Raw genomic sequence first — 108331 nt, 5'->3', positions numbered from 1 at the left:
AATGCGAACCTTCAAACACACTTCTATATATCTCACAGGCTGCCCCGTACCGACGCCCTTTTGTCCGTTCAACTTCCTTTCCTTTGGTCGTGCGGGGAAGGCCTGTCCTTTAATGCTACCTCCCCCCAACTCTCCGAAGGGGGAAATAGATTCCAGTCTGTTTTACAAGTCAATTAATAATGCTGCTCTCCTAAGCCTCCCCCACGGGGAGGTTTGGTGGGGCTCAAACAAACACCATTTATTCACCTTGCCTTACGGGGCATCAAAACGAAATCAAAAAAAAATGAGAACGATGAGAAGAACTAAAACAAAGAGCAAAAACCTCAACCATTTCAAGACGGCTATACTAATTATAGCCTTGACATTTGCAGGCAACATGTGCGTAGTGAATGCGCAAGCGACTATCGGCAGCGGCGAACGCCCCAACAAGGGGGCGCTGCTCGACCTGAAAGAGACAAATGCCGACGATTCATCGACCAAAGGGTTTATCCTGCCAAGGGTAAAGCTCACCGACCTGAACAACCTCTTTCCGATGTTCGAATCCGATGGCAATGAAGGATACATAGATGCCGTAAAAGCGGATGAAGACAAGCTGCATACCGGGCTGATAGTCTTCAATACGAACAGTGACTTCCCTTTCTTTGTGGACGTATACGTCTGGATGGGGGATAAATGGTATCGACTACCGCGGCTTATGCAAGTGCCTGCCGGAGAATGGTACCGGCCGATCAACGAATTATATTTTACTAACACTGCTTTTGCTGCACTTTCTGATGGACGAAAGAGCGGAAAAGCTTAAATAAAACCAAACCGACATGAAAAGAATCTTATTTACACACATGCTATTGCTGATGCTGCTGTCGGCAACGATGACAGGCCATGCGCAGGTAACTATCGGCAGCGGCGAGAAGCCCAACAAAGGCGCACTGCTCGACCTGAAACAGACGAATAACGAAATATCCTCTACCAAAGGGGTTATCCTGCCAAGGGTACAGCTGACAGACCTGAACAACCTGTTTCCGATGTTTGAGAGTGATGACAACGGAGGCTATAAAAATGCCGTGAAGGCTGACGAAGACAAGCTGCATACCGGCATGATCGTCTTTAACACGGCTTCGAGTGTATTGCTCCCCGAAGGCGTGTATATCTGGGATGGCAGCAAATGGACAAAAGGAGCAGAAGAAGCCCTCGCCAAGCTGCACCTCAGCGAGAGCCGCTTCGACCTGCCGAGTGGTAAGGATGCACGCACACTTACAGCACAGGAATTGGTTATCAACTGGATGGATGGAGCATCGCCGACCTATAACGCAGCGGCAGCCAGTGGCTTCACAGCTGTACCTTTTACGGGCAATCCGCTGACGCCTGCGACACTGACGACCTCCCCGACAACGATAAGCTTGTTGCCCGATGCGATGACCGATACGGATGTTACAGCAGCTAACCCGTGGAAGACGAAAGAAACAGAACTCTCGTTCCTCTACACCGATACAGATGAAGATGGCAACTCCAAGGAAAAGATAAAAACGGTGACCATCAACCAGACTAACTTTGCCCTGAAAGCAAAAGACAGGCTACGCAATGCTCAAATAACCTATACAGCTGCTACCAGTGGTAACTTCAATGTACAGGGGAATGCCTCTTGGAAGGCAGAGATTACGGGTATGGAGAGCGCTGCTACTTTTACCGTTGCAGCCGAAGGAGGCAAAACGCTGACAGACGGTACTACCAATACTACGAATGTGCCTTACACTACCAATGCAGGCAACCGCTACGACTATGCGAATGTCACTTTCAAAGATGCTGAAACACCGAAACGCTTTGAGGATGTAACGGTTTCGATGGTCAATTGTGTCACAGGAAACGACCCGAGTATCGAGGAATGGGCGAGGCGGGCAGGCTTCACCGACGACGAGATAGCAGCCGTGACGAATGCGGATGCGGGCTCGTCAGCTATCAAGCCCATCAACCTCATCCAGCTACACCGCGACCAGGACGATAACCTTTTTCTCTCGGGGGACTTTGGCAATGCCGGGCGGTGGATGTTGCATAATGTGAGAGCATTGAACTATTCGTCAAAGGCGCCGCATAGTCAGGGTAGGACGCTTACATATTCGTATGCAACTACATACAATGTAGCTCAGTGGGGATATCCAAATGCAAGCCAAACTCTTTTCGATAATAATCCGCGGGTGGGGCTGGTATATAACTGGGATGCGGCCACAGGTGGAAAGGGAGGTGCAAATGGACAAGCTACCATTAACGATGGAGAGAATATCACTACAACTCCTACGCCTGTACAAGGTATCTGCCCCGATGGATGGCATTTACCGAGTGAGTATGAATGGACGCAGTTAGATCAGGAGATTACTACTAACACCAATTTATATAGTGGCACGGCCGATATTGGCGGTACAATTACCATAGGCAGTAATACCCGTGGAACACATGCGAAAGGGATGAAAGCTCCATGTTCGGCACCAACCTCTGCAACTGTCCCTAATGGCTACAGTAATACCATCTCCATTTCGTCTCGTCCGGGTATGAATCTTTTGCTTACAGGTTATTATACAAATAATAGTACCTATGAGTATGGTAGCTGGACGATGTTTTGGACGCCTAATAGTGGCGGCGATACTACTACTTCGTACTATCGGCAATTCAAATATACTAACGAACATGTTGAACGTGTCTTATATTTTCGTCATTTGTTACTCCCTCTCCGCTGCAAGAAGAACGAATAGCAACGCGTAGCGTTGCAGTTACTTCGCCCTTCGGGCAGTTACAAGTTACGAGTTACAAGAAACTTTATCTATACAGGTAGCCTCCCCCAACTGGGGGAGGTTGGAGGGGGTGGGTGACAAAAAAATGATGGCATGGCAAAATATTGTTGGGAAGATTAATATTATAATTCCGAAAAAGTATGTATATTTGCACGCAATAAAATTTGAAAAGGAGTTACCCTATGTCATTTATTGCAGATAAAATCAGCATGGATGGATTAACCTTCGACGATGTATTGTTAATCCCCGCTTATTCGGAAGTTCTTCCACGTAACGTCGACCTCACGACAAGTTTCTCACGCAACATCAAACTGAATATCCCTTTTGTTTCGGCAGCTATGGACACTGTCACCGAAGCTAAATTGGCTATTGCTATTGCCCGCGAAGGTGGTATCGGTGTTATCCATAAGAATATGTCTATCGAAGAGCAGGCGCAACAGGTAAAATATGTGAAGCGTGCCCAGAACGGTATGATATCCAACCCTGTAAGCATCCTTCGGGACAAAACAGTAGGCGAAGCTTTGGCGATGATGGCCGAGTTCAAAATCGGCGGTATTCCCGTAGTAGATGCCGAAAACCGCTTGGTAGGTATCGTGACTAACCGCGACCTCCGCTTCCAGCGCGAGATGGACAAGTTGATTAACGATGTCATGACAAAAGACGGTCTCATCACGACACAACAGTCGACCGACCTCGAATCGGCAGCCGATATCCTGCAACAGCATAAGATTGAGAAACTTCCGGTGGTAGATGCCGATAACCGTCTGGTAGGATTGGTGACATACAAAGATATAACCAAGGCAAAAGACAAGCCGCTTGCCTGCAAGGACGAACAGGGACGCTTGCGTGTAGCCGCCGGAGTAGGCGTTACGCACGACACACTGAAGCGCGTGGAAGCATTGGTAAACGCCGGCGTAGATGCCATCGTTATCGATACGGCTCACGGACACTCGAAGGGTGTAGTAGGCGTATTGAAGGAAGTGAAGAAAGCCTATCCGCACCTCGATGTGGTGGTAGGAAACATTGCTACAGGCGATGCAGCCAAATATTTGGCAGATGCCGGAGCGGATGCCGTAAAAGTGGGAATCGGTCCGGGTTCTATTTGTACTACACGCGTTGTTGCCGGAGTGGGAGTTCCTCAACTTTCGGCGATATATGATGTATATAAAGCGCTCGAAGGTTCGGGTGTACCATTGATTGCCGACGGCGGACTGCGCTATTCGGGCGATATAGTGAAAGCCCTTGCTGCGGGAGGCGCATCTGTGATGATGGGTTCGTTGCTGGCAGGAGTAGAAGAGTCTCCGGGCGAAACAATCATCTTCAACGGACGTAAGTTCAAGTCGTATCGTGGAATGGGTTCGTTGGAAGCGATGGAGAAAGGCTCGAAAGACCGCTACTTCCAGGATATGGAAGCGGACATCAAAAAACTCGTTCCCGAAGGTATCGCTGCCCGCGTACCATACAAAGGTTCGCTCTACGAAGTTGTTTATCAGATGCTCGGCGGATTGCGTGCCGGAATGGGTTATTGCGGAGCGAAAGACATCAAAGCGTTGCACCATGCCAAGTTCACCCGCATCACCAATGCCGGTGTTGCCGAGAGCCATCCGCATGATGTGACTATCACCAGCGAAGCACCTAACTATAGCCGGGGAAACTAATCGCTAAAAAAGACTATATATGTTAAAGGCAGCTTTCTGAGAGAGCTGCCTTTTATCATTAGGATGTCGGACGATAGAATTACTTGCCCACCGTGAAGTTGACAGGGATATATATCGGCGACACGACTTGTTGAGATCCAATCATAAAAGATGGCTTTATCTGAATCGAAACATTTGACTTCTCTGTGCCGATTCCTGCAATATTCTTAATGATATTAACCATTGTATCTTTGGAATCGCCTTTCAGATACTGGGCAATATCCAGTTGCAGATTGATAGGCATAGTTTTGGTTTCGCCAGCAGAAACACTCAGGCGTTCATTGATAGAGCCCGACGTCAGTTGCAGATTGTCTATGGTAACGATATATTGCAAACCGTTTAGAAACGCTTCGGATGCATTGGGATTGTTCACATCCAAGTTGACCGTCATATCCACAGGGATAGACGTTGCCGTTCCGGTGAGGATTGAAGTTAGCTTCGGTATGCTCGACAAAGACAATCCATTGGAGAGGTTCATCCCCGAAACCGATACATTCGACAAAGAGTTGTACGAATATTTACAATTGACCATATTGTAAGCGCCCGAAAGGCTTTGAGCTGCATCGCAGCTGACTAATAATGTTGCAACAAACAGGAATGCTGCGATTCTTCTTAATACTTTCATATTGATTGTTTTATAGTTTTGTAATTCAATTATTTGATAGTTACCATCGTTGCCCCGTATCCGTATTCGCGGAAAGAAGCATCCTGATAATAGGCTGATTTGTATTTCTTCTTCAATTCGTCTATGACAGCGTTCTTTAATACACCGTCTCCTTTGCCGTGGATGAAGACGATTTTCTGCCCCTTGTTTTTGAGATTCTCGTCCATTACCTCCCTGAATTTGGAAAGCTGGTAATCGAGGATATCAGCATTGGACAATCCGGCTGTGGTATCTAACAGAGCATCGATATGTAAATCTATCTCGACGATAGCGCTCTTTTCTTTCTTGTGCAAAGGTTGTATACGCGGACGTCTGTCGGCTTGTTTCTTTTCCTGCATGGCAAGGGCAAGATCTTCGGCTGATACCTTCAATTCGCGTTCGGGCAAATCTCTGCGAACCAGCGTATAGAGCAACGCATCCTCGTCGAAGTAGTCGTTGTCTTTGAAACTGTGTAGCTTATAGAATTTGACCGTGTCGATGCGCAAATCTATCGAATAGGTATTCTTCAGGTCGAAGGCTTTATCCTGTTTGTAGGCAAAGAATTGCAAGCAAACACGCTCCAGATCGTTGAGCATATCATGGGCAAACTCTTCGACGAAGATTTTGGTATTGGGCTCTATCACACCTGTCTGGCGGCTTATCCAAGCCTGCCCGGTATGAGAGAGGTAGCTGTACGACAGGTAATAGTTGCTGTCGTTTATCAGATAGCACTCGAAATTCGTCGAACTGAGCGATTTGGCATCTATAGGGAGATAGGCTAAAGCAACCGTAAGTTGTTCGCCTTCCTTCGTTTCGACGGGGATGTACGCTTCCTCCTGTTTGGTGGGTTGCGATTGGTAGGTGTGGACAATTTGCTGTATCGCAGCTTCCTGCTGAGGCTGGTTGCGTACCTGATTGTCTTTTCCTTCCTCGATGATGACACATTCGCGGATAAGTACGGGAATGTCGAAGCCGTCTTCGTCTTCTACAAGGACAATATCCCGTCCCTGAAAGCCTTTGACAATGCCTCCGCCGGTTGTATTCAGGAATCGTACTTTATCGCCTATCTTCATCGCATTGGTTGTTTTGGTCAGAGGGGAAGAAGGCTCACTACCTTATCTACCGCCCCTGTGTGTTCTATGACATATTGTCTTGCATGATTACCTGCCGAACTCAATGATTCGGGGTATTCTATCAGTTCGTCCATCAGCCCGCGGAAAGTCTCGTAATCGTTGACCGAGTAGCCTCCGCCACTTTCGATGAGGCCGATTGCCTCAATGAACTTCTTGAAGTTCGGGCCGAAAAGGACAGGAATTCCATATACCGCAGCCTCGAGTACGTTATGGATGCCTACTCCGAATCCTCCTCCCACATAGGCTATCTGCCCATAGCGGTAGACGGATGAGAGCATCCCCATGGTATCGAGGATAATACAATCGACCTTTTCGACGTCCTCGGCTGTAGCCTTGGAATAGCGGACGAAAGGGCGTTGCAGGTTCTCTTCGATATATTTCAGGTGCGCCTCGTGTATCTCGTGCGGCGCGATGATCAGTTTGAGATGAGATGTGGCATTGAAGTATGTGACAAAGATGTCTTCATCTTTCGGCCACGAGCTTCCGGCAACCAATATCTTCTGTCCATCGGCTTGTGCCTTAGTGGCGAAGCGGGCTATCAGGTCTATATCCTTTGCCTGCTTGCTGATATCCAATACGCGGTCGAAGCGGGTATCGCCACAGACTTCGACATTGGTTACATCTATTGTTTTCAGCAGGTCTTTGGAAGCTTCGTCCTGTACGCACAGACAGTGGTACATGTGCAATAGCTTCTGCATAGACTTGCCATACCAGCGGAAGAATATCTGCTTAGGACGGAAGATAGCCGATACCATATACACAGGGATATCTCTCTTGTGCAACTGGCTGACAAAGTTGTACCAGAACTCGTACTTGATAAAGACGGCCATCTTCGGTTGTACCAATCCGAGGAACTTGCGCACATTGCGTTTCTTGTCGAATGGCAGATAGCAAACCACATCGGCTAATGGGTAATCCTTGCGCACCTCATATCCCGATGGGGAGAAGAACGTGAGGAGTATTTTATATTCCGGATGTTGCTTCTTTACCTGCTCGATAATCGGGCGTCCTTGCTCGAACTCGCCAAGCGAAGCGGCATGAAACCAGATATATTGAGCATTGGGATCTACTTTCTTACGAAGGATGGTATAAGTCTCTTTGTGCCCTACTATCATCTTCCGTGCCTTCCGGTGGAAAGGCGAAATGATGCGGACAACCAGTGCATAGAGGAATATACCTATGTTATAGAAAAGCATTCCCGTTTATTTAATGTTCTTAATAGCAGCTTCTAATCTGCGGATAGTTTCTTCTTTGCCGATGGCAGCTGTGATGTCGAACATGTGAGGCCCTTTGGATTCGCCGACGAGAGCCAGACGGAAGGCATTCATGATATTACCCAAGTGATAGCCTTTTGTTTCTATCCAGCCTTTCACGACTTCTTCCTGATGGTGAGCCGAGAAGTCACCAATGCCTTTCAATACGTCGATCAACTCGCCTAATTGTGCCGGAGTTTCTTCTTTCCAGCGCTTTTTGACGGTCTTTTCATCGTATGCCGCAGGAGCAACAAAGAAAAATGATGCCTGATCCCACAGTTCTTTCACGAAAGAGACACGCTCTTTGACTAAACCGACTACCTGCTCGATGTAGCCTTTGTCTGCTTCTATTCCATGCTCTTTCAGTATGGGAGCAAACAGGCCGGCTAATTCGCTGTCCGGCTTTTGCTGGATATATTGGTGGTTGAACCATTTACCTTTTTCGTAGTCGAACTTCGCACCGCTTTTGCTTACGCGTTCCAATGAGAACAGGCGGATAAGCTCGTCCATCGACAGCATTTCCTGATCATTGCCCGGATTCCAGCCTAACAAGGCGAGGAAGTTGACAACCGCTTCGGGCAGATAGCCGCTTTCGCGGTAGCCTGAAGAGATTTCGCCTGTCTTTGGATCTTTCCATTCCAACGGGAAGACAGGGAATCCCAAGCGATCGCCGTCGCGTTTACTCAATTTGCCTTTTCCGTCAGGTTTCAACAGGAGCGGCAGATGTGCGAATGACGGCATAGTATCTTCCCAGCCGAAAGCACGGTAAAGCAAGACGTGCAGCGGCGCAGACGGCAGCCACTCTTCGCCACGGATAACGTGTGTAATCTCCATCAAATGGTCGTCCACGATATTGGCCAGGTGGTATGTCGGCAGGTTGTCCTGCGATTTGTATAACACCTTGTCGTCGAGGACGGAAGAGTTTATCTTCACCTCACCGCGAATCATATCGTTCACGATAACGTCTTCGTTGGGTTCTATCCTGAAGCGCACAACGTATTGTGTGCCTCCATCTATCAGTTTTTGCACTTCGTCGGCGCTCATCGTAAGCGAGTTACGCATATCGCCACGGGTAGAGGCATCGTATTGGAAGTTAGGCGTCGATTCGCGCTTTGCATCCAATTCCTGCGGGGTGTCGAACGCTATATAGGCAGCGCCTTTCTCCAGCAATATATCTACGTATTGGCGGTAGATATCCTTACGATCGGACTGGCGATAGGGGCCGTATTGCCCGCCGATGTGCGTACCTTCGTCGAACTGAAGTCCAAGCCACGTAAGGGCTTCGATGATATACTCTTCGGCTCCGGGAACGAAACGCTGTGAATCGGTATCTTCGATGCGAAGAATAAAAGCTCCTTTATGCTGTTTGGCAAAGAGGTAGTTATATAATGCTGTACGCACTCCTCCGATGTGGAGAGGGCCTGTGGGGCTGGGCGCGAAACGTACTCTTACTGGCTGAGACATATTTGTAATGGTTAGAAAAACGGCTACAAAAATACATATTATTTTCGTAACTATACGCTATACAGCTAAAAACTTGCTTAACAGCCAGTAGCTTAGGATATAGAAATACGTTTCGCCTCCAACTTAAAAGAGTAATCAAACGTATCATTTTTTTGCCACGCTGTTTTTCGAGCATTACCTATTGGTTATCAGACCGATACTATAAGAAAAACTTAACAAAACAGCATGTGCTTTATAAAAATAACAGTTGTCAAGTTATGTCAAAAACCTACTTCGCTGATAATCAATCAAAATTTAGTTAAAACTTGACACTCTTGACATATTTGACGCGACACAGTGTTTTTTTCTTGTCATTTTTTTATTACTTAACCACAGAGGACACGAAGTTTTTACACAGAGGTCACAAAGCAAAGAACACAGGGAAACAGTCCTCGCGGACTACTTCCCTGTATAGATAATTTATTTGATAACCGCTAACTGATTATTAGTCTTTCTTGCACCTCACACTCTCAAAGGAGTAACGGGCATTTGTAATCCTGTTCATTTGCGCATTGGCAGAACTGATGTACCGATGCCACACATTAGTAGCACCGACGCCGCTGGCTGACCAAAAGTTCGCGAACCCCCCATAATTACCGACCACACCGCCACTAGCGTGACCCACAGACATAGCGCTAAAGCCCGGTCTCATGGTGGTGTCATTGATGATGTTTGATGCACCGTTGGAGGCTATTGATGAGGTAGGTGCCGGGCAAACATCTTTCATACCCTGGCCGTGAGTACTACCCCGGTTTGCTGCTTGCCCAACAGTGATAGTGCCGTTCGCATCGGGGATAGCGGCGTATTGGCTGGTATGGGTGTTTATTTCCTGCTCCAGTTGTGTCCATTCGTAATCGGACGGCAGATGCCAACCGTTCGGGCAAATACCTTGTCGACGAGCAGTCTGCGGGTCGGTAGCAGGAGCTATCTCACCATCGCTATATGGTTTTTGTCCGTTTGCATAGGCTGCGTCGTTTGCCCCGTTATCAAATGTACTTCCTTTGCTGTTAGTTGCAGCCGCCCAATTGTAAAGGCGTCCAAGTCGTGGATTGTTATTGTAGAGGGTGGCGGAGGTGCCGTTGCCACTTATGTTGGGGTATGTCCATAACGGGTTCTTGTAATTGTCGACCGAAGCAGACGGCGAAGCTGGTAAGTTAACCGAAACGTTGACGTCTACGCCGGTTCTCGCTCCCGTAGCAAAGCTGGTGGCAGCCAGATTGTTGAGCATCCAGCGGTTGCGTCCGTCGAGGCTACCGGCATCAGTGCCAAAGTCACCCGAAAGAAAAATATTGCCGCTCTGGTCTTTATGTGCCTGTACACCATTGGGCAGGGTGGTAGGGGTGGCATCACCTCCAAGAGTGCCGCCATTGGGCAGAGCTTGTATAGCTGTCAATTGTGCAGCACTGAAGCCGGCTCGTTCAGCCCATTGTAGCATGGTGAGGTCGTTGTCGGTAGTGGTGCCACAGTTGAGAACAGATACGGTTATATCCTCGAAGCGTTTGTTTGTTTCGGTATCCGAAAAGGTTATATTGGCTACATCATAACGATTGCCTGTTCCGACATTATATTGGACGTTTTGCGTACTGTTAGTACCGTTTTTCAGATCTGTTCCGCCTGTAGTCGGGCTGGTGTTTGCCAATCCCGGAGTACCTGTTATCGTTGTTGTCCATGCAGCATTACCTTGTACATTGAGGCTTCCGCTGGTAGGGGTGGTATAGATAATCTGACTGTTAGTGAAGAATTATTTACCTTCAACGCATAATTCGTCTGGTTGAGGGTAATCGTCTTCGTTTGCCCGCACTCGGTATAAGTGAAGATCAGGCCGGTTTGCTTGCTTGCCCACGGCGAAGCCGGGTTGATAGTCATTGCATCAGGCAGCAAAGTCATGTCGGTAGGAGAAGCCGTCAAAGTAGTTGGTGCTAACGGTGTCCCCGTAAAATCAATAGCAGTCAATCCACCCGAAGCCGCCGAAGCCCATGTCGGAACAAGCCCTCCATTCCATGTTATTTTAAGATTTTGTGCGGTGAGCGGGCGGGCATCGTGCCCGCTGGGCAAGTCAAAGTAGTCCTGATTGAAATTCAATCCGGCAGGAGTATTGTCACCTATCTTATTCCATTCGCTACCCGTCCACACATACAGACCTTTGCCGCTCATGGTACATTTATCACTGTGGTACACGATAAGCCCCGTATGATTGGCATCTTCAGTCGCTTTGTCGTAGTGGGTGCCGCTTTGGGTATAGTTAGAGCCACTGATACCGTCAAACATAGGAAATAGCTTATCCGTGTCAGTGAGTTTTACGCGAGGCATAGCCAATCCTTTGGAGGTAGTCGTCCCTTGCGTAAGGTCTAACAACGCACCATCAACCGGTGGCTGATTACTTCCAATAGTTACCTGCGCTTGCAGGGCGATTGTTGTTGTTAAGAAGGCTAATATCAAGATAGCCTGTGTCAAGATTTTCTATTTCATAATAAAAAATAATTAGTTAATATGATAATGAGATAATATAATAATGTGGTAATATGCTAATGTGATAATGCCGGATAGTACGATAGTGAAGATGTGCTTTTCTATTAGCTCATCAACACATTGACACATTAAGACATTAGTTTTGTAAGCCATTAGCTGATAGCTGTTAGTTTTATTGTCATGCTGAGCGAAAGCGAAGCATCTCGTCTCGTTACTGCGTAGGGGCAGACCTGTGTGTTTGCCCGATATATCGATTTGCAGGCGCACACATACATGTATATTCTTTTTAATTGCCTCCACTTTTAAGTGGAGGTCTCGAAAGGTTGGTTCAAAAATGGCTTTAGCCAAATATCTTTTGACTAAAGTCATCTCCTGAAAAATACAATCATATCCACGCCTTAAAAGGCGTGCCAACATTAGAGTGTTATCTGTTGACTGATAGCTGCTAACTTTGCCATCCCAAGTGACTACGGGGAAGCTCGTTATAGCTTTGTAGGGGGCAATAAACATTGCCCCGTATATACCCGCTTGAGCAGGTATGTATGTCATTTTTGCGGGCGAAAGATTTTTCGCCCCTACATTAATTCTGTTGACTGTTGACTGCTCACTGTTGACTGAATATTGCTGTTGACTGTTAACTGCCCGAAAAGAATCCCGCTTCTCCTCACGGAGAAGGCGGGATGAATAAGGGGACATGCCCCTGACATTAACACAAGCAATTTGGCACCCCCTCCCTGCCTCCCCCACAAGGGGAGGAGATAGGAAAAGAGTATATATTTTTACTCCCCCTCTGTTGGAGGGGGATGGGGGGAGGTGACTCTTTTTTCTAAAAAACTTCCTAAAACCTTGGATTAATCCGAAATATTCATTATATTTCGTGTGTGTGTGTGTGTGTGTGTACGTAAGGTGCAGAATATATCATATTAGAATACAATATATTAGCTGACAAAATATCCGTAAACCTCCTGTTTTTCTGCACGATATTCATTTTGTGTGACACCACAAAGGAACACAAAATTCTTCGAAAAAGCAATTTTAGCCTAAAAAATTAACCGAAAATTGCCTTATGCAAAATAAAGCCCTCTGTTAAACTTCTCAAAAACGACAAGAATAAAAAGGAAGAAAAGAAGCCCGGGTGATTTCATTTTATTACTTTTGTGCAATTTTTCGCAAAAGATACAACATGGACATACAACAGCCCAAGCCTAAACTCTGGACGCTCAACTACTTCAATGTCTGCATGGTCAATTTTCTTATGGCCTGCTCGTTCAACCTGCTTATGCCCTCCATCCCGCTTTACATAACGGAACAGATGGGAGTGCCGCAATCGCAGACAGGTATTGTGCTGGCATCGTATGCCATCGCGCTCATGTTTGTCCGCCCTTTCTCGGGATATATGGTCGACCTCTTTTCGCGAAAGAAAATATTACTGATCTCTTTCGCCTGCTACGTCCTTATTTTCTTCGGATATTTCTATGCCACCACCATACTTATTTTTATTATTGTACGGTTCATGCACGGCGTCACATGGGGGCTGTCCACTGTTTCGTCCAGCACCTTGGCCATCGACGTCACACCATCCGAGCGACGCGCCGAAGGGATAGGCTTTTACGGCACATTTATGAACGTGGCAATGGCTATCGGCCCTTTTATCGCTATCCATATCTACAACAACTACGGCTTCCAAATCCTCCTGTGGAGCGCCATTTCGATGGGGATATTAGGCATTATCGCCGTTATGCTGATCAGAGCTCCCGAGAGGCCGAAAGTAGAACGCGAGAAAATTTCGCTCGACCGCTTTTTCCTTGTCAAAGGGTGGCCTATCTTCCTCAACCAGCTGCTACCCACCTTTGCATGGGGTACAATAGGGCCTTTCGTAGCCCAATACGGAAAAGAAATCAGCATCCCGAATGCAGGTATATTTTTCCTTTTCTGGGCAGGCGGCATTATCGTATCGCGCATCTTTGCCGGGAAATTGGTAGACAAAGGCAAGATACACCTCGTCAACACCACCGCCATGCTTATCGTTGCGGCCGCTTTCGGTGTATTCGCCCTCTATCATAATATCTATGCTTTCTGTACGGCGGGATTGTTTATCGGCGTGGGATTCGGGATGATGTTCCCGGCGCTGCAAACGCTCTATATCAATATGGCACACAACAATCAGCGCGGAACAGCCAATTCGACCTACCTTGTCGGATTCGATTTGGGGCTGGCGCTCGGCATGCTGATAGGCGGATATATCAGCGGACATTTTTCGTTCGAAACCCTATTCCTCGTATCTTCGGGACTATGCCTGCTCAGCACCATTGTATACCGATTGTTCTCGATGAAAGTATTTGAGCGCAAAAGATTGAGATAAAAGCAGGAAAATATATACCTTTGCTTCCGGTTAAAAAAACAATATCAAAATGAAATACATATCTGCACTCATACTCTTATCGGGACTGTTACTTTTCAGTTGTCAGGACAAGAAACCGGCATCGGCAGGACAATTGGCCGACGACGAAACAATCCTAAAGCTAAACGACTCCATAACAGCAATATTCAAGGATTTTCAGGCGAATAAGGATACAGCTTCCATGCTTCACGCGTTGGAGTTGAGTGACATGGTATTGTCTTTAGACCGCACGGAGGAGGGACAATATTTCGGCACCATCCGCAAATCGCAACTATTAACTGCTTTGGGAAAGAAGAAAGAAGCGTTCACTTTGCAGGATAAGACAACGAATCAAGACCCCGAAAGCATAGACCGCCTTCTCTACAACGGCGTTTCGGCGAAATTAAAAAATGACGAAACATTGGCCAACAGCTACTTCGACAAGGCTATCCAGAAATGCAACGCCGAACTGGCTATGGATGGGGAAAAAGGTGAATACTTCATCACAAAGATCAGTATTTACCTCTATCAGAACAAAAAGGACGAGGCAGAGAAAGAAATAACAAAAAGAATGAACCAATATCCACCTGAACATCAGCAACATCAGACATTGGTCACGCTCAAGGAGAATCTGGATGATATGTACACCCAGACACAAGACTTCTTCAAAAATTAATAATTGTATTTAGCTACATCGAATACCTTATTGATTATTCCGGTATTCTTCCGCCAAACTTTTTCGGGAATCTCGAACAGATATTCTTTACCCTGAATATAAAGTATAATTTGTGCCGGATTTTGTTCGGCCGTAATCGCTTTTATATCATCGCCCGGGAAATTGGCAGACGCCCTGTTCTCCCATTTGTCACTTTTCTTAGGCTCTATATACAGCATTGATGCCGGAGCCGCATAACGGGCCGAAGAGGTCACAAATACGATAGAATCGAGCGGAGCCGGAGTTTGCACCTTATTGGTGTATGTGAAATTGACCGCTACGCTATCCGTCACCGAAGAATAGGTGAGATCGTAAACGAGCTTGCTCGCCATCTCCTTGCTTTTATACCCTTCCTGCGGATATATGAACACGATAGAACCGCCCTCAACAGAACGCAATATATATTTCCCTTTCACATCCTGCGCCTGCAACGAAGCGGCTGCAAGCAGCATGAAAGCGGCAATCATCAAAAAAGTTTTCTTTACCATAATTCTCTGTATTATAAGTTAAGGCAAATATAGGAAATAAAAAAAGAAACCCGCAATGGGTTTCTTTTCTTTATCATTATTGCTAATGATTATTCTCCGTAAACAACAATTTCGTAAGTGTTGATGATACCAAGAATAGAGTTAGCGTATTGGTCTACGTGAGTAACTTTTCTGATACCTGCAGATTTAGCAGCAGTTTCGATGCTTGCATCACCTGTAGCGATCAAACCAAGGTATCCTTTAGCAGTAGCACGACCAACTTTAGAACCTAAAGTGTTGCTTGTTACTGAATGACCTGAAGTTACATCTGTGTAAAGAGCACCACCGATTGGAGACTGAACACCACCACAGCTAGAAAGCAAAGCAGCTGTTGCTATTGCTAGACCAAATAAAACTTTTTTCATGTTTGTAAAAATTTTGAATTATTAATTAATTATACAAAAAACGCATTTAACTTTCAACGTTAAAACTTAGGCAAAGTAAACATATTTTTTGTATAAATTAGTATGAAAACAGAATAATTTTAACGAACATTTTTCAAAAAGTCTAAAAAGAAGCTATGGATGAGTATGTTAACGAGCCTCTAAAACTTCAGGCTCACTCCTCCCATCGCATTAAATCCTTGCAAAGCATAGCCGTAATACTGCTCGTACCGCTGATTCAAGACATTATTGAAGTGCACATTCACCGACACCCAGTCTAAGACACGGTATTCGCCGCGGAAGTTCAATTCGTTGATTGCTTTCATCGATACAACACCGCCATTCCAATAGGCCTTGCGTCCACCTGCCAACAGATAATTGGCCGAGATAGTCAGGTCAGGGATAATAGCATCCACAACATCGGCATTCAGTTCCATTGTGAAAGTCGGGCGTCCCCATGCTTTTTTCGAAGTAGGGTAATTCATCGTCTCCGTACTGGTTAAGTTTCCGCCTTTGTACTTCACGGTATAAGAATATCCTGTCAGGCGTGCCCAAAGGTTAGTATACGGGATAAGCGTCGTTTTACCCAAAATACCGAATTTGCCGGTAGAAACGTCTGCATATACCACGTTGCTCAGGTTGCCCCAGCTATAAGCACCGGCAGAAGATTGATAATCATTGGTAGTAAACAAATGATCTCTGTTTACTTGTTTATATCCAGCAAAGGCTTCGAACTCGACACCTTCGAAAGCGCCCAGTTTGAATCCGGCATTCAAATCGTACAAAGTTTTGGAATAGCCTACCCTGTTCAGCGGATTGACGAATTTGTTTTCACGGAACATCTGCATTACAGTATTCTCGTTCACACCTCCCGTGATGCTGGCATAGACCGTATTCCAGTCACCTAACTTCACCGAGGCGTAGATGTCCGGCGCAACAACAAAGCTGTTCTTTTCATCGAATACGCTTCCGACTTTCACTCCCAGACTTGCATTCCAGTTCATTCCTTCGAAAGCGATATAAGGGGCAGCATACAGGTTCAGCAACGAATGTTTCGATTCGTCGGCAAAGACAGGGATAGCCGATGTGGCATCGCTGATAGACTGATGCATAATGCGGGCTTTGATTCCGACAACCTTGTCGCCATCCAAATCGGCATTGACATCTCCGTCGAAATGGATTACGCCGCCTTTCAGCCCGTCGTCATTGATGGTCGGGCCATATTTATTCTTGAAATAATCGTAGCCGATAGTACCATCATAGCGGATGATATTGTTGCCGTCGTTTGACTTCAACCCTACACCGAATCCGAAGGTAGAGAAACCTTGTTTTTTGCTGACATCGGGCAATGTACCGACAAACGACGGATCGATAAACGGATTACCGTAGTAGTTATACGAATCGTTCAGGTAAGAAGCTTTAATATCCAGCGTAGACGGCTCGAATTTGTGCTGATAATCCAACGCTATCTTAAACTCGGTATCTTTGGCTTTTTCCTTCTTGCGGTCAAATCCTTTTTTGAGGTAATTGATTTTACCCGAAGTAGCATTGAACGAACCGTAAACGTTCAGCTTGTCATTCTCCGCATTCACTACTCGATAGCCCGCCGAAGCATCTATGTTGGCATACATCCCGAAGCCGAAGTTGAAATAACCTCTGCGTTTGTCGAACTCTATATCAGACTTCACATCGCCCGATTTCGATTCGCCGAGATGCATATTATTGATATTCAGGCGGGGTGCCCCAAACTGAAAATTCAGGTTCTTAGCCGACACTACCGGCTCGTAAACAGCGGGAGTAGTATTTATCTTGGAAGCATCCTGAATGGTCGGGTTATAGTCGCGCTGAACAGTTACCTGACGATGCAAAACCGTATCGCGCGACGTTTGTTGCGCATTCGCCGAAAGGGCTGTTACGGCCAGACCTATTATAATGGAGATTTTATATATTGCTTTCATAATCCTTATTTGTTTTCGAGGTTAGTCATACGTTCTTCAACCATCTGCCTGATATCGGCTTCGCCACCTTTATAGTTTGTATTCAAGCTTTCGAGATACTGGCGCGCCTGGAAATAATCGCCCTTAGCAGCATACGAATCGGCAAGGACAATCAACGAACGAGCCATCCAATATTGGTGGGGCGTTCCTTTCTGCATAAAGCCGGTTACCTGTTTTTCGGCCGTATCGTACATGCCTCTGTCATAGTATATCTGTGCGAGGATGTATTGCGATTCCGCCCCGAAAGCGTTACGCGTATCTTCACCTACCTCCGTCAAATCTTTGATAGCCTCATCGAAGCGCCCTACCCTGTTCAGCGAACGGCCGCGATAGAAACGGGCTTCGTTGGTGATAGAAGCAGAGAGCTTGCTGTTTGCCAATACTTTGTCGGCAGCATCGATAACCTCTTGGTCTTTGTTGGTGAGGTAAGCACAACGCAACATACCCAACTGCCCGATACCGCGATTGTCGGCTGTCGTTCCGGCTTGGCTAAGGTGTTCGTACGTACTGTAAGCTGCATCGTAATCCTTGTTGTCGAACTCGATGCCCGAAGCATAAATCAGTGCATCATCCATGTATTTCGGGTTATTGGCTTTTATCGCTTCGCGGAAATAAGGCAATGCCGTTTGGTGGTCTTTCGCCTCAAAGGCCATCAGCCCGAGATTGTAGTTGGCTTCGCCGCTATATCCTCCGTTAGGATAAGCTTGCAGGTATTTACCCAATGCCGACTTGGCCTGTGTAGTCTGCCCTTTCAGGTAAAGCGCTTCGGCTGCCAGATAAGTCAATGAATCCTGACGGGAAGCAGAAACTTTATAATTTCCTCCCAACGAGTTCATATAGTTGGCATACCCGCTGATATCGTTCACTTCTTTGTAAACCCCTTCCAGACTCTTAATGGAAATGCGGGCTTCTTCGGTATTCGGATAAGTAGAAATAACCTGCTTGTAGGCAGCAATCGATTTCTGCGGATTATCAGTATTAAAGTAAAGCTGCCCCAACAATACGCCTGCCTGCGGAGCAATAGCCGAACGCGGATATTCGCGCAACAGCTTTTCGAGTACCGGAATAGCATCGCTTTCGTTATTGAGGGCAACGTAAGCCTTACTTTTCTCCATCAACGCACTATCGTAATACTGCGAATCCGGATATTTAGCCATCATATCGTTCAGGATAGTAATCTTGCCGCGATGGTCGCGCTGCAAACCTTTAACCAATGCTTTCTGGAATTCGGCATAGTCGCCCGAACCCGGATTGGCGCCTACAGCCTGTGTATAATAGGCTTCGGCTTCGCGATAGTTGCGGTTGTGCAAGTATGTATCCCCGATGCGGTTCAATGCGTCGGCATATGTCTTTGTATTCTTATTCTTTTCGGAAGAAGTATAGCGTTTGAAGAATGTCGCTGCCTGAGTATAATTCTTCTGCTGGAAGTAACAATAACCCAGATTGTAAAGAGCTAAAGCATAATTCTGCTGCGAAGTAGAGGCCGTAGAAATGTAGGACGAATAGTCGCGGACGGCAGCGCTGTAATCTCCTTGATTGTAATAGATTTCGCCCCGCCAGAAATACGCTTCGTCCGAAGCTTCTTTGTTATATGTCCCCATAGCGATGGCGGCATTGAAATCGTTCAGCGCTTTGGTGTAATCGTTGTTGATATATTCCTGAATACCCTGTTGGGTAAGAATCATCTGTTTGGCTTCCAATATTTTTTGGTTTGGCGACTTGATGCGGGCAATAGCATTCAGTGCTGCTGCATAGTTCTTAGTCGACAACAATGTATTTGCCAGCAGGTTGTTGATTTCGCCGCTGTATTTCGAATTAGGATATTCGTTCAGGAAGCGCTGGAAAGCATCGATGGATTCGTCGAATGCCGAAACCGAGCCTTTGCTCACCAACAACACATAGTTGTAAAGGGCATCTTCGCTTATCGAGCGGTTAAACGTAGCGTGCGATGCAGCATCGAAAGCCATCAGCGCATTAGCATCACTACCCGTTTTCAGGTAACATTGCCCGAGCAGCATATATCCGGCCTGCCCCAGCAAGTCGTCGTTGGAAGCGACCATTTTCAATGCTCCTATTGCCTGCTGATAAGTATTGTTCTGATAGTAAGCATCGGCCAGCTGATACATATCTTCGCGGAAAACTTCGTTGCCCGATTGCAGGAAACGTTCGTAATTCAGTACCGAGTTGACCAAATCGCCGCGTTTGTAGTAGCAGTTACCCAAGAGGCGGTATACTTCGGGAGCGTTGTCGCTCTTCGGATATTCCGAGACATACGCTTTTCCCGTCGAGATGGTTTCGTCTATGTTGCCATCGAGAAAAGACGATTGTATCAGATAGAAAGAGGCATTTTCCTTATATTCGGGTTTCGACTGCAATTTGCGGAAAACGGCAGCCGCTTCTTTGTAGTTCCCATCCTGAAAATCGAGATAAGCATAGTAGTAAGATGCCGGCTCGCGGTATTTGTCGCTGTTGCGCTCCAACATGCCGAACATCTGTTTGGCTTTCTCTTTATATTTTCCTATCTGCAACGACGAGTATGCCATGCGATAGGTATAGTCTTCCTGCTCGGCGACATTGAGGTGGTCGAGGTCGGCCTGAGACAACCAATAGAGCGTTTTGTCCCAATCTTTTTCCTGAAAATGGATAGAACCGATATACAGGCTCAACTGGCTGCGGTGGATGGTGCCCGGGTATTGTTCCATATACCCTTTCAGCTTATTCCCGATGCCGGGAGTACCCATGTAATAGTCCGACGCCAGAATCATAAATTCGGCTTCCTCGTTGAGCTGGGTATCTTTAGAGTGATCGACAAATTCGCGCAAGGTATTCACCGTGCCCGAATAGTTGTTGTTGAGAAACATCTCGCGCCCCTGATTGTATAAGCGTTGGGGATGAGTATCATACACAGACCTCTGGGCATAAGCTATTTGTGCGGTACAAATACATGCCAGTACAATAAGCAGCTTTCTCATGTCTTAGTTATTGGTTTTATTATAATTAGCCGTTCCAGATAATTGCCTAAAACGTTTCTTTAATTCTCTTTATCACTTCTTTGACCGAGAACAACCCGAAATCGTCGGGGTTGAGTTGGGCTATTTCCTTAAATTCCAACCGGGCCACATCGTCTTCGGCTTTCAGTGCATCATAAGCCCCTACATCGCAGCGATAGACCAAGTCGAGCGTATGGACGTCAAAGCCCGAATAATTATAGATGTTCGTCAGCGAAAATAAATAACGGACATCGCGTACATCCAGATTTGTTTCCTCTTTTACTTCTCTTATAACGGCTTCTTCGCCACTTTCGTACATATCCACAAAACCTCCCGGAAGATCGTATGTCCCTTTGGCCGGCTCGTGTGCACGCGTGGCAACGAGCAACTCATTCTGCTCGTTTATAATCAGCGCGATAGTCGAAGCACATGAATTGAAATAATAGACAAATCCACAATCCTCGCAACGATTCGATTTGAAGTTGTTTTCGACAAATCTGTTCGAGCCGCATTTCGGGCAAAACTTGAATTGAGCGAGTGGATGAGCCATAGTCATATTATTGTTCTTTTTGTTTGTTATATTCTTCGGCAACAAAGCAAAGTTCGTCATACCATTCTTTGCCGAAACGACGGATAAGCGGCTCTTTGAGGAACTGGTATATTTTCAATCCTTTCAGGTTCCCCAATTCTACAGCAGCTTTGCAAACCCGCCAACGGTGGTAGTTGACCGCCGTAAAATCCTTATACGCCTGCAAGCGGATTGGGTAGAGATGGCAGGAGACAGGCTTATAAAAGTCGATTTTGCCTTCTTTATAGGCTTTCTCCAACGCACATTTGCAGATGCCCTCGCCGTCGTAATAGGTGAACACACAATTCTCGCCTTCCACAATGGAGGTCACCATATCTCCGTCATGGTCTTTATATGCAACACCTTGTCGTTCGATTAGTTCACGGGCTTCGGGCGAAAGATCGTCCCAAATATGTGGCAGGGCTTTTTCTATTTCGGCTACTTCACCGTCTTCGAGGGGTGCCCCCGAATCTCCTTCGACACAGCATTCTCCTTTACAGGCCGACAAATCGCACAGAAAGTTTTCTTCTATGATATCCAATGCAACTATAGCATCTCCTATCTGAATCATTCTCTTTTTGGAATATGGTTTTGTTAAATTTCAGCAAATATAATCTTTTTTGCTCACTTTTGTACTGTTACAAAGCTTTCTTATTTGCCAAATTGGATAAGATTAACACATTTTATTTTTCTGAAGTTGCCCGAAATAAAAATTTGCCTTGTGTCGGAAAATAGTTTACTTTTGCAGATGGTTTGGATATGCAAACCGGATGGCGCGATAGTTCAATGGATAGAATAGAAGTTTCCTAAACTTTAGATCCGGGTTCGATTCCCGGTCGTGCTACACAAAGAAAGAAAAAGGAAGGGCGGCACTTATGATGAACCACAACTGTGACAATTGTGTTATACGGAAGAAATATGATCAGAATCCCAAGTCGTTTATTGGACGGTTTTGGCGTTGGCACATTAATTTCTGCCCGGGCTGGAAAAGGTATCTCGATTCTCTGGATGAAGAGAAAAGAGAACGCATAAAGGAAAAATATCAGCTAATAACAAAGTTGAAAATCGACTGATCCCATTTATTAGATTAGGTTTCGAACAGAAAGCACAGAAAATATTTGTATATTTGTGTTAAACCTAAACCTAAATAATCATGAGAAATCTGTCAGCCCTGCTATTTATCGTATTCCTCTTAGCATCCTGTTCGTCATCCAATAAAGACCAATTCCCTGAACCTCAGATAACATCAGGTAATGCCCGAATATCAGGCAAATTGATAAACTATGAAGCAGGAAAAGATGCTGAAATGGAAATCGGACTCGTACAACCTGTTACATCCGACTTCGAAAGGCTTCCGATAAAACTGGCAGAAGATGGCACTTTCTCAATAGACCTACCAATCGAAACCACCCCTTGTATTGGCTTTTTGCATTTGAGAGGATTCGACGAATCCTATTTATTCAGTTTTGAGGCTAATCAGGAAACGAAATTAGAATTTACCCGGGACAACGAAGGTAAAGGAAAGATGGCTGTCATCAGTGGCAATAATTTCGTAACAAACGAACTCGACATTTGGGGTGATTTATTTGCCAAAATGGATTTTCTCGGACCTGAGCTAAAATTTAAAGATGTAAACAGAGACAGCGTAAACCGGTTTATAAACAATCCGTTAGAATACATCCCGTATGCCATGAGGCATGATTTGGGTCAGCGATTGCTTCCAGCAAAGAATGACACAACCATATCAGAAGCCGGGAGAAATAACCTCCTGAATGACTTTAAATTACATTTCGCTTCACAGTTTTTCAACTTCACAGGAGTGATATCGGAATTGTATGATATAACCAGCGAAAGTGATAGCACGCCTAAGTATCCTGTTTCGTATTGTGGCGAAACAGAAGTGGAGGTAGTGAGTAAAAAGGATGAGACGCCGAGCTTTGTACCCGCAAGACCCGATATATCCTATTATATCTTCCTTAAAGAGTTTAACTTAAACAACCCACAAAATTTATATGCAACAACTTTCCCTACGCTTTTGGAGCTAATACTGGCTGATAAAACACTCAATATTCCACCGATAAAAGATACACCTATCGAAAGCTGGCTGGCCGATACAAAAAAGACTTTAGCACCTTTAGTTGGTTTTGACAATGGCCTGTTTTATGACTTATTGGCTGCCCGCTCTTATGCGGTGCAATTCAAAAATACACTTACGCCTCTATCCGAAAAGCAAAAGGAAAATATCAAGGCATACTTCAAAGGCAACGCTTTTGAGGACAACATCCTAAGAAAAAACCAAGAAATTGAAGAATTATCTGTCGGCAAAACGCCTTTTGTTATTCACCAGACGCCATCGGTATCCGAAAACAAATTAATGGAAACCATCATCTCCAAATATCGCGGCAAAGTCGTTGTGGTAGACTTTTGGGCTACGTGGTGCGGTCCTTGCCTCAATGCGATGAAGGAGTCGAGAAGGCTTAAAGCCAAAATGAAAGGTAAGGATGTAGTATTTGTATATATAACAAATGCCTCTTCTCCACGGGATAAATGGGAAAGCATGCTCGAAGGAATAGGTGGCGAGCATTATTATCTGACAAAGGAGGAAAAGCAATATCTTTCCGAGCAATACGATTTAGACGGCATACCTGCTTATCTCATTTTCGACACGGAAGGCGAATTAAAGAACAAATATATCGGCTATCCGGGAAATGGAACGATTAAGAAGGATATAGAAGAGTTATTGCCTTAGATGCCAATAAACAATGATGAAGAACAAAAATGCGGTAATCTCATTGCTTTGCTCTTCATCGGACTATTTATAAAGAATTGAAATATCAATATAATTAGCCTTTAAGGAAGAGACTACTATAGTACAATTATTCAATATCTTCTAATACGTCTATAATAGCTTCTGCAATAGCTTCCATCCCTTTATCTCCAGGGTGATTTGCAACTGTAGGATTTTCTATGACCTTATCATTTACAACATTTCCTACATAATTTCTATTCCTTTTTGTATCGAGATGATTTATAGGAACCCATATGCATCTTTCCTGATCACAAACTCTTTTTTGAATAGCTATTTTTTCCTTCAAATAGATAGCTTCCGACATAAAAATGTCTGTAATGATAAATTTTGCATTGGGAGATAACCCTTTAAGATATCGGATTAATTTAGTGAAATTTTTTTCATAATTATTAATATCTTGAGGGTTTTCACCCAATCTAACAATAACCAGTTCTTCATCTCCATCAAAGAAAGAGTCGAAATACTTCAAGTCAAAATTATTATGATCGATTTCCCAATTTACAGCCGAAGATATTTTAAAAGAAGAGCTGTCAGAATTTTGTTTAAAAACGGCATCTAATAAATGGACATAATCATTTTCCTTCGATGTTGCCGCCATCCCCCATTCTCCACTCCAATTCTCATTTATCGGATGCCATGTTATCGAATTTCCTACTACAACCCATTTATTAATCTTTATCCTTTCTCTTTTATTTACACAACTACAACTAAATAACAAAAATAACAGAATACAAAATATGAAATCAATCTTCTTCATTTTCTTAAGTCATTTAAAGATATTTATGAGACTTTGGATATCTTCAGCCCCACCTTTTCTATTCCGATAAGCGGCTCGTCGCGCATGGCTTGCGAAATACGGAACGAGTAGTCACGCTTCTCCGAAAACACAACACCCTGACGGAAAGGGATGGAAATATGATACAGCGAACCAAAACCCGAGCCTAACCACACACCATCTTCGTCCGAGAGGTAATACTGGTTTTGTTTGGTAGTGAAAAGCGTATCGTTATCCAGATTATGAGAAACAGCATACCAGATATTCTGGTAGGCATAACTGGTATTGTTGGTTATTTCTATGTCTATATTATAGCGCGTATCGAGGTCGAACAAAGCCGAATCGACAACAAAGGTGAAAACAGAATCGCGATACCACTTAGCATCTTCGACCTGCCCAAATTGGTAATACACCTCTTCGTGCCGGCACGAAGGGAGTACCGACAACGCTATGGCAACTAATAATAGTAAGAGAGGCTTAGCCTTCCGACTGTTGATTATCAGGTTTTCCATTATTGTCCCGTGGAGGTCTGTTATTATTCCCTTTACGGCGCCTGTTGTTGTTATTGCGCGAACGCCTTTCGTTATTATTGTTATTCCCCTGGTTGTTGTTATTTTCCGCAGCAGGCCTGTTGTTTTCACGGTTATTGTTCCGTTGGTGCTGACCGGCAGGCTGTCTGCCATTTTGAGCTTCAGCATTCACTTCATTGCCTTCTTTCGGACCTTTGTTACGTCTCTTCTTTTTCCGCTTCGATTTCTGGTCATTCAAGTTGTCGAAACGGTCGATATTCTCGTTCGCCAAGAGGTCGTACGAAACAGGTTTCTGTTGTTCCTTCTCCTCATCCGTAGCCAGATGCAGCGGTTTTTTCCCATTCTTATTCATTCTCGAAATTTCAAAGACACGATCTTTGGAAATGGTAACGAGGTTTGCTCCGAAATGCTTATCGGTCGAATAGGTCATCATACCCGACAACACATCCGTCTTGAAATGGTAATAGTTATTATCTTTCGTCTCGAGTATCATATCGCGGGCAGGAAGCTTACGTTGTGCCTCGACATATACGTCGACTTCGAAGTTGAGGCAGCATTTCAATTTACCACACTGTCCGGCAAGCTTTTGCGGATTCAGCGGAATATCCTGCAAGCGCGCTGCCGATGTAGAAACTGAAACAAAATTAGACATCGAGCTCGAACAGCACAGCTCGCGTCCACAAGGCCCAATACCACCTACACGTCCGGCTTCCTGCCGTGCGCCGATCTGTTTCATCTCTATCTTGATGCGAAATTCGGCGGCATAGTCTTTTATCAATTGGCGGAAATCGACACGTCCGTCGGCAATATAATAGAATATAGCTTTGTTGCCATCGCCTTGAAACTCGACATCGCTTATCTTCATCTCCAACTTCAGGTTTTCGGCTATCTCGCGCGCACGAAGCATTGTTTTGTGCTCTTTGGCACGTGCTTCCCGCCATTTATCCAAGTCGTGCGGCTTGGCTAAACGGTAGACGCGTTTCACTTCACTCCTGAAATTAGTCTTTTTCATCTGCAACTGGACAAGCTTCCCCGTAAGGGTTACTTCGCCTATGTCATGCCCCGGTGTCGCCTCTACGGCAACCATATCGCCCACATGCAACTCCAGATTATTACTGTTCAGATAATAGCTTTTGCGGGTATTTTTGAATTGCACTTCCACCATCTGCGTATCCAACTGGGCTTGCGGGATATCCCTCAGCCAATCATACACTTCCAGCTTGTTGCGTCCCGGGCAACAGGTATTATTTTTGCAGCAACTGCCTGTGGTCGTCTTGCAACAAGTAGGTGTCTGACAGCTTTTTTCTTTCGATTCGGATTCCGTTTTCCCGGCAACAGTCACCACAATTTTGGGTGCTTCTTCCACTTGTTCCGGCTGAGCCTGCGCTACCTGTACCTCCAGCACTTCCGGCACCTCATCCTTTGCATCCTCCATATTTCCGCATGTGCAGCCGACAGGCGTTTTGCATGTCCCTTCACAGTCTATGATAGGTTCTTTATCGTTATCTCTATTTTGATCTGATTCCATTTATAATTAATTTCTATGATAAAGATTTTATCAAGATACTCTATTATTACAATGTAATATCTCCTTTATTCTAAAATCTGTCATCCTTGTATATACTAAAATATTATTTTCATCAAAAGTAAGTTCCTTAACTTTTGTTGTTCCTTTTATTTTTCCTTTTGCTTGGCTTTCATTTATCCTTATTTTTCTATAAATAGGATTTTCTATACAATAATCGATCCTTCCTGCATGCTCCAAAATATGTTTAATGAACATTTCAGAAGCTTCTAGCTGCTTTAATGAAGACTTACTTCCCCATTTCAATTCAATAAGAAAGGTATAAAAGGCATCTCCATGCTCAACAAATAGAACATAATCACATATCTTCTTTAAATCCTTCGTTTCCTTGAAATAGGGAAATATATCACTCTCATCGGGATCGAACCGATAAAGCACATACTCAGACTCAGAAAACGGAACAATCTTCCTTTCCATATAAAAAGAATGCCCTGCATCGCAAGATTTATCTTCAAGGATTTTTGTCTGATCCTTTGCTAAAAAAGAATCAGAGATAATCTTTCTTATTCTCTCTATCCTATCAGGATTATTGCATCTTGTCTTCGCCATACTTCAACGCATAATAAATGTCTTCTGAAAGTGAATTCAAGTTACAAATAGCTTCATCTATTGTTTTTACTTCAAAACCTGTTTCGTCCACAGAGAGATTTTCAACTACAACATGCGACGGATTTTCTTCTGTGAAATTGAATAAGTAGGCACCTACATCCTCTGGTTTAATGCACTCATCTTCTTTATAGCCCCACTCTTCACGATGTTTTTCTATTTCAGGAGTATTACCTGATAACATTATTAAATTATTCAGTTCTCTGATAATATAATCGCTATGGGTACTAATTAAAAGGCGAATACCATTATTTATCAATTTTGCAAAGATACGAGCCAATAGAATTTGATTATCAGGATGCAAACCTAGCTCCGGCTCATCAATAATCAACAAATCATTTTTCCTAGCTTGATGCTTAAGATATATCAATAAACCCGATAAGTTCTTGATAATGGATGCCGAAAGATGAATAGATAAAACTGTATTTCTTCCTCTTCTTGGGGCAAATTGTAATTCTCCATTTTCAGAAACTTTTACATCTCCATGCAATATAGTATTCTCTATTTCCTCTGCAAGCCAATAATATTCTGACGTTTGTTTCTTTATATGGTTTAAGTCAATCGCAGTTGCCAAAGTGTCTTGAATAGCACGTGGATAACGATTACTATAAACATCTGATGACAATCTATTCTTGGCTAACTCATTAGCAAATGTGTAAGCTGAATTTCTTTCTACAGGCAAAATAAAAACTTTCAATAAAGAAGAAAAAGACAAGCACTTAACTAATAGAGAATTTTGAAAAACATCAGCTGTTTCCAAAGAATCAGAAGAATCTAAACTCTCAAAATTCTCCAAAATAATATTCAATTCATCGCTTCCTGCATCTTTTTCATAACTAATCTTCATATTCTCATTCGCTAGTGAAAAGATAAACTTAGAATATCTCAATTTAGAAATAAACTCTTCCTTATCAACATTTAAAGAGATATTAAAGTCAGAGAAAAAGCTTTCTTTTTTCACTCCAAAAGCATAATCCAAAGGCAACCTTTTATTATATTCTTTTTTTAATTCAAAAAGCATATCATAATCCAAAGAAATCACCAATTTCTTTTCTTTAATAAGAAGATCCAGGTCGAATACGCCACTATTTACAATAATTGGTCTTATATACTCATACACAGCATAACATACATATGTCTTCCCCGTTCCATTAGGACCACAAAAAACAGATAACTTTTTAGACAAGTCTAAATCAATTCGCTTGACTACACCTAAATTTTCAAAAGAAACTTTCATAACAAATGTTTTCTTTATATTGATAAAGCATTTTGATACTTTATAATGTTATTTCAATCATCTTTTCAGCAGCATCGTAATTTTCAGACAGAGGTCGAAAAATACCATGCGTGCATTCACATTTTGCTCGATATGCATTTCGGCTTTGCCCAATTCATCGGCAAAATCCATAATATTGCGCTCGTTGATGAAAGGAGCGAAACGGATACCGAAACTATTTTCGTCGCTGCTAAGATACACAATTTCGGGCTGATTCAGGTTACTTACGAAATATTCGCGTATCATTCGTTGCGTATACATCAGAAAATTCTTTTGCCGTTCGCGGCCGATAGTCGCCAATTCGGCAGCAATAGCCTTGATAGATTTGATGTTGCGGGCATAGGACGAACGCATCATATTGACAAACAAATCGAAAAAGAATTTATGTTCTTCATCCAGACTGATAGTCTCTAATGCTTTCAGGTAACTGCCGCACGCAAGATGCGCTATATTTTCGGCATCGGCTTTGTCTACCACATATTGTGTAACCAGCGCCTCTTCGATTGCCGATTTAGCCACCGGCGGAATATTTATCCGCTGGCAACGCGATTGTATCGTACCGATGATATTGTCGGGAGCGTCCGACACCAGCAGGAATACGGTATCGGGGGTAGGCTCTTCGATTATTTTCAGTAGCTTGTTAGCACACGATTCGTGCATTTTTTCGGGTAGCCAGATGACCATCACCTTGTAGCGCCCTTCGTATATTTTCAGGCTGAGTTTGCGGATAATCTCCTCGCTTTCTTTGGAATAGATAATGGCTTGCGAGTTTTCGGCTTCTATCGCCTGCAACCATTGGTTATAGCCGAAATAAACATTCTCGGCAAACGTTTCGCGCCACTCGGAGATGTAATCGTCGCAAACTTCCTTTTTCTTGGCGGCCTTCTTGACTATCGGGAAAACGAAGTGCAAATCGGGATGCGCCAGATGGTTGTATTTGACACAAGACGGACAAACGCCGCAGGAATCTGTTTCGGATGGATTGTCGCAATTGAGATATTGTGCATAGGCAATGGCAAGAGGCAGTTTACCTACCCCTTCGAGCCCTCCGAATAGTTGTGCATGAGGAACAAATCCCTCCTGTACCGAACTTATCAGCCGTTGTTTTATTTCTTCTTGTCCTACTATATCTCTAAAAAACATACTTATTCGAAATTAGTCACAGACCAGCCTTTGTCTTCGGCAATAGATGTATTGCAGGTAGCCGAACCGGGATTGCCATAGCAGAACACCTCACAATCGGGTGTGCCTTGTGGTAAACCCAGAAACATGCGATTCATATCCCAAACACCGAAACGGTTATTATAGACAACCAATTTCTTCAGTTTCGGATTTCCATTTACATACAACGTCATCAACGCTGGATTATCATAACAATACAATACTTCCAGATTAGGAGCTCCCCTAAAGTCGATAAAAGGTGTTTTGCGGATATTATAGGCACAGATAGCAGTCAGTTCCGGGAAATCACGATCTCCAAGACCATCAAGATAATCCACACTGCTGACATGCAAAGTTTCCAGCTTAGGACAATGCCCAAAGCCCAGATAATCAACATCCATGGTATATACTTTACCATCAATTATAAAGGATGTGATTTCTTCGCTCCATATGCGAATCTGCCATGAATATTCTTTATCATATTTATGCTGATAAACAGATAATTCGTCAGGTGATTTAGCCTTAGTAACTTTTCCGTCGCCCCAATCGATATATATCTTTTCGCCTTTCAGTGCAAGCGAAACAATACCCTCGCTTCCACCACCTGCCGTAAGATCGATCGTATTAGAGCCAACCAATTCGGGCACTTTAAACCCATTATCATCATCGCTGCAAGATGACAAGAAAAACACTGGTGACAAGAACAATAATAGGTACAGACTTTTTTTCATAATTTCAATTATTTCAATTTGGGTTAATAAATCTCTTTTGCAATGCGCCTGACACTTTCGGTAGCCATGAGCGAATAGAAGTGGAGGCTCGGAACGCCATGCGCAATCAGGTCTCTACATTGTGTTATACCCCACTCTATACCGACTTCTTTGGCTTCGTCGTCGGTCTTGCATTTCAATAATTCTTTTTCCAGTGCTTCCGGTATGCTCGAACGGAATATCTTCGGCAACACGGTCAACTGGTTCATAAGCACAATCGGCTTTACCCCCGGAATAATAGGCTGGGTAATGCCTTCTTGCCGGCAACGCTCAACAAATGAGTAATATTTCTCATTGTCGAAGAACATCTGCGTAACAAAGTATTCGGCACCTTGCTCCGCTTTCATCTTCATATAGCGAAGATCCGATTCGAGATCGGGAGCATCTTCGTGTACTTCGGGATAACACGCCATTCCGTACGAGAAAGGCGCCGAAGGTTGATCGAATGGCAAGCCATACATATCTATCCCTTCGTTGAAGCGGTTGACCTGTTGCTGCAGGTCTGTCGCATATTCGTTAGTATTTCCTGACAACTGATCGGATTGGAGTTTTTTAGCATCTCCCCGCAACAGTAACAGGTTATGCACATTCAAAAAATCGAGGTCGATAAGCGCATACTCGGTTTCCTCCTGCGTAAATCCTTTGCAGATAACATGCGGAATAGCGGCTACTTTATACCTGTTCTGCAAGGCAGCGGCAATAGCCACCGAACCCGGGCGCTTGCGCACATTGACGCGCTTGACCATGCCGTCGGGCATTTCCTTGTCTAAATATTCGCTGTGATGGGTCGTAATATTGATATATTGCGGCTCAAATTCGATCAATTTATCTACAATTTTGTATACTTTCTCTATACTGTTCCCTTTCAATGGGGGAAGTATTTCGAACGAGAAAGCCGTCTTATTATGTTTGTTTATCAGTTCCGTTACTGTCATTCCGAGTTATCCTTTTAAGAATTCGACTATTGTATTTAACAATCCGAGCATTGAATATCCTACAAAATATATACCAGCTAACAGCAATACGATCAACGATACGATGCGTGCGATTTTCACTATTTTGTAGGTGCTGTTATCCTGTTGTTTCTCTTCCTTTTCTATCTCGAGTTTCTTTCGCGACGTAAGCAAAAAAACGATAAAAAAACAAGCTAATATTGCCAGATAATATCTATACTCCATGCGTTACCAATCTCCAAATATAGCTCTTATTATATCGTTTCCATTGGCCACGATAAGCAATCCCAGAATCAGGAAGATACCAATCCATGTGGCATATTCCTGAAATTTCTCATTCGGCTTGCGCCGCGTAATCATCTCGTAAAGCAGGAACATAATATGTCCGCCATCGAGCAGCGGTATAGGCAATATATTCATAAATGCCAATACGATAGACAGGAAAGCCGTCATCGACCAGAAAGATTCCCAATTCCATGTCGGGGAAAACATGCTCCCCATTGTACCGAAGCCTCCTAAATTCTTGACACCTTCTTTACTGAATATCAATTTGCTTTGCGAAATATAACCTCTCAACGTATTGATACCCTTTTCTATCCCGACAGGGAAGGAGGCGAAAAATCCGTATTTGTCCACTACATACTCTGGAGAAGGAAGGCTAAAACCTAAAACTGCATTAGTGTCCAAAACAGCTGATACAGTATCAGACACCCCAGCACGGTAGTAAACAAGAGAAATCGTATCACCTCTATAATTCATTACCGTATTCCGAAAGTCCAAATATGTTATAGTCGCCGAGTCGTTTACAGCAACAATACTATCTCCCCGTTGTAACCCGATTCGTCCGGCTTCGCTATCTGCCGACACGCTATCCACCATAACCGGGAACAACCCTTCTTGCCATTTAAAGGCAAAAGGAGGATTCGCTTTATCGAGAATATTGTCAATAAAATTCTCGGGCAATACGATATTCACCATTTGCCCATCGCGTTCGACCTGTACCTGTTCGGCATCGAAAAAGTCCATCATGGAATTGGCCGACATAATACCATCATACAAGCGCAATTCCCTGCCATCGGCGCTTACGAGAATATCTCCATCGCGGAAGCCTGCTTTCTTCACATTCTCCGAAAACGTCATGCCATCTTTGAAGTTCTTGTAAGGGATATACGTATCGCCCCATACAAAAACCATCATCGACAGGATAAATATTGCCAGTATGAAATTGAACAATACCCCTCCGAGCATTACCAGCAGGCGTTGCCATGCCGGTTTGGAGCGAAACTCCCACGGCTTAGGCTCCGTTTTCATTTGCTCCATGTCCATGGATTCGTCTATCATCCCCGATATTTTGCAATAGCCGCCCAAAGGCAACCAGCCGATGCCGTATTCGGTATGGCTATTCTTCGGTTTGAAGCGGAGCAGTGCAAAGCCGGCATCGAAAAAGAGATAGAATTTTTCTACCCTTATTTTGAATAGCCGGGCAAACAGGAAGTGCCCCAATTCGTGTACAAGGACCAATATAGATAGACTCAAGATGAGTTGCAATGCCTTAATCAATAATGTCTCCATTCAATATTTTGCTGTATTTCGATTTCCTGTCGTTTCGTTTAAATCAATTCGCATGCTATGCGCCTTGCCTCCTCGTCCGTCCGCACATAATCTTCGTAAGTCGGGCGTTCGATAAAGGAAGCCTTTTGCATGGTTTTTTCTATTATATCGCTCATTTGCAAGAATCCTATTTCATCCCGCAGAAATGCAGCGACAACTATTTCGTTAGCCGCATTCAGTATGCAGCACATATTACCCCGGCGGCGTATCGCTTCGAAAGCAAAAGCCAGATTGCGGAAACGCTCCATATCCGGTTTTTCGAAAGTCATCGTCCCAAGCTTGAAGAAGTCGAGACGTTCGAAATTCGATTTCAGCCGGTGCGGATAACCGAACGCGTACTGTATCGGCAAACGCATATCGGGCAATCCCAGTTGCGCCATAACGGACGAATCCTCGAACTGCACCATCGAATGAATAATGGATTGCGGATGTACAACGACTTCCACCTGCGACGGTTCGATACCGAACAGCCAAACGGCCTCCATCATCTCGAAACCTTTATTCATCAGCGAAGCCGAATCGATAGTCACCTTCGCCCCCATATCCCAGTTCGGATGTTTCAGCGCTTCGGCTTTCGTCACCTTCGCCAGTTGCTCTCTGGTATGATTGCGGAAAGGGCCTCCCGATGCCGTCAGTAGTATTTTCTCTATCGGCGATTGCTCTCCATTCAGGCATTGAAATATCGCAGAATGCTCGGAATCGACAGGCAATATGGGAACTCGATGTTCCATTGCCAGCGCCGTGATTAATTCTCCGGCAACAACCAACGTTTCTTTGTTGGCAAGAGCTATCGCTTTTCCTGCTTTTATAGCGTTAATCGTAGGCAACAAGCCCGAATAGCCGACCATTGCCGTGAGCACCATGTCTATTGGCTCGCTCTGAACGACCTGCGCGATGGAATCGCTCCCCGTCCAGACTTTTATCGGCAAATCGGACAAGGCATCTTTCAACACCTCGTATTTCTCCTCATTCGCTATCACAACCACCTCGGGCAAGAATTCGCGAGCCTGCTTTATCAGCAGGTCGACCTGATTGTTGGCTGTGAGGGCATATATCTCGAACAGGTCTTTGTGTTCGCGTACTACTTCGAGCGCCTGCGTACCAATCGAACCGGTAGAACCTAAAATTGCTATTTTGCGCGACATATTGTTTTCATATTTTTTTAAAAGGTGATATATCCCTCCGGATTCACGGGATAACCATCGTGCCAAAGCTCAAAGCAAAGCGGTGTAGCCTCATCTTTTCCGTTCACCTTATGTGTTTCGAGTACGGCAATAGCCTCGCCCGAACGGACTTCGTCCCCTACCGACTTCAGTACGGCAGAGCATCCTTTATAGAAAGAAATATATCCGTTCTTGTGTTGAATCTGAATGACATAGCTATTCGATATATCATATCCCGAATAGACGATCGTTCCTCCGGCAACTGCCGTAACGGTCGATTTTCCCGCACCCAGAATCTCGATACCATAGCGGCGGCTATTCGCATCGAAATGGGTAGTAACAATCCCTTTCAACGGGGCAAAAAGGGCAACGGCATCGTTCTGCGAAACCGTATACGGAAGGAGCGAAAGGTTGTATCTCTCATCCTCTTCGTATTGCTCTACAAAACGCCGTTCCAATTCCGATTTTTGCAACGAAGGATCATTCTCGGGGATGTACAACGTATCGGCTACACTGGTCACCGAATCTATCTCCATTGTCCCTGTAAATATCTTGCGTGCATTATCCACGTACTGCCTGTTCACAATCAGCTCGGTTTCGATGGAATCGGCCAGGATGGCATTGCGCACTGCTTTATCGCGCACCTCCGAATCGAGGTAGCCGGGCAGGTAATAACGTACGGGCGTGGTAATAATGATTACGGACGTCACAGCAATAAGAATCCCCGCCACCAACAAAAACAGGACAATGCCCGAAAAGGCCGAGGCCCGTATTTTCCATACTTCTTCGAGCGTGTTTTCGTTAAAGGCAGACAAACGGTATTTGAACCGTATCCGTTTCCAGAAACTATGTTTATCTTTTTTCTTATTTCTCATCTGCAACTGTGTAGCTTATATCCGAATTTCATCCAGGTGTACACTTCTTCTAATGTACAAAAGTAAAAAAAAAGCGCCACAGACAGTTACACTATCAGCAAAAAGGTTCGAAAAGTAACAATATTTAGCTATTCGGCAGGGATTGCCGTACCATTCAGGTGATCTATTTTCATCAGTTGGGTCACAGTCTTCTTTGCGCCGAAAGTATAACCTATTCCGCCACCCATACCGCCATGACGCGAACCGCCACCCATGCCGATACCTATCGAAAATCCTCCGTTACCTGAGTTTACTTTATAAGAAATATTGAACAGGAAATTATTATCGCTCAGATAGCCCGCCCAGAATTTCCCATCGTAAGCGATGTAAGGCTGCCCGCCAATAACAACTGCATACACATTGTCGGGGGAGAGCTTTTGCCATTTCTTTTTGCTTTCGTCGTAAATTTTTACCTCTTTCAATGTTTCATCCTTCATCTTCGGTTGCATTTCTATGGACGTAGGTTTTTGATCGGCAAAGTCAAGATAATCGTAATACACGCCATCGGCAAAGGCCGGGGCATTAAACAGGGGAATATCTTGTTTTTCAAAAGTGTCTATATCTTTCACTTCCGCCAAGGTAAAAGGAAAATCGCCCATGCGGGCAGCCGATATACTTTCGCGAATAAAAGTACCTAACGCATCCGCCGCCTCGGCATATATTTCTTTAGGTTTGGCTGTAACAACAACATCTATCCGATTGATAAAATAATAATCGTCGCCTTGCTGGTCGTATGCATTGGCACGTATACGGCACAGGCCTACGGCTTTGCCATCCTCTTTCCCTTTAAAGAAATACAAATCCCGCAGTTGTAAAACGAATATCTTATTCGCATCCGATGCCATTTCGAGTTGATTGACATAGTTTTGCAACTGAACAGCAAACGGTGGATTTTCGATGACATCTTCGCCTATCGAATGCCTATTTTCGCGCGAATCAAGAAACCCGACTCTGCCATATAACGAAACCGAACCCTCTTCAGGACTTTTCAATTTAAACTCTTTTTGCGCCTGCGCAACTCCGGCGACAAACAGCAATGCCAGCAAAAGAATTATCGTTTTTTTCATACCTTTTGTTATTTCAGCTTATATATAATAGACTCAAAAATAAGCAGAAAGTTGCACATTATCGATAAGTTATTTACAGAATATCGTTTAGGTTATTTGCTCTTTCAAATAAAATTTGTTCCTTTGCAGGGGCATTATCTATAACAACAATTTAAATTTTCAGCATATTTAGTACACAAACTTGGTTTTAAGATTTAATTCAAATATTTCATGAACAAAAAAACTACAACGCAAATATTTTTTGCACTTATCATTTTATGTTTTACGACAACAATTAATGCACAAGTAACGATCGGGAGCAACCAGAAACCATTGGATGGCGCTTTGCTACAACTGACAGAGGGAGCAACGACGACGAAGGGACTTGGGCTGCCGAGGGTAAAGTTGACTAATCTTACACCTACCACCCCTACCGAATTAGCCCAGTCTGTCGGAGCAAGCGACACATGGGACTTGGACAAGCACATCGGACTTTTAGTGTATAACACCAATGCCTGTGTAGACTTTAGCGCACAAGGTGACGGCTTGTATATTTGGAACGGCAACAGATGGCAAAGCCTCAAGGACGAAGGCTTGGCTGCAGGTGTATATGAATTTACTGACGATAGAGACAATGAAGTTTATTTAGCACGTAATTTTGGCTCTATTGCCGGCGATTGGATGTTAGAAAGCGTACGCTACGTACCCGATCCCATCCACGAAGGTGGTCGTTTTAATAACTACGTACACTCTGCTGCGAGCAGTAACACGAATAAACATTACGTTTACGCTGAAACAGCAACCCCTACTGGTGGAACCCTTGTTACTTATATACTTGCCGATCATCCATCTTCGGAGTGGCCAAGTAAAAAGAAGAACGGAATACTCTACAATTGGCCTGCAGCTATCAATATGGGAACCGGAACAGGGCAAACACCAAACCCCGGAAATCTCGAACAAGGACAAGCATCTGACGGCAGCGATCTTATATCTACTCCTATCCGAGGCATTTGCCCAGATGGATGGCATCTACCCAGCGACAAAGAATGGAACGATTTGGAACGGGAAATCTATAACAATGCTCATTTATACAGCGAATATACAGAAAGTGAAAAAAATGCTTGGATCCCTTGGTCATCAGGCTGGGAATACGGATTCACCACCCCTGCTATCTACCTCCGTCCTAATGGAGCAACTGATAGCCATGCTGGCGCCATGCTTTCTATATGTGAACCTATAGGCAGCATTGTCGGCGCTACCGAGGGGAAAAGTTTATCTCCAAAACAAGGTGGATTTAACGCCATCCGTGCGGGAGCAGCCCTTAATAACGCAATAGGATATTACGGTGACCATGCATATTTTTGGACTGCAAGTAGTAGTTATATGAATAATAATCAAGCATGGGTACGGTATATTATCAGAGACTCTATTGCCTACATCGATCGAAGATGGGAGGGGAGGCGAATATTACTCTCCGTCCGCTGCAAGAAAGACTAACCCACCTCCCCCTATATCCCCCTCCGTAAGAGGGGGACTTTTTTATTACACAAACCACTTACACAATTTATCTCGCCCACAACCGTTAATAATCAATAAATAATCACTTTCTTTGCAGTCGGAATACTGTTTTTATTGATGAAGCTCAAAACGATTATACTATTTCTTTCGCTCATATTCTTATGCGCCCTGTCGGCCTATGGCCAGTGGGACGCACAGGTCAGCCAATACTGGCGCGCAAAGACATACTATAATCCGTCGTTCGTGGGCGAGACAAACAATATCGACATCTCCGCCATGCACCGCATGCAATGGATAGGGACTACCAATGCCCCCAAAACAACTATCGCATCGGCACATATGCCTTTCAACTTCCTCGATAAAAAGCATGGTGCGGGTATCCATTTTTTCAACGAGAAAATCGGATTGTTCTCCAATACCAATATCTCGCTGCAATATGCCTACAAATTTGACTTCAAAAACGGAAAAACGCTCAACATCGGCCTGCAAGGCTCTTCGATGAGCATCGACTTCGATGCTGCCGGCATCCATATCCCCGACAGCGACTATCACGACAAGAACGACCCCGCCAAACCGACCGGCGGCGAAGACAAAACAATCGACATGGGGTTGGGTATATCGTGGATAACGCCATGGTATTATGCCGGTTTCTCCGTCACGCACCTTTGGGAGCCAAAATATGAATTAGACGATACACACAGGTCATTTATCGGGCGGGCATATTATCTGACTGGTGGATGCAATATCCCGATAAATAATTCGTTATTTGAAATGCAGCCGTCCTTTCTTGTGAAATCGGATGCCATCGTGACGCAAATAGATGTCACAGCACGCGCCGAATACAACAATTTATTCAGCGGAGGTGTTACATGGAGGAAGGATGACGGTTTTGTGTTTTTGCTGGGATTGAAATTGAAAAATATCGAGGCGGGCTATTCGTTCGACCTTTCGACATCGGAAATTGCAAAAGCCAGCAGCGGTTCGCACGAATTTTCGGTACGGTATTGTATACCAATCGTTAAGAAGAAAGTGGACGGACGGCACAAAAGCATCAGGGTATTATAAAAATAGATTAGAGAATAACAAAAAAGAAAAAAATATAATCGGATAATCTTTTAACTGCTAACTTTGTAGCCGGATTACACGAAACAGATTATGAAAAAACTACAATATATTATTTTCGCAGGCGTACTGCTTATCATAGCCGGTTCGTGCGGAAAGTCGCTCAACAACACCGTAGGAGGCGAAGTTGTAGGCGAACGCAGCTCGTCGTGGGCTGAACCGAAGCCGTATGGCATGGTGCTGGTTTCGCGCGGCTCTCTCGATATGGGCGTGTCCGAAGGCGACTCTTTGTGGGACATACAAGCCAATTCGAAAGGTATTTCGGTAGATAACTTCTGGATGGACGAAACGGAAGTCACCAACTCCAAGTACCGCCAGTTTGTTTACTGGGTACGCGACTCCATCATCCGCGAACGCCTCGCCAGCCCCGAATACGGGAATGACGAGACATTCAAGATAGACGTAGACGAATACGGCGATCCCGTAAAACCGCATCTCGACTGGAGCAAGCGGATACCGACACGCAACCTGCTCGACGAAGAAATAGCTGCTATCAACAGCATATACCATGTTCATCCGATTACGGGCGAGAGTTATCTCGATCCGATGCAGATGAATTTCATGTACGAATGGTACGACCACACCGAAGCTGCAAAGCGCCGCTACCGCTTAAATCCGAACGATAGGATATTGAATACGGATATAACACCGAATCTCGAAGAAGTCATTATGATTTCGAAAGATACCGCCTATGTAGACGAGAGCGGCATACCAATCAACGAGACCATCGTCCGCCCGCTAAGCTCGCTTTACGATTTCGTACATACCAAAATCACCAATATTTATCCCGACACGACTGTTTGGGTAAACGATTTCAAGAATGCATACAACGAGCCTTACATGCGGCTCTATTTCTCGCATCCGGGCTATAACGAATATCCGGTGGTAGGCGTTACGTGGGAGCAGGCGACAGCTTTCTGCCACTGGCGCACAATTTTCTATTATATGGGGCAGAAGAAAGGCTCACGCCGTATCGAGCCTTACCGCTTGCCGACCGAAGCCGAATACGAATTTGCTGCCCGCAACGGACGCACCGAAAACAAATATCCGTGGGATATACAAGGCACACAGACATCCAAAGGTTGCTTTATGGCCAACTTCAAACCGGGAGAGGGGAACTACACCAAGGACGGCAATATGATTCCTGCCAAAGTAGCATCGTATTCGCCTAACGACTTCGGAGTGTACGACCTCGCCGGAAACGTCGCCGAATGGACTTCGACTGCTTACACCGAATCGGGACTTGAGAATATGAGTGATATGAACCCCGACCTGAAATACAACGCTGCCAAGGAAGACCCTTACGCATCGAAGAAGAAGGTCGTGAAAGGCGGTTCGTGGAAAGACGTAGGCATGTATATCCGTGCCGATATGCGCGAAGGGGAATATCAGAACCAGCCCCGCTCTTATATCGGATTCAGATGCGTGAGAACGCAATTAGGTTTCGCTAAATCGAAGAAGTAAAAAATTATGAAAAGAATATATCAGTTATCTATTATATTGCTCCTCTGCATTGTCAGCACACAAACTGCTGCTGCACAGGAATCGCTGCGCGACCGCTTGGCTAAGAAACAGCAACAATCGCAACCACAGGGAGCAAAAACACCTGAAATGACCGTCCGCGCACAAATGTTCAACGACGAGCAGACACAGGACATGAGCAACGCGACATGGATGCGCGAAATTTACCGTTTCGTCGACATCAGCAAAGGACGCAATGCAGCGCTCGTTTATCCGACGCAGCCTATCGGCAACCGCATGAGCCTCTACACCATGATATTCAAACTGATGGCACAGGATAAGCTGACTGTCTACGAATATATGACGGCGCGCGAAGTGTTTACTGATGAATACAAGGTCGATTTCAAAACCGTCCTCGAAAAACTGAATATTCCTATCCAGCAACAAGGAACAGGATATGTCTACAACGAATACGACATCCCCGCAAACGACGTGATGGGTTACTACGTCAAAGAAGGCTGGTACTTCGACAATACGACCGGCACGATGGATGTGAAGATAATAGCTATCTGCCCCGTACTGACGTTCTACGACGACTACGGCATAGGCGGCGAACGTGCACCGCAATTCTGGATTCCATACGAAAATATCCGCCCGTATGCAGCGAATATGCCAATTATGGTTTCGGAGAAAAACAATGTACTCAACAACTCGATAGACGATTTCTTCCGCCTGCGCATGTACGAAGGGGAAATATACAAAACAGGCAATATGGCCAATAAAGTGCTGACGGAGATATACAAAACTCCCGAAGAATTGGAGGCCGCACGCGAGAAAATTGAGAGCGAGTTGATAGAATTCGACAAACGCCTTTGGGTGACAAACGATTCGTCGTACCTGAAATCGGACATTGAAAAAGGAATCAAACCGAAGAATAAGAACAAAACAAAGCGCGACCAGCCTAAAGGGGCAAAAGGCAGCGGCGGTAGCGGAGCGAAATATTCGGCACGCGACAGACGTTAGGGTACAGCTAAAAACCTTAATCTTTTTTTTGAGACACACTTTTTTTATATACATATACAACAGTTGACTTGTTAACAAACTTATTATTACACATATATGCCTAAAGCATTAGTTATACGATTTCGTCGTGTGGGCGACGCAGTATTAACATCCAGTATTTGCACCACCTTGAAGCAATCGATTCCCGATTGCGAAGTTCATTATGTACTCAACGAAAATATAGCGCCATTGTTCGAGAATCATCCCGACATCGATCGCGTCATATCCTTCTCGGATAAAGAGACGCACTCGCTTTTCAGGTACCTGAAAAAGATAAGGCACATCATGCAAGAAGGGCAATACGACATCATCATAGATGCCCGTTCGACGATAAATACATTATTCTTCCCACTCTTTTCGCTACGGACTAAATACCGGATAGGGCTAAAAAAAAGCTATACACGCTTCATATACAACCACCGGGTAGATAAGCACGAGCCGAAAATGGTAAGGCAACTGATGATGATGACCAATCCGTTGAACGGAGATTACAAGATAACAGAAAATTCACTCTTCAGGCTCTATTGCACCGAGAAGGAAATACAAGCATATAAGGATTACATGATATCGAAAGGCATAAATATCAGCCGTCCTGTAATCGTATGCGCAGTTGCCGCGCGCCTCGACCATAAAATATGGCCGCTGGAGAACATGAAAGAGATATTGTCTAATATCCTCCAAAAATACAAGGATGTACAATTGGTATTCAACTTTGCCGGAGACAAGGAAAAGAAGATCGCTTACCAATTGTATGAAGATTTAGGCCGCGACCCGCGTATCTTCATCAATATAGAAGCAAACTCGTTGCGCCAACTGGCAGCAGCTTTTGCCAATTCGCAGTTCTTTTTCGGCAACGAAGGCGGACCGCGCCATATATCGCAGGCCTTCGAAATCCCGTCGTATGCCATCTTCCCGCCGAGTATAGGGGTAGAGCGCTGGTTGCCGAATATGGAGGAACGATTCAAAGGGATAGGCCCTGAAATTATAGACCCCGGAGTTGCTGAAAGTGAAGAGATACCTTTCAGAGAAAAATTCAACCTGATAACACCTCAACGGGTATGGACAGAATTGGATAAAATGCTCGAAAAATATCTGCAAAACAGGGTTCAGATACAATAACCAATAATCCGAAAGAAATAATATTTGCTTTAGCCCGAAAATATACTACCTTTGCCTAAGTAATGAAACAGGTAGAAACAAAACATACGATATTTTATATTAATTCGCTACACACCAGTGTAGTTAGCATGCAATATAGCCACATCACACACACACAAAAAAAAAAAATATAGTAAATATTTCGGATTAATCCAAGGTTTTAGGAAGTTTTTTAGAAAAAAGAGTCACCTCCCCCCATCCCCCTCCAACAGAGGGGGAGTAAAAATATATACTCTTTTCCTATCTCCTCCCCTTGTGGGGGAGGCAGGGAGGGGGTGCCAAATTGCTTGTGTTAATGTCAGGGGAAGAACCCCCATTTCATCCCGTCTTCTCCGTGAGGAGAAGCGGGATTTTTCAGTTAACAGTGAGCAGTTATCAGTGAACAATAGAGCTTTTGTAGGGGCGCACCTGCGTGTGCGCCCGCAAACCGATATATCGGGCAGACACACAGGTCTGCCCCTACACCATAACGAAACGAGATCCCTCGTATCCACTCGGGATGACAATAACCGGCCCCCTTTATCCCCCAGAGGGGGAAATGGGTTTGTACCACCATTCAATAAAAAACGAAAATATATCCTTCCCTTAGCCTCTCCCACGGGGAGGTTTAGTGGGGCTCAAACAAACTTATTATTCACTTCATCTTTTTCTGCTACCCCCTCTGTAGGAGGGGGCAGGGGGAGGTGGTTAATTCTTTTATAACATGAAAAGAACTTTGACACAGGCTATCATTATAATAGCCTTACTCACAACAATTAGCTTGCAAGGGCAGGTAACTATGGGAAGCGGACAACCTCCGGCACCGGGAGCACTGCTTGACCTGAAAATGGACGGGGCAACAACCAAAGGACTGGCACTGCCTCGGGTGAAACTCAGCGACCGGACCAAGCTGAAAATAGGAACAGCAGCCGAGCTAACCGGAGCGGAACGCGACAAACACACCGGGCTGCTGGTGTACAACGTCTCGGGCGCGCCCATCCCTAAATGTGCTCTTATCCCCGATGGCATCTATATATGGGATGGTGAAACGTGGCAGGGGATAAACATAAAAACGGCCGAGCTTCCTACACTCACCCTCAGCGGTGCGGATATCTACTTCCCCAGCGGGCGAGATGCACGCACGCTACCCTCCACTCCCGAAACCTTCACTGCGAGCTGGACACCGACCGACAATCCTGCGGTCTACACCAACACACCACATGCTACCTGGGGTGGTATCAGCTTCAATGGTGCTGACACACCGCCTGCCAGCGGCAACCTGACCACTACTCCTGCTGCCTTTAGCTTACTGCCTAATGCGATGACTGCTGCCGAGATTGCGGCCAATCCGTTTCGCACAAAGCAGAATACCTTGACCTTTAAGGTGGCTAACGAATGCGGAACAGACATAACCGAGGTACGCATCATCAACCAAACCAACAAGGCGTTGACTCTTTCTACCCCAACGAAAGAATATACTGCTACTACCAACGCAACCAATACCCTTACCGCCAATGCGAATTGGAAGGTAACGCAGTTTCCTGTTGGTACAACGAATGCTATCAGTACCTTGCAATTGGACGGGAATACACTTCCTTTTTCAACAGATGTAACGGGCTACGAACGCAATGACAACCAAGGCACAGGCACAGCCAACAATTTGAGCTATACTGTAACGGTGAGTGCAAGCAAGGCTCGTTATAGCTACCTCATTTTCGAGGATGCCAATAATCCCAAACGATTCGACAATGTTGCACTTACCGTGCTGCAATGTACAAATGTGGGTCAACAGCCCAGTATCGAACAGTGGGCATTATTTGCCGGCTTTAGCCAAGCCGAGATAGATGCTGTGAAAGGGAAGACGGCTCCTAATGATGGTGGTCTCAGCTCTCGTATACTATCCAATGGGGTACAGCTCCATTTGGACCAAAGCGACAACCTGTTCCTTTCGTCCAACTTCGGCACAAACCCCAAAGACAGCGATATGCGATGGATGATCCACAACCTGGCGGCGACGAAATTCGATACCGGGCAAAATTATACCGGTGCTGCTACACTAGCCAACAAACAACTTCGCCCCTACAATGCTGATGGTGTTCCTCCGGGCACTCCGGCTACAACTATCAATAACAATGCTTATAAAAATCCTTACTATGCTTATCCTAATGGTGGGACAAACAATGGTAGTATGACGACTACTACCTACACCCAAAACCCTCGCCTTGGTCTACTCTATACATGGGATGCTGCTACTGCGGGCAAGGGTGGTAACACCGGTCAACTGAATATGGATGGCGCCATACAAGAAAGTGGACGCCGGGAAGGTACAGCTACCACTGAGCAGAAACGTCGTCAAGGCATTTGCCCTAACGGATGGCATTTACCGAGCGATGATGAATGGAGTTTATTGGAACAGGAAATAGTAAAGAACAAAAATACATTTTCAAGCTTGCCAACCAGTACCGGGTCTGCTTTAACAGCCGAGTTGACGAGTGTCGATCGTGCAGCTGCTGCCACCACTACCACCTACACCGGAAATACAAGCTATCGTGGCTTACAGAATGACGTTAATGGTCATGGCAACGCAATGAAAGAAATCTGCGAACCGGGCACCGGCAACTTCAAGGGAGCCTCCAACGGCCTCTCCTCTACGGCACGTCCCGGCATGGATGTCTTCCTTGCGGGCCACGCCGACGGTGGCTCGGCCTACGGTTACGGCAGCCTCGCCTATTTCTGGTCGGCCAGTAGCTACTCCGCCACCACTGCATGGTTTCGGATCTTCGGTAGCGGCAACTCGCAGGTGGGCCGCAATGCCACCAATCGCCGCTACTTGTTCTCGGTTAGGTGCAAGAAAGACTAACCCACCTCCCCCTATATCCCCCTCCGCAAGAGGGGGTAATAAAATAAAACAACTTTATCTATATAATAGCCTCCCCTTTTGCCTCGCCTTCGCTTCGGCGAACGTTGTTTGGGGGAGGTTGGAGGGGTGAAAAAACACTGTATCGCGTAATATATGTCAAGAGTGTCAAGTTTTAACTAAATTTCGATTGATAATCAGTGAAGTAGGTTTTTAACAAAACTTGGCTACTATATCAGTCCTGTAAAGAAACGCTTGGTACTCATTGACTCACCTTCGTTCGTCGAATTGGAAATCGGCGGAGCCAACAATTGTTTCGAGGAGCGTAGGCGACTCAATATGTTGACGCGATGTCACTTTCTGCGAGAGGCAGAAATCAACCGAGGTCGGCTTCGACCACCTTACCGAGTTTGATGTAGCAGATATAGCCTTTTACCTCGGCATAACCCATCTTGCGGATTTGGGTAACATAGTGCTTGACTTGGCGGGAGTGCCTGCGGTCTTCCTTTTCGCCGAACTTGTAGTCAATAACGACCACCTCATCCCCCTTGAGCATCACACGGTCGGGGCGGATAAACGTTCCGTTCGGTTGAAGAATCTGCACCTCGTTGAGGACACGATATTCGCCCGAGTACCATTGCGAAACGGTTTCGTCCGAAAGGTATTGGCGGAGCATGGATATCAGATCGGCTTTCTGTTCACTGGTGATGCTTCCGGCGATATAATAGGTTTCGACAATATCTTCTATCTCGCCGATTGTCTGAATCTTACTGACAATCTCGTGCATCAACGTGCCATAGTCGCGGGCGCCTGTGTCGGTGAAGAAGTACTTATTGTTCAGCAATAGCTGCAGGCGGTTATCGAACGGAATACTCGACAAGGTATCCACCTGAATCTCATTGCCTTGATCGCGGCCTTTGCCAAGTAATGAGGGTGCATAATCCTGCCCGAGCTCGAACACACTGTCTCTGAGATTAAAGGAGAGCGAAGCGGTATCGTTTATGCACTTCCAGAGCAATGAGGAGATGCTGCCGACCTTGTCCGTCTTAGGCTCGGGGGCAAACGCAATCAACTCCTGTTTGGCACGGGTAAAGGCGACATAAAGGATATTGAAGTTGTCGATAAAAGCATAGAGGCGCTCGTTGAAGTACTCATCCTTGAAGATAGTATTCTTCAGGTTCTGCGAATAGTTGACCGGCACAAGGTGTAAGCGATCGAAAGGCGCTACCTGCGGATGACACCAGAGGATAGTCGTCAGCTGATGATCTATCTTCCAGTCGCAGAAAGGAATCAGTACCACCTCGAAGCCCAAGCCTTTCGACTTGTGGATAGTCATTATGCGAATGGCATCCTGCCCGTCGGGGGTGAATATCGTCTTAGCCGAACCCGTCTCGTCCCACCAGTTGAGGAAGGCGTCGAGATCGGACGAATAGCGCACCGTGAAATCGAGTACCATATCCAGAAACGACTGGATGTAGATCTGCTCGTCCTCATCCATCGCCTGACGGAAAAGCCCGGACAGCTCCTCAGTCATCTCATACAAAGGCAGTTCGCGGATATGATCCAGCGACCGGCGGACGTCTTCGGGTAACTCGCTCTGCTTGGAGAAGTACTGTTGCAGCGCATCTTCGGCTTTCAGTTGGTTGCTATACTTATAGTATTCGTATACGGCAAGCACTTTCAGCGATTCATCCAAGGGGTTGCGCAGGTATTTCAGGAGGGCTATTATCAGCTTGATACTCTGCGAACTGTTGATATACAGCGCCTCATCCGAGATAATATCGTAGCGATAGCGCGAATCCGGGTGCTGCTCCTTATATTGCAGCAGGCAATTGGCCACATCGGCTCCCTCCTTCTTGGTGCGGGTGAGGATGGCAATATCTTTCAGCGAATAGCCTTTATCCTGCAATTGCTCGATGGTCAGAGGGAGTTGCTCCAGTACATGCGCTTTCCAATCGTATGTTGCGCCGTCTACAAAGGTTATCCTGACATGTCCCGCCTGACCTTTCTTGCCACTGCAGACCTGTTGCTGCACTTCGTTGTAGGCCTGCTCTATGCGGGTGGAATAGGCAGCAATCCGCTGATCGGAGGAATCGGCAGGGAGAACACTGTTATAAGTCTCTTGCAGGAGGGTAGCCCCTTGGGAGAAGATAGTATTGTTGAAGTCGACCACGTTGCGGGCACTTCGCCAGTTGGTATCGAGGGTTTCGTGGTTGATCCCTTCATTGGCAAAGTCGATATCCAGCTGTTCGTCCAGCAGCTTCCAATCGGAGTTTCGCCAACGGTAGATACTCTGTTTGACGTCGCCCACGATGAAGTTCTTCTCGCCGCTTGCCAGACTGTTGCTGACCAAGGGGTAGAAGTTCTCCCACTGCATGCGGGAGGTATCCTGGAACTCGTCTATCATATAGTTGTCGACCCGTGTGCCGACTTTCTCGTAGACGAAAGGGGTATCGCTCCCCTGTATGATGGTGTTCAGTAGTTCGGTTGTGTCCGAGATAAGCATGAGGTTGTTCTCGGTCGTATATTCGCGTATCTTCTTGTCGATGTCGCCTAAGATGCCCAGCGTGAAGAAGTAGCGGTTAATCTCGTAGGCCGTCTGATACATCGACATATTATCGTAATGGGCAATAATATCGCTCACGCATTGGCTCAAGCCTTGGGCATAGACATCCTCTATCTTCGCTCGGGTAGTAGCATCGGTGCCGGTTTTGGTATACCAGCCGGAGACATCGCCGTCCAACTTGCGAAAGGTCGCCGTAGGCTCTTTGGTTTCGCCATTCGCCCACCGCAGGAAAGCGAAGAAGGGAGACTTACCTCCTCCTTTGAAATCCGTTGGGGTGAGATCGCAGCGCGTCATGATATTGAGCGCCTTCTCCCCTATTTGCTGCGAGGTTGCCTGAAAGGTATTGATGTAGGAGAACAGCATCTGCTTGTAGTCGTCCATCAGTGCCTTGTCGGAGATGTCGGTTTGCACCTCAGTGCGGAAGGCTTTGTAGCTTTCTTTGAATATCTCGCGCGAAAGGGATTGTATATCGGCACGGATGTTCCATGTCTCACCTTTCTCTACCTTCTCGGAGGAGAAGCGGATAAGCCACTCGAGCAAGTCCTGATTGTCGTTCTTCTCGAGGTCGAACAGGAGGGAGTCGATGGCTTCGTTCAATACTTTGTCGGCATCCAGTTCCACGTTGTATCCTCCGCCCAAGCCAATTTCACGGGTAAAGGCGCGCATCGTCTGCTGAAAAAAGCGGTCGATAGTACTGACCGAGAAAGCCGAATAGTCGTGCAAGATATATGTGAGCGTCTCCTTGGCCTTTGCCCTGACTTGCTCTTCGGAGAAGTTATTTTCCTGACAAAGACGGGTAAGGTAATCCGAACCCTCTCCTAATGCCAGATTGGCAAGTTCTTTGACAATACGGGTCTTCATCTCGTCGGTCGCCTTATTGGTAAAGGTCACGGCGAGAATATGCTTATAGGCAAAAGGCGAACGGAACAGGAGGCTCAGGTACTCACTCGTCAAACGGTGTGTCTTACCCGATCCTGCCGACGCTTTGTAGACAGAAAGCGCTGACTGTTCAGATGATACGCGATTTGGCATATCCTTCTTTTTGCAGGAGTTCGAGTACCTTATTCCGGAAATCGCCTTGAATGATGATTTCGCCATCCTTGGCCGATCCGCCGACACCGCACTTCACTTTCAACATCTTACCCAATGCTTCCAGATCGTCCGTCGCGCCGACAAAGCCTGTAATGAGTGTCACAGCCTTCCCCTTGCGGTTGCGCTTGTCGAGGGAGATACGCAATTGTTGCTTCTCTTTGGCAATGGTTTCGGCTTCCTGCTCGTCTTCACTTTCGTATTTGAAGTCGGGATTAGTCGAGTATACCACATTCAGGCGGTCTTTCCAGTCGTTTGGTTTCATATTTGTCTGTTTTGATACAAATATAGCGAAAAAGCCAATACCAAAACAAATATGCTACCTTTGTTGTTTCATCGGTATATACCACTATTCAACATTGCTATGATTATAAAGTACTTTACAGACAATGACCTATATAAGTTCTCGGTAATGCATGCTATCCAGCGCCTCTATCCCTGGTCGTATGTCAGTATCACGGCGCATTGTACGGCTACCGCGCTGCCACGTCGCTGGCATTGGACGCTTGGGTGAAGGTGTATAACGGCAGTTTGGGTATCACCTTGACAGATACGTATACGACCGACGCATTTTTCTCTTCTTTCAATCTGCAACAAGCCAAGCTGTTCGACGGTGTACGGTGCGACAGCGGCGATCCGCTGACTTTCGCCGATAAGGCAGTCCGTTTCTACGAACAGATGCGGATAGACCCTACGTCTAAGACGATTGTATTCAGCGATTCGTTGGATGTTCTCCGAGTGAAGGAGATAAAGAGCTACGTCAGAAACCGCATCCACGATACGTATGGTATCGGCACGTTCTTCTCGAACGACGTCGGGGCAAAACCGCTGAATATCGTCATCAAACTTTCGCACGTGAAAGCCGATTCGCGCGAGGGCGGCTACCTCGAAGCGATTAAACTGTCGGATGCATCGGGCAAACACACGGGCGACATAGGCGAGATAGCGATAGCAAAGCAGACATTGGGCATTAAATAATCTCATAAAGAAAAACAATTAAAGCCCATATAAATACGTTATTTGTCAAGGTAATAGTATAAATGAATAAATAAATTTAGCTACCTTTGCGCCTATGGGAAGACTATTGGCTATCGACTACGGCACGAAACGAACAGGTATTGCTGTCTCCGATCCGTTGAAGATTATTGCTAATGGCCTTACTACTGTGCCTACGCACACCCTTTTTGACTTTTTGAAAACATATCTGGCTAAGGAGAATGTAGAGTGTATCGTTGTTGGTATGCCCAAACAGATGAACAATGAGGATTCGGAGAGCATGAAGCATATCCGTCCGTTCGTGAAAAAGCTGAAAGCCCTTTATCCGGATATAACAATAGAACAGTATGACGAACGTTTCACTTCGGTTATAGCGCAACAAGCCATCATCGACAGTGGACTAAAAAAGAAAGATAGACAAAACAAAGCGCTGGTCGATGAAGTGAGTGCCACAATCATTCTGCAAAGCTACATGGAAAGCCTCCGCTTTAAACTATAAGATTTTTATGATATTACCGATATATCTATATGGTCAGCCGATACTAAGAAAGGAGACGAAAGAGATCGCAAAAGATTATCCTAATCTGAAAGAGCTGATAGAAAATATGTTCGAAACGATGTATAATGCCGATGGCGTCGGGCTGGCAGCTCCGCAAATAGGATTGGATATACGTCTTTTCATTGTCGATCTCGAGCCTTTGGCAGAGGACGATCCGCAATATGCCGATTTCAAGAAAGTTTTTATCAATCCCCGGATAGTAGAGCGCACCGGCAATATTGTGAAAATGAACGAAGGCTGCCTGAGCCTTCCGGGTATCTCGGAAGCCGTAGAACGCGAAGAGGCTATCCGCATTCAATATCTGGATGAGAATTTCAACAGTCATGACGAGACCTACAGCGGATTTTTTGCGAGGTGCATACAACACGAATACGATCATCTGGAAGCGACTTTGCTGATAGACCATATTTCGGGCATCCGCAAGCAATTGATAAAGAGCAAGCTGAACAACATGCTCAAAGGGAAAGTCAATTGCCATTACCGAGTGAAAGCCGTCAATAAAAAGTAAAACAACTACTTTCTATGAAAAGTAAGAAAATATTACTTCTGCTCCTTCCGGCCATTTGGCTACTGAGTTCTTGCGTAACCACACGCGACACAAACTTCTTTCAGGATATTCATAAAGAATATGAAAAAATCAAAGAGCCTGAATACAAAGTTATAGTTGGCGACGAGCTTTTAATCACTGTTTACACAATGGAACCAAAGGCTTTACAGGAAACATTAGGTTCTTTTTCGCAGGGAGGGACATTAAATGTACGTGCCGACGGAACAATCAAAATTCCTTTCATGGGCAAAGTATACGTCGAAGGTTATACACTCTACGAAATAGGTAAGATTTTATCCGAGAAATTCAGCGCATTAGCCGACGGCACAACAGCCACCGTCCAGCTAACATCCATGTACATCACATTCCTCGGCGAAACCGGACAAGGACGGGTGATTATGGACAAACCTATAATGACTATATACGAAGTATTATCTACCTCCACAGGTCAAAACTTCAGAGGAGACAGAAAAAGAGTCACTATCCTGAGGCAAACTTCTGCCGGCTCCGTAATCAAGGAATTCGACCTCCGTTCGAAAGACATCGTCGATAGTGAATTCTATTATGTACAACCTAATGATGTGATATACATGCCTAAGCTCGCACGAGAAATGTACACTGGAGGAACAGCCTCCACGTTGGGTGGAATAATAGGTATATTGACTGGATTGATAGGTCTTGGTGTAATGTTATTAAAGCTATTCTGATTATGATGACAAGAAAGATCATATATTTCTATTTCGGATTGATAATAACTCTTTTACCCATGTTATTATCTTCTTGTATATCTGCCGAAGAGACAAATTATCTGCAGACAATCAACCTACCCTATCAGAAACAAGAATATAAAGAATATAAGCTTCAGACCGGCGACCAGATTTCGTGTGCCATATACACACATAATAAGGAATTTAGCCAGATATTTAACCGGGTAATCGGAACAAGCGAACAATCTTCAAATATCCCCTACCTTATCCATCTGAACGGGAAAATACTGCTCCCCTATTTTGGCGAAATAGAAGTGGCCGGATTAACAATTACCGAAGCGGAAGATAAGATACAGGCATTTATGAGAGATGCTATAACAGATGTCGAAGTCAATATCCAGCTTGTCAACAATTATTATTATGTCTTATCCGACCAAGGACAACGACGGGGACGACATGATATATACAAAGAAAATATGACCATTTTTCAGGCGTTAGCGCAAGTAGGCTCCCAGTCGTACGGAGACAACTCTTTCGATCTGAGAAAAGTAACCATTGTAAGAAGAGATGCCGATGGCAATACGATACAAAAGAGTTTCGATTTGAGGAGTAAAGATGTTATCGAATCGGAATTTTATTATATATATCCCAATGATATGCTCTACTTCCCTACCAGCAGCAAATCATTCTTTAATATAACATCCCTGAGCTCTCTGGTCAATACCATCCTCATGCCGATAACTTTCTTGATTATGGTTAGCAGAGTAAGTTTCAAATAAAAAAACAGCATTGAAATAACCGGATAGATTATGAGCCAAACAGATAAAAGCCAACTTCCTATAAACGATCCATATTTTGATGACATAAAGGCCAAAACAGGGTTTTCTTTCGACTTTGTTCTCTGGTTCTATCGCATACTCAAATACTGGTATTTATTTGCCATTGCCATTATTACATCTCTTATCTTAGCTAATATAGAAAGTCGGAAAGGTGTAGATACGCATCAGATATCGGCTCTCCTGATGTTGGAAGCCCGCGGAGATGTGAGCCCCGTAGCTGGAGTCGTTCCACTCGGATCGATTATACAAAACACAGCGAATCAACAAATCGTTTTAAAATCGCGCGGTTTGGTAGAACAAACCGTTGAGAACCTTCCGAAAAAGATGTGGATTAACTACTTCCGGAAAACGAGGTTCAAACGGTTCACGATGTATGGCGTCAGCCCGGTAGAAGTGCAAACGGTAGAACTGACCAACGCTGCTTACGTTTATACATACAACATTGCCTACGTCGACAACGACCACTGTCAGGTGTTCTACGAAGAAACAGAATATCACCCTTCCTACTCTATTGTAGTACCGTTCAACAAAGTCATCGACAACGGGAACTTTAAGATTGTACTGAAAAAGACAAAACACTTTGTCCCGGATTTCGATACATTCAGCTTTCAGTTCCTCAACAAGGACCAAATGATCGGAACCTATTACGGGCGTGTCAACAGCAAATTGGTAAACGAGAAGGCTACAGCATTAGACATTGCCATGATAGGACAAGAATGGTCGAAAGATATCGATTATCTGACAGCATTCCTCGACGAGTTCCAGAACTACAACCTCTCGTTGAAAAACTCGCAGGCTACGCTTACGATCGATTTTATCGACAAACAGCTCGTCATAATAAACGATTCGCTCGAAAACTCGAGAATTGCATTAGATCGCTTTCAACGAGAGACGGGTGTATATGCTATAAGTACACCGACACTCAGAGATGAAGTGCGCGAAGCCGACAAAGAAATAGAAAAACTCAGGCTCCGGGAAAAAGCTATCCTGATCGTAGCTGACAGATTAGCCACTGCAATCAGAGATAACACAGAAATGATAGATCCCCAGATGTTTGGATTGGAAGAACCGACCCTTTCGGCAAACGTAAAAGCATATAACGCCGCACTAAAAAGTGCCCAATATGTGGGAGTAAAAAGCCCCACTTTCGAGAGAGTAGCTTCGGCACTGAACGAACAACGCAGATTGCTACTCACCGAAATGCAGCAAATCGTTGCAAGAAACGAAAAAGAAAAAGAGCAAATGCGGGTAGATTACATGGAGACAGAAAACGAAATAGAAAATCTTCCGCCCCTCGAACGCCAGCTCGTAAAATATCAACGTGTATATGCGCTCAACGAAATGTATCAACGTTTCTTGACTCAGCGTAAATACGAAGCACAAATACAAAAAGCATCCAACACTTCCGACAACTTCGTCCTCGAATGGCCAAGAAGAATAAGCACTACAAGCAGTGGAGGCTCCGCAGACTACCTGAGTTATCTGATAATAGGTATCCTGATCCCGCTTATATTTGTCATTTTGAAAGAGGAAGTGCTGAATTTCACGATATCCTCCAAAGAAGAATGTGAGCGATTGTCAGGCTATCCGGTAATCGGGACAATAGAAAACGTATCTAAGAAATTAGGCAAAGGCGTCACACTTGTCAAGAACTATCCGAAGTCAAGTTTTGCCGAATCGTTCCGTAATATGCGGGTACGTATAGAATACATGGCGCGGAAAGAGAATCATATAACCATATTGATTACTTCGACCGAGCCGGCGGATGGTAAAACATTCATTGCAACCAATATTGCATCGGTGTACCAATTGCTCGGCAAGAAGGTCATAATAGTCGACTTGGACTTGAGGCGTCCATCAGTGGCCAAAACGCTGCAAATACCAAATAACAAAGGGGTATCCAACTACCTGATAGGACAAGTTACCCTCGACGAGATTATTGTATCCAACCCAAGTTACGGATTCGATATTATCACGGCAGGAACGTTACCTCCAAACCCGAGCGAGTTGATACGTACCGAAAAAACACGCGAACTCATCAAACATCTGCAATCCGTCTACGACTATGTCATCATCGACTGTAGCCCCGTAGGATTGGTATCGGATGCGTATATATTAGGTAAAATCGTCGATACATCCCTGTTTGTCGTACGCCGTGCCAAGACAAGTAAATCTTTCTTCAAGAGCGTTATCACACAGGTGCGTACCGATGGCATCGAAAATGTAGCTCTCGTATTCAACGACGTGAAAGGACGCGAAGGATATTACGGAACATCCCGTTACTACGGCGACCGGACATATTACCTGAGGAAGAAGAGCTCATATTATCACGACGACTATTTCGAAGACTAAAACTAAAACCCTATAACTATTAATTGAGAATGAAAGGAAAAATATTAGTAACCGGAGGAGCCGGATTCATCGGATCGCATACTGCTGTCGAACTGCAAAATGCCGGATACGAAGTGATCATTATCGATGACCTCTCCAATTCGAGCGAAGACATGATTGACGGAATCGAACGCATTACAGGCAAAAGACCTGTTTTCGAGAAGCTCGATTGCAACGACATGGAAGGACTGAAAAAACTGTTCGAAACGCATAAAGGCATTAACGGGATTATCCATTTTGCTGCAAGCAAAGCGGTAGGAGAATCGGTGCAAAAGCCGCTTTTGTACTACAAAAACAACTTACTGTCACTCATCAACTTACTCGAATTGATGCCACAGTATAATATTCCGAATATTGTATTCTCCTCATCTTGTACAGTATACGGCGAACCGGATAAAAATCCGATAGACGAAACGGCTCCTGTGAAACCTGCCGAATCGCCTTATGGAAATACAAAGCAAATCAACGAAGAAATCATCCGCGACACAGTTAAATCAGGCGCACCTATAAAAAGTATTATCCTCCGCTATTTCAATCCGATAGGAGCGCATCCATCGGCAGAAATCGGAGAATTACCGAACGGTGTTCCGCAAAACCTCATACCATATATCACACAAACGGCTATGGGAATACGCGAACAATTGAGCGTTTTCGGCGACGATTACAATACGCCTGACGGCTCTTGTGTCCGCGACTTTATCAATGTAGTAGATTTGGCCAAGGCGCATGTTGTCGCCCTCGACCGCATGCTCGAAAACAAATCGGACGATAAAGTAGAAATCTTCAACCTCGGAACAGGGAACGGGGTATCTGTTCTCCAACTTATCAATACATTCGAGAAAGTAACCGGCGTAAAGCTTAACTACAAAATAGTAGGACGCCGCGCAGGAGACATCGAAAAGATATGGGCCGAGCCATACAAAGCAAACCATGTATTAGGCTGGACTGCTAAGGAATCGCTGGACGATACACTGGCTTCGGCATGGAAATGGCAATTGAAACTACGCGAGAAAGGAATTATGTAAAAAATAAATCTTTGATCATAAAATAAACGGAGCCGGGGACTAATTCTCAGCTCCGTTTCTTTTTATCCCGGACGATAATGATCTGCAAAAACGTCAAATAAATCGAGTTTAAACAATAATCATTATCTTTGAGTTATAATAGATATGGAAAAGAAAGCTCAAATAAAAAAACAATTGGAGAAAAAGCTATTTGATGCAAATGCTTTTTGGTCTTATAACAAAGATTCCTGTAAGAACTTATCTGACTGGGATTTAATAAAATTTGTGCTTATCAACCTTGATATTGAGGATATAAACCACCTGTTCGAAATATATCCTAAAAGTAAAATAAAAGAAGTGTGGCTAAAGGAATTAGTTCCACAAGGCGACTTTCTTAAATCAATGAATATATGTTTTGCAATCATATATTTCGACATAAAAAAGCCATTGCAATACCTCCGCTCGATGGAAACAAGACACTTCAATAAAATTGCAAATTATGGATAAAGCCCTTGTCGAAAGAACTCTTAAAGTCATAAAGGCTGTCTCTGAATGGGACTCTATAAAGCCCTATATACTTGTTGGAGGAACAGCTTTGTCTTTACAATTAGCACATCGGTTGAGTGAAGATCTGGACTTTATGCGCTGGCAAAATGTCAAAAACGAAAAAATGGGAATTAATATAGGGGCTATATTAGCTGATATTAAGAAACATGGCCATACATTGGAATCCCAGGATATATATGAAGCAAATCACTATGTTATTGGCATAGATGGAGGTGTGAAAATCTCCTTTTATGCCCCCGAGAAAAGACCTCCTAAATTATCCACAAAGAAATATTTAAACAATATCGTCTTGGCGGACGAGGATACAATCGCATCTCTCAAGATGGAAACCTTGATGAGGAGAACCTTTTTCAGAGATTATTATGACCTATATTGTATCTTAAGAAAAAAGAGCCCGGAGCAAATCAAAAGTATCATAGACAATGCGCTGAAATACTCGGGACACCAACTTAAAAGCAAAAATCTAATCGGGATTTTAGCCAATTCCGAACGGTTTAATAACGACTCGTCATTCGAAGAACTTGAACCCAAATACAAAATTACAGCTAAAGAAATACAGGCTTTTATGATTGAAAAGGTGAAAGCAGTATTTGATTAACTGTCATTTTAAGCCATTTGTTGGATAATCAATTCTGTAACCACTTATATCAAATAAAATGTATATCTTTGCACGCAGATTTTGGTGTTACGATTCGGCATTGCCCGATAGTAATGAAAAGGGAATCAGGTGCAAATCCTGAACAGACCCGCTGCTGTAAGCTCTTTACCAAACGATTGTATAAATCTCAGGCCACCGTTAAATAAGCTGTTAGCTGATAGCTGTTAGTAAAAAGCTAATAAAATGGGAAGGCAATACAATCGGGAGTAAGTCAGAAGACCTGCCAAAATAAGTTATAATCGAAAAGCTTTCGGGTTTTATTAAAAAAGCTTGACATGTCTTTACTGAAAAAAAGTGTTTTATTCTTCCTTTGTTTGTTGCTGCCCTCGTATGTCGCAGCCCAAACTTCTATCGATAGCCTGCAGGAACTGAAGGCTGTTATTATCACAGCCAAGCCTTTCACCGAAGTCATTCCTGTGCAATCCTTATCCGGTCAGAAATTAGAGCGGATGAACAGCCTGTCGGTAGCCGACGCCTTGCGCTATTTTGCCGGAGTACAGGTAAAAGATTACGGCGGATTGGGTGGATTGAAAACAATAGACGTCCGCAATATGGGAACACACCATATAGGCAACTTCTACGATGGCATCGAAATTGGGAATGCCCAGAATGGCGTGGTCGATATGGGACGCTTTTCGCTCGACGATATGGAGTCTATCTCCCTCTACAACGGGCAAAAAAGCGAGATTTTTCAATCGGCAAAAGAATTTATGTCCGCTTCCACCGTCTACATGTGGTCGAAGAAACCCAAATTCAAAGAAGGCAAGAATACGAACCTCACACTCCGCTACCGCACCATGTCTATCGACTACATCAACCCTTCTCTGCGATTGGAGCAGAAGCTAAGCGATAAAGTCAGCATGAATGTCAGTGGAGAATACCAAAAATCCAACGGACGGTACAAATACCATTACAAACGTGTATTCCCCGATGGCAGCACAGCCTATGATACCACCGCCATCCGAAAGAACAGCGACATAGAAGCCTTCCGTATCGAAACAGGCGTTTACGGACAAATAACCGACGGCAGCTGGTATGCCAAGCTCTATTACTACGATTCCGACCGTGGTTCACCCGGGGCCATCGTCGCCGGAAAATTCTCCGACGGCTACCGGCAATCCGACAGAAGCTTCTTCGCACAAGGACGCTTAACAAAAGACATCGACGAGAAATACCATTTGCAGGTAAAAGGTAAATTCTCCTTCGACTACCTGCACTATCTCGCGCAAGACACAACAGAAGTCAATAACGAAGGAGCGAAAGAATCCCTCTGGTCGAACGACCGCTATTATCAGCAGGAGGCTTACCTGTCAGTCATCAACCTCTACAATATCAACTCGTGGTGGGATGTGTCGCTGTCGGCCGACTATCAATGGAACAAACTGAACGGCACACGCAAATACATCAAGACCAAGTTCCCCTACCCTCGCCGGAATTCTATCGTAGCCTCGTTGGCTACCTCTGTCGATTTGGGCAAGGTGAAAGCGATGGCAAGTATCGTAGGCAATTATATAGACGAATCGGTGAAAGACGATACCAAAACCGAAAACAAAAGGGTGGTTACTCCTGCCGCATTTATCGGCTACAAACCTTTCGAGGATTATGACTTCAATCTGCGGGCTTTTGCCAAACGCTCGTTCCGTATGCCTACATTCAACGATATGTATTATGCACAGGTAGGCTCGTCTACATTGAAGCCCGAATATATGAATCAATACAATATCGGTTTTACCTATGCGCGGCAATTCAACAATTCGCCTTTTTTCGACAGCTTCACATTGCAAGCCGATGCCTATATCACCCGCACCAAAGACAAAATAATAGCATCGCCCACAGGAAGCCTCTTCCGCTGGATGATGTCGAACACGGGAAAGGTAAAAGGACGCGGAATAGAAACCGTTGCCAATATAGGGATGCACGTAGGAAAAGTGAAATTGGCGACAAACCTCTCTTACACCTATTCCAGTGCAAGGGATTATTCCAATAAATGGCTGACATCCTATGGCGACCAGATTCCTTACACGCCATGGCATAGCGGATCGGCCGTGTTGAATACGACGTACAAAACATGGGACTTGAATTATAGCTTTATCTATGTAGGCAAGCGATACAACGGAGGGGTTAACAATATCCCTGTCAACCGCGTACAGCCTTGGTACACACACGATATATCATTACAAAAGAAATTCCATATCAACGACATAGCGGCAAAGGTATCCGTCGAAGTGAACAACCTTCTGGCACAGGACTATGAGGTTATCTATAACTATCCCATGCCTTTGCGGACATTCCGTTTTACTTTTAGCATAGACTTATGAAACAGTTAATCCTACTATTATCGGCAATCGTACTATTATTCGCTTCGTGCCGCGAAGACGAGGTTATCTTTCCTTCGCATGCCACGGCAGTGACCGAACCCGAATTGGATGGAGAGATAGAAGGTTTCTATCTGCTCAACGAAGGCAATATGGGTATGAACCGCGCCAGCATCGACTTTTTCAACAGCCGACAGGGAACCTATACAGTAGACATCTATTCCGAACGCAACCCGACAGTGGTAAAAGAATTGGGCGATGTAGGCAACGACCTGAAGATATACGGCGACAAGTTGTGGGCAGTTATCAATTGCTCGAACAAGATAGAGGTGATGAACAAGTGGACGGCTCAACGAGTGGCAACGATAGAAGTACCCAACTGCCGCTATCTGGCTTTTCACGACGGCAAAGCCTATATCAGTTCCTACGCCGGGCCGGTAAGCATCGATCCCGATGCCGATCAGGGTTTTGTAGCCGAAATAGATACCCGGACATTTCAGATTACGAGAAAAGTACAGGTGGGCTATCAGCCCGAAGAAATGATTATACACAACGGCAAACTATATGTCGCCAATTCGGGGGGATATCGCGTACCCAACTACGACCGCACCATATCGGTTATCGATCTGGCATCGTTCACCGAGATAAAAAAGATAGATGTAGCCATCAACCTACACCGGATGGCGATCGACAGCCGCGGCGATATTTATGTGTCATCGCGTGGCGACCACCGCAAAGTACCCGCCTCGCTACACGTGATAGACAGCAATACGGACGATGTGAAACAGCATCTGGACATTCCTGTCAGCGAGATGTGTATGGTAGGCGATTCGCTCTATTATTACAGCGTTGGCTGGAGCGATATAACCCAGACAAATAACGTGACTTACGGTATCTTGGATACGCGTGACAAGACGGTTATCTCGGACAAAATCATTACCGACGGTAGCGACAGCAACATTATGATTCCTTACGGGCTTGCCGTGCATCCCGAGACGAAGGATATTTACATTACCGATGCCCAGAATTATATTGTCACAGGGCTTATCTATTGCTTCGACAAAGAGGGTAAGCTGAAATGGCGTACGACGGCAGGGAATATCCCTTCCAATATAGCCTTTGTGTACAGGTAGTTATAGAGGTTGGCACGAAGGACAATAATAGACCGAACCTCCCAGATAAGCCTCTTTTATGATTTCATCGCCACAATTCGGGCAAGGTTCTTTATACGTATTTTTGGAAAGAATACATTTATAGCCTCCTTTATTTCCATAAAAATCTTTTTCCGTGTCGCGTCCGCCTTTATCGGTCATACTCCGCAGCGTATGCCTCAGGCAATGAAACAAGTCGCCTCGCTGCATATCGTCGATAGTAGCGATCTTTCTTTTAGGGTTCAATCCCGCAAGAAACAGTATATCCTGCAAAACACCATTACCCAATCCCGGTATACGCTGTTCGGTTGCCAGCAAAGCTTTTATCGAAAGATTCTGTTTGGCATTGGCAAATAGCTGTTGGAAATAGGCTTCGTCGAAAGCATCGTCTAAGGGAATCAATTTCGTCAGACTCCCCTGATAATAAGGATTATCGAGATCTTTTTCGAAAGCATAAATCGCACCATACATCGAAACGGTAAAAGCCAAAAAACTCTTGTCATCGAATTCTATCAACAACTGGTGCTTTGCCGGATGCTTCTGGGATGGCGGATAATAATTCATATTTGTCCCGTATGCGATGGAGATATGAACATCCGAATCGCAATGCATCGTTACAAATTCATTATGCCCTACAACAGATTCGATTTGCCTTCCGGCAAGCAGCTTGGCATAGTGAATAGGATCGCCGTTGTACCACGTGAATTTGTGCGGGCTGGTAGCTTGATAGACGTTGGCGATAACCTTTCCGGCAAGAATGCTTTGCGCCTGACGGGCAAGTGTGATAGATTCAGGTATTTCGATCATAGTTGCATCATGTCCAAAGGGAAGTTATAAACATCGGCACTTTATCGTCGCCGGCAGTTTTGAAGCCCGTACGTTCGTAGAAGCCGACTTCTTTTTCGTAAGCTATCAGTACAACGCGAAGGTAGTCTTTGTATTTTTCAGTCACCATGCCGACCAGTTCTTTGCCAATGTGCTTATGCTGGTAATCGGGATGGATGAGCAAATAATGTACATAAGCTGTCATAATGCTATCGTCCAACGCCATGATCAAGCCGACTAATTTGTCACCGTCCCAAGCCGTAAAAACCGCTCCGGCATTACGCATAGCAACTACAAGTTTCTCGGGATAATGCCCCGACGACCACTCAACAGACAGGAATAATTCCTGCAAATCCTTCGCCTCAAATACCTGGGTATCTTTATAAGTTATATTCATTGTCTCTTTTTTTCTATAAAAGTATATTTTTTGCCGGATAAAAAGTAACTGAGAGAAGAAAAATCTTCTCTCAGCTTTAATCAGGTCTATCTTATTGAATCGGATTAGATTTTCTTACCGATGTAAAATACATAGCCGTAATACTCCTTGTATTTATAATACAATTGAGTTTCGTGGCGCTGGCTGTCAATCAAATCGATAGCCATTCGGTTTCCTGCATATTTCTTGAGGAAAGCCTCTTGTACAGGAGGTTGCGGAGCATAAAAATGCTCTGTCCATGTATTTTCGGGAAGAACAAACGTCGCCACAGGTATATAGCCTGCCTGCTGCATTTGTGCCACTTTCACCGGAATGGTATCTATTTCGGGATAAGACTCGTTCCAGAAATCAAAAATTTCCTTCGGGCGCTCTTCTGTGAACCACGTCGCCTCCGTAACGGCGATATAACCTCCTGTTTTGAGGTATTTGCGCCACTCGTTCAAGCCGCGTTCGTAACCGACATTATAGATAGCCCCTTCGGACCAGATGAGGTCTAACGATTCCTCTTCGAAAGACAAATCGTTCATATCTCCCACGATACCTTTCACGCGGTTGTCGAAATGGTGTTCCTGCATCTGATGGTTGAAAATATCGATAAACTTGGAAAAGAAATCTATCGCTGTTATCTGACCTTCGGTATTTTCGGCCAAAACAAGCGTCTGACCGCCCGTTCCGCAGCCTATATCGGCAATCTTCGCGTCCGGCGTGAGGTTATCTATAAAACTCAATGCTTTACGAGTTATTTCAGGGCTGCCGGGACCTTGACGTTCGAGGCCGGAAAAATATTCGCAAATAAGGTTAAAGTCGAAGTCGTGTATAGTTTTAATTTCGTTACTCATGATTTCTAATTTTTAAATTGTTGGGGTTGCCATGTCGCACCATTGAGAGATCCCTCCCATGCCGAGCACAACAACGTATTTTTAATAAATTATAATGATTATGCCCCGAAGAGAGCTCTTCGAGTAAAAAACAAAAGGATAATCTGCAACAGGTGTTACAAATTATTTACCCAACCAAATCCTTCTTAACTTTAAACATAAGCGATTTTTACAAATGCAAATATAGCGAAAGCCGAGTGCAATCAAGCTTGCTTGTAATTGCCGAGGCGCATCCTATATTCTGCAAATATAAATAATTATTCCATACCTATTCATTTTTCTAATGAAATTTATCATTCGCCATGAAGAACTTGCCTATATCGGCAAAAATATGTATATTTAATACTCATTTTAAACAATTCTTGCCGATAACAGCAATTTATTAGGGTTATGCGATATCTATCAGTCAGTCAGTTTGCACAGAAATGGGGTGTACCGGAAAGGACTATCCGCAACTACTGTGCGACAGGAAGAATAAAAGGAGCTTTCTTAACAGGTAAAACATGGAATATACCCGAAGATGCCCTTCTGCCACAAAAGAGCCACTCTCGATTCAGTGATAATCCCTTGCTCAATATCCTTAAAGAGCAGAAGGATATGAAGCTGAAAGGAGGTATCTACCATCGTACTCAAATCGACTTAACCTACAACTCCAACCGCATCGAAGGTAGTAAACTAACGGAAGAACAAACCCGCTATATCTTTGAAACAAATACAATAGGAGTAACCAATGAAACTATTAACGTGGATGATATAATCGAAACATCCAACCACTTCCGTTGTATCGACTTGATTATCGAAAAGGCAAAGTCAAAACTTACCGAATCGTTTATAAAAGAGTTACACTATATACTCAAATCCAGCACTTCGGATAGCCGAAAAGATTGGTTCAGGGTAGGCGATTATAAGAAACTACCTAACGAAGTGGGAGGAACGGAGACGTCTCCGCCTGAGGAAGTTCAAAATAGGATGAAGGAATTACTCAACAATTATCATTCTCGAAAAAATAAGACGATTGAGGATATAATTGAGTTTCATTATCAATTTGAGTGTATACACCCATTTCAGGACGGTAACGGGCGTGTAGGCCGCCTCATTATATTTAAAGAATGTCTGGCTAACAACCTAATACCTTTTATCATTGATGAAGATTTGAAATGGTTTTATTATCGCGGATTGCAGGAGTGGGAAAAAGTACATGGTTATCTGATTGATACTTGCCTGACTGCCCAAGATAAGTATAAAGACATACTCAACTATTTCAAGATCGCAACTTAATAGAGGATATAGAATGATATCACAACAGGAGGCCTTCCGCCTCCTGCTATAACCAGCTTTCAAATTACATGTCCTTTATATGAGTTTTCGTAAACGGGCAATGAGCCAGACATTTGAGACAACAATAACAGTTGTGTACATCAACCAATTCTTCCCTTGCCGTCCCCACTTTCCAGCTATTTCCCTTAATTGCCTGCGTAGGACAGATATTCCGGCAGATAACACACTTCCCGCATTTCGATTCTTCCGGCTTATGCAAAACCGTTTTTAGCGGCGCATCTGTCAGCACGGAGCACATACAGAATGCGCTGCCGTAATCGGCGGTTATCAGCAAATTAGCATTTCCTATCCAGCCTAATCCGGCATAAACGGCAATCGTTTTATGTGGCAATGGAGTTCTTTTTTCAGCCACATTGTAAGTTCCCGATTTCTCTATCCCTTCTTCCGATTGGGAAAAAGCCGAATAGCCTTTATCCGAAAGATAGGCTGCAATATGATCGGCCATTTGGTCGGCTTTCTTTTCTTTGAGGCAAAACTCATCCAGATGCAATTGATTATTTTCGAACAGATTCTTGACATAGTCGGGATTGTCGATCAGGTTTTTCACATAAGGGAGGGATAAGGGAAGCCCCAACAGAATAGCAACAGGATAGCCCCTGTTCTGTTCGGCAGACAGATGGGATATATCTACATAATGTACAAACTCGGCACCAAGGGATTCTAATTCTCTTTTTATATTGTTTTCTAAAGACATAATATTCTTATTTATGATGTTTATATAGGCACATGACTCCTGCATATACAGCGAATGTCATGAACGGTTTTGATAAAATATAATAATGGAAATACATTCAGGTGCTCACCCGAATGCAACAATATCAGTCTACAGGAATGCAGACCAATATTAAGCGCCTATATATAAGAGAATTCTTCTCAATGCACAGTTTGTTGATTCGACTACGAAATTAAATAAAATATCCGATAAACAAAACACAGAAGCTCTGTTTTTCGGAGCTTCTGTGCTATACAACATATTTTCAAGTTTGTTACGAATCCTTTTTGTAATCGGTGAAGCCAAGGCGATTTCCGGATGGATCTTCAAGTTCTACCGCCCATCCTGTACGAATGGCAAATGGCTCTGTAAGGAAGCGGACACCCTTATTCTGCATGTCAGCATAGAGCGCTTTCACGTCCTCCACCTCAATCCATACGGTAGGTTTTGCGTCCGGAAATTTCTTCTTGTCTTTGAGTATTATAGCAGGCTCTTCCGCGCCCACACGGAAAGCAACCATCCCTTGTTCCTCGAATTCGAATTTCTTTTCCAGCCCTAATGTCTCTGCATAAAAGCGTTTGCTCGCTTCGTAGTCGTCGACAGGGAAAAAGAAGTTATCGTAATTTTTGATTGCAGCATCATTCGCATCTTCCGTAATCGTCAGGATGTAGCCATTGTTATCATACATCGCAAATTCATCCGCACCGTAAAAGGTTTTGTGCATTTCTTTTGCCAGATAGGCAGTATCTTTCACCTTCCGGTACAATTCCTGCATACCCTTCATCTTCACGTAAAACGTCTGGGTAGCTGTGATGCTACGACCTTGCAAATGCGGATATTCTTCCAAGAGGTTCTTCATCTCCTGAAACATAATGCTGACATCGCCCGAAACGACCATCGCCCACTGAAGCGTCCCTGTTTCGGGAACACTCATCACCAGCTGAAAGCCTAACACTTCGGTATAGAAGCGTACTGTCTCATCTACACTCTTTACCCCTATATTGGGAGATAACGATTGATATTTCATAGGTTTATGCTTTTAGAGCATCTTTATATTTTTCTGCCATCTCGCGCGGGGAGTAGATGTACAGAATATTGCCTATCGGATCTGCTACCGTGAAAGAACGATCGCCCCATTCATGGTCGGCAATAGCATCCAGGATAGCAATATCGGTCTGTTTCAACTTGTTATATTCGGCATCTACATCGTCGACCATCAGATTGAGTGTTACACCGCCTGCCGCTTCTTTAGGATCCATATCGCAAGGGGGCGCCATGAAAGATAAGAAAATATAAGGATTAACCTCGCTATCGAAATGGATGGTTACATACCAGTCGCAGTCGAAGGTAACTTTTACATCGAAGTATTTCAGGTAAAACTCCTTACATTCAGCAATTTTGGTAGTATGGAACGTGGTAGATAAATCTTTGAATTTCATAATTATTTTGCTTTATAGTTTAAGCTACAAATATATGCATCGTACATAGTTTTTTTGTGTAAAAAAACGACATTTTACATACCACTGAATAAGTCCGGCTCTCTATACATCTTCTCTTTGATGGCAATGGTATAGCTGCCCGAAAGATTGTATTTCTTCCGCAAACGGTTTACCCTTTCATACAACACATCCTTATATTCTTTGCCCGCCCCTCCTTTTTTGTACAGTTCGCACATCTGCTCATAAATCTGGGGATAATCGGTCTTTATGAATTCGAGGAAGTAAGGGCGCGTTTTCCCTCGTAGATAGAGCGTCCCGGGCAAGGCATAATGCACATTGCTATCTTTCGCACAGGCAAAAAGGCTGTCGATATTCTCCTCCGTATCGGTCAGATAGGGGACGATAGGCATCACATGCAAGCCTACGGAGGCATTCGTTTTGCGGAACTCTTTAAGCATCGCAAAGCGTTTTACGGATTCGCATCCGTTGGGCTCTAATTGCTGACGGACAGATTCGTCCATTGTTGTCACAGTTGCCGCCACATTGATATAAGTGATACGCGACAAGCGGTCTATCAGGTCGTAATCGCGCAATATCAGATCCGACTTGGTAGAGATAATTGCGGGCGTTTTGTATTTGATAAGCAGCTTCAGTATTTCGGGCATCAGCTGATATTCCTGTTCTATAGGCTGGTAGCTGTCCGTCACTCCGCCGATATTGACAATATCGCGTTTCCACGAAGGAGAACGAAGCTCTTTTTCGAGGTGTTCGAGGATGTTCTGCTTGACATATACCCTATCAAAGAAAGCGCCGTCCTTCAGATAGTCGTGCGAATATATAGCATAGCAATACTTGCAGCCATGTTCGCAGCCCCGGTATATATTCAGATCCCATTCGTATGGGACTTTTCGTTTCAGCTTATTCAGGGCAGACGAGCAATCGACCGGTATGTATTGTCTTTCGGGCATATTCTTCTTATCATTGTTCGCGGAAATCGGAGGGTAAACCTCCTTCGAAATCCTTAAAATCTTTTATCAGATGGGCGTGGTCATAGTAGCCACAATCGAAAGCAATCGTATATAAATTTGCTTCGGGATGCTGACGGATATAGTGCCGCGCATGCTTAAACCTCATCACTTTACTAAACATTTTGGGCGAAATGCCTACTGCTGCTTTGAATCGGCGCTGCAATTGCCGCTCGCTAAGGCATGTTGTTTCTGCAACGGCAGCCGTAGAGAGCAGTCCGCCCGATTTCCTTATCAGATCGGTTGCATATATTATCTGCCTGTCCGGCTCGTTGGCAAAGGGTAGTTTAGAGAGCAGGTAGTTATTTATGTATAAAACCCTCTCTCCCATCGACGTTAATCCGGATAAATTATCGTAAAAGCAATTATCGAAAACCATGTTTTCCAACGACATATCCACCCTGCCATTGGTATATTCATAGGCAGGCAAACGGACAAATGCCGCAATAGCTGCCGGACGGAAACGGATACCAAACATCTCGACACGTCCCTGAAAAGGGACTTCAGAGTAGGAAGTCATCGTACCCACCAGATAGGGAGTATTTGCTTTCAACCCATCTTTAGCAGTAGAGGTGAATGTAAAAAGAATATCGATACATCCGTCGGGAGGAATCCGCATCACCTCCTGCCCTTCCACAAAACCATCAGCAACCCAGTATGTTTCGACATAGGGAGCCAATAAGGGATGGGGCGGATGTTCGTAATACATTCAACTAAGATAGGGATTATTGGTAAACTTCGCGCTCGAATTGCGAGTTCTGGTAACATTTGTAAGCATAAAAGATACATCCTCCGGTGATGACAATGCCCAATGCAAGCGAACCCCACACACCAAGCGTTTCGGCTATCCCGATAAATATTGTTTTCAAACCTCTTCTTCCTCCGCTGGCTGTAATTTTTTCGCCGGCTTCGATACCGCTTGCCATAAATACAAGGGAAAAAGATAAGGCAGCAGCAGCAATGGTGTATAAAACGGGCTTAACGAGAACGTTCTTCGTTTTCACAGCTTCGGTGGAATGTTGAAGCTTCGGACATTTCGATAAAATGAAAGCCAACACTTCTTCGAAATCGCTCTTCTTGGCAAAGATGATGGGCGAGACGTCGGTCTTTCCGTTTTCGTTGAAATATACTTGTATGACGTTATCTTCTCTGAGGACATTGATTCGCTCTATCTGAGAGTATTCATACTTATGAACGGTGTCTAACATGCCTTTCTTCTCGGCATTGACTTTTTCCAGAAATGCGTCGAGGTTTCCGTAATCTTCGTCGGTAGCCATCAAGTGTGTGTCTGTAATATAGATATTCTTCAGAATACCTTCTTCCTGATAATACTTTTCCATAGTTCTATAATTTTTTATGTGTGCGTAAAAGTGTATTTTATGATTACAAATATATCAGAAATATTCACTCAATTCCATCCAGCGCATGGTTTTTTCGTCTATTTCGGCTATCAGTTCGCTTATCCGCTGCGACTTGGCTAATAGCTCTTCCGTAGACAATGCACCGCTCGACAATGCTGCTTCGATGGCTGCCTTTTCTTCCTCCAATCGGGGAATAAGTGCATCCAGTTCTTCAAATTCTTTTTTCTCTTTGTAGCTTAGTTTCTTCTTTTCAGTGGGTTGTTGCTTTTTCTCCTCCACGGGTTTTGTGTCTTTCGGTTTGGCTTGTTCGGCCTCTCTCGCCAAAGAGTCCTGTATTTCCTTCCACTCGCGGTAATCGGAATAATTACCCGGAAAGTCTTTTATCTGGGCATTCCCGCTGAAAGCTAACAGGTGATCGACAACTTTATCCATAAAATAGCGATCGTGCGAAACAACAATCACACAGCCTCTGAATTGTTGCAGGTATTCTTCCAATACGTTCAGCGTAACAATGTCGAGGTCGTTCGTAGGCTCGTCCAGCACGAGGAAGTTCGGGTTCTTAATCAACACCGTACACAGGTATAAACGTCGCCTTTCGCCTCCCGAAAGTTTGTAGACAAAGCTGTGTTGCTTCTCCGGAGGGAAGAGAAAATGTTGCAGGAATTGCGAAGCGGTCAGCTTGCTGCCATTGCCCAAATCGATGACTTCGGCTATATTTTGCACGACATCCAAGACCTTCATCTGATCGTCGAATTCCAATCCATCCTGACTGTAATAGCCGAAACGGACTGTTTCGCCGATGTCGAAGCATCCTTTGTCGGGTTGTACCTCGCCCATCAGCATTTTGACGAAGGTCGATTTTCCTGTTCCGTTATTGCCTACAATTCCTAATTTCTCGTAGCGGGCAAAGACATAGTTGAAGTCTTCGAGTATTTTGATGTCGCCAAAGGCTTTATATACATGCTGTGCTTCGAATATCTTATTGCCGATGTACGAACCTTTCATTTGCAGTTGCACATTGCCTGCATCGCGCTGTTGCTGGGCTTTCTTTTCCAGTTCGTAAAAAGCATCTATACGCGATTTGGCTTTCGTTCCGCGCGCTTGTGGCTGGCGGCGCATCCACTCCAATTCTTTACGAAGTAGGTTGTTAGCGCGATCCGTCTCTGCATTCTGTGCATTGACACGCTCTTCGCGTTTTTCGAGATAATAAGAATAATTGCCTTTGTATTGATAGATCTGCTGCTGGTCGATTTCCATGATTTCGGTGCAAACCCGATCGAGGAAATAACGGTCGTGCGTCACCATCAGCAGGCTCAGCCGCGAGCGTTGCAGATACCCTTCGAGCCATTCTACCATATCGAGGTCGAGGTGGTTGGTCGGCTCGTCCAATATAATGAGGTCGGGCTCGGTAATCAGCACGTTGGCAAGCGCCACACGCTTCAACTGCCCACCGGATAGCTCCCCTATTTTTTGGTCGAAATTGGTAATTTTGAGTTGTGCCAGAATTTGCTTCGCACGATGCTCATAATCCCATGCCTGCAAAATATCCATCTGTTGGAGGATAGCATCTAAGCCGTTTTGATCGGTAGAATTTATTACCTGCTCGTAACGGGCGATGAGGTCGGTAATTTCATTGCCGGACTGGAAGCAGGCTTGTATCACGGTCAACTCGGCAGGATATTGCGGATCTTGTTCGAGGTAGGCGATACGCAGGTCGCGGCGGAAAGAGATGTTTCCGGCATCGTACGATTCTTTCCCTGCCAGTATATTCAGCAGGGTTGTTTTTCCCGAACCGTTTTTGGCTATCAGCCCGATGCGTTGCCCTTCGGCAATGCCAAATGAAATATTCCGGAACAGGACTAAATCGCCGAAACTCTTTGTCAATCCCTCTACCTGTAAGTATGATGCCATGCGCTATTCTGCTTTAGGGTAGCAAAGGTAATAATTTTTTGTGCTTCGGTGTGATTTTTCTGTCCCTTGCTACGACTAATAGAATAAAGGATAAACTTAAAAATCTGCGATTATGAAAAAGCTAATAACAAAAACGAAAAAAGAATCAAAGTCTTCAGTGTGTGCAGCAGCAGCTGTAATATTAGGAGTTTGCAATTCAACCATGGATGACAGTCCTCTTCAATATTGTGTTGTGATTGCAGCCGCTATTATGACTTTTTGTACTGTGTTTTTTTATATCAAAGAACTTAAAAATAACAAATCATGAAAAAGCAAGTTGAGAAAAAACAAAAATCGTCGGAATCATCTTTATTACTCGTTGTTGCCATGATGTTTGTTGTCTTTGGTGTAACGATGGATGGTATGGGAGCTCTAAAATACGGATTCTTAATAGGTGGTGTTGTTTTGGCTATTGGTTCTTTTATTCTATCTTTGAAGGAACTAAAGAAGAAAGAGTAGGTATTTGCTGTTCTTTCCTCTATCCGGAAACCTGAATAATACTATACAATGGACTTTAATTTTTCATTCTTCGACCTGTTCGAATACTGGGATGTTCTCAAGCAATACATCAACCCGCTCTCAACCGTAAAATGGGCTATTATCGGCGGAATAATCGGATTTGTTATCCTCGTGGTAGCCGAAATTATCCTGCGCAAAAAAATATTGGTTCGCCGCCGCCATTGGAGTTTGAAGATACTGGCTTATCTCTACATGGTCTTTCTTCCTTTATATGCCGGATTCTGTTTTACTCAATGGTTTGCCTACAACAATGTAGAAAACCAGTTGGTCAACAATATACCGACTTATCTGGGCGACACAAACGAGCTATACGAAAAACATCTGAAAGAATCACTCGAATCGTCTATCTATGCACACTATCTTAAATATACAGGAAATGAATTGATAGACGAAGGTTATGGTTATCTGACAAGTATCGTGAAGGAGAAAATGGATATCGAGGATGCTATCGAAGAAAAAGAAAGAAGCACAATAACCAAAATAAAAGACGAAGCTGTCCTTTTCCTTGTCAGTTCTTACCTGAAAGACAAGATGACGGACAAACTCACTACCACCGTAGACGAGAAGGTGATGCTGAAAGAAGGTATTACCAAAGAATTATTGAGTATTCAGATTCGGGAGATACTCGACACAGGCGTCATCGAAACGATTATGGAAACGCATATCCGTAACATCTTCGGGGGATTGAAATCGAAAGCCATCCTTATGTTTGTGTTGGGACTGGCTATCCCGCTCATCGAAATAATTATAGCGAATATTTTGGATAAAAAGGCGAAAAGAAAAGCATTGGCAACTGAAGGTATAAATGTTATCGATGACAGAATTATTCAATAACTCCAAAGGCTGATGAAAGGAAAATATGCCAGACCGAAAACAAAATGCGCCGCTATCGCATCACTGGCATTTTTGGTTGTAAGCATATTATGCGTATCTTTTCTTTATTCTATTTATTTGGGGGATAACAGTAAGATTAGTATTTTTTGGAATATGCTTTCTATTGCCTTTATGAGTCTTATACCTCCCCTATACCTTGCTGGCATCATACTAATCGTTGTAAGTAAACTGAAAAAGGAATCGCTCATCCTGTGTCCAGTCTTTCTTTGCATCCTATGTGTTGTAAACCTTTTCTTTTTTTACTTCCTGCCTGTCCTCTCTATTTTAATAGGTGGTTATGATAATCTGGGAGAGCAAATTCTAACTGAATACGGGTTACCTTTATTATAATATCTGATGCACAATCGGTATCAGCAGGGCAGTCATCACGCCCATCAGTCCGATTGCTAAACCGCTCAAAGCACCTTCTATCATACCCATCTCCATGGCCTTGGCAGTACCTACGCTATGCGCCGATGCGCCCATTGCCAGGCCTTTGGCAACACTGCTCTTGATACCCAACAGTTTGAGGATAGGAGGCCCGATAATACTTCCCAAGATTCCGCAGAAAACGACAATGACCGCCGTCAGCGAGACATCGCCTCCCGATTGGGAAGATATGCTGATAGCGATAGCCGTCGTGACGGATTTCGGTTCGAGGCTGTAAATCAGGATTTCATCAGCCCCCGTCAGGCGGGCAAGCAGGATAACGCTGAGTATCCCCACCACACTGCCCACAAATATCGATAGCATAATGGAAGTTACATTCCCTTTCAGATAACTTATCTGCTCGTAGAGGACATAACCCAACGCTACGATGGAAGGCCCGAGCATGAAGTTGACAAATTGTGCGCCATGCTCGAAGGTGAGGTAGTCGATATCCGTTATTTTCAGGAAGGCTATAATGATAGCAATAGATATAATCAGCGGGTGAAAAAGGGCGATTTTCGTCTTTTTAAAGACCCATTGCCCGAACAGGTATGTGCCGAAAATAAGCAGCAGGATAAACTCGGTAGATTCAAACAATGCTTTCATTTCTTCCTCCGTTTTTCTCTGTGATTTTCCATATGTTGCTGGATAAGGGCAACAACAACTATAACCAACGCCGTACTGACCGAGCAGACAATGAGGATGGAATACCAGAATTTGCTGAGTAAACCGAACGATCCCATCAGTCCCACTCCGGCAGGAATGAAAAAGACAGCCATGTTTTTGGTGAAAGCATTGGCTACATCGCTCACGCTGTCAGGCTTGACAGCTTTGAAATGGAGGGCTGCAAAAAGCAGCAGCATACCGATAATACTTCCCGGCACAAAGCCATCGATCAGGTAGCTGATCAATTGCCCGAGAAAGTAAAACAAAAGGACAAAGAATATCCCCTTTATCATTTTCATAACACACGATATTTAGCGTTAATCCAAGGACAAAGGTAGTATATATAATTCTGAAATTATCGGATTAATCCTTAAACATTTCTTTGAAATCCACGACTTGTTTACCCGGCAATACCTGATTCAGAATCACCCCGATAATCGAAGCCAAAGCCATTCCTTCCAACGAAAATGATTCGCCCACGTGAATAGCTGCACCACCGATTCCGATAACCAATATTACGGATGAAATGATAAGGTTGCGCTTGCGGGCAAAATCGACTTTGTTCTCGACCAACATACGCAAACCACTGGATGCAATGATACCAAACAGGAGGATAGAAACCCCTCCCATCACAGGCGAAGGAATGGTAGAAAGCAACATTGCTATCTTTCCGCAGAAACCGAACATCATAGCCAATATAGCTGCGCCGATGAATACATATATACTGAAAGCGCGTGTTATTGCGAGAACGCCGATATTTTCGCCGTATGTCGTATTTGGAGGCCCTCCCAGCAGCGATGCAAACATGGTAGCCAGACCATCTCCGAAGAGGGATCTATCCAATCCCGGATCTTTTATCAGGTCTTTGCCTATTACTTTGCTCAATACCAACTGATGCCCGATATGTTCGGCAATTGGTACGATGGCAACAGGGACAATCAACAGGAATACACGCCAGCTAAAGTCCGGTTCGTAATGTACAAACGGAATCTGGAAAGGCGGAAGTGCTACCCAGCTGGCATCCTTCACCGGTTGCAGGTCGACAATCCCCATAATAATGGAGAAAACATAGCCACCGATGATACCGACAAGGACGGGTATCACACTCAAGAATCCTCGCGTGAAAATAGCGGTTATTATAGTGATTGCCAGTGTAACCAATCCGACACAGACGTAGGTCAAATCGTATTCGCCTGTCGTATTATTCGTAGCCATGCCCACGGCAGTAGAAGCCAGTCCCAGCCCGATAACCATAATCACAGGACCAACAACCACAGGCGGCAACAGCTTCATCAGCCAGTTAGTTCCTACACGGTTAATAACAAGTGCCACAACAGCATAGAAAAGCCCGACAAGAAAACATCCTATCAGGAAGCTACCCGGAGCTACTCCCGACGCAGGATCTAACTCCAACGCCTTCACCGTGATAATAGGGTTGATGAAAGCAAAAGACGAACCTACATACGAAGGCACTTTACCCCGCGTTACGATGATAAATGTAATGGTTCCGATACCACTCGTTATGAGGGCAATAGCCGGACTCATACCGGTCAGCGTCGGCACTAATACGGTAGCACCGAACATCGCAAACAGGTGCTGGATACTTAATAGCAGCCATTGCAGCGGCTTCGGTTTTTCATTGACGCCTAAGACGATCTTTTTCTCTTTTTCCATGCTGATTTCTGTGATTTCTTTATTGTTGTTCTTCAAATATTTCCAATACAAACTTCTCTCCGTCCCACACACCGTATGAGTAGTAGTTTATCCAGTCGCCCAGAATGATGGTACGGCAGGTAGGCGTTATCTGCAAATCGAGCAGGATATGCCTGTGACCGAATATAAAAAAGTTGATATCGGGTACTGATTTAAGGTGTTGCTTGGCATATAATACAAGGTGCTCTTTGTCCTCGCCCAAATAGTCGAGCATTTCGCCCGTTTCGCGGCTATGACTCGCCCACGCATGTGCAAATCCGACTGTCCATCGCGGATGGATAGCGGCAAAAGGGACACGCAATGTTTTGCTGTGAAAGATACGGCGGATAATCCGGAACGAACGCGAATCGTCTCCCAGTCCATCGCCGTGGGCAAGGAAGAATTTTTTACCGTCGTGGTCGACAACGAGTGGCTGGGTATGGATTATCAACCCGCATTCGTTGCGCAAATAATCGGTAATCCAGATATCGTGGTTGCCGATAAAGAAATGCATTTCGACACCTGCATCCGTCAGTTCGGCTATCTTGCCCAATACGCGTACAAATCCGCGTGGCACGACATTTTTATACTCGAACCAATAATCGAAAATATCACCCAAAAGGTAAATAATCTTAGCATCGGCTTTCACCTTATCGAACCACCGGCAGAGTTTCCGTTCTATTTCGTGTTCTACGAAAAGGGGATTGTCGCTGCTCTCGCAAGCAGTGGATTGATACCCGGGCTTACCGAAATGCTTCCGATGATAAGGCGCGCCTAAATGTACATCGGACAGGAAATATATTTTTGTTCTCTCCACAGACAGGTTCAATTACAGGAATCCTAATTCCAGCTTAGCCTCTTCGCTCAGCATATCTTTGTTCCATTCCGGCTCGAAGGTGAGGTTGACAATGACATTGTTTACTTCCTTAATCGAACTCACTTTGAAACGTACGTCTTCGAGGATAAAATCGGCTGCCGGACAATTGGGTGCTGTCAATGTCATGGTGATGGTCACATTGTTGGCATCGTCTACATCGACATTGTATATCAGCCCGAGGTTGTATATATCGACAGGAATCTCCGGATCGTACACGGTTTTGAGCATGCGTACGATGTCCTCTTCCAATTTCATTAAATCACTCATATTATTCTGATTTGTGATGATTCTAATAACTCCGAAACAAAAATATAAAACCTTTTCGTTTTAGACGAAGAATTAACCATAGATAATGCTTATTTTGTTTTTTCCAGATATGTATCAATGGCTTCGTCCATGTCCTGAATGAGTAAATCCTGATCGGGGAAATAAATTAAAGTCATATTTTTGATATTGAGGTTCTCCAGATAATATTCGAAACTGACGGTTATCCTATTCCCCCCGATGTGAGATACTTCATACGGACGATAGTATCCGTGTGTGTCTTCAATGATTAATTTTCGCGACAACTTGGGCTGTTTATAATATTCCGCATTGATATGATAAAAGGAATTGTTGGAATCGAAAACAACGATATTCAGTCCCATATCATGATAAGTATAAATATTATCCAGTTGGATGATTGGTACTTCTTCGTCGTGAGCCTGCTCTATGATATGGAATTTATTGTTTTGCCAATAGTAGGTAAACATTGAATGTTTCTTTTCCTTATTTAATCCGTCAGGCCTGTAGATCTTTTGTTGCATGATTTGTGTTACCAGATCATTGTCTTGTTTCCTGAGGATTTTTTCGATGTTTTTGCTATCGATAGTCAAGATATCGTCGTTGTTGTAATGCTTTTCGTAATGGACAATCTTTTGTTGCTTTTTGATTTCCGGGATATTCCCGATAGCATATTCTAATAATTTTAAAACCGAAGCAACATCGAAGCAGTTCCCGTCAATCCTGATTTCAATCCTTTTTCGTTTATCATTATACGAGACAAAATAATCGGGATCAATTTTTTCAGTAATGGTACAATGATGCTCGAAATAAAGCAAAACAGAATCTTTGTAGTTTAATTCTTGCGATAGCTTTTCTGCCAATTGCCCGATGATGAGTGTCTTGTTTATTTCTTCGTATTGAAAGCCTGTTATTATTCGGGTTTTTATATTCCCATAATCCCTTGTCACATAAAAATCCTGATGAGCAAAAGCATGTAGGGAGATAGAAAATAAAAGGAGACAAAAAAATAGTTTTTTCATATCTAAATTTACAAACGTTTATTATCCTGATAGCTGTAATACCCCTGATCGCAGACGATAACATGATCGAGCAGGGAGATCTCCATCAACTTACCCGCCTCTTTCAGTTTCAGGGTGGTTGTGTCATCATCGAAGCTCGGCTTGGTGTTACCCGATGGATGGTTATGGCAAAGAATCATAGCCGTTGCAAGCGAATCGAGAGCTTCTTTCATAATCATGCGTATGTCGATGACCGTCCCTGTGATGCCGCCTTTGCTCACTTGTAGCTTCTTGACCACCTTATTCGCCCTGTTGAGCAGTAATACCCAGACTTCCTCGTGTGGCAGGTCGGCCAAAACAGGGTGCATCAGATCGAATACATCGAGGCTTGTGCGGATTTGCGGTTGTATGGTTGCTTCTGCTAATTTACGGCGACGCCCCAGTTCCAATGCGGCAACAATGGTGATGGCTTTGGCCTCGCCTATCCCGTTGAAGTTCTTTATCAGGTCTTTGATTCCGACCTTCCCTAAGGAATTGAGGTTATTGCCCACGCTATGCAGGATGCGCTGTGCCAGTTCCACAGCCGTTTCGTTCTTGTTGCCCGATGCTATGAGTATGCCAAGCAGTTCGGCATCGGATAGAGAGGATACTCCTTTCAGGAGCATTTTCTCACGCGGACGGTCTTCTTCAGCCCAGTCCTTTATGTTGAGTTTGGTTTTTGAATGAGAATTGATATCCATCCTTATCTTTATTGTATGTTGTATTTGTTTTTGAAATCCTCTATTAGCACTGCATAAGGCTGAGAATCTATTAAGTATGTACCGAATTCCTCCAGCAGATCAAAGTCTTCAGGATCGAGTTCATCCAATAGTTTTTTAAGCCAGTAAACAACTTTCTCTTCTTGGTCTATCGATAGGTACATTTGAATCAGCGTAAAAGAGACCTTGATAGGATGTTCTCCGTAAAATGCCGCCATCTTTTCCTCTAATGCAGTGGCTGTTCCTTCCTGATAGATCGTCTTGTTTAGTTTGGCAATATATATATCGTTCATGATGCAGTATAATTCTATTTCTGACAAGCTATCTTTAGCTTCTTTGGCATACCGCTCTTTTATGATTTGGTATTTCTCGTTCGATTCTTCGAAAGACTGTATATCATCTTTCATTATTGCATAATTTGCAAGGGTATCTGCCCAATCTAATAAAATGGTATACGACGAAAATTTAGCCTCACTATTTGACTCGGAAAGACTGAATGCTTTTGCATATAGCTTGAAACATTCAATATACGCATCTGCATCCTCGTTGCAGATAGCTATTTCTTTCTTAAAGTTTGCCCAATCTCTGTATATGGAAAAATCATCCGGTGCCAGCCTACTAGTTCTTCGGTAATTGGCATCATGTTTTTGAATTAATTGCTGATCATTGGTTTCATTGTATAAACTTTCTAATATCTCTGCGCGCTTTTTGTATGCTTCGACCGAAGACGGGTCGAGTTGAATTACCTTATCGTATTTGTTAATGGCTTCTCGCAGTAATACCTCGCATTTCTCGCTATCATTTTCCAAGAGGTACAAACGATATAAAATCTTTCCCCACATCAAGAATCCTTTTGCAATACCTGGTTCTCTCTTTGTTGCTTCTCTCAATATATCTACTGCTTTTTGGTAGTAAGGCAATTTGTTCTCTTCCGGCGAATAGGAATACAAGACCTTAGCATATTCAATATAAACGGGGAAATTATCAGGCTTCTTTCCTATCATCTCTTCAAAGAGGTCAAGACTTCTATCAAATGCTTCGTCATCTTTATTCAAATATGCTTCTTGGCTTATCCTTCTTGCTCTAAGGACAAGTAATTCGTAAGGATAAGATTTTTGGTTTTGGGGCGGAAGAGCTTTCTTCCTCTGTTTCTCGACATATCTTTCTACAAAATTCATAAGTAATATAATTCCGAAGACTAACAAGAGAGCTAGAATGATATTCAAGATGATTTCCATAAATTTACAGTTTGGCTAAGGAGTTGAATAAATTTCCATGTTTCGCTTCCATAAAGCGGAAAAACATATAGAGCGTGTATTCGACATCTTTCCCATAGTTGGTTTTGGGATCGTAATCGATTGTAGCTTCGTATATCTCCGGGTTGTACTTCATGGGTTGATTGCAACGGCTATTCCATTCATTGACAAGTGTCCTGTTTTTGTTCTTTAGATAATCGGAGCTATAATAATCAATGCCCTTCTGGGTAGCAACAAAGCTGTCGAAGCCTGCATCGAGGACAGTAGCTTCGTGGTAAACTTTGCTGCCTTTGGTTACGATTATTATAACATCTTTGATAGGGCGGCAGCCTATTTGTTGTTTATCTCTAAGGACATAGATTTCTTCTATGTCTTCGGCTGAAATCGTAAGGCTATCGGTGGGCACTCCGTCAACAACATACAAAATCCGGTCTTGCTGTGCCGAGGCTGCAGCAACGGATAAGAGGAAAATAAGAAGGAAAAATAGCTTTTTCATAATTATCACAATTTAGTTAAGGAGTTAAACAGATTACCATGTTGGGCTTCCATAAAGCGGAAGAACATATAGAGCGTGTATTCGACATCTTTCCCATAGATGTTTTGAGGATCGTAATCGATTGTAGCTTCGTATATCTGCGGGTTGTACTTCAGGGGTTGATTGCAACGGTTATTCCATTCATTGACAAGTATCCTATTCTTGTTCTTCAGATAATCGGAGCTATAGTAATCAATGCCTTGCTGGGTAGCGACAAAGCTGTCGAAGCCTGTATCGAGGACAGTAGCCTTGTAAGTAGTGAGTTCACTCCGCCCCTCTTTCATTGTCACCATAATTACACCAGCCATCCCTCTCGAGCCGAAAAGAACTTCTGCATCCCGTCCTTTCAGTATATCTATTTTTTCAATATCTTCCGAGTTGACACCTTCGAGATTTTCTTTTACAACACCGTCTATAAGCAATAATGGGGTAGTATAGAATCTCCTACAATGGACGACATGGACAGTTCGGGGGATTTCTTGAAAAGGAGGATTAATGGCTTCGGGATCAATCTCCAAGTTTACATTCGTAGAGACTGGTTCTATCTGAAAAGGCTTTACAAATCTTTCATTGGTGGATTGCCCCCAGCATATAAAAGGAATAGCAAACAATAGCAGCAAAATAACTCTTTTCATAGCACGGTTGTTTTATGTTCGTTTCCGAAGATAGCAATTTCTTTCCATAAAAGAAAAAAGCCAGCTAATAAGCTGGCCCTCTTTGTATATCAAGATGGATTATTCTTTTACACGCTCAACGTACGAACCATCCGAAGTGTTGATTTTGATTTTCTCACCTTCGTTGATGAATAGCGGAACGCGCACTTCTGCCCCTGTTTCCAGCGTTGCCGGTTTGGTAGCATTGGTTGCTGTATCGCCTTTCAATCCCGGTTCGGTATAAGTTACCAAAAGGACTACTGTCTGAGGCATTGCGGCTGTCAGAATGGTTTCGGTTTCGGCATGCACCTGTACTTCTACCATATCGCCTTCTTTCAGGAATTGTACGCCTTCTATGAGGTCGCCCTCTATGCTGATTTGCTCGAACGTTTCGGTATTCATAAAGTTATATCCCATATCATCCTGATAGAGATATTGATAAGGACGGCGCTCGATACGTACTTCATCCAATTTGACTCCGGCATTGAATGTTTTATCCAATACCCGTCCTGTCTTTACATTGCGCATTTTTGTACGTACAAAGGCTGCACCCTTTCCCGGTTTTACGTGTAGGAATTCGATGATAACAAAAAATTGCCCGTCGAGGTCGATACACATTCCGTTTCTTATATCTGCTGTAGTTGCCATTAGAAATTTTATAATTGATTTATATTCTTATGTTTTTCGTGTTGCAAAGATAGTATTTTTAATTATGAATTATAAATGAGGAGTTATGAATTGTTGACCATTTCCACTCATAACCTATAATTCATCATTCATAATTACTTCACGAACCCTCTGTTTTTGAGCAGATACACCGGATTCGGTTCGCTGCCGCGGAAACGCTTATAGAGTTCCATCGGATCTTCCGTTCCGCCTTTGGACAAGACATTCTCGCGGAAAGACTTCGCTGTTTTCTGATCGAAGATATTGCCTGTTTCCACAAATGCCTGATAGGCATCGGCATCCAACACTTCCGACCACAGATAGCTGTAATATCCCGATGAATAACCGCCATCGAAAATATGCGTGAAATAGGTACTTCTGTATCTCGGGATAATCTCGTCGATAAGTCCGATTTCTTTCATGGCATTCGCTTCGAACTTCTCTACATCCACATTTCTAATTCCTTCGGGGAAGCGTGGATCGACACCCTGATTAGCTCCGATGGTATGCCATTTCATGTCGAGGATGGCAGCAGCAACCAACTCGGTCGTGCGGAATCCCTGATTGAAATTCGATGTATTCTGAAGCTTCGCAATCAGTTCGTCAGGAATTACTGCGCCCGTTTCATAATGCTTGGCATACATCTTCAATACTTCCGGCTCCATCGCCCAATGCTCCATCACCTGCGAAGGGAGCTCTACGAAATCGCGCGAAACAGCCGTTCCGGACAATGAATAATAGGTACATTTAGAAAGTAATCCGTGCAATCCGTGACCGAATTCGTGGAACATTGTTTCTACCTGATCGATAGTCAATAGTGCAGGTTTGCCTTCTGCCGGAGGATTGTAGTTCCCAACATTGTAGATGACCGGGTGCACAAAATTGCCTTCGGCATCGACTTGCTGTTTGCGGAAGCTTCCCATCCATGCGCCGTTGCGTTTGCGTCCGTCACGGGCAAAAGGGTCTAAGTAGATTGTTCCGATAAACGAGCCATCGGCATCCAGTACATCGAATGCCTGAACATCTTCCTGATATACCGGCATATCCTGACGTTGCTTGAATTGCAACCCGTATAATTTGTTGACGACGGTAAACAAACCATCGCGCACATTATTCGCTTCGAAGTATGGAGCTATCTCACTCTCGTCGAGTGCATATTTCTCTTTACGCAGTTTCTCGGCATAATACCACCAGTCCCATGATTCGAGTTGGAAGTTTTTACCTTCCTTCTTAACCATAGCTTGTAATTCGGCAGCTTCTTTTTTCGCCTGAGGGAGTGCATATTGCCATAGGTTATTCAACAGTCCCATGACAGCATCGGGCGTTTTTGCCATTGTTTCTTCCAGCACATAATCGGCATGAGTAGCATAGCCCAACAAATTGGCTTTCTCCAAGCGAAGCGAAACAAGTTGGGCGATTATCGCCTTGTTGTCGTATTCGTTGCCATTGTTGCCACGGTTATACATGGCTTTGTATAACTTCTCGCGCAAATCGCGATTGTCGGCATATTGCAAGAATGGCTCCCAGCTTGGTTTGGAAGTGGTGAATACCCATTTGCCTTCTTTGCCGCGCTCTTTAGCTGTTTGAGCAGCAAAGGCAATCAGGCTTTCAGGTAATCCTGCCAAGTCTTTTTCATTATCAATAATTAATTCAAAGTTTTTGGTTTCGGCAAGGACATTTTGCCCGAACTTCAAAGTAAGCGATCCCAATTCTTTATTGATTTCGCGCAAGCGATCCTGTTTTTCCTTGTCGAGCAGGATACCCGCACGCACATAGCGTTTATAGTATTTCTCTATAAGCATCTTCTGCTCAGGGGTATAGTCTGTCCGGCTATTATCCTCATACACAGCTTTGATACGCTCGAAGAGTTTCTCGTTGAAGTTGATATTGTCGAAATGCTCGGTACGTTTCGGGATAATATCCTTGGCAATCTGCTGGATAGTATCATTCGTCTCGGCACTGTTCAATGCAAAGAAAACAGATGATACCCGCGTCAGCATTTCACCCGAATTGTCGAGGGCTACAATCGTATTCTCGAAAGTGGGCGCATCAGTGCTATTGATGATAGCTTCTACTTCGGCATTGTGGCGTTTCATGCCCTCTTCGAAGGCAGGCATATAATGCTCGTTTTTTATCTGGTCGAAAGGGGGAACTCCGTTAGGTGAATCGAATGCCGCAAAAAACGGATTCTCCGGCTTGCTGTTGCATGAACTTAGCATAATAATTAAAGTACTTAGTGTAAAAATGACTTTTCTCATCTAATGAATTGATTATTTATTTGTTATACTCCAAATTTCTGTGAATGTACAAAAATAAATAAAAAGATAAAAATATAGGCTATCCTTCAACAAGAATAGCCTACTTTTATGGTAATTTCACTCAAAACTATTGATTCAGTAACCGTTTAGTGGTTTCTGAAATATCTTTCCCGGCAGCAATCCCTGCCAGTTTTTTCGTAGCTGCGCCCATCACTTTACCCATATCGGCAGGAGACGATGCGCCAACTTCGGCAATAATCTTCTTCAATTCGGTTTCCAGCTCCTCCGCCGTAAGCTGTTTCGGCAGATACTCTTCCAACACGGCTACTTGTGCCAGCTCGTCGGTTGCAAGGTCTTCGCGTCCCTGCGTTTTGAATATGGCAGCACTGTCTTTACGTTGCTTCACCATTTTCTGGATAATCAGGATAGCCGCTTCGTCCGATAGTTCGTCACTTGCACCTTTGGCGGTTTTGGCTTCGATAAATTCTTTTTTCACACCACGAAGCGTGTCCAGACGGACTTTGTCCTTCGCTTTCATCGCTTCTTTGATTCCTTCGTTGATTTTATCAGATAAGTTCATAATTTATTAATTATTTTGTTTCAGATTTTTATTTCTTAATAGCAGTACAACCACAAACATAGCTAATCCCAATACAAAGACTGCCCATGCAAACGGATTGTCGTACATATAGATTACCGACAACACACCGTTTATGTTGGAAAAGATGCTAACGATGAGCGATAGCTTTTTCATGTAGGGTATTTCCTGCATTTTGCCCAACATCAGGAAAAGCAATAACCCGCACAAAATAAGCAAGGTTCCACACATCAAACTCATATATATCATGGCGTCGTACATTCCTGCGTCGAGGCAGCCCAACCCTCCCCCAATCATCGGGCTGAAGGTGGCGCCTACGTGGATAATACCCAGAATGGCTATCAGAACAGCGATTATCTTTCCTGCAATAGTGAGTGCTTTCATCTTTTAGTCGTTAAAGAGGTTAGTTGACGATTTCGACGAACTTCTATATTCGCTCGGGTTGAATTTCTCGTCCCGCTTATAAACCGGTGTATTCTCCAGTGCCTCAATAATGCGGTCATCATCCAGCTCGGCAGTAGAAAGGATTATCGGCTTCGGCGTGAAGAAGATATTTTTCACATCTTCGGTTTTGATGCCGTTCTCGCCATAATATTCCTTTATCATCTCGTTGATATGGCGTTTTTCTTCTTCCTCTTTTTGCAGGCGTTCTTCTTCGATACGTTCCTCTTCCTCTGTCCACTCTTTTTGTTGCATCTCGATTCCCGGGATATTCTCCATACCGAATCCGGTTGCCAGCAACGTAATCTTGATTTTGTTGCCCAGCCCCTTTTCGGTAGCAGTACCCCAGATAACTTCCACCTCTGCCCCGAAGCGCTTCATAAAGTCGGCAACTGCCGCCATTTCTTCCACGATAAGCGGGCTTTCTTCGGACGAATAGATATTGAACAATATCTTCTTCGCCTGAAAGACGTCGTTGTTGTTGAGCAACGGCGAATGCAATGATGTACTGAAAGCATCTTCGACGCGGTTTTCGCCTTCGCCGAAACCGCTACTCATAATGGCTACGCCACCGTCTTTGAGGATGGTTTTGACATCGGCAAAGTCGAGGTTGATATGCCCGTGAACGGTTATTATCTCAGCAATTCCCTTGGCTGCGATAGCCAGCGTGTCATCTGCTTTGGCAAAGGCATTGGGGATAGTCAGGTCGGAATATATCTCTATCAGGCGTTCGTTATTGATAACCAGAAGGGCATCGACACTCTTGGCCATTTCGGTTACCCCTTTCAGCGCCTGAATAATCTTCTTACGTCCTTCGAACATAAAAGGGATGGTCACAATACCCACCGTCAGGATTCCCATATTTTTGGCAATGCGGGCAACGACAGGCGCAGCACCTGTACCTGTTCCCCCACCCATCCCGGCAGTGATGAATACCATTTTCGTCCCGTCGCTCAGCAAGCGTTCTATATCGGCACGGCTTTCTTCGGCAGCCGCCTGAGCTACTTCGGGGCGGTTACCCGCGCCTAAGCCTTCGGTGGTCGTTTTGCCGAGCTGTACCCGCGTCGTCACTGGCGATTGTCCTAAAGCCTGATTGTCGGTATTGCACAACGCAAACGAAACATCGTGTATGCCTTCGTTATACATGTGGTTTACAGCATTACCGCCACCGCCGCCGACACCAATCACCTTGATGATACGTTGCGTATTATGCGGATATTGAAAGTCTAATAATTTATCGTCCATATTATTGATATGTTTCAGCCCCCTGAATCTCCCATGGGGGATTATCGTAAGGCAATTATACTCTTATTGTTTATTTCCTCCCCCTTCGGGGAGGTTAGGAGGGGCGATTATTCCTCGTCATTGTCTTCTCCTTCGTCGAACATCGTTCCACCGAAGTTCTGTATCTTTTCGAAGAAGCTGAAAAGCGTCCCTTGTCCATCTCTTTTCTTTTTCTTCTTTTTTTCTTCTTTTGGTGCAGCGGGCTGCTCTTCCGGCTTCGGTTGCGTTTGTTGCACCGGCGGAGCTACGGGCTTAGGCTCTTCTTTCTTCTCGCAATTTTCGTTGGCAAAAAGGAACATTCCCAAGCTTTGGGTATAAGCCGGATTTTGTAGCAGGTCGGCGGCATTATTGATGTAAACGCGCTTAACGATTCCGCGCTTCACCGGAATTTGCGATTTCTCGGCCAGATACTCCGTCAATCCCGGCAGTTGCGAAGCTCCTCCGACGGTAATGATTCCGGCTTCGAGTTGGTCGGCATAGCCCGACTCTTTTATCTGGTGAATCAGATTCAGCATAATTTCATCTTCGCGCAATTGGATAACCTTGTTCAGTTCGCGCAGATTAACATCCGAGCTGACAATGCCTGTCGGCGTATTTTCTTTTTTCTTGCCTAATCTTCCATAACGGATTTTGTACGATTCGGCCGCTTCGGAAACAAATCCAAGTCCTTGAATATCTTTGGTTACTGTGCGCCCGCCAAACGGAATAACGGACATATAGCGCAACAATCCGTCCTTGTATATCGACAGGGTAGTAGTACCCGCCCCGAAATCGACTAAGGCACATCCTGCCTGACGTTCCGATTCTTCCAGTACTAAAGCGCCTGCTGCCACAGGGCCGACAATGTATCCGGCAATATCGATACCGACTTTATTGACCAGTACTTTCTCGATATTGCTTTTGATGTTCGGACGCCCTACAATCAGGCGGTAATGTCCTTCGATGGACGAAGCCGGTTTGTCTATCGGCTCTTCTTCGTATTGCCCGTCAAGGAAATATTCGGGAGCAATCACACTGTAATTGGTCAGAAATTCAGGTTTATTCAGCTTGGCTTGTTGCTCCATTTTGTCGAGCATAGCAAAGGTGACAGGCTCGTTCTGTTCCAATGCCCAGACTTCGGTATGGTCTATCGCTCTCAGCGATTGCCCGTTGATAGAGACATACATCTTACCAATCTTCTTTCCGGCTTTGTTTTCGAGCAAGCTCACCAGTTTCTTCGTCTTCCCTGCTACCTCGTCTATGTTGTAAATAACTCCGTGCCGCATAGAGGTTTCGGCCGGAACGGTTTCGGAAGCAAGAATGGTAATAACGCCCTGCTCGTTCTTACGGGCGAGCAAACCGACAATCTTCGACGTCCCGAATTCAATAGCTGCAATAAATCCTGATTGGTCCATATTTTCTATCTATTTGAAAAACTGCATCCTGTGCAGTCATTATAACTCATTAATTAACGTTTGGTGCAAACGACTTGTTTATCGTACTTCAAATTTATAACAGAATATTTATTCCATCCTGTTTCGTTTTGCCCTTTTTGATAAAAAGCCATTAATTTATCTAATTTTTCGCGAAATCCATCTACTTTTCCCAAAATAATGCGCTGATCGCCTACACGCGGAATAAATTCCACCTCTCCATTGGCGCGGACAACAATCTGTTCTATCTGGGCATTCCAGAATTTATCTTTCCACAGAAAATGAGCGAAAGGGTAAAGATTGTCCAGCGCGAACTGCTCTTTTATGCTTCCCGTAGCCACCGGAAGATAGGCTGTATAACGCGTAGAGAGAGGCATACGTTTGCCTTCGTCGTCGATATAGTAACTGTCGCCAGATTCGGGTATCACGCGCAGGATAGGGGTGCGTTCGTAGACATTTATCTTTATCGCATTGTCATTGGCGACATATACTTCTGCCTTTTTTATCATCTGGTTGCCGGCAATAGCGGATGCTATCTCGTCGGTGTTGATGTCTTTTATCTGTTTGTCTTGGGGCGATAATCCTTTTTCGGCAAGCATCTTTTCGACCTGCTTTTCTTCGAGGAAGGTTTCGCTGTTCTCGTTGATAATTGTTATGTCCAGCCCCGCGCACACGCCTTCTTTCGGCTTATCCTGAAAAGTGACAGCCGCAAATATCAGATAGCCTCCGATAAGACAAATGACGATGATGATAATGGCTTTTTTCATAGATAGTATTTATCATTTTTCCAATTCGAAGGATTATTGTTGATATAATCCACTATTTTATTACAAACGAATTGATTACGAATAATATGTTCGTAATAGTTGCGCTGCCAGATACGTTTATCAAATGATTTCCATTTGCCATTTTTCACACCACGTATATATTCATTTGTTGTCATGGTTTTAAACCATTGTATGACAAGGTGTAGGGGCGAACCTGCGTGTTCGCCCGCATCATCCGGGCAGACACATAGGTCTGCCCCTACACATTCACAATTAATATTTTCGACAATAAAATGCATGTGGTTTGGCATAATTACCATATCATGACAAAAAATGTCTTTAAACTTATTTTCTATCTCGGAGTACCACCCTTCCACCATTCTTCCTACTTCATTCAATTGCATTTCGCGCTCATATACTTCACCGAATAAACATACCATCCCTTGCGTACACAAGGTTACGAAATACAGCCCTTCCTGCGAATAATCATATTTTGTCAGACGGGTGCTTTTCCTTTTCGGGTATGTCCGGGTTTCTGTCATCTTCTTTTCTCCAACAATTCTTTTATCGGCTGCAATAGCTGGTCGATATCGCCTGCTCCGATGGTTAGCAGCACTTCTATATCTTGCTTATTCTCCAATATAGCTAATAATTCATCCTTTCGGCAAAGCGTTTTAGGACAGGTAACCTTATCAAAAATGATTTGTGAGGTTACGCCCTCGATAGGTTTTTCGCGTGCCGGATAGATGTCTAATAATATCAGCTCGTCGAGCAACGAAAGGCTTTTAGCAAATTCGGGAGCAAAATCCTTTGTACGGCTGTACAAGTGAGGCTGGAATATGCCTGTCACCTTGCGGTCGGGATAGAGCGCCTTTACCGAGGTGATGCTCGCTGCCAGCTCGTCGGGATGGTGTGCGTAATCGTCTATCATCACTACTTTGTCAGTTTTCAGCAGAAAATCGAAGCGACGCTTTGCCCCTTGGAAGGTAGCCATCGCCTGACGGAGTTCGTCCGCCGTAACACCATTCAACCATGCCAACGCCATCGAGCCAACGGCATTTTCGATATTTATCTTTATAGGCACGCCTAAATGTATATCTTTGATAACCTCTTTCGGCGTAACAAAGTCGAATCGTATTTCGCCGTTCCCGATACGGATATTTGTCGCATGAAAATCTCCCTTATCCTGCGAATAGGTATACACCCGAACATTCTGACAAACCTTCGGATTAAGTTTCGTATTGATTTTCAGCACCAACGCTCCTCCGGGCTGGATAAGGCTCGTAAAATGCTCGAAGCTTTTCAAATACGCCTCTTCTGTCCCGTAAATATCCAAATGATCAGGATCGACAGAGGTAATGAGTGCCATATATGGATGCAGCCAATGGAACGAGCGATCGTATTCATCGGCCTCAACAACTGTAAATTCGCTCGTATCGGACAACAAAAGGTTATTGTTATAGTTTTTCAGAATACCACCCAGAAAGGCATTGACATCCAAATGCGATTGCTTGAGGATATGCGCGAGCATGCTCGAAGTTGTTGTCTTCCCATGCGTTCCGGCACAGCAAAGCGCTTTACTCGCTTGGGTTATCAAACCCAATACTTCGGCACGTTTGTGCATATCGAAACCGTTCGCACGGAAATAGGCCATTTCGTTCGAATCGGCAGGGACAGCAGGCGTATAAACGACTAATGTATTGCCGGGGTTCTTGAACGCCCCGGGGATAAGCGCCGTATCGTCCTCGTAATGGACGCTTGCGCCTTCCTTCGTCAATTCTTTCGTCAGAAGTGTTTCCGTACGGTCGTAGCCGGCAACCTGTTTCCCTTTTGCCATAAAGTAACGGGCGAGGTTGCTCATGCCGATACCGCCTATACCAATGAAATATATGTTTTGTATATCCTTCATCTATTTCTTATCAATAATCTTTACTATCTCATCCACAATCCGTTCCGCCGAATCGCGCTGGGCAAGTTGAGCTATATGCTGCGACAAGGTTTTCAACTTGGTATCATCCTGTACGGTTTCCAACGCTGTAGCCAACAATTGGTCGTTCGCATCTTTGTCGGCTATAAGGATTGCCGCATCTTTTTCGACCAATGCATTGGCATTTTTGGTCTGATGGTCTTCGGCCACATTGGGCGAAGGTATCAGGATAACAGGCTTTTCCAACAAACTAAGCTCCGAAATGGAACTTGCTCCTGCCCGCGAAATAACCAAATCGGCAGCCTTATAGGCTAAATCCATGCGGCTGATAAAATCGTACAAGCGGATATTCTCCGGATTTCCTGCCGATTCCAGTCTGAGTGTCAGTTCGGTTATATAGCGTGCTCCGCATTGCCAGATAATCTGAACGTCGAGGCCGGCTATTTTTTCTATGTCTTTCGACAGGCTGCGGTTGATGGTCTGCGCTCCGAGGCTTCCGCCAATAACCAATATCGTTTTTTTCGCCGGATTTACGTTGAAAAAAGCTGCAGCTTCTTCCCTTGTGATAGCCAAATTCAGCAAATCTTGCCGACAAGGATTTCCCGTGAGGACAATCCTGTCTTTCGGAAAAAAGGCATCCATTTTGTCGTAGGCTACGCATATACGGCTCGCCTTTTTTGCCAGAAATTTATTCGTTACGCCTGCATACGAATTTTGCTCTTGTATGACAGTCGGTATATTCAGCCAATTAGCCATCTTCAGCGTAGCAGCACTGGCATAACCGCCCACACCTACTGCAACTTGCGGCTTGAATTTCTTTAAGATTCTGCGAGCTTTGAAAAAACTCTTAAATAATCGCCAGAGAACAGCAAAGTTCCTCAACAAGTTTTGCCGGTCGAAGCCTGATATATCCAATCCTACAATTTCGTACCCCGCTTCGGGTACACGCTTCATCTCCATACGGTTTTCCGCACCGACAAAGAGAATATCCACATCGGGATAACGTTTTTTTATAGCGTCGGCGATAGCTACGGCCGGAAAAATATGTCCGCCCGTTCCACCTCCGCTGATAATCACTTTTTCTAATTTCGTGCTCATGCTTTGTTTATGCTATTGATAATCTTCTACATCTAAGTTTGCTATCTCTTCGTCCACATCTTCGTGATAATCTTCGTCATTGAACTTGGACGAACAAGACAATATAATACCAAAATAGGCACAAGTGATGATGGTCGACGTCCCTCCCCTGCTAATTAGCGGCAAGGGTTGCCCGGTAACGGGTATCAGATTGACGGCCACTGCCATATTCAGCAAGGCTTGCATGGTCAATATCAATCCGGCCCCCAGTATCAGATAGCGGGGGAATTTCTTTTCGCACTTCGAGGCTAAGACGCCGCACCGCACCATCAGCGAGACGTAGAGCATCAGCACAAACAAGCCTCCCAACAGTCCCATTTCTTCCAGAATAATGGCAAAGATGAAATCGGAATAAGCCTGCGGCAGAATATCGCGCTCTACCCCACTGCCGGGCAGACCGATAATGCCGCCGTTGGCAATAGCTATTTTGGCATGTGACTCCTGAAAGTTCTCGTCGGTTATCTTGAATTTGTCTTCATCAGCCTTGTCGCTATGCCGCTCGATACGTCCTTTCCATGTAGAAAAGCGGTCGGGCATATAATCTTTGACAAAGCTGTTCGGAAGCAATGTCACACTACCTATCAACAACACACCGCCAATGGCACAGACGGCCACTATCTTACCCAACCGTTTCATGCTGACCTGCCCGATAAACATCATCAGAAAGCAGACCGTAAACAGCAAACATGCTGTCGAAAGGTTTTCGGGTGCAATGAGCATACAAATTCCGGCGATGGCAATAATCAGCGCCTTGAATATCCACGATTCGTTTTCGGGTTTCATCCGGCTCAGGAAGAAAGCCATGTAGCCAATCATACAGATTTTGGCTATTTCCGACGGTTGTATAGTAATAGAACCTACTCCAATCCAGCGGTGCGCGCCATTGACATCGACTCCCATAAACATGGTCACAACCAGCAAAATAGCCGACAGCGGAACGCCCAATATCAGCAAAGAAAAGAAACGGGTAGGTATGCGCTGCAAGAAAAGGACAATGGCAAACCCGATGAGCAGGAAAGCTCCGTGACGCAATATCGGCGCCCAGTGACTTTGCTGTTTATAGGCAATGGTACTGGTAGAGCTGAATACCGCGAGCAACGAGACAAGGCACAGCGCAATGAATATGCACCAGATGACTTTATCTCCTTTGAAGGCTTTGCCAAAGATTTGCAATCCCATTTCTTTCTTGAATTATAATTTTCTTACATACTCTTTAAATTGCCGTCCTCTGTCCTCATAGCTTTTGAAGAGGTCGAAGCTGGCACAGCAAGGCGAAAGCAGGACTGTATCCCCTTCGTTCGCCAGACGGTAGGCGGTATTTACCGCTTCTTCCATCGAACGGGCATCTGCTATCGTATCTACTTTCCCGTCGAAGAAAGCATGTAGCTTGGAATTGTCCGTCCCTAAGAATATCAGGGCATGGACTTTTTCCTTTACCAGACTTTCTATCTCCGTGTAATCGTTTCCTTTGTCGATTCCGCCCAAGATGAGGACAACTTTGGTCGTCATGCTTTGCAGGGCATACCAGCACGAATTGACATTGGTTGCCTTGGAATCGTTTATATATTGCACGCCTCGCACCTTAGCCACATTCTCGAGGCGATGTTCCACCCCTTGAAAGTCACTGAGTGCCTGACGTAAGTTTTCGTCTTCTATATCGACCAGTTTCGCAACAATGCCCGAAGCGAGGGAATTGTGCAGGTTATGGGTACCTGTGAGGGCTAACAATTCTTGTTCCATGGTAAATTCAGCCTTGGGGGTTTTTATATAGATTTTATTGTTCTCTGCATAGGCAGCTACTCCTTGCTCTTTGCGTTCGGCAAAGGTAAAGAGCTGCGCCGCAGGTTTCAGTTTAGCTACTTCTTTGGTCACCACCGGATCGTCCGCCCAATAGATAAAAGCATCCGCGGCAGTCTGGTTGCGGATGATGCGCATTTTGGAATCGACATACTTCTGCATATCGTGGTCGTAACGGTCGAGGTGGTCGGGCGTGATATTGAGCAGGATGGCAATATCCGCCTTGAAGTCGTACATATTATCGAGTTGGAAGCTGCTTAGCTCCAATACATAGTAATCGTAAGTTGATTCGGCTACCTGACGGGCAAAGCTGCGTCCGATATTTCCGCCCAAACCGACGTTCAATCCTCCTGTTTTCAGGATGTGGTAGATAAGGCTTGTGGTCGTGGTTTTGCCGTTGCTGCCGGTGATGCAAATCGTTTTGGCATCGGTATATCTTCCGGCAAACTCTATTTCGGAGATTACAGGAATGTTCTTCGCTATCGCTTTTTGTATCAACGGGGCTTCGTTCGGAATGCCCGGACTTTTGATAATTTCGGTTGCCGACAGAATGAGTTCTTCGGTGTGCCCTTTCTCCTCGTAAGGGATAGCATAACGGGCGAGCTCGGCTTTGTATTTATCCTGCAAAGCGCCCATATCCGACAAAAAGACATCGAATCCCTTTGCCTGCGCAAGAATAGCGGAACCTACACCGCTTTCGCCACCACCTAAAACTATTATCTTTTTCATCTTTCTTCGTATATTTCTTGTAACTCGCAACTGCCCGTAGGGCGCAGTAACTTGTAACTATTTTATCGTATCTTCAATGTTGCCAACGTAATTACCGCCAGAATTGCCCCGATAATCCAGAAGCGTGTCACAATCTTCGATTCGGGTAGCGGAATAATCGGACGTTGAAATTTAGCTGCAATGCCCGCATTTCCCGCTTTCTGGAAATGATGGTGCAAAGGCGTCATCTTGAAGATGCGCTTGCCTTCGCCATAGCGTTTTTTGGTATATTTGAAATAGAAAACCTGCATCATCACCGAAAGGCTCTCGATAAAGAAGATACCACACAAGATAGGCAGCAAGAGCTCTTTATGGATGATGATAGCGAACACGGCAATAATACCGCCTATCGTCAAGCTACCCGTATCGCCCATAAAGACCTGCGCGGGATAGGCATTGTACCAGAGGAAGCCTATCAGCGCACCGATAAAGGCTGCGGCAAATATTACCAACTCTTCACTTCCCGGGATAAACATGATATTGAGGTAAGCGGCAAACTGGATGTGCCCCGAGACATATGCCAACACTCCGAGCGTCGCCCCTATGATGGCGGACGATCCCGCCGCCAAGCCATCTAATCCGTCCGTCAGATTTGAGCCATTGGATACAGCCGTGACGATGAAAATCGTGATGACGACAAACAATATCCATGCTGCCGGTTCGGCATAATCACCCAAAAATGAAGTAAAGGATTCGTAATTCAGGTTGTTATTTTTGACAAACGGGATTGTCGTCTGCGTAGACTTCACGCCTTCGGCGACATAGGTCACCCGCTCCAGCGTGCCATCGGCATTACGGACTTCGATGTTTTCTTTTATCATCACATCGGGGCTAAGATAAAGAGTAAGCCCGACAATCAATCCCAATCCGATTTGAGCGACAATTTTGAATTTTCCGCGAAGCCCTTCTTTGTCTCTTTTCAGCTTGATATAATCATCCAAGAAACCGAGCATTCCGAGCCAGATAGTCGTCACCACCATCAGTATGATGTAGACGTTATGCAGCTTGCAGCAAAGCAAGACAGGCACCAGAATGGAGATGATGATAATAAGCCCCCCCATCGTAGGCGTCCCGCGTTTGCTCATCTGTCCTTCGAGCCCTAAATCGCGAATCGTCTCGCCGATTTGCATCTTTTGCAGTTTGTCGATAATGCGCCGGCCGATAATCGTAGAAATCATCAGCGAGAGGATAATCGCCATCGCGGCACGGAAGGATACGTACTGGAAAAGTCCAGCGCCGGGGAAATTCAGTTCGTTTAACCAATCAAATAGGTAATATAGCATTCTTTCTTGATTTTATCTTAGTCCTTAAATATATTGGCAATCACTTCACTATCGTCGAAATGATGTTTTACTCCTTTGATGTCCTGATAATCTTCGTGACCTTTCCCTGCAACAAGAATCACATCGCCTTTCTGAGCCAGACGGCAAGCGGTTTTGATGGCTTGTTTCCGGTCTGCAATGGAAAGCGTTTTCTTCATCTGCTCGCTATTCAGGCCATCTTCCATATCGTTGATAATGGCTTGCGGTTCTTCGAAGCGCGGATTGTCGGATGTCAGTATCACTTGGTCGCTCAACCGGACAGCCTCACGCGCCATAATCGGGCGCTTGGTCTTGTCGCGGTTTCCACCGCAGCCGACAACGGTTATCACCTTGCCTTCGCCGTTCAATACTTCGTGGATAGCCTCCAAGACATTTGTCAAAGCGTCAGGGGTATGCGCATAATCGACAATAGCGGTATAGCCTTCCGGCGAACGCAATGGCTGGAAGCGTCCCGAGACGGATTTCAGCGTACTGAGGACAAGTAGAATATCTTCCGCTTTTTGCCCGAGCAGGTTGGCTGCACCATATACGGCTAACAGGTTGTAGACATTGAATACGCCGACAAACTGTACCTGTACTTCTTTGCCGTTGATTTCGATACCCGTCCCGTCGAAATGCTTCTCGATGATGCGGGCTTTATAGTCTGCCATGCTTTTTACGGCATAGGTATGTTTCTTGGCTTTGGTATTCTGGAGCATCACCATGCCGTTTTTGTCGTCGCTATTGGTGAGCGCAAAAGCAGTAGCAGGTAGCTCGTCGAAGAATTGCTTTTTAGCTTTCAGATACTCGTCCATCGTTTTGTGATAGTCAAGATGGTCTTGCGTGAGATTCGTGAAAATCCCTCCTGCAAAAGTCAATCCGCTGATACGCTTCTGATGTACGGCATGCGAGCTGACTTCCATAAAGGCATAGTCGCAACCGGCATCGACCATCTTCGCCAGCATCTCGTTCAATGTCAGCGGGTCGGGCGTGGTTTGCGTAGCATGGAAAACTTTATCTTCGATATAATTGGCAACGGTAGAAAGTAATCCGGCCTTATATCCGAGTTTGCGGAACATATTATAGAGCAGGGTTGCCGTGGTGGTTTTTCCGTTCGTCCCTGTGACGCCGACTAACTTCAACTTACTGGTCGGATTGCCATACCAGTGTGTCGCAATCTTTCCAGCAGCATCGGCCGAATGTTTCACCTGCACATAAGTGATGCCGTTCTTTTCGGCTTCCAACGGCTCGTCGTGAACGACAACTTTCGCCCCCAAACCGAGGGCATTATCTATATAGTGATGACCGTCTACCTGTACCCCTTTTATAGCGATAAAAAGAGCGCCTTCGACAGCCTTGCGAGAATCGGTACAAATAGCCTTCACATCAAAGTCTTTATCTCCTTTGATTCCTACCACGTCAACATCTTTCAACAGTTCCTCTAATCTCATAATGGCTCCTTTTTATTTTAATTGTATCGTAACCAGTGAACCCCGCGCAATCTTTGTTCCGGGTGCTATGGATTGCTCCGCCACCTTGCCCGCACCCGCGAGTTTCACTTTCAGGTTCATATTTTCTAACAGATAAAGTGCATCGCGCGCACCCATCCCTTTCACGTCGGGCATAACATTTTCTTCGTAAGCGACTGCTTCCAGTTGCAACTTATCCTCTAACGATTTTGCCTCTATCCATTCAGCGCTTTTCGCTGCCGAAGCGTATTTCTGGTCGAGTTCGTCCAATACGATTCGCGTATTGGCGTACATGCCTTTTTTCACTTTCGGCAGGAACGGGTGAATGGTATCAGCCGGAGCAGGCGAGGCAATCGGGTTTTCGCCGATATTGCGCACATACATGCCTTCGGCTATCTCCTTGAAAACCGCTCCGGGCATCAATCCACCCGAAGGACTTCCCTGCGGACGGCGTATGCCGACAAAACAGGTATATTTTGGTTTTTCGGACGGATAATATCCGCAGAAAGAGACATAATAGCCACCGTCATATCCCCCTTTGGAGGCAATCATGGCAGTACCCGTTTTACCCGAAATGTCGAAGTATTTGGAGTTTACGGCTTTGGCTGTTCCGTCGGTCACTACTCCGCGAAGAATATCCTGCACTTGTTTCAGCGTCTTTTCGGAGCATAACGACGGATTGATAACTTCCGCCTCGAATTCTTCCTCCACCGAGCCGTTTTTCATAATCGCCTTAGTGAGATAAGGCTTTATCATCTTGCCATTGTTTGCAATGCCATTGTAGAACATCAATACATAGATAGGCGGCAATTGTGTCTCGTAGCCGAAAGACATCCAAGGCAAAGTCACTTTCGAAAAAGGGTTATCCTTATCGTCGGGGAAGCGGATGTATGAAGTCCCTTCACGACCTTGTAAGGGCACATCCCACGTCAGCTTTTTAGCCAATCCTAAATCGTGTATACGCTGTACATATTTTTTCGGGTTGCTTTCGTATCCTTTCAATATCATTTTGGCAACAAGCACATTAGACGAGGTATACATCCCTTTGGCAACGGTTATGTTTCCTTTCTCCACCCCTTTGCGCCAGTCGTGGTCGCGAATGGTGCGCTTGTTATAATCGAACAAGCCTTTACCGACATATATTTCTTCTTCGGGAGTGACAACACCGTCTTCGAGCGCTATCATCAGCGAAATGGTTTTGAACGTCGACCCCGGTTCGGACATATACGAAAAGGCATTCGGATTGCCTTCGGCATAGACGCCTTCCGATAATCGGTCGAGATTGACGAGGGCTTTTATTTCGCCCGTTTCGGTTTCCATCACGATGGCCGTACCCGATTCGGCTTTCAGTTCTATCAGTTTCTTTTTCAGTGCCTGTTCGGCCAAATCCTGCACATCGACATTCAGCGTCGTTTTTATATCTAATCCGTCTACCGGTTCTTGCTGGATAACGTCTATCCATCGTCCGCTCACGCGTTGACGGGTTTTTACGCCCGGCTCGCCCCGCAATAGCGAATCGTATTTCAATTCGATGCCGCTACGCGCACCCATCTTATAATCTTTGTAAATATCTCCTACCGTGCGTCCGGCTAATGCCCCGTAGGGTTTCGAGCGCATCGTCTTTTCTTCGGCAATCATACCGCTGCGGTTTGTCCGCTGACTGAAGTAAGGCAACCGGCGCAGTTCCTTCAATTCGAGGTAGTTGATGTCGCGGGGAATGATGCGTATATAGCGGCTCTTGGGACGGTATTTTTTGTCTGAACCTGCCTTTTTTATTTTTTCTATCTCGGCAATGTCTTTGCGGCTCTGCGCCCAGCCATCCATAAATATTTTTTTGTATTGGGCTGCCGAACGTTGTGGGTAGCGCTTTGCCAGTTCCTTCGAAAGGGGCTCGACGTATTTCATCAGGGTGTCTTTCTTAATCCCTTCGGACATGAAATCGACGTATATGCCATAAAGTGGTTCGCTCGTAGCCAGCAATCGCCCGTCGTCGGCATAGATATTACCCCGGTTGGGGCGCACTTCGCGGTCGCTGGTCATAATAGCCTGACGGCCTAATTCGCGCCATTGAGGCCCTTCGATATATTTGGTGCGGAATATCCATACGATAATCAAGACGAAAACAACGGACATAAACAGCACAACCCAGCCATAACGACCGATTGCGGCATTTTTTGTCTTATTACTTTTCTTCTTGGTGGACATTGCTTATTTTTTTATTTTATATACCGGCTCTTTTGTCCGTTCCAATTCCAATTCGTTTTTCTTTATCAGTTCGTTCACCCGTGTTTCGCGGCTGACGCTTATCAGCTTGGCGGATATGGTGAGCGATTCGTATTTGGCATCTTTCAGTTCCCGCTGCAACGATTCTATCTTGGATTGCTTTTCGATGCAACTATAACGATTGCTGATATAGAATACCAGAATGACGAAAATGACAATGATGAAGCGGATGTTTTTGGTCACAAAGTCTTCTGCCAGCACCGAACCGCCGACAATATGCATAAACTTCTTTTTTACCTCTTTCGCTTTCATTGCCCTTATAGTTTTTCCGCAATACGCAGTTTGGCGCTACGCGAACGCGGATTTTTTTGCTGTTCTTCGTCGGACGGAACAATCACCTTATTGTTTACCAGACGGAAGGGTGTATTCACATTGCCGAAGAAGTCTTTATCTACCTTCCCTTCGAAGTTACCTGTCTTGAAAAAGTTCTTGACCAAGCGGTCCTCGAGCGAATGATAGGTAATGACCGATATGCGTCCTCCCTGCTTCAATAATTCCAGCGATTGGGTGAGCATATCTTTCAGCGTCTGCATTTCTTCATTCACTTCGATGCGCAATGCCTGAAATGCCTGCGCCAGCACTTTCTTTTCTTTTTCGCTTTTCCCCATCAACGGCGACAGGATTGCCAGCAAATCGCTTATCTTATCGAAAGGCTTTTCCTGTCTCGCGCGAACGATTGCCGAAGCTATGCGGCGGGCTTGTTTCAGTTCGCCATAGAGATAGAAAACATCGGCCAATTGCTCTTCGGTGTACGTGTTAAGTATGTCTGCGGCAGTTTTCTTGCCTTTTTGATTCATGCGCATATCCAGCTTCTCGTCCTCAAAGCGGAACGAAAAGCCGCGTTGCGAATCATCGAAGTGATGGGACGAAACACCCAAATCGGCCAATACAGCATCAATTTCCTCTACTTCGTGGTAACGCATAAAGTTCTTGAGGAAACGGAAATTGCTGTGGACAAACGTAAATTTGTCATCGGGCTCGATATTGGAAAAGGCGTCCTCATCCTGATCGAACGAGTAGAGATGCCCTTTTTTTCCTAAGCGGGATAATATTTCGCGCGAGTGCCCTCCTCCGCCAAATGTAACGTCGACACAGATACTGTCAGGATGGATATTCATACCATCGACACTCTCTTTCAGCAGTACGGGTATGTGATACACTTCAGACATCCTCGTTTGCAATTTTATTCCCTTCCGGGATTGTTGTTCATTAAATCTTGTATGCGAAGACTGAAATCTTCGGCCGGTATAAGTGATTTCTCAAATGCCTCTCTCGTCCATAGTTCGATGGTATCACCCACCCCGAGGAAGGTAATATCCGAAGCGATATTGGTCATCTGCATGCAACGCTTGGGCAAAAGTATGCGCCCATTGGCATCCATCTCCAAGCGTTCGGCATCGGCAACAAACTGCCTGAAAAGCTGTTGTTGTGCTTTATCCCACTGACTGAGGCGGGAACGCAACTGCTCCACGACTTCGTCCCAAACGGATTCGGGATAGAGTACGAGGCAGTCCTGAAACAAGTCTTTGCGTAATATCAAAACTGTCTGAGCCGAAGATTGCAGCACCTTACGGAAGGCGGCAGGCACAAAGACACGCGCCTTTGCATCTATTTTTGCTTCGATATTGCCCAGAAAGTTTAACATTAACCGTTTGTTTTTTAATACAATAAACCAAAATATGTCGTAAAGATATAAAATAAAACACTTTTCCCCACTTTTCCCCACTTAATTTTACTAAAAAGTTATTAACATGGGACGAAAAGGGAGGATAGCTAATTTATTGAGCCATGGAGGAAGAAAACAAAAAGAGAATAAGAAAAAACTTGCATGTGTAAGGAATAATGCATTCCTTTGCAGTATTATAAAACACAAATATCGTGCTAAAAAACAGAGATAATAAGACAACTTTAATAGTTAATATATTGTATTCTAATATGGTATATGCTGTTATCTACGTACACACACACACACACACACACGAAAATTTAGCGATTATTTCTTAGACTACCAAATTTCCAGTGTAGAATTTTCAGAAAAAAGTCACTTCGCCCTACGGGCAGTTACTTCGTGCTTCGCACAGTTACGAGTTACAAGAGATAACTTGCGAATTGTTGTATGGCTTTGCCCCTACTCGTCACTCGTAACTTGTAACTCGTCTACTAAAAAATATGCTTGTGTTAATGTCAGGGGTATTTCTGGCTGCGACAGCCGTACCTACCTCCCCCCAGCCCCCTCCGCGAGAGGGGGAGCGAGGGGCAATATTTCAGTTAACAGTGAGCAGTCAACAGTGAACAATGAAATCCTTATAGGGGCGCACCTGGGTGTGCGCCCGCAAACCGATATATCGGGCAGACACATAGGTCTGCCCCTACACAAAAAACGAAGGAGATCCCTCGCCTTCGCTCGGGATGACAAAGTTAACAGCAAGCAGTCAACGGATAACAGCCTAATGTTGCCACGTCTTTTAAGGCGTGGGTATGATTGCATCTTTCAGGAGATGACTTTAGTCAAAAGGGATTTGGCTAAAGCCCCTTGGATCCTGCTCTTCTTGTTCCTCCACTTAAAAGTGGAGGCAATTAGTAAGAACGCAGCGAGCTCCCTCGTATCCACTCGGGATGACAAAGCTAATAGCTATCAGCTAACGGCTAAAAGCTATATATCAGTACATTATCTCATTATCATATTAACTAATTATTTTTTATTATGAAAAGAACAATCTTGACACAGGCTATTATCATATTAGCCTTCTTAACAACAACAATCAGCATGCATGGACAAGTAACCATCGGGAGCGGAGAAGCACCCAACAAAGGGGCGTTGCTCGACTTAAAAATGGACAATCAAGGGATGTCTACCAAAGGGCTGGGACTTCCCCGCGTAGAATTAAAAGACATAAAAACCAAAACCGACCTTGCCGAAACAATGGGTTTAACGAGTGGCACCTTGGATCCGGACGATCATGTAGGGCTAATCGTCTATAATATCGGCAAAAACGAAACCTCCGCAAACACCCGTTTTTGCCCGGGCATCCACCTATGGGACGGAACGGAGTGGCAAGCCCTTACAGATTACCCTAAAATGGGAGAACAACGAGTCTTATCATCGAGAGTACTTTATAACTTCACTCATCTTAACCCGAACAACCCAGCCGATCCGATGTGGGCAACCTTGGGAGAAAATGCATCAAACTACCCACTGGGATATATCGGAACTTTTACGGACAACCGACCGAATGATACTCCACAAAACTATCATTACTCCCGCTTTTACGTAGGTTATGTCGATAGCGATGACATTTACGAAATAACGCGCGACCTCAGTTGCGCACAAGATGGGAGCAAAATAAGTGCGCCTAGTACCGAAACCATATTAGGCAACCAGACGCTCGAAGACGGGGTATGGATGGCAGAAAATCTGCGAGCCATAACAATGCCTAATGGAGCGGCAATAACTCAAAGCATAGCACATGTCACCGGCATTCCCTACATTAACTATCCGGACCTGCAGGCATCAAACCGTACTACTTTGGGAGTGTTGTACAACTGGGCTGCCGCCATTAATATGGGAACAGGCGTAGGGCAAATTCCCGACCCCGGAAATGTTGACCAAAGCGGATTAAAAGAAGGAAGCCGCATACAAGGCGTATGCCCTAACGGCTGGCACCTACCCAGCGACCGTCAATGGACTGACCTCGAGAATGGAATAATCCTATACACCAGCACTTTTAGTTCCACGGCAACTATTGGTGTGACATTGAGTCACACAGATGCATTTGGTTATCGCGGCAGTCGTCATGGCGAAGCGATAAAATCAACGACACCTGTCAACGGAATACCCACTAATGGGACAAGTAAAACAGCATCGACAGGAGGGTTTGACGCCCGACTTGCAGGTGTAGTCGCTTTCGGTGTAGTTAATACTTATGGCAATGGAAGTAATTTTTGGACAGCAAGTGCTCTCGGAACTGGAATGGCAATAAACCGCTCTGTCAACAGTGGCTCTGTACTTCAGGGCATTTCTCGCAGTCAATCTATGCAACAAGCCTATTACTCCGTCCGCTGCAAAAAGGATTAGCCTATCAACCGGGCAATTTCACGCAGACGGTCTATTTCGCGCTGCATCTCGTCCATTTTGTCGAGTAGGTTGCGAATAACATCGATGCCTGCAACATTGACCGAAAGGTCGTAGTGCCAGCGGATATAGCGTTCGAGCATCTCCAATTGCGATGCCTGTATATGGGGCTCGTTATCGACAATGTAAATTTCGATCAGCCCCTCTTCGCCCAGATCCATGATGAATTCGGGTTCGACATTGCTATACATGCAATATTCTTTTATGATAATCAATTCTGAGTTCATAGCGTTAATGTTTTAAGATTAAGACCGGGCTAATTGTTCGAAGAGTTGCTTTTGCTCTTCCGTCAGGTGAGTAGGGATTGCAATCTGATATGTTATAAACAGATCGCCGGATTTCCCGTCTTGCTTATATTTCGGGAAACCTTTGCCTTTCAGGCGGACTTTTGTCCCATTCTGTGTGCCGGCAGGAATTTTCAGCCTCACTTTCCCGTCGAAAGTATCGATTTCTTCTTCGCCACCAAGAACGGCTTTGTAGAGATCGACAGAGGCTGTCATATACAAATCGTCGCCCACCCGCTTGAATTTCGGATCTTCGGCAATGACAAACGTGATATACAGATCGCCATCGGGGCCACCGTTCGATCCCTTGCTACCTTGCCCTGCGAGCTTGATGACCTGCCCGTTTGCCACCCCTGCCGGAACGGTAATACGCAGGTTCTTTCCGTTCAACGAAAGGGTTCGCTTATGCGTTTCGGCTGCCTCCTTCAATGTCAGATGCAATTCGGCGGAATAGTCCTGCCCCCTGAAGCCACGCCGTGCGCGCGAGCCGCCTCCTCCCCTGTTACCAAACAGGGATTCGAAGAAGTCGGAGAATCCTTCGTCATCGCCGGAGAAACTATAAGCTCCACCGCCGCCACCAAATCCGCCAAAGCTGCCGTAATCGGCAAAACCGCCATTCTGGGCTTGCTGCTGACGGGCTTTTTCGTATTCTTCGGCATGCTTCCAGTTTTCGCCGTACTCGTCATATTTTTTACGGTTTTCGGGGTTACTAAGCACCTCATTTGCCTCGTTCACCTGCTGAAATTTGCGCTTCGCTTCTTCATCATTCGGGTTGATATCAGGATGATATTTGCGGGCCAGCTTACGGTAAGCCTTCTTGATATCGTCCTGTGAGGCATTTTTGGGTACGCCCAATATGCTGTAATAGTCTATAAATGCCATTTGTTATATATTTTATTTTGTTTGTCCGTTTCTTGCTTCGCCGGAATGAGATGCTTCGCGTTGCTCAGCATGACAATCGGGCGATAGTAGATTTCCGCCGAAGAATATTCAAATAATATGCCAAATATCCTCCGTAGAAAGTCAATAAAATATAAACAACTGAAAAGGAAAAGAAGTTGAAAGGGTAAGCAGGGAAATAAGCAATCTTTTGCGTCAAGATGTAAAAACAGCAGGGCTATTTATTACCGCCGAGCTTTATGCGCTGCAACTCGTAATATATCCGCAGGCATGCCCATGCATCTATGGCGGCATACTGTTTTTGGGCATCCGACAGCACATCCGTCTCCCAGTTGGACAGGCGCTGCCCTTTGGTTATGCGTTTGCCGAAAAGTATTGCGTAGATGCGCTGCAAACTGGCATCTTCTATGCCATAGGCCTTGACCATCTTTTGCAGGTCGATGAAATCGTCGGTACGCATCTTGCGGCGGCCATTGATAGCGGATATATCATCATGCACAGAGACGCCTATTTTCATAATACGGTCGCTGGTGAGGATATCCGACAAACAGTCGGGTATGCCGATAATATTGGTACGGAACAGGAAGCAGGTATCCTCGGTAGAAAGTTGTATCAGGGCTATTTTATTCAACTTCCCTTTGCGGAAAGTCGGACGGGTTTCAGAATCGAAGCCTACTTTGTCGAAGCCGGAGAGGTATTGAGCGGCTTTCTCAGCCTCGGCATGAGACTGGATGAGAATTATCCGCCCCGGGAATGTTTCCACAGGCAAGGCTGCCAGCTCTTCTTTCGAAATACTTTTTACCATATTTCCTCCATCTCGTTATCCTCTTCCTCGCCGGGGTAATTGCCATATTCGTCGGCAAACGAATATTTCAACTGATGCAAAGCACGCATGACGTTGACTAATTTCTGCCCCCAATAGGCTTTGAAGTTATCGGTGCAGATAACCAGCGCATCGTTCATATTCTCTTCTATGCCGCGCTCGTAGATAGTTATATAATTTTTCAGGTCCTGATAGATATCCGTCAGATCTTCGGAGACACTTGCCGAAATAGGCGTTTCGCTGTATTTCATATCCTGCATAAAAACCTCGAGGTAGATATCGTCTTTCCCGAAAACGGCATACAAGCGGTGCAGGATGTAATCATAATTCTCCTCGGTCACCGTAACCTCCTGCTCGTCGTCGGTCTCCATATCCGCCGCGGGAACGAGCGAAGCTTTGAGGTAAAGCAAAGGCAATATCTTCAACAATTTATCGGTCAGATCATTCATTGAAGCCTCTTCGAAACTCTCGAGTAAAAAGCAATATTGCACCGCCACAGTTGTAAATTCGACAGTATCCTTCGAATAGACGGTTCCTTTCAGCTTTGTGTTCATTCTGTTTTTTCTATTAATCTACAACAAAAATAGTAAATAAAAACAGAAAATGAGGCCTATCACTTATATAAAGGAAGTTAAACAAGGACAAACAATGCCCCCGAAACTTTTTCGGAGGCTGTATGAGCAGTGCAGAAGCTAATCAGTTTTTTATGCAACGGACGGAATATGCATAATTAGTGTATCCTCCGGAAGCCCCATATATCCAGAAATCGCCTGACGATTGTATATAACTAGCACTTCCAACACGAAACATTGCTGATCCTCCATAACCGCCAATACCGCTATACCCTCTGCTGCCTGAAAACATTATATTGAATCCGGGTTTCAGTTTTGCCGATATAACATTAGAGTTGCCTCCGGTAGCAGTTGTTGTACCCGGCATAGGGCAAGGATCTTTTGCATTTGTTCCGTATATTGCATGATTGTTTTGCAGCTCACTTAGCAAGGTAGACCATTGTGTTGCATTGGGCAGCGACCATCCCGTAGGACACGCTACGCTTGCAGCACCCCAGTTATACAAACGTCCCATGCGCGATCCTTTGTTATAGGTGGCGACCGAATTATTGGGGTAATCTAAAGACAAAGCACCTCCATTATAATTTTTCGTTGCCCGCATATTGTGCAGCATCCATCGTCCGGCAGTGCCAAAGTCGCCCGAGAGAAAAAGGCTATCACACTGGTCGCGGTGCAATTGGATACCATTGTCGGTGTTGATGCGTGAATCGGTTCCGTCCTCCAGCACGGCGGCTATCTCGTCGTCAGTGAAGCCTGCGCGCCTTGCCCATTCTTCTATGCTGGGATCGTTTTCCGACGTATTGCAGCTTAATGTAGATACAGTAATATCTTCGAATCGCTTAGGAGTATCTGCATCTTTGAAAGTAATATCATCGAGAATGTATTTGCCGCTCAAACCGGCAGTATAACTCAGCACCACATTTTCGGTCGTGTTTGTACCGTCTGTCAGTGTTTCGCCTCCTGCAGCCGGAGTAACAGATTCCAATACTCCCTCGTCTGCAATTTCCGCCACCCATCTGACATTTCCCTGCACATCGAAGTTCGCCGCAGCGGCAGTAAGATAGACAAACTGGGTGTTACCAAGCGAGTTGTTCACTTTCAGCGCAAAGTTAGTCTGGTTGATGGTCACCGTTTTTATCTTTTCCTTGGAGTTGCCATCTTCATCTGTATCGGTGTAGAGGAACGAGAGTTCTGTTTCTTTCGTCTTCCACGGGTTAGCTGCTGTAACATCCGTATCGGTCATCGCATCGGGCAACAAGCTTATCGTTGTCGGGGAGGTCGTCAGTGTCGCAGGCGTCAGCGGATTGCCCGTAAAAGGTACAGCTGTGAAGCCACTGGCTGCCGCTGCGTTATAGGTCGGCGATGCTCCATCCATCCAGTTGATAACCAATTCCTGTGCTGTAAGTGTGCGTGCATCCTTACCACTCGGCAGGTCGAAGCGGCTCTCGCTGAGGTGCAGCTTGGCGAGGGCTTCTTCTGCTCCTTTTGTCCATTTGCTGCCATCCCAGATATACACGCCTTCGGGGAGCAATACACTCGAAGCCGTGTTAAAGACGATCATGCCGGTATGCAGCTTGTCTTCGTCAGCCTTCACGGCATTTTTATAGCCTCCGTTGTCATCACTCTCAAACATCGGAAACAGGTTGTTCAGGTCTGTCAGCTGTACCCTTGGCAGGATAACCCCTTTGGTAGAGGATATTTCGTTATTCGTCTGTTTCAGGTCGAGCAGTGCGCCTTTGTTGGGCTTCTCGCCGCTGCCGATAGTTACCTGCGCATGGCCTGTCATCGTTGCCGACAGCAGCATCAGCAATAGCATGTGTGTAAATAAGATTCTTTTCATGTCGGTTTGGTTTTATTTAAGCTTTTCCGCTCTTTCGTCCATCAGAAAGTGCAGCAAAAGCAGTGTTAGTAAAATATAATTCGTTGATCGGCCGGTACCATTCTCCGGCAGGCACTTGCATAAGCCGCGGTAGTCGATACCATTTATCCCCCATCCAGACGTATACGTCCACAAAGAAAGGGAAGTCACTGTTCGTATTGAAGACTATCAGCCCGGTATGCAGCTTGTCTTCATCCGCTTTTACGGCATCTATGTATCCTTCATTGCCATCGGATTCGAACATCGGAAAGAGGTTGTTCAGGTCGGTGAGCTTTACCCTTGGCAGGATAAACCCTTTGGTCGATGAATCGTCGGCATTTGTCTCTTTCAGGTCGAGCAGCGCCCCCTTGTTGGGGCGTTCGCCGCTGCCGATAGTCGCTTGCGCATTCACTACGCACATGTTGCCTGCAAATGTCAAGGCTATAATTAGTATAGCCGTCTTGAAATGGTTGAGGTTTTTGCTCTTTGTTTTAGTTCTTCTCATCGTTCTCATTTTTTTTTGATTTCGTTTTGATGCCCCGTAAGGCAAGGTGAATAAATGGTGTTTGTTTGAGCCCCACCAAACCTCCCCGTGGGGGAGGCTTAGGAGAGCAGCATTATTAATTGACTTGTAAAACAGACTGGAATCTATTTCCCCCTTCGGAGAGTTGGGGGGAGGTAGCATTAAAGGACAGGCCTTCCCCGCACGACCAAAGGAAAGGAAGTTGAACGGACAAAAGGGCGTCGGTACGGGGCAGCCTGTGAGATATATAGAAGTGTGTTTGAAGGTTCGCATTATATCATTCCGCATGAAAATGTCATCCCGAAACGGAGCGAGGCAGCTCGCTGCGATTTTATGTAGGGGCAGACCTATGTGTCTGCCCGATATATCGATTCGCGGGCGCACACGCAGGTGTGTCCCTACAAAAGTTCTATTGTTGATAGAAGAGGATGATATACTTCCCCCTTCAAGGGATTGAGGGGGCCTGCTGTTAACTGAAAGACAGCCCCTCGCTCCCCCTCTCGCGGAGGGGGCTGGGGGGAGGTAGGTATGGCTGTCGCAGCCGGATATACCCCTGACATTAACACAAGCATATCTTTTAGTAGACGAGTTACAAGTTACGAGTGACGAGTGGGGGCAAAGCCATACAACAGCTCGCAAGTTATTTCTTGTAACTTGTAACTGTGCAAAGCACGAAGTAACTGCCCGCAGGGCGAAGTAACTTTTTCCCTTAAAACCTTGGATTAATCCGAAATATTTATTATATTTCGTGTGTGTGTGTGTGTGTGTGTGAATATTTTACATCAAGTAAAATATTGATATAGAATTGCATAATTGAAAATATTGTATCGGTTCGATGCATTA

101 protein-coding genes, 1 tRNA gene and 1 riboswitch are annotated in these 108331 nt (G+C 44.8%); of the genes, 30 read left to right on the top strand and 72 right to left on the bottom strand.

Annotation, left to right across the window (positions count from 1 at the left end; genetic code table 11):
• Positions 1 to 292: 292 nt before the first annotated feature.
• From D0T66_RS07660 to guaB, 3 genes are all read left to right on the top strand, one after another.
• Positions 293 to 799 carry a hypothetical protein gene (locus tag D0T66_RS07660; protein WP_163356566.1) on the top strand — a complete coding sequence of 169 codons (507 nt, stop codon included), beginning with the start codon at positions 293 to 295 and terminating at the stop codon, positions 797 to 799.
• 16 nt (positions 800 to 815) lie between these two features.
• Positions 816 to 2741 (top strand): FISUMP domain-containing protein, encoded by a 1926-nt coding sequence (locus D0T66_RS07655; protein WP_163356660.1) that lies wholly within the window; start codon positions 816 to 818, stop codon positions 2739 to 2741.
• 221 nt (positions 2742 to 2962) lie between these two features.
• Positions 2963 to 4438 carry an IMP dehydrogenase gene (guaB, locus tag D0T66_RS07650; protein WP_163356659.1) on the top strand — a complete coding sequence of 492 codons (1476 nt, stop codon included), beginning with the start codon at positions 2963 to 2965 and terminating at the stop codon, positions 4436 to 4438.
• Between the two features lie 79 nt (positions 4439 to 4517).
• Here guaB and D0T66_RS07645 read toward each other — a convergent pair whose 3' ends face one another.
• From D0T66_RS07645 to D0T66_RS07615, 7 genes are all read right to left on the bottom strand, one after another.
• Positions 4518 to 5102, bottom strand: a complete 585-nt coding sequence (locus D0T66_RS07645) for an LEA type 2 family protein (RefSeq protein WP_255489764.1) — start codon at positions 5100 to 5102, stop codon at positions 4518 to 4520.
• Positions 5103 to 5131: 29 nt separating this feature from the next.
• A complete protein-coding gene (locus tag D0T66_RS07640) occupies positions 5132 to 6193 on the bottom strand; it encodes a DUF2027 domain-containing protein (protein WP_163356658.1) in 1062 nt (353 codons plus the stop codon).
• Between the two features lie 17 nt (positions 6194 to 6210).
• Positions 6211 to 7449 (bottom strand): 3-deoxy-D-manno-octulosonic acid transferase, encoded by a 1239-nt coding sequence (locus D0T66_RS07635; protein ID WP_163356657.1) that lies wholly within the window; start codon positions 7447 to 7449, stop codon positions 6211 to 6213.
• Between the two features lie 6 nt (positions 7450 to 7455).
• On the bottom strand, positions 7456 to 8970 hold the full coding sequence (gltX, locus tag D0T66_RS07630) for a glutamate--tRNA ligase (RefSeq protein WP_163356656.1): 1515 nt from the start codon (positions 8968 to 8970) through the stop codon (positions 7456 to 7458).
• Positions 8971 to 9454: 484 nt separating this feature from the next.
• Complete coding sequence (locus D0T66_RS07625; RefSeq protein ID WP_163356655.1) at positions 9455 to 10648, bottom strand: FISUMP domain-containing protein; 1194 nt, start codon at positions 10646 to 10648, stop codon at positions 9455 to 9457.
• Positions 10649 to 10662: 14 nt separating this feature from the next.
• On the bottom strand, positions 10663 to 11463 hold the full coding sequence (locus D0T66_RS07620; RefSeq protein WP_163356654.1) for a hypothetical protein: 801 nt from the start codon (positions 11461 to 11463) through the stop codon (positions 10663 to 10665).
• A gap of 27 nt (positions 11464 to 11490) precedes the next feature.
• Positions 11491 to 12174 (bottom strand): hypothetical protein, encoded by a 684-nt coding sequence (locus D0T66_RS07615; protein WP_163356653.1) that lies wholly within the window; start codon positions 12172 to 12174, stop codon positions 11491 to 11493.
• Positions 12175 to 12661: 487 nt separating this feature from the next.
• Between D0T66_RS07615 and D0T66_RS07610 the strand changes: the two genes are divergently transcribed.
• The gene (locus tag D0T66_RS07610; protein WP_163356652.1) at positions 12662 to 13840 is read left to right on the top strand and encodes an MFS transporter; all 1179 of its coding nucleotides are present in this window, start codon (positions 12662 to 12664) and stop codon (positions 13838 to 13840) included.
• Between the two features lie 49 nt (positions 13841 to 13889).
• Complete coding sequence (locus D0T66_RS07605; RefSeq protein ID WP_163356651.1) at positions 13890 to 14534, top strand: hypothetical protein; 645 nt, start codon at positions 13890 to 13892, stop codon at positions 14532 to 14534.
• Here D0T66_RS07605 and D0T66_RS07600 read toward each other — a convergent pair.
• The 6 genes from D0T66_RS07600 to D0T66_RS07575 all read right to left on the bottom strand — a co-directional run bounded on the left by D0T66_RS07600 (position 14531) and on the right by D0T66_RS07575 (position 21609).
• Positions 14531 to 15061 carry a hypothetical protein gene (locus D0T66_RS07600; protein ID WP_163356650.1) on the bottom strand — a complete coding sequence of 177 codons (531 nt, stop codon included), beginning with the start codon at positions 15059 to 15061 and terminating at the stop codon, positions 14531 to 14533. The genes D0T66_RS07605 and D0T66_RS07600 overlap by 4 nt on opposite strands.
• Positions 15062 to 15150: 89 nt before the next feature.
• The gene (locus D0T66_RS07595) at positions 15151 to 15465 is read right to left on the bottom strand and encodes a TRL-like family protein (protein WP_163356649.1); all 315 of its coding nucleotides are present in this window, start codon (positions 15463 to 15465) and stop codon (positions 15151 to 15153) included.
• A 179-nt stretch (positions 15466 to 15644) separates the two neighbouring features.
• Positions 15645 to 17441 (bottom strand): TonB-dependent receptor, encoded by a 1797-nt coding sequence (locus D0T66_RS07590; RefSeq protein ID WP_163356648.1) that lies wholly within the window; start codon positions 17439 to 17441, stop codon positions 15645 to 15647.
• Between the two features lie 5 nt (positions 17442 to 17446).
• The gene (locus D0T66_RS07585; RefSeq protein ID WP_163356647.1) at positions 17447 to 20452 is read right to left on the bottom strand and encodes a tetratricopeptide repeat protein; all 3006 of its coding nucleotides are present in this window, start codon (positions 20450 to 20452) and stop codon (positions 17447 to 17449) included.
• A 46-nt stretch (positions 20453 to 20498) separates the two neighbouring features.
• Positions 20499 to 21020, bottom strand: a complete 522-nt coding sequence (locus tag D0T66_RS07580) for an NUDIX domain-containing protein (protein WP_163356646.1) — start codon at positions 21018 to 21020, stop codon at positions 20499 to 20501.
• A 7-nt stretch (positions 21021 to 21027) separates the two neighbouring features.
• Positions 21028 to 21609, bottom strand: a complete 582-nt coding sequence (locus D0T66_RS07575; protein ID WP_163356645.1) for a DUF3109 family protein — start codon at positions 21607 to 21609, stop codon at positions 21028 to 21030.
• 201 nt (positions 21610 to 21810) lie between these two features.
• Here D0T66_RS07575 and D0T66_RS07570 point away from each other — a divergent pair.
• Positions 21811 to 21882: transfer RNA gene (locus tag D0T66_RS07570), tRNA-Arg, on the top strand.
• A gap of 309 nt (positions 21883 to 22191) precedes the next feature.
• Positions 22192 to 23787, top strand: coding sequence for a TlpA disulfide reductase family protein (locus D0T66_RS07565; RefSeq protein ID WP_163356644.1), 1596 nt, complete (start codon positions 22192 to 22194; stop codon positions 23785 to 23787).
• A 127-nt stretch (positions 23788 to 23914) separates the two neighbouring features.
• Here D0T66_RS07565 and D0T66_RS07560 read toward each other — a convergent pair whose 3' ends face one another.
• The 13 genes from D0T66_RS07560 to D0T66_RS07505 form a co-directional block, all read right to left on the bottom strand.
• On the bottom strand, positions 23915 to 24604 hold the full coding sequence (locus D0T66_RS07560; protein WP_163356643.1) for an SGNH/GDSL hydrolase family protein: 690 nt from the start codon (positions 24602 to 24604) through the stop codon (positions 23915 to 23917).
• 23 nt (positions 24605 to 24627) lie between these two features.
• The gene (locus D0T66_RS07555) at positions 24628 to 25134 is read right to left on the bottom strand and encodes a gliding motility lipoprotein GldH (protein ID WP_163356642.1); all 507 of its coding nucleotides are present in this window, start codon (positions 25132 to 25134) and stop codon (positions 24628 to 24630) included.
• Positions 25100 to 26680 carry a regulatory iron-sulfur-containing complex subunit RicT gene (locus D0T66_RS07550; RefSeq protein WP_163356641.1) on the bottom strand — a complete coding sequence of 527 codons (1581 nt, stop codon included), beginning with the start codon at positions 26678 to 26680 and terminating at the stop codon, positions 25100 to 25102. The genes D0T66_RS07555 and D0T66_RS07550 overlap by 35 nt, the downstream gene beginning before the upstream one ends.
• A 30-nt stretch (positions 26681 to 26710) precedes the next feature.
• Positions 26711 to 27286: a hypothetical protein gene (locus D0T66_RS07545; RefSeq protein ID WP_163356640.1), complete on the bottom strand. Its 576-nt coding sequence runs from the start codon at positions 27284 to 27286 to the stop codon at positions 26711 to 26713.
• Complete coding sequence (locus D0T66_RS07540) at positions 27264 to 28580, bottom strand: AAA family ATPase (protein WP_163356639.1); 1317 nt, start codon at positions 28578 to 28580, stop codon at positions 27264 to 27266. Before D0T66_RS07540 ends, D0T66_RS07545 begins: the two co-directional genes overlap by 23 nt.
• Before the next feature lie 57 nt (positions 28581 to 28637).
• The gene (locus tag D0T66_RS07535; RefSeq protein ID WP_163356638.1) at positions 28638 to 29762 is read right to left on the bottom strand and encodes a DNA polymerase III subunit; all 1125 of its coding nucleotides are present in this window, start codon (positions 29760 to 29762) and stop codon (positions 28638 to 28640) included.
• A gap of 2 nt (positions 29763 to 29764) precedes the next feature.
• Entirely contained in the window at positions 29765 to 30511 is a 747-nt protein-coding gene (locus D0T66_RS07530; protein ID WP_163356637.1) for a hypothetical protein, read from the bottom strand.
• A 23-nt stretch (positions 30512 to 30534) separates the two neighbouring features.
• A complete protein-coding gene (locus D0T66_RS07525) occupies positions 30535 to 31485 on the bottom strand; it encodes a methylenetetrahydrofolate reductase (protein ID WP_163356636.1) in 951 nt (316 codons plus the stop codon).
• A gap of 6 nt (positions 31486 to 31491) precedes the next feature.
• On the bottom strand, positions 31492 to 31728 hold the full coding sequence (locus tag D0T66_RS16235) for a hypothetical protein (RefSeq protein WP_221412186.1): 237 nt from the start codon (positions 31726 to 31728) through the stop codon (positions 31492 to 31494).
• Between the two features lie 3 nt (positions 31729 to 31731).
• On the bottom strand, positions 31732 to 33075 hold the full coding sequence (gene rseP, locus D0T66_RS07520; RefSeq protein WP_163356635.1) for an RIP metalloprotease RseP: 1344 nt from the start codon (positions 33073 to 33075) through the stop codon (positions 31732 to 31734).
• Positions 33076 to 33113: 38 nt separating this feature from the next.
• Positions 33114 to 34259 (bottom strand): 1-deoxy-D-xylulose-5-phosphate reductoisomerase, encoded by a 1146-nt coding sequence (locus D0T66_RS07515; protein WP_163356634.1) that lies wholly within the window; start codon positions 34257 to 34259, stop codon positions 33114 to 33116.
• A gap of 17 nt (positions 34260 to 34276) precedes the next feature.
• A complete protein-coding gene (locus D0T66_RS07510) occupies positions 34277 to 35152 on the bottom strand; it encodes a murein hydrolase activator EnvC (protein WP_163356633.1) in 876 nt (291 codons plus the stop codon).
• A 128-nt stretch (positions 35153 to 35280) separates the two neighbouring features.
• Entirely contained in the window at positions 35281 to 36258 is a 978-nt protein-coding gene (locus D0T66_RS07505; protein ID WP_163356632.1) for a hypothetical protein, read from the bottom strand.
• Positions 36259 to 36468: 210 nt separating this feature from the next.
• Between D0T66_RS07505 and D0T66_RS07500 the strand changes: the two genes are divergently transcribed.
• The 6 genes from D0T66_RS07500 (at position 36469) to D0T66_RS07475 (ending at position 45397) form a co-directional block, all read left to right on the top strand.
• A complete protein-coding gene (locus D0T66_RS07500) occupies positions 36469 to 37734 on the top strand; it encodes an FISUMP domain-containing protein (RefSeq protein WP_163356631.1) in 1266 nt (421 codons plus the stop codon).
• 138 nt (positions 37735 to 37872) lie between these two features.
• Positions 37873 to 38820: a type IX secretion system membrane protein PorP/SprF gene (locus D0T66_RS07495; protein WP_163356630.1), complete on the top strand. Its 948-nt coding sequence runs from the start codon at positions 37873 to 37875 to the stop codon at positions 38818 to 38820.
• Positions 38821 to 38910: 90 nt separating this feature from the next.
• Positions 38911 to 40341, top strand: a complete 1431-nt coding sequence (locus D0T66_RS07490) for an SUMF1/EgtB/PvdO family nonheme iron enzyme (RefSeq protein ID WP_163356629.1) — start codon at positions 38911 to 38913, stop codon at positions 40339 to 40341.
• A 6-nt stretch (positions 40342 to 40347) separates the two neighbouring features.
• Positions 40348 to 41361 (top strand): gliding motility protein GldN, encoded by a 1014-nt coding sequence (gene gldN, locus D0T66_RS07485; RefSeq protein WP_163356628.1) that lies wholly within the window; start codon positions 40348 to 40350, stop codon positions 41359 to 41361.
• 96 nt (positions 41362 to 41457) lie between these two features.
• Positions 41458 to 42519, top strand: a complete 1062-nt coding sequence (locus D0T66_RS07480) for a glycosyltransferase family 9 protein (RefSeq protein ID WP_163356627.1) — start codon at positions 41458 to 41460, stop codon at positions 42517 to 42519.
• Positions 42520 to 43261: 742 nt separating this feature from the next.
• Entirely contained in the window at positions 43262 to 45397 is a 2136-nt protein-coding gene (locus D0T66_RS07475; RefSeq protein WP_163356626.1) for an FISUMP domain-containing protein, read from the top strand.
• 373 nt (positions 45398 to 45770) lie between these two features.
• On the opposite strand, the gene D0T66_RS07470 is transcribed toward D0T66_RS07475, so the two are convergent.
• Together D0T66_RS07470 and D0T66_RS07465 are read right to left on the bottom strand one after the other, a co-directional pair.
• Positions 45771 to 48992, bottom strand: a complete 3222-nt coding sequence (locus D0T66_RS07470; protein ID WP_163356625.1) for an exodeoxyribonuclease V subunit beta — start codon at positions 48990 to 48992, stop codon at positions 45771 to 45773.
• Positions 48970 to 49314 (bottom strand): translation initiation factor, encoded by a 345-nt coding sequence (locus D0T66_RS07465; protein ID WP_163356624.1) that lies wholly within the window; start codon positions 49312 to 49314, stop codon positions 48970 to 48972. The genes D0T66_RS07470 and D0T66_RS07465 overlap by 23 nt, the downstream gene beginning before the upstream one ends.
• A 99-nt stretch (positions 49315 to 49413) precedes the next feature.
• Between D0T66_RS07465 and D0T66_RS16345 the strand changes: the two genes are divergently transcribed.
• The 12 genes from D0T66_RS16345 to D0T66_RS07410 all read left to right on the top strand — a co-directional run bounded on the left by D0T66_RS16345 (position 49414) and on the right by D0T66_RS07410 (position 60765).
• On the top strand, positions 49414 to 49563 hold the full coding sequence (locus D0T66_RS16345) for a hypothetical protein (RefSeq protein WP_255489762.1): 150 nt from the start codon (positions 49414 to 49416) through the stop codon (positions 49561 to 49563).
• Positions 49515 to 50027, top strand: coding sequence for a hypothetical protein (locus D0T66_RS07460; RefSeq protein ID WP_255489761.1), 513 nt, complete (start codon positions 49515 to 49517; stop codon positions 50025 to 50027). Before D0T66_RS16345 ends, D0T66_RS07460 begins: the two co-directional genes overlap by 49 nt.
• A gap of 94 nt (positions 50028 to 50121) precedes the next feature.
• Positions 50122 to 50544, top strand: a complete 423-nt coding sequence (ruvX, locus tag D0T66_RS07455) for a Holliday junction resolvase RuvX (protein WP_163356623.1) — start codon at positions 50122 to 50124, stop codon at positions 50542 to 50544.
• A 7-nt stretch (positions 50545 to 50551) separates the two neighbouring features.
• On the top strand, positions 50552 to 51112 hold the full coding sequence (def, locus tag D0T66_RS07450) for a peptide deformylase (RefSeq protein WP_163356622.1): 561 nt from the start codon (positions 50552 to 50554) through the stop codon (positions 51110 to 51112).
• Positions 51113 to 51126: 14 nt separating this feature from the next.
• Positions 51127 to 51858 carry a polysaccharide biosynthesis/export family protein gene (locus D0T66_RS07445; RefSeq protein WP_163356621.1) on the top strand — a complete coding sequence of 244 codons (732 nt, stop codon included), beginning with the start codon at positions 51127 to 51129 and terminating at the stop codon, positions 51856 to 51858.
• A gap of 2 nt (positions 51859 to 51860) precedes the next feature.
• Positions 51861 to 52637, top strand: a complete 777-nt coding sequence (locus tag D0T66_RS07440) for a polysaccharide biosynthesis/export family protein (RefSeq protein ID WP_255489760.1) — start codon at positions 51861 to 51863, stop codon at positions 52635 to 52637.
• Between the two features lie 30 nt (positions 52638 to 52667).
• Positions 52668 to 55049 carry a tyrosine-protein kinase family protein gene (locus D0T66_RS07435; protein WP_163356620.1) on the top strand — a complete coding sequence of 794 codons (2382 nt, stop codon included), beginning with the start codon at positions 52668 to 52670 and terminating at the stop codon, positions 55047 to 55049.
• A gap of 29 nt (positions 55050 to 55078) precedes the next feature.
• On the top strand, positions 55079 to 56113 hold the full coding sequence (gene galE / locus D0T66_RS07430; RefSeq protein ID WP_163356619.1) for a UDP-glucose 4-epimerase GalE: 1035 nt from the start codon (positions 55079 to 55081) through the stop codon (positions 56111 to 56113).
• 144 nt (positions 56114 to 56257) lie between these two features.
• Positions 56258 to 56599 carry a hypothetical protein gene (locus D0T66_RS07425; protein WP_163356618.1) on the top strand — a complete coding sequence of 114 codons (342 nt, stop codon included), beginning with the start codon at positions 56258 to 56260 and terminating at the stop codon, positions 56597 to 56599.
• Entirely contained in the window at positions 56592 to 57257 is a 666-nt protein-coding gene (locus D0T66_RS07420) for a nucleotidyl transferase AbiEii/AbiGii toxin family protein (protein WP_163356617.1), read from the top strand. The genes D0T66_RS07425 and D0T66_RS07420 overlap by 8 nt, the downstream gene beginning before the upstream one ends.
• A 65-nt stretch (positions 57258 to 57322) precedes the next feature.
• Positions 57323 to 57560: riboswitch (cobalamin riboswitch) on the top strand.
• 32 nt (positions 57561 to 57592) lie between these two features.
• Positions 57593 to 59635, top strand: coding sequence for a TonB-dependent receptor (locus tag D0T66_RS07415; protein WP_163356616.1), 2043 nt, complete (start codon positions 57593 to 57595; stop codon positions 59633 to 59635).
• The gene (locus tag D0T66_RS07410; RefSeq protein ID WP_163356615.1) at positions 59632 to 60765 is read left to right on the top strand and encodes a YncE family protein; all 1134 of its coding nucleotides are present in this window, start codon (positions 59632 to 59634) and stop codon (positions 60763 to 60765) included. The genes D0T66_RS07415 and D0T66_RS07410 overlap by 4 nt, the downstream gene beginning before the upstream one ends.
• Here D0T66_RS07410 and D0T66_RS07405 read toward each other — a convergent pair whose 3' ends face one another.
• From D0T66_RS07405 to D0T66_RS07395, 3 genes are all read right to left on the bottom strand, one after another.
• Positions 60766 to 61590, bottom strand: a complete 825-nt coding sequence (locus tag D0T66_RS07405) for an endonuclease VIII (RefSeq protein WP_163356614.1) — start codon at positions 61588 to 61590, stop codon at positions 60766 to 60768.
• 7 nt (positions 61591 to 61597) lie between these two features.
• Positions 61598 to 62005, bottom strand: a complete 408-nt coding sequence (locus D0T66_RS07400; RefSeq protein ID WP_163356613.1) for a GNAT family N-acetyltransferase — start codon at positions 62003 to 62005, stop codon at positions 61598 to 61600.
• Positions 62006 to 62109: 104 nt separating this feature from the next.
• The gene (locus D0T66_RS07395; protein ID WP_163356612.1) at positions 62110 to 62883 is read right to left on the bottom strand and encodes a class I SAM-dependent methyltransferase; all 774 of its coding nucleotides are present in this window, start codon (positions 62881 to 62883) and stop codon (positions 62110 to 62112) included.
• Positions 62884 to 63312: 429 nt separating this feature from the next.
• Between D0T66_RS07395 and D0T66_RS07390 the strand changes: the two genes are divergently transcribed.
• Entirely contained in the window at positions 63313 to 64200 is an 888-nt protein-coding gene (locus tag D0T66_RS07390; protein ID WP_163356611.1) for a DNA-binding protein, read from the top strand.
• Positions 64201 to 64264: 64 nt separating this feature from the next.
• Here D0T66_RS07390 and D0T66_RS07385 read toward each other — a convergent pair whose 3' ends face one another.
• The 7 genes from D0T66_RS07385 to D0T66_RS07355 all read right to left on the bottom strand — a co-directional run bounded on the left by D0T66_RS07385 (position 64265) and on the right by D0T66_RS07355 (position 70708).
• Complete coding sequence (locus tag D0T66_RS07385; protein ID WP_163356610.1) at positions 64265 to 64954, bottom strand: epoxyqueuosine reductase; 690 nt, start codon at positions 64952 to 64954, stop codon at positions 64265 to 64267.
• A gap of 292 nt (positions 64955 to 65246) precedes the next feature.
• Positions 65247 to 65999: a VOC family protein gene (locus tag D0T66_RS07380; protein ID WP_163356609.1), complete on the bottom strand. Its 753-nt coding sequence runs from the start codon at positions 65997 to 65999 to the stop codon at positions 65247 to 65249.
• Positions 66000 to 66003: 4 nt separating this feature from the next.
• Positions 66004 to 66411, bottom strand: coding sequence for a VOC family protein (locus D0T66_RS07375; protein WP_163356608.1), 408 nt, complete (start codon positions 66409 to 66411; stop codon positions 66004 to 66006).
• 74 nt (positions 66412 to 66485) lie between these two features.
• Positions 66486 to 67379 carry a radical SAM protein gene (locus D0T66_RS07370; protein WP_163356607.1) on the bottom strand — a complete coding sequence of 298 codons (894 nt, stop codon included), beginning with the start codon at positions 67377 to 67379 and terminating at the stop codon, positions 66486 to 66488.
• A 10-nt stretch (positions 67380 to 67389) separates the two neighbouring features.
• Positions 67390 to 68145, bottom strand: a complete 756-nt coding sequence (locus D0T66_RS07365) for a helix-turn-helix domain-containing protein (protein WP_163356606.1) — start codon at positions 68143 to 68145, stop codon at positions 67390 to 67392.
• 16 nt (positions 68146 to 68161) lie between these two features.
• Positions 68162 to 68776, bottom strand: a complete 615-nt coding sequence (locus D0T66_RS07360) for a hypothetical protein (protein WP_163356605.1) — start codon at positions 68774 to 68776, stop codon at positions 68162 to 68164.
• Positions 68777 to 68830: 54 nt separating this feature from the next.
• Complete coding sequence (locus tag D0T66_RS07355) at positions 68831 to 70708, bottom strand: ABC-F family ATP-binding cassette domain-containing protein (protein WP_163356604.1); 1878 nt, start codon at positions 70706 to 70708, stop codon at positions 68831 to 68833.
• 112 nt (positions 70709 to 70820) lie between these two features.
• Between D0T66_RS07355 and D0T66_RS07350 the strand changes: the two genes are divergently transcribed.
• From D0T66_RS07350 to D0T66_RS07340, 3 genes are read left to right on the top strand one after another with little or no spacing between them, the layout of a single operon-like run.
• Complete coding sequence (locus D0T66_RS07350; RefSeq protein ID WP_163356603.1) at positions 70821 to 71015, top strand: hypothetical protein; 195 nt, start codon at positions 70821 to 70823, stop codon at positions 71013 to 71015.
• Positions 71012 to 71206 carry a hypothetical protein gene (locus tag D0T66_RS07345; RefSeq protein WP_163356602.1) on the top strand — a complete coding sequence of 65 codons (195 nt, stop codon included), beginning with the start codon at positions 71012 to 71014 and terminating at the stop codon, positions 71204 to 71206. Before D0T66_RS07350 ends, D0T66_RS07345 begins: the two co-directional genes overlap by 4 nt.
• A gap of 48 nt (positions 71207 to 71254) precedes the next feature.
• The gene (locus D0T66_RS07340; RefSeq protein WP_163356601.1) at positions 71255 to 72100 is read left to right on the top strand and encodes a hypothetical protein; all 846 of its coding nucleotides are present in this window, start codon (positions 71255 to 71257) and stop codon (positions 72098 to 72100) included.
• Between the two features lie 384 nt (positions 72101 to 72484).
• Here the strand turns inward: D0T66_RS07340 and D0T66_RS07335 are convergent, their stop codons facing one another.
• From D0T66_RS07335 to D0T66_RS07200, 28 genes are all read right to left on the bottom strand, one after another.
• Entirely contained in the window at positions 72485 to 73174 is a 690-nt protein-coding gene (locus D0T66_RS07335; protein ID WP_163356600.1) for an LrgB family protein, read from the bottom strand.
• The gene (locus D0T66_RS07330; protein ID WP_185154826.1) at positions 73171 to 73527 is read right to left on the bottom strand and encodes a CidA/LrgA family protein; all 357 of its coding nucleotides are present in this window, start codon (positions 73525 to 73527) and stop codon (positions 73171 to 73173) included. Before D0T66_RS07330 ends, D0T66_RS07335 begins: the two co-directional genes overlap by 4 nt.
• Before the next feature lie 70 nt (positions 73528 to 73597).
• Positions 73598 to 74908 carry a solute carrier family 23 protein gene (locus D0T66_RS07325; protein WP_163356598.1) on the bottom strand — a complete coding sequence of 437 codons (1311 nt, stop codon included), beginning with the start codon at positions 74906 to 74908 and terminating at the stop codon, positions 73598 to 73600.
• A 19-nt stretch (positions 74909 to 74927) separates the two neighbouring features.
• Positions 74928 to 75743 (bottom strand): UDP-2,3-diacylglucosamine diphosphatase, encoded by an 816-nt coding sequence (locus tag D0T66_RS07320; protein ID WP_163356597.1) that lies wholly within the window; start codon positions 75741 to 75743, stop codon positions 74928 to 74930.
• A gap of 12 nt (positions 75744 to 75755) precedes the next feature.
• Positions 75756 to 76070 carry a metal-sulfur cluster assembly factor gene (locus tag D0T66_RS07315; protein WP_163356596.1) on the bottom strand — a complete coding sequence of 105 codons (315 nt, stop codon included), beginning with the start codon at positions 76068 to 76070 and terminating at the stop codon, positions 75756 to 75758.
• A gap of 89 nt (positions 76071 to 76159) precedes the next feature.
• The gene (locus D0T66_RS07310) at positions 76160 to 77107 is read right to left on the bottom strand and encodes a hypothetical protein (RefSeq protein ID WP_163356595.1); all 948 of its coding nucleotides are present in this window, start codon (positions 77105 to 77107) and stop codon (positions 76160 to 76162) included.
• Between the two features lie 8 nt (positions 77108 to 77115).
• Positions 77116 to 77826 carry a DNA repair protein RadC gene (gene radC / locus D0T66_RS07305; protein ID WP_163356594.1) on the bottom strand — a complete coding sequence of 237 codons (711 nt, stop codon included), beginning with the start codon at positions 77824 to 77826 and terminating at the stop codon, positions 77116 to 77118.
• Between the two features lie 8 nt (positions 77827 to 77834).
• On the bottom strand, positions 77835 to 79082 hold the full coding sequence (locus D0T66_RS07300) for a hypothetical protein (RefSeq protein ID WP_163356593.1): 1248 nt from the start codon (positions 79080 to 79082) through the stop codon (positions 77835 to 77837).
• A gap of 4 nt (positions 79083 to 79086) precedes the next feature.
• Positions 79087 to 79596, bottom strand: coding sequence for a DUF6146 family protein (locus D0T66_RS07295; RefSeq protein WP_163356592.1), 510 nt, complete (start codon positions 79594 to 79596; stop codon positions 79087 to 79089).
• Positions 79597 to 79601: 5 nt separating this feature from the next.
• Positions 79602 to 80270 carry a DUF6146 family protein gene (locus tag D0T66_RS07290; protein ID WP_163356591.1) on the bottom strand — a complete coding sequence of 223 codons (669 nt, stop codon included), beginning with the start codon at positions 80268 to 80270 and terminating at the stop codon, positions 79602 to 79604.
• 99 nt (positions 80271 to 80369) lie between these two features.
• On the bottom strand, positions 80370 to 80936 hold the full coding sequence (gene efp / locus D0T66_RS07285; RefSeq protein ID WP_163356590.1) for an elongation factor P: 567 nt from the start codon (positions 80934 to 80936) through the stop codon (positions 80370 to 80372).
• Positions 80937 to 81070: 134 nt separating this feature from the next.
• Positions 81071 to 83212: a M3 family metallopeptidase gene (locus D0T66_RS07280; protein WP_163356589.1), complete on the bottom strand. Its 2142-nt coding sequence runs from the start codon at positions 83210 to 83212 to the stop codon at positions 81071 to 81073.
• A gap of 127 nt (positions 83213 to 83339) precedes the next feature.
• On the bottom strand, positions 83340 to 83792 hold the full coding sequence (locus D0T66_RS07275; protein ID WP_163356588.1) for a GatB/YqeY domain-containing protein: 453 nt from the start codon (positions 83790 to 83792) through the stop codon (positions 83340 to 83342).
• Positions 83793 to 83798: 6 nt separating this feature from the next.
• Complete coding sequence (locus tag D0T66_RS07270) at positions 83799 to 84194, bottom strand: hypothetical protein (protein WP_163356587.1); 396 nt, start codon at positions 84192 to 84194, stop codon at positions 83799 to 83801.
• A gap of 3 nt (positions 84195 to 84197) precedes the next feature.
• Positions 84198 to 85496, bottom strand: coding sequence for a cell division protein FtsZ (gene ftsZ / locus D0T66_RS07265; protein WP_163356586.1), 1299 nt, complete (start codon positions 85494 to 85496; stop codon positions 84198 to 84200).
• Positions 85497 to 85603: 107 nt separating this feature from the next.
• Positions 85604 to 86929 carry a cell division protein FtsA gene (gene ftsA, locus D0T66_RS07260; RefSeq protein ID WP_163356585.1) on the bottom strand — a complete coding sequence of 442 codons (1326 nt, stop codon included), beginning with the start codon at positions 86927 to 86929 and terminating at the stop codon, positions 85604 to 85606.
• Between the two features lie 53 nt (positions 86930 to 86982).
• Positions 86983 to 87714 carry a cell division protein FtsQ/DivIB gene (locus D0T66_RS07255; protein WP_163356584.1) on the bottom strand — a complete coding sequence of 244 codons (732 nt, stop codon included), beginning with the start codon at positions 87712 to 87714 and terminating at the stop codon, positions 86983 to 86985.
• Complete coding sequence (locus D0T66_RS07250) at positions 87711 to 88256, bottom strand: transposase (protein WP_163356583.1); 546 nt, start codon at positions 88254 to 88256, stop codon at positions 87711 to 87713. Before D0T66_RS07250 ends, D0T66_RS07255 begins: the two co-directional genes overlap by 4 nt.
• Positions 88253 to 89623, bottom strand: coding sequence for a UDP-N-acetylmuramate--L-alanine ligase (murC, locus tag D0T66_RS07245; protein WP_163356582.1), 1371 nt, complete (start codon positions 89621 to 89623; stop codon positions 88253 to 88255). Before murC ends, D0T66_RS07250 begins: the two co-directional genes overlap by 4 nt.
• Positions 89624 to 90739 (bottom strand): undecaprenyldiphospho-muramoylpentapeptide beta-N-acetylglucosaminyltransferase, encoded by a 1116-nt coding sequence (murG, locus tag D0T66_RS07240; RefSeq protein WP_163356581.1) that lies wholly within the window; start codon positions 90737 to 90739, stop codon positions 89624 to 89626. It abuts the gene before it with no gap.
• A 12-nt stretch (positions 90740 to 90751) separates the two neighbouring features.
• Entirely contained in the window at positions 90752 to 91957 is a 1206-nt protein-coding gene (locus tag D0T66_RS07235; protein ID WP_163356580.1) for an FtsW/RodA/SpoVE family cell cycle protein, read from the bottom strand.
• A 12-nt stretch (positions 91958 to 91969) separates the two neighbouring features.
• On the bottom strand, positions 91970 to 93304 hold the full coding sequence (murD, locus tag D0T66_RS07230; protein ID WP_163356579.1) for a UDP-N-acetylmuramoyl-L-alanine--D-glutamate ligase: 1335 nt from the start codon (positions 93302 to 93304) through the stop codon (positions 91970 to 91972).
• Between the two features lie 62 nt (positions 93305 to 93366).
• On the bottom strand, positions 93367 to 94626 hold the full coding sequence (gene mraY / locus D0T66_RS07225) for a phospho-N-acetylmuramoyl-pentapeptide-transferase (RefSeq protein WP_163356578.1): 1260 nt from the start codon (positions 94624 to 94626) through the stop codon (positions 93367 to 93369).
• A 17-nt stretch (positions 94627 to 94643) separates the two neighbouring features.
• Positions 94644 to 96095: a UDP-N-acetylmuramoyl-L-alanyl-D-glutamate--2,6-diaminopimelate ligase gene (locus D0T66_RS07220; RefSeq protein ID WP_163356577.1), complete on the bottom strand. Its 1452-nt coding sequence runs from the start codon at positions 96093 to 96095 to the stop codon at positions 94644 to 94646.
• Positions 96096 to 96107: 12 nt separating this feature from the next.
• A complete protein-coding gene (locus tag D0T66_RS07215) occupies positions 96108 to 98318 on the bottom strand; it encodes a penicillin-binding protein (RefSeq protein ID WP_163356576.1) in 2211 nt (736 codons plus the stop codon).
• A gap of 3 nt (positions 98319 to 98321) precedes the next feature.
• Positions 98322 to 98648, bottom strand: coding sequence for an FtsL-like putative cell division protein (locus tag D0T66_RS07210; RefSeq protein ID WP_163356575.1), 327 nt, complete (start codon positions 98646 to 98648; stop codon positions 98322 to 98324).
• A gap of 5 nt (positions 98649 to 98653) precedes the next feature.
• Positions 98654 to 99565, bottom strand: coding sequence for a 16S rRNA (cytosine(1402)-N(4))-methyltransferase RsmH (gene rsmH, locus D0T66_RS07205; protein WP_163356574.1), 912 nt, complete (start codon positions 99563 to 99565; stop codon positions 98654 to 98656).
• Positions 99566 to 99579: 14 nt separating this feature from the next.
• Positions 99580 to 100041 carry a division/cell wall cluster transcriptional repressor MraZ gene (locus tag D0T66_RS07200; protein WP_163356573.1) on the bottom strand — a complete coding sequence of 154 codons (462 nt, stop codon included), beginning with the start codon at positions 100039 to 100041 and terminating at the stop codon, positions 99580 to 99582.
• 1059 nt (positions 100042 to 101100) lie between these two features.
• On the opposite strand from D0T66_RS07200, the gene D0T66_RS07195 reads away from it, so the two are divergent.
• On the top strand, positions 101101 to 102471 hold the full coding sequence (locus D0T66_RS07195; protein WP_163356572.1) for an FISUMP domain-containing protein: 1371 nt from the start codon (positions 101101 to 101103) through the stop codon (positions 102469 to 102471).
• Here D0T66_RS07195 and D0T66_RS07190 read toward each other — a convergent pair.
• The 6 genes from D0T66_RS07190 to D0T66_RS07165 form a co-directional block, all read right to left on the bottom strand.
• Positions 102468 to 102755, bottom strand: a complete 288-nt coding sequence (locus D0T66_RS07190) for a chaperone modulator CbpM (RefSeq protein WP_163356571.1) — start codon at positions 102753 to 102755, stop codon at positions 102468 to 102470. The genes D0T66_RS07195 and D0T66_RS07190 overlap by 4 nt on opposite strands.
• An 18-nt stretch (positions 102756 to 102773) precedes the next feature.
• Positions 102774 to 103694, bottom strand: a complete 921-nt coding sequence (locus D0T66_RS07185; RefSeq protein WP_163356570.1) for a DnaJ C-terminal domain-containing protein — start codon at positions 103692 to 103694, stop codon at positions 102774 to 102776.
• 235 nt (positions 103695 to 103929) lie between these two features.
• On the bottom strand, positions 103930 to 104517 hold the full coding sequence (locus D0T66_RS07180; RefSeq protein WP_163356569.1) for a 3'-5' exonuclease: 588 nt from the start codon (positions 104515 to 104517) through the stop codon (positions 103930 to 103932).
• The gene (locus D0T66_RS07175) at positions 104511 to 105089 is read right to left on the bottom strand and encodes a DUF5063 domain-containing protein (RefSeq protein WP_163356568.1); all 579 of its coding nucleotides are present in this window, start codon (positions 105087 to 105089) and stop codon (positions 104511 to 104513) included. The genes D0T66_RS07180 and D0T66_RS07175 overlap by 7 nt, the downstream gene beginning before the upstream one ends.
• A gap of 142 nt (positions 105090 to 105231) precedes the next feature.
• Complete coding sequence (locus D0T66_RS07170; RefSeq protein ID WP_163356567.1) at positions 105232 to 106947, bottom strand: FISUMP domain-containing protein; 1716 nt, start codon at positions 106945 to 106947, stop codon at positions 105232 to 105234.
• Positions 106948 to 106963: 16 nt separating this feature from the next.
• Positions 106964 to 107470, bottom strand: a complete 507-nt coding sequence (locus D0T66_RS07165; RefSeq protein ID WP_163356566.1) for a hypothetical protein — start codon at positions 107468 to 107470, stop codon at positions 106964 to 106966.
• Positions 107471 to 108331: the final 861 nt, after the last annotated feature.

It is taken from the genome of Dysgonomonas sp. 25 (assembly GCF_010501075.1).
Classification (GTDB): Bacteria; Bacteroidota; Bacteroidia; order Bacteroidales; family Dysgonomonadaceae; genus Dysgonomonas.
This window is presented reverse-complemented; position numbering and strand designations above follow the sequence as displayed.

Bases quoted from the DNA above. Each gene is read 5' to 3' on its own strand.
- D0T66_RS16345 (WP_255489762.1), top strand. From the start codon at position 49,414: ATGATTATAAAGTACTTTACAGACAATGACCTATATAAGTTCTCGGTA.
- D0T66_RS07415 (WP_163356616.1), top strand. From the start codon at position 57,593: ATGTCTTTACTGAAAAAAAGTGTTTTATTCTTCCTTTGTTTGTTGCTG.
- D0T66_RS07215 (WP_163356576.1), bottom strand. From the start codon at position 98,318: ATGTCCACCAAGAAGAAAAGTAATAAGACAAAAAATGCCGCAATCGGT.
- galE (WP_163356619.1), top strand. From the start codon at position 55,079: ATGAAAGGAAAAATATTAGTAACCGGAGGAGCCGGATTCATCGGATCG.
- D0T66_RS07350 (WP_163356603.1), top strand. From the start codon at position 70,821: ATGAAAAAGCTAATAACAAAAACGAAAAAAGAATCAAAGTCTTCAGTG.
- D0T66_RS07185 (WP_163356570.1), bottom strand. From the start codon at position 103,694: ATGGCATTTATAGACTATTACAGCATATTGGGCGTACCCAAAAATGCC.
- D0T66_RS07280 (WP_163356589.1), bottom strand. From the start codon at position 83,212: ATGAGAAAAGTCATTTTTACACTAAGTACTTTAATTATTATGCTAAGT.
- D0T66_RS07325 (WP_163356598.1), bottom strand. From the start codon at position 74,908: ATGGAAAAAGAGAAAAAGATCGTCTTAGGCGTCAATGAAAAACCGAAG.
- D0T66_RS07445 (WP_163356621.1), top strand. From the start codon at position 51,127: ATGAAAAGTAAGAAAATATTACTTCTGCTCCTTCCGGCCATTTGGCTA.
- D0T66_RS07180 (WP_163356569.1), bottom strand. From the start codon at position 104,517: ATGGTAAAAAGTATTTCGAAAGAAGAGCTGGCAGCCTTGCCTGTGGAA.
- D0T66_RS07200 (WP_163356573.1), bottom strand. From the start codon at position 100,041: ATGTTAAACTTTCTGGGCAATATCGAAGCAAAAATAGATGCAAAGGCG.
- D0T66_RS07270 (WP_163356587.1), bottom strand. From the start codon at position 84,194: ATGAAAGCACTCACTATTGCAGGAAAGATAATCGCTGTTCTGATAGCC.
- D0T66_RS07440 (WP_255489760.1), top strand. From the start codon at position 51,861: ATGATGACAAGAAAGATCATATATTTCTATTTCGGATTGATAATAACT.
- D0T66_RS07295 (WP_163356592.1), bottom strand. From the start codon at position 79,596: ATGAAAAAGCTATTTTTCCTTCTTATTTTCCTCTTATCCGTTGCTGCA.
- murG (WP_163356581.1), bottom strand. From the start codon at position 90,739: ATGAGCACGAAATTAGAAAAAGTGATTATCAGCGGAGGTGGAACGGGC.
- D0T66_RS07475 (WP_163356626.1), top strand. From the start codon at position 43,262: ATGAAAAGAACTTTGACACAGGCTATCATTATAATAGCCTTACTCACA.
- murD (WP_163356579.1), bottom strand. From the start codon at position 93,304: ATGAAAAAGATAATAGTTTTAGGTGGTGGCGAAAGCGGTGTAGGTTCC.
- D0T66_RS07370 (WP_163356607.1), bottom strand. From the start codon at position 67,379: ATGCCCGAAAGACAATACATACCGGTCGATTGCTCGTCTGCCCTGAAT.
- D0T66_RS07435 (WP_163356620.1), top strand. From the start codon at position 52,668: ATGAGCCAAACAGATAAAAGCCAACTTCCTATAAACGATCCATATTTT.
- D0T66_RS07550 (WP_163356641.1), bottom strand. From the start codon at position 26,680: ATGGAATCAGATCAAAATAGAGATAACGATAAAGAACCTATCATAGAC.
- D0T66_RS07365 (WP_163356606.1), bottom strand. From the start codon at position 68,145: ATGTATTACGAACATCCGCCCCATCCCTTATTGGCTCCCTATGTCGAA.
- D0T66_RS07300 (WP_163356593.1), bottom strand. From the start codon at position 79,082: ATGGAAATCATCTTGAATATCATTCTAGCTCTCTTGTTAGTCTTCGGA.
- D0T66_RS07510 (WP_163356633.1), bottom strand. From the start codon at position 35,152: ATGAGAAATAAGAAAAAAGATAAACATAGTTTCTGGAAACGGATACGG.
- D0T66_RS07165 (WP_163356566.1), bottom strand. From the start codon at position 107,470: ATGAGAAGAACTAAAACAAAGAGCAAAAACCTCAACCATTTCAAGACG.
- D0T66_RS07310 (WP_163356595.1), bottom strand. From the start codon at position 77,107: ATGAAAAAACTATTTTTTTGTCTCCTTTTATTTTCTATCTCCCTACAT.
- D0T66_RS07255 (WP_163356584.1), bottom strand. From the start codon at position 87,714: ATGAAAAAAGCCATTATCATCATCGTCATTTGTCTTATCGGAGGCTAT.
- D0T66_RS07410 (WP_163356615.1), top strand. From the start codon at position 59,632: ATGAAACAGTTAATCCTACTATTATCGGCAATCGTACTATTATTCGCT.
- D0T66_RS07535 (WP_163356638.1), bottom strand. From the start codon at position 29,762: ATGTTTTTTAGAGATATAGTAGGACAAGAAGAAATAAAACAACGGCTG.
- D0T66_RS07315 (WP_163356596.1), bottom strand. From the start codon at position 76,070: ATGAGTGATTTAATGAAATTGGAAGAGGACATCGTACGCATGCTCAAA.
- D0T66_RS16235 (WP_221412186.1), bottom strand. From the start codon at position 31,728: ATGGAGTATAGATATTATCTGGCAATATTAGCTTGTTTTTTTATCGTT.
- D0T66_RS07340 (WP_163356601.1), top strand. From the start codon at position 71,255: ATGGACTTTAATTTTTCATTCTTCGACCTGTTCGAATACTGGGATGTT.
- guaB (WP_163356659.1), top strand. From the start codon at position 2,963: ATGTCATTTATTGCAGATAAAATCAGCATGGATGGATTAACCTTCGAC.
- D0T66_RS07400 (WP_163356613.1), bottom strand. From the start codon at position 62,005: ATGAATATAACTTATAAAGATACCCAGGTATTTGAGGCGAAGGATTTG.
- D0T66_RS07540 (WP_163356639.1), bottom strand. From the start codon at position 28,580: ATGAAAGTTTCTTTTGAAAATTTAGGTGTAGTCAAGCGAATTGATTTA.
- D0T66_RS07470 (WP_163356625.1), bottom strand. From the start codon at position 48,992: ATGCCAAATCGCGTATCATCTGAACAGTCAGCGCTTTCTGTCTACAAA.
- D0T66_RS07425 (WP_163356618.1), top strand. From the start codon at position 56,258: ATGGAAAAGAAAGCTCAAATAAAAAAACAATTGGAGAAAAAGCTATTT.
- D0T66_RS07235 (WP_163356580.1), bottom strand. From the start codon at position 91,957: ATGGGATTGCAAATCTTTGGCAAAGCCTTCAAAGGAGATAAAGTCATC.
- D0T66_RS07660 (WP_163356566.1), top strand. From the start codon at position 293: ATGAGAAGAACTAAAACAAAGAGCAAAAACCTCAACCATTTCAAGACG.
- ftsA (WP_163356585.1), bottom strand. From the start codon at position 86,929: ATGGACCAATCAGGATTTATTGCAGCTATTGAATTCGGGACGTCGAAG.
- D0T66_RS07275 (WP_163356588.1), bottom strand. From the start codon at position 83,792: ATGAACTTATCTGATAAAATCAACGAAGGAATCAAAGAAGCGATGAAA.
- D0T66_RS07565 (WP_163356644.1), top strand. From the start codon at position 22,192: ATGAGAAATCTGTCAGCCCTGCTATTTATCGTATTCCTCTTAGCATCC.
- D0T66_RS07375 (WP_163356608.1), bottom strand. From the start codon at position 66,411: ATGAAATTCAAAGATTTATCTACCACGTTCCATACTACCAAAATTGCT.
- D0T66_RS07465 (WP_163356624.1), bottom strand. From the start codon at position 49,314: ATGAAACCAAACGACTGGAAAGACCGCCTGAATGTGGTATACTCGACT.
- def (WP_163356622.1), top strand. From the start codon at position 50,552: ATGATATTACCGATATATCTATATGGTCAGCCGATACTAAGAAAGGAG.
- D0T66_RS07645 (WP_255489764.1), bottom strand. From the start codon at position 5,102: ATGAAAGTATTAAGAAGAATCGCAGCATTCCTGTTTGTTGCAACATTA.
- D0T66_RS07560 (WP_163356643.1), bottom strand. From the start codon at position 24,604: ATGAAGAAGATTGATTTCATATTTTGTATTCTGTTATTTTTGTTATTT.
- D0T66_RS07500 (WP_163356631.1), top strand. From the start codon at position 36,469: ATGAACAAAAAAACTACAACGCAAATATTTTTTGCACTTATCATTTTA.
- gldN (WP_163356628.1), top strand. From the start codon at position 40,348: ATGAAAAGAATATATCAGTTATCTATTATATTGCTCCTCTGCATTGTC.
- D0T66_RS07595 (WP_163356649.1), bottom strand. From the start codon at position 15,465: ATGAAAAAAGTTTTATTTGGTCTAGCAATAGCAACAGCTGCTTTGCTT.
- D0T66_RS07575 (WP_163356645.1), bottom strand. From the start codon at position 21,609: ATGATTCAGATAGGAGATGCTATAGTTGCATTGGATATCATAGAAGAA.
- D0T66_RS07655 (WP_163356660.1), top strand. From the start codon at position 816: ATGAAAAGAATCTTATTTACACACATGCTATTGCTGATGCTGCTGTCG.
- D0T66_RS07545 (WP_163356640.1), bottom strand. From the start codon at position 27,286: ATGGCGAAGACAAGATGCAATAATCCTGATAGGATAGAGAGAATAAGA.
- D0T66_RS07330 (WP_185154826.1), bottom strand. From the start codon at position 73,527: ATGATAAAGGGGATATTCTTTGTCCTTTTGTTTTACTTTCTCGGGCAA.
- D0T66_RS07515 (WP_163356634.1), bottom strand. From the start codon at position 34,259: ATGTCGCGCAAAATAGCAATTTTAGGTTCTACCGGTTCGATTGGTACG.
- D0T66_RS07530 (WP_163356637.1), bottom strand. From the start codon at position 30,511: ATGAAAAAAAGTCTGTACCTATTATTGTTCTTGTCACCAGTGTTTTTC.
- D0T66_RS07210 (WP_163356575.1), bottom strand. From the start codon at position 98,648: ATGAAAGCGAAAGAGGTAAAAAAGAAGTTTATGCATATTGTCGGCGGT.
- D0T66_RS07405 (WP_163356614.1), bottom strand. From the start codon at position 61,590: ATGATCGAAATACCTGAATCTATCACACTTGCCCGTCAGGCGCAAAGC.
- D0T66_RS07480 (WP_163356627.1), top strand. From the start codon at position 41,458: ATGCCTAAAGCATTAGTTATACGATTTCGTCGTGTGGGCGACGCAGTA.
- murC (WP_163356582.1), bottom strand. From the start codon at position 89,623: ATGAAGGATATACAAAACATATATTTCATTGGTATAGGCGGTATCGGC.
- D0T66_RS07600 (WP_163356650.1), bottom strand. From the start codon at position 15,061: ATGGTAAAGAAAACTTTTTTGATGATTGCCGCTTTCATGCTGCTTGCA.
- D0T66_RS07505 (WP_163356632.1), bottom strand. From the start codon at position 36,258: ATGAAAAAAACGATAATTCTTTTGCTGGCATTGCTGTTTGTCGCCGGA.
- D0T66_RS07555 (WP_163356642.1), bottom strand. From the start codon at position 25,134: ATGGAAAACCTGATAATCAACAGTCGGAAGGCTAAGCCTCTCTTACTA.
- D0T66_RS07380 (WP_163356609.1), bottom strand. From the start codon at position 65,999: ATGAAATATCAATCGTTATCTCCCAATATAGGGGTAAAGAGTGTAGAT.
- D0T66_RS07610 (WP_163356652.1), top strand. From the start codon at position 12,662: ATGGACATACAACAGCCCAAGCCTAAACTCTGGACGCTCAACTACTTC.
- D0T66_RS07605 (WP_163356651.1), top strand. From the start codon at position 13,890: ATGAAATACATATCTGCACTCATACTCTTATCGGGACTGTTACTTTTC.
- D0T66_RS07525 (WP_163356636.1), bottom strand. From the start codon at position 31,485: ATGACAGTAACGGAACTGATAAACAAACATAATAAGACGGCTTTCTCG.
- D0T66_RS07385 (WP_163356610.1), bottom strand. From the start codon at position 64,954: ATGTCTTTAGAAAACAATATAAAAAGAGAATTAGAATCCCTTGGTGCC.
- D0T66_RS07640 (WP_163356658.1), bottom strand. From the start codon at position 6,193: ATGAAGATAGGCGATAAAGTACGATTCCTGAATACAACCGGCGGAGGC.
- D0T66_RS07290 (WP_163356591.1), bottom strand. From the start codon at position 80,270: ATGAAAAGAGTTATTTTGCTGCTATTGTTTGCTATTCCTTTTATATGC.
- D0T66_RS07355 (WP_163356604.1), bottom strand. From the start codon at position 70,708: ATGGCATCATACTTACAGGTAGAGGGATTGACAAAGAGTTTCGGCGAT.
- ruvX (WP_163356623.1), top strand. From the start codon at position 50,122: ATGGGAAGACTATTGGCTATCGACTACGGCACGAAACGAACAGGTATT.
- mraY (WP_163356578.1), bottom strand. From the start codon at position 94,626: ATGCTATATTACCTATTTGATTGGTTAAACGAACTGAATTTCCCCGGC.
- ftsZ (WP_163356586.1), bottom strand. From the start codon at position 85,496: ATGGACGATAAATTATTAGACTTTCAATATCCGCATAATACGCAACGT.
- D0T66_RS07345 (WP_163356602.1), top strand. From the start codon at position 71,012: ATGAAAAAGCAAGTTGAGAAAAAACAAAAATCGTCGGAATCATCTTTA.
- efp (WP_163356590.1), bottom strand. From the start codon at position 80,936: ATGGCAACTACAGCAGATATAAGAAACGGAATGTGTATCGACCTCGAC.
- D0T66_RS07585 (WP_163356647.1), bottom strand. From the start codon at position 20,452: ATGAGAAAGCTGCTTATTGTACTGGCATGTATTTGTACCGCACAAATA.
- D0T66_RS07490 (WP_163356629.1), top strand. From the start codon at position 38,911: ATGAAAAAACTACAATATATTATTTTCGCAGGCGTACTGCTTATCATA.
- D0T66_RS07635 (WP_163356657.1), bottom strand. From the start codon at position 7,449: ATGCTTTTCTATAACATAGGTATATTCCTCTATGCACTGGTTGTCCGC.
- D0T66_RS07190 (WP_163356571.1), bottom strand. From the start codon at position 102,755: ATGAACTCAGAATTGATTATCATAAAAGAATATTGCATGTATAGCAAT.
- D0T66_RS07580 (WP_163356646.1), bottom strand. From the start codon at position 21,020: ATGGCTCATCCACTCGCTCAATTCAAGTTTTGCCCGAAATGCGGCTCG.
- D0T66_RS07220 (WP_163356577.1), bottom strand. From the start codon at position 96,095: ATGAGATTAGAGGAACTGTTGAAAGATGTTGACGTGGTAGGAATCAAA.
- rseP (WP_163356635.1), bottom strand. From the start codon at position 33,075: ATGGAGACATTATTGATTAAGGCATTGCAACTCATCTTGAGTCTATCT.
- D0T66_RS07170 (WP_163356567.1), bottom strand. From the start codon at position 106,947: ATGAAAAGAATCTTATTTACACACATGCTATTGCTGATGCTGCTGTCG.
- D0T66_RS07615 (WP_163356653.1), bottom strand. From the start codon at position 12,174: ATGTCCCCTTATTCATCCCGCCTTCTCCGTGAGGAGAAGCGGGATTCT.
- rsmH (WP_163356574.1), bottom strand. From the start codon at position 99,565: ATGTCTGAAGTGTATCACATACCCGTACTGCTGAAAGAGAGTGTCGAT.
- D0T66_RS07250 (WP_163356583.1), bottom strand. From the start codon at position 88,256: ATGACAGAAACCCGGACATACCCGAAAAGGAAAAGCACCCGTCTGACA.
- D0T66_RS07590 (WP_163356648.1), bottom strand. From the start codon at position 17,441: ATGAAAGCAATATATAAAATCTCCATTATAATAGGTCTGGCCGTAACA.
- D0T66_RS07335 (WP_163356600.1), bottom strand. From the start codon at position 73,174: ATGAAAGCATTGTTTGAATCTACCGAGTTTATCCTGCTGCTTATTTTC.
- D0T66_RS07175 (WP_163356568.1), bottom strand. From the start codon at position 105,089: ATGAACACAAAGCTGAAAGGAACCGTCTATTCGAAGGATACTGTCGAA.
- D0T66_RS07420 (WP_163356617.1), top strand. From the start codon at position 56,592: ATGGATAAAGCCCTTGTCGAAAGAACTCTTAAAGTCATAAAGGCTGTC.
- D0T66_RS07495 (WP_163356630.1), top strand. From the start codon at position 37,873: ATGAAGCTCAAAACGATTATACTATTTCTTTCGCTCATATTCTTATGC.
- D0T66_RS07390 (WP_163356611.1), top strand. From the start codon at position 63,313: ATGCGATATCTATCAGTCAGTCAGTTTGCACAGAAATGGGGTGTACCG.
- gltX (WP_163356656.1), bottom strand. From the start codon at position 8,970: ATGTCTCAGCCAGTAAGAGTACGTTTCGCGCCCAGCCCCACAGGCCCT.
- radC (WP_163356594.1), bottom strand. From the start codon at position 77,826: ATGGATATCAATTCTCATTCAAAAACCAAACTCAACATAAAGGACTGG.
- D0T66_RS07360 (WP_163356605.1), bottom strand. From the start codon at position 68,776: ATGGAAAAGTATTATCAGGAAGAAGGTATTCTGAAGAATATCTATATT.
- D0T66_RS07395 (WP_163356612.1), bottom strand. From the start codon at position 62,883: ATGAGTAACGAAATTAAAACTATACACGACTTCGACTTTAACCTTATT.
- D0T66_RS07195 (WP_163356572.1), top strand. From the start codon at position 101,101: ATGAAAAGAACAATCTTGACACAGGCTATTATCATATTAGCCTTCTTA.